103 protein-coding genes, 4 tRNA genes, 1 pseudogene and 1 riboswitch (1 of these 109 cut by a window edge) are annotated in these 115,343 nt (G+C 55.4%); of the genes and pseudogenes, 35 read left to right on the forward strand and 73 right to left on the reverse strand.

The features are described from left to right. Positions 1-765, forward strand: partial view of a hypothetical protein gene (locus QGH09_03380; protein HJO17228.1) — the 3' portion only. The gene continues 615 nt to the left of window position 1, outside the view; the window shows 765 of its 1,380 coding nt (coding positions 616-1,380); its start codon lies off the left edge, out of view; the stop codon is at positions 763-765. Here the strand turns inward: QGH09_03380 and QGH09_03385 are convergent. Next, on the reverse strand, positions 762-1,712 hold the full coding sequence (locus QGH09_03385; GenBank protein HJO17229.1) for a threonine/serine dehydratase: 951 nt from the start codon (positions 1,710-1,712) through the stop codon (positions 762-764). The two genes, QGH09_03380 and QGH09_03385, sit on opposite strands and share 4 nt — an antisense overlap. 139 nt (positions 1,713-1,851) lie before the next feature. Here QGH09_03385 and QGH09_03390 point away from each other — a divergent pair, with 139 nt between their 5' ends. Then, positions 1,852-2,508, forward strand: a complete 657-nt coding sequence (locus QGH09_03390; protein HJO17230.1) for a hypothetical protein — start codon at positions 1,852-1,854, stop codon at positions 2,506-2,508. Positions 2,509-2,539: 31 nt separating this feature from the next. Here the strand turns inward: QGH09_03390 and QGH09_03395 are convergent, their stop codons facing one another. Beyond that, a complete protein-coding gene (locus QGH09_03395) occupies positions 2,540-3,289 on the reverse strand; it encodes a tetratricopeptide repeat protein (protein HJO17231.1) in 750 nt (249 codons plus the stop codon). Between the two features lie 339 nt (positions 3,290-3,628). Between QGH09_03395 and infA the strand changes: the two genes are divergently transcribed. Next, positions 3,629-3,847: a translation initiation factor IF-1 gene (gene infA / locus QGH09_03400; GenBank protein HJO17232.1), complete on the forward strand. Its 219-nt coding sequence runs from the start codon at positions 3,629-3,631 to the stop codon at positions 3,845-3,847. Positions 3,848-4,289: 442 nt separating this feature from the next. On the opposite strand, the gene QGH09_03405 is transcribed toward infA, so the two are convergent. From QGH09_03405 to QGH09_03475, 15 genes are all read right to left on the reverse strand, one after another. After that, positions 4,290-5,474: a tetratricopeptide repeat protein gene (locus QGH09_03405; protein ID HJO17233.1), complete on the reverse strand. Its 1,185-nt coding sequence runs from the start codon at positions 5,472-5,474 to the stop codon at positions 4,290-4,292. Between the two features lie 223 nt (positions 5,475-5,697). Beyond that, positions 5,698-6,447, reverse strand: a complete 750-nt coding sequence (locus tag QGH09_03410; GenBank protein ID HJO17234.1) for a hypothetical protein — start codon at positions 6,445-6,447, stop codon at positions 5,698-5,700. A gap of 12 nt (positions 6,448-6,459) precedes the next feature. Then, positions 6,460-7,830 (reverse strand): DUF5107 domain-containing protein, encoded by a 1,371-nt coding sequence (locus QGH09_03415; GenBank protein HJO17235.1) that lies wholly within the window; start codon positions 7,828-7,830, stop codon positions 6,460-6,462. 62 nt (positions 7,831-7,892) lie between these two features. Next, positions 7,893-11,342, reverse strand: a complete 3,450-nt coding sequence (locus QGH09_03420; protein HJO17236.1) for a DUF5107 domain-containing protein — start codon at positions 11,340-11,342, stop codon at positions 7,893-7,895. A 106-nt stretch (positions 11,343-11,448) separates the two neighbouring features. After that, the gene (gene fdhD / locus QGH09_03425) at positions 11,449-12,264 is read right to left on the reverse strand and encodes a formate dehydrogenase accessory sulfurtransferase FdhD (protein HJO17237.1); all 816 of its coding nucleotides are present in this window, start codon (positions 12,262-12,264) and stop codon (positions 11,449-11,451) included. 24 nt (positions 12,265-12,288) lie between these two features. Beyond that, a complete protein-coding gene (locus QGH09_03430; protein HJO17238.1) occupies positions 12,289-12,705 on the reverse strand; it encodes a secondary thiamine-phosphate synthase enzyme YjbQ in 417 nt (138 codons plus the stop codon). A 12-nt stretch (positions 12,706-12,717) separates the two neighbouring features. Then, a complete protein-coding gene (locus QGH09_03435; protein ID HJO17239.1) occupies positions 12,718-13,905 on the reverse strand; it encodes a RidA family protein in 1,188 nt (395 codons plus the stop codon). Between the two features lie 65 nt (positions 13,906-13,970). Continuing rightward, entirely contained in the window at positions 13,971-15,689 is a 1,719-nt protein-coding gene (locus tag QGH09_03440; GenBank protein ID HJO17240.1) for an amidase, read from the reverse strand. A 214-nt stretch (positions 15,690-15,903) separates the two neighbouring features. Then, complete coding sequence (locus QGH09_03445; GenBank protein HJO17241.1) at positions 15,904-16,308, reverse strand: cytochrome c; 405 nt, start codon at positions 16,306-16,308, stop codon at positions 15,904-15,906. A gap of 73 nt (positions 16,309-16,381) precedes the next feature. Further along, a complete protein-coding gene (gene nrfD / locus QGH09_03450) occupies positions 16,382-17,725 on the reverse strand; it encodes an NrfD/PsrC family molybdoenzyme membrane anchor subunit (protein ID HJO17242.1) in 1,344 nt (447 codons plus the stop codon). Next, entirely contained in the window at positions 17,694-18,410 is a 717-nt protein-coding gene (locus QGH09_03455) for a 4Fe-4S dicluster domain-containing protein (protein ID HJO17243.1), read from the reverse strand. The genes nrfD and QGH09_03455 overlap by 32 nt, the downstream gene beginning before the upstream one ends. Positions 18,411-18,423: 13 nt before the next feature. Next, entirely contained in the window at positions 18,424-20,658 is a 2,235-nt protein-coding gene (locus QGH09_03460) for a molybdopterin-dependent oxidoreductase (protein ID HJO17244.1), read from the reverse strand. Continuing rightward, a complete protein-coding gene (locus QGH09_03465) occupies positions 20,655-21,170 on the reverse strand; it encodes a cytochrome c3 family protein (protein HJO17245.1) in 516 nt (171 codons plus the stop codon). The genes QGH09_03460 and QGH09_03465 overlap by 4 nt, the downstream gene beginning before the upstream one ends. Before the next feature lie 149 nt (positions 21,171-21,319). After that, positions 21,320-21,394, reverse strand: a tRNA-Asn gene (locus QGH09_03470). A 118-nt stretch (positions 21,395-21,512) separates the two neighbouring features. Then, positions 21,513-22,133 (reverse strand): DUF4203 domain-containing protein, encoded by a 621-nt coding sequence (locus QGH09_03475; protein ID HJO17246.1) that lies wholly within the window; start codon positions 22,131-22,133, stop codon positions 21,513-21,515. 51 nt (positions 22,134-22,184) lie between these two features. On the opposite strand from QGH09_03475, the gene QGH09_03480 reads away from it, so the two are divergent. After that, entirely contained in the window at positions 22,185-22,907 is a 723-nt protein-coding gene (locus QGH09_03480; GenBank protein HJO17247.1) for a TIGR04282 family arsenosugar biosynthesis glycosyltransferase, read from the forward strand. A gap of 52 nt (positions 22,908-22,959) precedes the next feature. Here QGH09_03480 and recR read toward each other — a convergent pair whose 3' ends face one another. From recR to dnaX, 3 genes are read right to left on the reverse strand one after another with little or no spacing between them, the layout of a single operon-like run. Beyond that, entirely contained in the window at positions 22,960-23,556 is a 597-nt protein-coding gene (gene recR / locus QGH09_03485) for a recombination mediator RecR (protein ID HJO17248.1), read from the reverse strand. Next, positions 23,553-23,843: a YbaB/EbfC family nucleoid-associated protein gene (locus QGH09_03490; GenBank protein HJO17249.1), complete on the reverse strand. Its 291-nt coding sequence runs from the start codon at positions 23,841-23,843 to the stop codon at positions 23,553-23,555. The genes recR and QGH09_03490 overlap by 4 nt, the downstream gene beginning before the upstream one ends. A 49-nt stretch (positions 23,844-23,892) precedes the next feature. Further along, the gene (gene dnaX, locus QGH09_03495; protein ID HJO17250.1) at positions 23,893-25,602 is read right to left on the reverse strand and encodes a DNA polymerase III subunit gamma/tau; all 1,710 of its coding nucleotides are present in this window, start codon (positions 25,600-25,602) and stop codon (positions 23,893-23,895) included. A gap of 144 nt (positions 25,603-25,746) precedes the next feature. Between dnaX and QGH09_03500 the strand changes: the two genes are divergently transcribed. Together QGH09_03500 and QGH09_03505 are read left to right on the forward strand one after the other, a co-directional pair. Continuing rightward, a tRNA-Ser gene (locus QGH09_03500) sits at positions 25,747-25,836 on the forward strand. A 44-nt stretch (positions 25,837-25,880) separates the two neighbouring features. Then, entirely contained in the window at positions 25,881-26,285 is a 405-nt protein-coding gene (locus QGH09_03505) for an EVE domain-containing protein (protein ID HJO17251.1), read from the forward strand. A 187-nt stretch (positions 26,286-26,472) separates the two neighbouring features. On the opposite strand, the gene QGH09_03510 is transcribed toward QGH09_03505, so the two are convergent. The 6 genes from QGH09_03510 to QGH09_03535 form a co-directional block, all read right to left on the reverse strand. Next, a tRNA-Ser gene (locus tag QGH09_03510) sits at positions 26,473-26,563 on the reverse strand. Between the two features lie 33 nt (positions 26,564-26,596). After that, positions 26,597-27,070, reverse strand: a complete 474-nt coding sequence (gene tadA, locus QGH09_03515) for a tRNA adenosine(34) deaminase TadA (GenBank protein ID HJO17252.1) — start codon at positions 27,068-27,070, stop codon at positions 26,597-26,599. A gap of 41 nt (positions 27,071-27,111) precedes the next feature. Then, positions 27,112-28,602 (reverse strand): class I SAM-dependent methyltransferase, encoded by a 1,491-nt coding sequence (locus QGH09_03520; protein ID HJO17253.1) that lies wholly within the window; start codon positions 28,600-28,602, stop codon positions 27,112-27,114. Between the two features lie 186 nt (positions 28,603-28,788). After that, positions 28,789-30,177 carry a glycosyltransferase family 4 protein gene (locus tag QGH09_03525; GenBank protein ID HJO17254.1) on the reverse strand — a complete coding sequence of 463 codons (1,389 nt, stop codon included), beginning with the start codon at positions 30,175-30,177 and terminating at the stop codon, positions 28,789-28,791. 21 nt (positions 30,178-30,198) lie between these two features. Then, positions 30,199-30,275: transfer RNA gene (locus QGH09_03530), tRNA-Arg, on the reverse strand. Between the two features lie 98 nt (positions 30,276-30,373). Then, a complete protein-coding gene (locus tag QGH09_03535; protein HJO17255.1) occupies positions 30,374-32,278 on the reverse strand; it encodes a glycoside hydrolase family 3 protein in 1,905 nt (634 codons plus the stop codon). On the opposite strand from QGH09_03535, the gene QGH09_03540 reads away from it, so the two are divergent. Beyond that, the gene (locus QGH09_03540; GenBank protein HJO17256.1) at positions 32,270-32,773 is read left to right on the forward strand and encodes a molybdenum cofactor biosynthesis protein B; all 504 of its coding nucleotides are present in this window, start codon (positions 32,270-32,272) and stop codon (positions 32,771-32,773) included. The two genes, QGH09_03535 and QGH09_03540, sit on opposite strands and share 9 nt — an antisense overlap. A gap of 38 nt (positions 32,774-32,811) precedes the next feature. Next, positions 32,812-34,020: a gephyrin-like molybdotransferase Glp gene (glp, locus tag QGH09_03545; GenBank protein ID HJO17257.1), complete on the forward strand. Its 1,209-nt coding sequence runs from the start codon at positions 32,812-32,814 to the stop codon at positions 34,018-34,020. A 48-nt stretch (positions 34,021-34,068) separates the two neighbouring features. Here glp and QGH09_03550 read toward each other — a convergent pair whose 3' ends face one another. The 5 genes from QGH09_03550 to mqnE all read right to left on the reverse strand — a co-directional run bounded on the left by QGH09_03550 (position 34,069) and on the right by mqnE (position 38,520). Next, a complete protein-coding gene (locus QGH09_03550; protein ID HJO17258.1) occupies positions 34,069-34,374 on the reverse strand; it encodes a hypothetical protein in 306 nt (101 codons plus the stop codon). 167 nt (positions 34,375-34,541) lie between these two features. Continuing rightward, positions 34,542-35,351 carry a hypothetical protein gene (locus QGH09_03555; GenBank protein ID HJO17259.1) on the reverse strand — a complete coding sequence of 270 codons (810 nt, stop codon included), beginning with the start codon at positions 35,349-35,351 and terminating at the stop codon, positions 34,542-34,544. 83 nt (positions 35,352-35,434) lie between these two features. Beyond that, on the reverse strand, positions 35,435-36,034 hold the full coding sequence (locus QGH09_03560; protein ID HJO17260.1) for a superoxide dismutase: 600 nt from the start codon (positions 36,032-36,034) through the stop codon (positions 35,435-35,437). Between the two features lie 77 nt (positions 36,035-36,111). Then, on the reverse strand, positions 36,112-37,257 hold the full coding sequence (gene nadA, locus QGH09_03565) for a quinolinate synthase NadA (GenBank protein HJO17261.1): 1,146 nt from the start codon (positions 37,255-37,257) through the stop codon (positions 36,112-36,114). 162 nt (positions 37,258-37,419) lie between these two features. Continuing rightward, positions 37,420-38,520 (reverse strand): aminofutalosine synthase MqnE, encoded by a 1,101-nt coding sequence (gene mqnE / locus QGH09_03570; protein ID HJO17262.1) that lies wholly within the window; start codon positions 38,518-38,520, stop codon positions 37,420-37,422. 100 nt (positions 38,521-38,620) lie between these two features. Further along, a riboswitch (cobalamin riboswitch) is annotated at positions 38,621-38,823 on the forward strand. 62 nt (positions 38,824-38,885) lie between these two features. On the opposite strand from mqnE, the gene QGH09_03575 reads away from it, so the two are divergent. The 4 genes from QGH09_03575 (at position 38,886) to QGH09_03590 (ending at position 43,936) form a co-directional block, all read left to right on the forward strand. After that, the gene (locus QGH09_03575) at positions 38,886-41,156 is read left to right on the forward strand and encodes a TonB-dependent receptor (protein ID HJO17263.1); all 2,271 of its coding nucleotides are present in this window, start codon (positions 38,886-38,888) and stop codon (positions 41,154-41,156) included. Continuing rightward, on the forward strand, positions 41,140-41,976 hold the full coding sequence (locus tag QGH09_03580; GenBank protein ID HJO17264.1) for an ABC transporter ATP-binding protein: 837 nt from the start codon (positions 41,140-41,142) through the stop codon (positions 41,974-41,976). Before QGH09_03575 ends, QGH09_03580 begins: the two co-directional genes overlap by 17 nt. A 71-nt stretch (positions 41,977-42,047) precedes the next feature. Next, entirely contained in the window at positions 42,048-43,070 is a 1,023-nt protein-coding gene (locus tag QGH09_03585) for an iron ABC transporter permease (GenBank protein ID HJO17265.1), read from the forward strand. Beyond that, positions 43,067-43,936: a helical backbone metal receptor gene (locus QGH09_03590; GenBank protein HJO17266.1), complete on the forward strand. Its 870-nt coding sequence runs from the start codon at positions 43,067-43,069 to the stop codon at positions 43,934-43,936. The genes QGH09_03585 and QGH09_03590 overlap by 4 nt, the downstream gene beginning before the upstream one ends. Positions 43,937-43,979: 43 nt before the next feature. Here the strand turns inward: QGH09_03590 and QGH09_03595 are convergent, their stop codons facing one another. The 9 genes and pseudogenes from QGH09_03595 to QGH09_03635 all read right to left on the reverse strand — a co-directional run bounded on the left by QGH09_03595 (position 43,980) and on the right by QGH09_03635 (position 49,631). Further along, positions 43,980-44,807 carry an MqnA/MqnD/SBP family protein gene (locus QGH09_03595; protein HJO17267.1) on the reverse strand — a complete coding sequence of 276 codons (828 nt, stop codon included), beginning with the start codon at positions 44,805-44,807 and terminating at the stop codon, positions 43,980-43,982. Positions 44,808-44,836: 29 nt separating this feature from the next. Next, positions 44,837-45,331 carry a hypothetical protein gene (locus QGH09_03600; GenBank protein ID HJO17268.1) on the reverse strand — a complete coding sequence of 165 codons (495 nt, stop codon included), beginning with the start codon at positions 45,329-45,331 and terminating at the stop codon, positions 44,837-44,839. A 104-nt stretch (positions 45,332-45,435) separates the two neighbouring features. Further along, positions 45,436-45,762, reverse strand: a complete 327-nt coding sequence (locus tag QGH09_03605; GenBank protein HJO17269.1) for an iron-sulfur cluster assembly accessory protein — start codon at positions 45,760-45,762, stop codon at positions 45,436-45,438. After that, positions 45,759-46,181: an iron-sulfur cluster assembly scaffold protein gene (locus QGH09_03610; protein HJO17270.1), complete on the reverse strand. Its 423-nt coding sequence runs from the start codon at positions 46,179-46,181 to the stop codon at positions 45,759-45,761. Before QGH09_03610 ends, QGH09_03605 begins: the two co-directional genes overlap by 4 nt. A gap of 18 nt (positions 46,182-46,199) precedes the next feature. Then, positions 46,200-46,685: an Rrf2 family transcriptional regulator gene (locus QGH09_03615; protein ID HJO17271.1), complete on the reverse strand. Its 486-nt coding sequence runs from the start codon at positions 46,683-46,685 to the stop codon at positions 46,200-46,202. A 106-nt stretch (positions 46,686-46,791) separates the two neighbouring features. Further along, positions 46,792-47,949 carry a molybdopterin-synthase adenylyltransferase MoeB gene (moeB, locus tag QGH09_03620; protein ID HJO17272.1) on the reverse strand — a complete coding sequence of 386 codons (1,158 nt, stop codon included), beginning with the start codon at positions 47,947-47,949 and terminating at the stop codon, positions 46,792-46,794. A 27-nt stretch (positions 47,950-47,976) separates the two neighbouring features. Beyond that, positions 47,977-48,237: pseudogene (locus QGH09_03625) on the reverse strand (MoaD/ThiS family protein). 21 nt (positions 48,238-48,258) lie between these two features. After that, positions 48,259-48,723, reverse strand: a complete 465-nt coding sequence (locus tag QGH09_03630; protein ID HJO17273.1) for a M67 family metallopeptidase — start codon at positions 48,721-48,723, stop codon at positions 48,259-48,261. A 2-nt stretch (positions 48,724-48,725) separates the two neighbouring features. Beyond that, positions 48,726-49,631: a cysteine synthase family protein gene (locus QGH09_03635; GenBank protein HJO17274.1), complete on the reverse strand. Its 906-nt coding sequence runs from the start codon at positions 49,629-49,631 to the stop codon at positions 48,726-48,728. A 226-nt stretch (positions 49,632-49,857) separates the two neighbouring features. Here QGH09_03635 and QGH09_03640 point away from each other — a divergent pair, with 226 nt between their 5' ends. The 3 genes from QGH09_03640 (at position 49,858) to QGH09_03650 (ending at position 55,002) form a co-directional block, all read left to right on the forward strand. Further along, positions 49,858-52,497: a TonB-dependent receptor gene (locus QGH09_03640; GenBank protein ID HJO17275.1), complete on the forward strand. Its 2,640-nt coding sequence runs from the start codon at positions 49,858-49,860 to the stop codon at positions 52,495-52,497. A gap of 127 nt (positions 52,498-52,624) precedes the next feature. After that, complete coding sequence (locus QGH09_03645) at positions 52,625-53,782, forward strand: hypothetical protein (protein HJO17276.1); 1,158 nt, start codon at positions 52,625-52,627, stop codon at positions 53,780-53,782. Continuing rightward, a complete protein-coding gene (locus QGH09_03650) occupies positions 53,782-55,002 on the forward strand; it encodes a CoA transferase (protein ID HJO17277.1) in 1,221 nt (406 codons plus the stop codon). The genes QGH09_03645 and QGH09_03650 overlap by 1 nt, the downstream gene beginning before the upstream one ends. 32 nt (positions 55,003-55,034) lie before the next feature. On the opposite strand, the gene QGH09_03655 is transcribed toward QGH09_03650, so the two are convergent. The 4 genes from QGH09_03655 to QGH09_03670 form a co-directional block, all read right to left on the reverse strand. Continuing rightward, a complete protein-coding gene (locus QGH09_03655; GenBank protein ID HJO17278.1) occupies positions 55,035-55,448 on the reverse strand; it encodes a hypothetical protein in 414 nt (137 codons plus the stop codon). Positions 55,449-55,579: 131 nt separating this feature from the next. After that, positions 55,580-55,963: a plastocyanin/azurin family copper-binding protein gene (locus tag QGH09_03660; protein HJO17279.1), complete on the reverse strand. Its 384-nt coding sequence runs from the start codon at positions 55,961-55,963 to the stop codon at positions 55,580-55,582. 32 nt (positions 55,964-55,995) lie between these two features. Next, on the reverse strand, positions 55,996-57,198 hold the full coding sequence (locus QGH09_03665) for a hypothetical protein (protein HJO17280.1): 1,203 nt from the start codon (positions 57,196-57,198) through the stop codon (positions 55,996-55,998). Further along, positions 57,188-58,210: a multicopper oxidase domain-containing protein gene (locus QGH09_03670; GenBank protein ID HJO17281.1), complete on the reverse strand. Its 1,023-nt coding sequence runs from the start codon at positions 58,208-58,210 to the stop codon at positions 57,188-57,190. Before QGH09_03670 ends, QGH09_03665 begins: the two co-directional genes overlap by 11 nt. A 118-nt stretch (positions 58,211-58,328) precedes the next feature. Between QGH09_03670 and QGH09_03675 the strand changes: the two genes are divergently transcribed. Next, positions 58,329-58,997, forward strand: a complete 669-nt coding sequence (locus QGH09_03675) for a metal-dependent transcriptional regulator (GenBank protein ID HJO17282.1) — start codon at positions 58,329-58,331, stop codon at positions 58,995-58,997. Between the two features lie 13 nt (positions 58,998-59,010). Here the strand turns inward: QGH09_03675 and QGH09_03680 are convergent, their stop codons facing one another. After that, positions 59,011-59,433, reverse strand: a complete 423-nt coding sequence (locus QGH09_03680) for a 6-carboxytetrahydropterin synthase (protein ID HJO17283.1) — start codon at positions 59,431-59,433, stop codon at positions 59,011-59,013. A 61-nt stretch (positions 59,434-59,494) separates the two neighbouring features. Here QGH09_03680 and QGH09_03685 point away from each other — a divergent pair, with 61 nt between their 5' ends. Continuing rightward, positions 59,495-60,190 carry a 7-cyano-7-deazaguanine synthase gene (locus QGH09_03685; protein HJO17284.1) on the forward strand — a complete coding sequence of 232 codons (696 nt, stop codon included), beginning with the start codon at positions 59,495-59,497 and terminating at the stop codon, positions 60,188-60,190. Positions 60,191-60,367: 177 nt separating this feature from the next. On the opposite strand, the gene QGH09_03690 is transcribed toward QGH09_03685, so the two are convergent. From QGH09_03690 to argR, 8 genes are all read right to left on the reverse strand, one after another. Then, on the reverse strand, positions 60,368-60,673 hold the full coding sequence (locus QGH09_03690; GenBank protein HJO17285.1) for a DUF5615 family PIN-like protein: 306 nt from the start codon (positions 60,671-60,673) through the stop codon (positions 60,368-60,370). A 24-nt stretch (positions 60,674-60,697) separates the two neighbouring features. Further along, positions 60,698-61,834 (reverse strand): deoxyhypusine synthase, encoded by a 1,137-nt coding sequence (speY, locus tag QGH09_03695; protein ID HJO17286.1) that lies wholly within the window; start codon positions 61,832-61,834, stop codon positions 60,698-60,700. 275 nt (positions 61,835-62,109) lie between these two features. Further along, positions 62,110-62,361 carry a hypothetical protein gene (locus tag QGH09_03700; protein ID HJO17287.1) on the reverse strand — a complete coding sequence of 84 codons (252 nt, stop codon included), beginning with the start codon at positions 62,359-62,361 and terminating at the stop codon, positions 62,110-62,112. 96 nt (positions 62,362-62,457) lie between these two features. After that, positions 62,458-63,258, reverse strand: coding sequence for an enoyl-ACP reductase (locus tag QGH09_03705; GenBank protein ID HJO17288.1), 801 nt, complete (start codon positions 63,256-63,258; stop codon positions 62,458-62,460). Positions 63,259-63,332: 74 nt separating this feature from the next. Then, positions 63,333-63,977: a hypothetical protein gene (locus QGH09_03710; GenBank protein HJO17289.1), complete on the reverse strand. Its 645-nt coding sequence runs from the start codon at positions 63,975-63,977 to the stop codon at positions 63,333-63,335. Between the two features lie 123 nt (positions 63,978-64,100). Next, the gene (gene argH / locus QGH09_03715) at positions 64,101-65,501 is read right to left on the reverse strand and encodes an argininosuccinate lyase (GenBank protein HJO17290.1); all 1,401 of its coding nucleotides are present in this window, start codon (positions 65,499-65,501) and stop codon (positions 64,101-64,103) included. Positions 65,502-65,516: 15 nt separating this feature from the next. After that, on the reverse strand, positions 65,517-66,761 hold the full coding sequence (locus QGH09_03720; protein ID HJO17291.1) for an argininosuccinate synthase: 1,245 nt from the start codon (positions 66,759-66,761) through the stop codon (positions 65,517-65,519). 17 nt (positions 66,762-66,778) lie between these two features. Beyond that, positions 66,779-67,231, reverse strand: a complete 453-nt coding sequence (gene argR, locus QGH09_03725; protein ID HJO17292.1) for an arginine repressor — start codon at positions 67,229-67,231, stop codon at positions 66,779-66,781. A gap of 109 nt (positions 67,232-67,340) precedes the next feature. On the opposite strand from argR, the gene argC reads away from it, so the two are divergent. From argC to QGH09_03755, 6 genes are all read left to right on the forward strand, one after another. Next, positions 67,341-68,324, forward strand: a complete 984-nt coding sequence (argC, locus tag QGH09_03730; GenBank protein HJO17293.1) for an N-acetyl-gamma-glutamyl-phosphate reductase — start codon at positions 67,341-67,343, stop codon at positions 68,322-68,324. 11 nt (positions 68,325-68,335) lie between these two features. Then, positions 68,336-69,223, forward strand: coding sequence for an acetylglutamate kinase (argB, locus tag QGH09_03735; protein ID HJO17294.1), 888 nt, complete (start codon positions 68,336-68,338; stop codon positions 69,221-69,223). Continuing rightward, positions 69,213-70,421, forward strand: coding sequence for an acetylornithine/succinylornithine family transaminase (locus tag QGH09_03740; GenBank protein HJO17295.1), 1,209 nt, complete (start codon positions 69,213-69,215; stop codon positions 70,419-70,421). Before argB ends, QGH09_03740 begins: the two co-directional genes overlap by 11 nt. Before the next feature lie 31 nt (positions 70,422-70,452). Beyond that, the gene (gene argJ / locus QGH09_03745) at positions 70,453-71,658 is read left to right on the forward strand and encodes a bifunctional glutamate N-acetyltransferase/amino-acid acetyltransferase ArgJ (protein HJO17296.1); all 1,206 of its coding nucleotides are present in this window, start codon (positions 70,453-70,455) and stop codon (positions 71,656-71,658) included. A 10-nt stretch (positions 71,659-71,668) separates the two neighbouring features. Next, complete coding sequence (gene argF / locus QGH09_03750) at positions 71,669-72,595, forward strand: ornithine carbamoyltransferase (GenBank protein ID HJO17297.1); 927 nt, start codon at positions 71,669-71,671, stop codon at positions 72,593-72,595. An 85-nt stretch (positions 72,596-72,680) separates the two neighbouring features. Beyond that, on the forward strand, positions 72,681-74,024 hold the full coding sequence (locus tag QGH09_03755) for a sodium:alanine symporter family protein (protein HJO17298.1): 1,344 nt from the start codon (positions 72,681-72,683) through the stop codon (positions 74,022-74,024). A 26-nt stretch (positions 74,025-74,050) separates the two neighbouring features. Here the strand turns inward: QGH09_03755 and QGH09_03760 are convergent, their stop codons facing one another. The 4 genes from QGH09_03760 to QGH09_03775 all read right to left on the reverse strand — a co-directional run bounded on the left by QGH09_03760 (position 74,051) and on the right by QGH09_03775 (position 79,273). Beyond that, complete coding sequence (locus QGH09_03760) at positions 74,051-74,566, reverse strand: hypothetical protein (GenBank protein HJO17299.1); 516 nt, start codon at positions 74,564-74,566, stop codon at positions 74,051-74,053. After that, complete coding sequence (locus QGH09_03765) at positions 74,535-75,095, reverse strand: peroxidase-related enzyme (GenBank protein ID HJO17300.1); 561 nt, start codon at positions 75,093-75,095, stop codon at positions 74,535-74,537. Before QGH09_03765 ends, QGH09_03760 begins: the two co-directional genes overlap by 32 nt. Before the next feature lie 107 nt (positions 75,096-75,202). Beyond that, positions 75,203-77,485, reverse strand: coding sequence for a DUF5916 domain-containing protein (locus QGH09_03770; GenBank protein HJO17301.1), 2,283 nt, complete (start codon positions 77,483-77,485; stop codon positions 75,203-75,205). A gap of 231 nt (positions 77,486-77,716) precedes the next feature. After that, positions 77,717-79,273, reverse strand: coding sequence for an amidase family protein (locus QGH09_03775; GenBank protein HJO17302.1), 1,557 nt, complete (start codon positions 79,271-79,273; stop codon positions 77,717-77,719). Positions 79,274-79,474: 201 nt separating this feature from the next. On the opposite strand from QGH09_03775, the gene QGH09_03780 reads away from it, so the two are divergent. Further along, the gene (locus tag QGH09_03780) at positions 79,475-81,112 is read left to right on the forward strand and encodes a M28 family peptidase (GenBank protein HJO17303.1); all 1,638 of its coding nucleotides are present in this window, start codon (positions 79,475-79,477) and stop codon (positions 81,110-81,112) included. 72 nt (positions 81,113-81,184) lie between these two features. Continuing rightward, positions 81,185-82,678 (forward strand): aminotransferase class V-fold PLP-dependent enzyme, encoded by a 1,494-nt coding sequence (locus tag QGH09_03785; GenBank protein ID HJO17304.1) that lies wholly within the window; start codon positions 81,185-81,187, stop codon positions 82,676-82,678. An 88-nt stretch (positions 82,679-82,766) separates the two neighbouring features. Here QGH09_03785 and QGH09_03790 read toward each other — a convergent pair whose 3' ends face one another. The 7 genes from QGH09_03790 to QGH09_03820 all read right to left on the reverse strand — a co-directional run bounded on the left by QGH09_03790 (position 82,767) and on the right by QGH09_03820 (position 91,009). Continuing rightward, positions 82,767-83,699, reverse strand: a complete 933-nt coding sequence (locus tag QGH09_03790; protein HJO17305.1) for an alpha/beta hydrolase — start codon at positions 83,697-83,699, stop codon at positions 82,767-82,769. Between the two features lie 41 nt (positions 83,700-83,740). Beyond that, complete coding sequence (locus tag QGH09_03795) at positions 83,741-84,532, reverse strand: methyltransferase domain-containing protein (protein HJO17306.1); 792 nt, start codon at positions 84,530-84,532, stop codon at positions 83,741-83,743. Between the two features lie 33 nt (positions 84,533-84,565). Then, positions 84,566-86,143 carry a M14 family metallopeptidase gene (locus QGH09_03800; GenBank protein HJO17307.1) on the reverse strand — a complete coding sequence of 526 codons (1,578 nt, stop codon included), beginning with the start codon at positions 86,141-86,143 and terminating at the stop codon, positions 84,566-84,568. 120 nt (positions 86,144-86,263) lie between these two features. Then, positions 86,264-86,707: a DUF1499 domain-containing protein gene (locus QGH09_03805; GenBank protein ID HJO17308.1), complete on the reverse strand. Its 444-nt coding sequence runs from the start codon at positions 86,705-86,707 to the stop codon at positions 86,264-86,266. Between the two features lie 56 nt (positions 86,708-86,763). Further along, positions 86,764-87,129 carry a hypothetical protein gene (locus QGH09_03810; protein HJO17309.1) on the reverse strand — a complete coding sequence of 122 codons (366 nt, stop codon included), beginning with the start codon at positions 87,127-87,129 and terminating at the stop codon, positions 86,764-86,766. Between the two features lie 3 nt (positions 87,130-87,132). After that, positions 87,133-87,912 (reverse strand): glutaminyl-peptide cyclotransferase, encoded by a 780-nt coding sequence (locus QGH09_03815; protein ID HJO17310.1) that lies wholly within the window; start codon positions 87,910-87,912, stop codon positions 87,133-87,135. Between the two features lie 13 nt (positions 87,913-87,925). Beyond that, positions 87,926-91,009, reverse strand: a complete 3,084-nt coding sequence (locus QGH09_03820) for a hypothetical protein (GenBank protein ID HJO17311.1) — start codon at positions 91,007-91,009, stop codon at positions 87,926-87,928. Here QGH09_03820 and QGH09_03825 point away from each other — a divergent pair. The 3 genes from QGH09_03825 (at position 91,008) to QGH09_03835 (ending at position 93,281) form a co-directional block, all read left to right on the forward strand. Then, positions 91,008-91,205 (forward strand): hypothetical protein, encoded by a 198-nt coding sequence (locus tag QGH09_03825; GenBank protein HJO17312.1) that lies wholly within the window; start codon positions 91,008-91,010, stop codon positions 91,203-91,205. The genes QGH09_03820 and QGH09_03825 overlap by 2 nt on opposite strands. A gap of 69 nt (positions 91,206-91,274) precedes the next feature. Beyond that, positions 91,275-92,447, forward strand: a complete 1,173-nt coding sequence (locus QGH09_03830; GenBank protein ID HJO17313.1) for a VCBS repeat-containing protein — start codon at positions 91,275-91,277, stop codon at positions 92,445-92,447. Between the two features lie 24 nt (positions 92,448-92,471). Next, on the forward strand, positions 92,472-93,281 hold the full coding sequence (locus QGH09_03835) for an aldolase/citrate lyase family protein (GenBank protein HJO17314.1): 810 nt from the start codon (positions 92,472-92,474) through the stop codon (positions 93,279-93,281). A gap of 68 nt (positions 93,282-93,349) precedes the next feature. On the opposite strand, the gene QGH09_03840 is transcribed toward QGH09_03835, so the two are convergent. Then, the gene (locus tag QGH09_03840) at positions 93,350-94,480 is read right to left on the reverse strand and encodes a M20 family metallopeptidase (protein HJO17315.1); all 1,131 of its coding nucleotides are present in this window, start codon (positions 94,478-94,480) and stop codon (positions 93,350-93,352) included. A 6-nt stretch (positions 94,481-94,486) separates the two neighbouring features. After that, a complete protein-coding gene (locus tag QGH09_03845; GenBank protein ID HJO17316.1) occupies positions 94,487-95,014 on the reverse strand; it encodes a protein tyrosine phosphatase family protein in 528 nt (175 codons plus the stop codon). Between the two features lie 187 nt (positions 95,015-95,201). On the opposite strand from QGH09_03845, the gene QGH09_03850 reads away from it, so the two are divergent. Continuing rightward, positions 95,202-96,896, forward strand: a complete 1,695-nt coding sequence (locus QGH09_03850) for an alpha/beta hydrolase-fold protein (GenBank protein ID HJO17317.1) — start codon at positions 95,202-95,204, stop codon at positions 96,894-96,896. A gap of 24 nt (positions 96,897-96,920) precedes the next feature. On the opposite strand, the gene QGH09_03855 is transcribed toward QGH09_03850, so the two are convergent. Beyond that, positions 96,921-98,639, reverse strand: a complete 1,719-nt coding sequence (locus QGH09_03855; protein ID HJO17318.1) for an amidohydrolase family protein — start codon at positions 98,637-98,639, stop codon at positions 96,921-96,923. 116 nt (positions 98,640-98,755) lie between these two features. On the opposite strand from QGH09_03855, the gene QGH09_03860 reads away from it, so the two are divergent. Both QGH09_03860 and QGH09_03865 read left to right on the forward strand, forming a co-directional pair. Continuing rightward, positions 98,756-100,795, forward strand: coding sequence for a S9 family peptidase (locus QGH09_03860; protein HJO17319.1), 2,040 nt, complete (start codon positions 98,756-98,758; stop codon positions 100,793-100,795). A 40-nt stretch (positions 100,796-100,835) separates the two neighbouring features. Further along, entirely contained in the window at positions 100,836-103,349 is a 2,514-nt protein-coding gene (locus tag QGH09_03865) for a zinc-dependent metalloprotease (GenBank protein ID HJO17320.1), read from the forward strand. Positions 103,350-103,432: 83 nt separating this feature from the next. Here QGH09_03865 and QGH09_03870 read toward each other — a convergent pair whose 3' ends face one another. The 4 genes from QGH09_03870 to QGH09_03885 are packed head-to-tail and all read right to left on the reverse strand — an operon-like array spanning position 103,433 to position 108,592. Beyond that, complete coding sequence (locus QGH09_03870) at positions 103,433-103,963, reverse strand: hypothetical protein (GenBank protein ID HJO17321.1); 531 nt, start codon at positions 103,961-103,963, stop codon at positions 103,433-103,435. Between the two features lie 8 nt (positions 103,964-103,971). Beyond that, the gene (locus QGH09_03875; GenBank protein ID HJO17322.1) at positions 103,972-105,219 is read right to left on the reverse strand and encodes an FAD-dependent oxidoreductase; all 1,248 of its coding nucleotides are present in this window, start codon (positions 105,217-105,219) and stop codon (positions 103,972-103,974) included. Then, positions 105,216-106,862, reverse strand: a complete 1,647-nt coding sequence (locus QGH09_03880; protein ID HJO17323.1) for an alkaline phosphatase D family protein — start codon at positions 106,860-106,862, stop codon at positions 105,216-105,218. Before QGH09_03880 ends, QGH09_03875 begins: the two co-directional genes overlap by 4 nt. A gap of 29 nt (positions 106,863-106,891) precedes the next feature. Further along, positions 106,892-108,592: a DUF885 family protein gene (locus tag QGH09_03885; GenBank protein HJO17324.1), complete on the reverse strand. Its 1,701-nt coding sequence runs from the start codon at positions 108,590-108,592 to the stop codon at positions 106,892-106,894. A 172-nt stretch (positions 108,593-108,764) separates the two neighbouring features. On the opposite strand from QGH09_03885, the gene QGH09_03890 reads away from it, so the two are divergent. Beyond that, positions 108,765-109,775, forward strand: a complete 1,011-nt coding sequence (locus QGH09_03890; protein ID HJO17325.1) for an alpha/beta hydrolase — start codon at positions 108,765-108,767, stop codon at positions 109,773-109,775. Positions 109,776-109,811: 36 nt separating this feature from the next. Beyond that, the gene (locus QGH09_03895; GenBank protein HJO17326.1) at positions 109,812-110,855 is read left to right on the forward strand and encodes a hypothetical protein; all 1,044 of its coding nucleotides are present in this window, start codon (positions 109,812-109,814) and stop codon (positions 110,853-110,855) included. Positions 110,856-110,917: 62 nt separating this feature from the next. Here QGH09_03895 and QGH09_03900 read toward each other — a convergent pair whose 3' ends face one another. Next, positions 110,918-112,081, reverse strand: coding sequence for a hypothetical protein (locus QGH09_03900; protein HJO17327.1), 1,164 nt, complete (start codon positions 112,079-112,081; stop codon positions 110,918-110,920). A gap of 53 nt (positions 112,082-112,134) precedes the next feature. Between QGH09_03900 and QGH09_03905 the strand changes: the two genes are divergently transcribed. Together QGH09_03905 and QGH09_03910 are read left to right on the forward strand one after the other, a co-directional pair. After that, positions 112,135-112,461, forward strand: coding sequence for a hypothetical protein (locus QGH09_03905; GenBank protein ID HJO17328.1), 327 nt, complete (start codon positions 112,135-112,137; stop codon positions 112,459-112,461). Positions 112,462-112,495: 34 nt separating this feature from the next. Continuing rightward, positions 112,496-113,749 (forward strand): Zn-dependent hydrolase, encoded by a 1,254-nt coding sequence (locus QGH09_03910; protein ID HJO17329.1) that lies wholly within the window; start codon positions 112,496-112,498, stop codon positions 113,747-113,749. 29 nt (positions 113,750-113,778) lie between these two features. Here the strand turns inward: QGH09_03910 and QGH09_03915 are convergent, their stop codons facing one another. Beyond that, positions 113,779-115,335, reverse strand: coding sequence for an aldehyde dehydrogenase family protein (locus QGH09_03915; GenBank protein ID HJO17330.1), 1,557 nt, complete (start codon positions 115,333-115,335; stop codon positions 113,779-113,781). Between the last annotated feature and the right edge of the window lie 8 nt (positions 115,336-115,343).

Here is a 115,343-nt window from a genome sequence, read left to right on the forward strand (position 1 = left end):
TCCAAGCCGTCACAGGGATTCACGCTAGCGCAGTCACTAGGTATCATTGACCAGCTCTTCCCCGAGTTAGTCGCTCTCATAAATTGCCCGCAGGAGCCTGAATGGCATCCAGAGGGAGATGTCTGGACCCATACTTTATTGGTCATTGATGAGGCACGCAGACGTATTAATGACTTAGCGCGTCCAGCGCAGACTGCGATTATGCTTGGCGCCGTCTGTCATGATTTCGGTAAGCCGGCCACTACCCGGGTCATTGATGGCCGGATTCGATCGCTCGACCACGAGGCGGCAGGCATCCCCCCTGCGATCACCTTCCTTGATCGGTTGAACATACACACCATCGACGGTTTCGACGTGCGACATCAGGTGCTTGGCATGGTGGCTCACCACCTCAAGCCTGGGATGTGGCACCGCTCGCACGACAACGTCGGTGATGGCGCGTTTCGGCGATTAGCATCAAAAGTGGACCTAGAACTCCTTGCGCGGCTGAGTACGGCGGATTGTCTCGGCCGGACTGGTGAATTCGATTGCTCATCGATGGATTGGTTTATCGAGCGGGCCAGAAGCTTAAAGGTAGAACATGCCCCTCCGAAACCGCTACTCAAAGGGCGGCACCTAATCGCCCGAGGATGGAGTGCCGGACCAGCACTGGGAACTGTTCTCCGAGCTATTTACGAACGCCAACTCGACGGAAGTGTGACAACAGTGGAAGAAGCAATCGACCTGGCTGAAACCTGGCAACAAACCCAACGAACTGACGACTAACCAGCTAGTTCCACACAGGCGACAAGCGTCTCCGGGGCCATGTTGCCACCGCTTAAGACGGCCACCACTGGTCGAGCAAGGTCGGCGCCCATCCGGCGGGCAGCGGCGACCGACGCGGCACCGCTCGGCTCTACTACAAGCTTCGCATGGCGGTGCAGCCAAACGACAGCCTCAGCGATCGACCGATCGTCAACGGTAACAAACTCGTCAACGAAGCGTTGCATATGAGCAAAGTTCAGGTCGCCAGGACGTACCGGTAGTAAACCGTCAGCGATACTCGACACACTATCGAGCGTGACGGGCTGCCCGGCCTCAAGCGAGGCTGTCATCGTTGCCGCACCAACCGGCTCCACCCCTATGACTCGCACTCCGGGCTTCGCCTGTTTGACCGCTGCCGACACGCCTGCGGCTAACCCGCCACCCCCCACTGGCAAGATGACTGTTGCCACGGTCGGACACTGCTCCAAAAGCTCACGGCCGACGGTGCCTTGACCAGCAATGATCCACTCGTGATCGAAAGGCTGTATCAAAGTTAACTGGCGCGCCGATGCTTCTGCTTCCGCCCGGCGACCGCGTTCTCGTGAAGTCGTACCCTCGAAAAGCACCTCCGCGCCGAATTCACGCGCTCCATCCACCTTGATCTTCGGCGCTGTCGTTGGCATCACGACCGTCGCCGGCACGCCTAGCACACGAGCCGCCAGTGCGACCGCCTGAGCATGGTTGCCAGACGAATAGGTAATCACGCCACGGTCACGTGCCCCTGCATCAAGCTGCACAAGGGTGTTATAGGCGCCGCGGATCTTGAACGCACCTGCCGCCTGCAGGTTTTCGCACTTGAGAAGAATTGGTAAGTCACCTGTGGCGGGCGACACCTCCACGATCGGTGTTCGGCGTGCCACACCTCGAATGCGTTCAGCCGCGGCATCGATCGCCTCTAGGGTCACCATCTTCACCGTCTTTGGCTCCAAGTCAGATTATCTTCCGCCCACGCAGCGTCAGTATAGCCTTACTAAAGTCGTGGCAGCGAGTATCGAACTGTACCATCTACAATCGGCCAGTCATCCGGGCCGGCTTGTATACTGGGGCATGCTCCGTGATTGTCGTCTTGGTTTCACATGTAGCCTTTTTGTGCTCTTGTGTATGACCATGGCTCCCGACGCGCACGCGCAGGACCCAGTGACCGTGGGGCCGTTTGCGGTCGACCTCCGCGCCGCCATGCCGAGACTCGGCCAGAACGAGGTCCTAGCAAGCCAACGGAAACTGTCGGTTCTGCAACTTCCATCATGGGGACTCGGTGTCGACGTCGGCGGGCACGTTTACCCGGTGAAGTGGAAGACCATCACCTTCGGTGTCGGTGTCCAGACACTGTTTTCTCAAGGCAGGCGATCACCAACTTCTGAGGAAATCACAAGCAACCCTGACCTGCCGGTTATCCGGACAAAGTTCACCACAATCGCGCCACAACTCTCACTCAACTTCAGCGGCACGAGCGGTTGGAGTTACATGAGCGGCGGTCTCGGCGCCTCTACCTTTAACGTGGGCTCATCTGAGGCCGAGCGAGACGACCGGCGGTTTAGAACGATCAACTATGGTGGTGGTGGACGGTGGTTTGCAAGAGATCACCTCGGGTTCTCATTGGACCTTCGCTTCTACGGTATCAGTCCCCAAGGCGGGACGGACAAGCTACCGGCACTGCCGCGAATGCGGCTGGTGGTACTCAGTATCGGCGTTTCGTTCAAGTAGAAAAGCCATCCGTAAACGGCCTTCGCTCAGGTTATGAGTTGAACAGAGTTTCAGGTGGCCATCCATCAAGGTAACGCCGCGCCTGTTTGATCCAAGGCGACTCTCCGGACCGGAGGTAATCTGGAACAGCATCTTCCTGGTCAACAATCTCCTGCATGACGGACTTTGCCTCGGCCTTCCGTCCCATTTTGTCGAGCAGCAATCCCCAATAAAATTTTGGGCGTGCGCGGGCCCACGCACTAACAACAGAAGCATATTGTTCCAGCGCTTCACTATCCTGCCCGGCAGCCAACAACGCGTCAGCCAGTCTCTCTGCCGCTTCACCGTAATCGTACTTCGGGTCATCAGCGTATACCTTCCGCAATGCCTCGACCGCCTCCGCGTGTCGACCCTGCGCCGCCAACGCTAGGCCGAAATGGTAGCGGGCATATACGCTCTCCGGGTCGGCCTCCAGCGACCGACGGTAGGCTTCAGCAGCAGACTGGTGATCTCCTTCGCTTACCTGTAGGTCACCTAGCTCAACAAAGAGACCAGGTGCCGGATTCGAAAGAAGTAGCGATTGGAGCTCGTCGATTCGAGGATTGCGTGGAACCGTCTCAATGGTCGAGGTCTGCCCGAACTGGCGTCCACGGCGAAGCTCACTAAACACATACGCTAGAGCCCCAATCGGTCCAAAAAACAAAATCCCCAGCACCCACCATAAGCGCGACCGCAAACGCAAACAGTCGACTATGGCCCAGATCTGAAACGTGATCAAAACAACGTATATGAGCAACAACACCTCGATGCAACCTCCATACGGACGACCGTGAGTCCTTCCACCTCTAGCATCCACTGAGCAATGCCGACGGCGCGGGCCAATTTCAAGAAATGGGAACCAGAAAAACAGCCTCGGTGCTTTCTACATCAACTCTGTTAGCATACGCTACCGGTGGGATATCGGGCGAACAGCCACGATGTGCTTGCCACAGTCTTAGATTCTAATGCAGCTGTGCCTTACGGTGACAGTAGGACCATTTAGTGTCCTGGTCGAAGCAAATACATACGTGACCATGGCTCTGACTGACGTTGCACAGATGCGTCAGCTTGTGGGACACTACTCGGCGGAAGGGATTCACGTTTGAGCAAAGAGGACTTAATCGACGTTCAAGGAACGGTCGTTGCAGTACACAGTGGCGGACTTTATCGAGTAGAGTGTGACGCGGGGCACGAAGTACTCGCCCAGCTAAGCGGCCGCATGAGACGCTTCCGAATCAGAGTCGTGCCGGGAGACCGGGTGACTATCGGTGTATCACCATACGACCCGGCGCGTGGCATCATCACATTCCGCGCTCGTTAGCCTACTTGCGATCAACACTGCGAAACTCCAGCGTGAGCATTTCAGCCCAGAGAGGTGCAAGGATAATGTTCTCTGCTAACTGGGGAGCAATCTACCAACACCGGCACTCATGAGTGACTACCCACACACCGGACCAGTCGAGTCGGCATCGAGAAACGAAAAATCTGAATCAGTTTCGCAAACCGAGGGTGGTTCCCCCATCTTGCGTTTCCGTTCATGCCGTTGGCATACGATGCCAGATGGTGATGAACCCAGCTACTGTTCACACCGAGACGTTCTTCCGTTTACTGGCATGACAGACTTCAATCCCGAGGCCTGGTGCGCTGAGTGTAAATTGTTTAAGGTGCGGCGGGCTCCAAGAAGAAAGCCTGACACCAACGGGAACACTTAATAGTTAGCGTTGACCTGACAGCTCGGTGATTTAAACCTGCCGCCCAAGACCCTATTCTGAGAATTCCTTAGCCAGCGCGACCCACTCACCATCTGGCACCAGCTGCTGATACAGCTGCCAGTGCGGACGAGCGTCCTTGGAACGGCCCAACTTTTCTAGAGTTACCGCCAGGTAGAAGTGTGTGTCCGCATGGCTGGGATTAAGTCGCACCGCCAATTGATAACAGTCGCGCGCGTCTCCAAATCTACCGAGATCGTGTTGGATATTTCCCAGATTAAAATATGCTTCGAAACAATCCGGTTCCAAATGAATCGCACGCTCATAGAGTGCCAAAGCTTCAATGAGTTCGTCGCGGGCGTAGTGTAGATTCGCAAGATTCACCAGCGCCGGTACCAATGACGGGTCGAGCGCAAGCGCCTGCCGATAGGCGACAATTGCTCGCTCCTGCTGTTCCGCGTCACCCTCGTCCAAATCAGCTCCCTCACTGAAATATCGGGCGGCCAGATCCGACTGGCAATCCATAGCTCCTGGTTTGATCTGCCTAAGATCAGGCAAGGTTGGTTTACTTTGCACCTGCAACGTCACCACCTTGGCAGGCTGCGCCGAACTGTTCCGGCCAAGCTGAAAATCAAATGTGAGCTGCCCCTCCCGCTGGGAAACAAGAGAGCGGACGATCGCGCGAAATGGCTTCGCCTCACTGAGCTCAACGCTCACTTGCTTGATGACGGCAAGGTCGGGAAACTCGTAATAGCGATCTGCGTTGGTTCGGGTTACAGAGCCAATAAGTCGCCACTTCTCAAGATAACGGAGATGATCATCACGAACTGTCGGATATAGCTCTCGGATTTCACGAACACTGTAGAGTTGATGCCCCGGCACCTCAGGCGCGGGTAGCCCTCCCAGACCACAAAAGTCCGTTTCGGTGAGAATATGTACCTTCCCAGGTCTCCGAGCATTCACTTCCTCAGCCTTTTTGAGTTTCTTGCTCTCGCTACCACGAGATGGTTCCTGATGTTTGACCTGGAAAGAACCCGACCGCTCTGAAACACCCTCACCAACCACGAGCATAGTCGTGCGGGAGTTCACCTCATCGGCAGTCTTGCCGCCGAGCCGTTGGACCAACACGCACGCCTCTTTGCGACTTAATGATGCAAGTCGGCCGGTAAAGACAACGACCTGGTTCGCAAACGATGCAGCGGGAATTACCCTACTATGCGATGGGGATAACAACGTCACTGAGGAATCTCCACCGTGGCGTGTTGAAAACGTAACGCGACAACTTGGCAAAGCTGACGATGCATTAGGTTTGGATAACGAATCTCCACATCATTTCGCATACACTGTGATTCGCAATGAAAGATTAACGGGAACGATAGCAATGTCAAGCAGCATTAGACCCTAGAAGAGTCAGGTTAGGTCCCTTCTACCTGCGCAACACGCCAACGCTCTGCTCAAACACCTAAAGCCCCACTGGTCTCTGGACGGCTGGATCGCGTCGCGCATACAGCACAAACGATAGTCCCACATAATACAAAGGAAAAAGGAGTGACCACACCGCCAGGGAGTCAGGAGTGCCATCGAAGGACCAAGCCAGCACAAGAAGCAGTGCAGCCCAAACGACGCTAGCGGCTAGCGTCAAACCCCGCAGCGTTGGAGTCCTCGCCGGGTGCAAGAACCCAACCGGTACAAACACACACGTGCATAGCACGGCAACGATGAGTCCATTGACCACAGTCGGCGCACCGAGAGTGTACAGATAGAACGTCACGATGTTCCAGTAGGATGGGAATCCTCGAAAGAAATGGTCAACGCTCTTCGCCTCGCGATGGCTGAAACCGTAGGCGCTGCTCAGAAGCATCGCGCTGGCCAGCGGTATTCCCCAACCCGTAGGCACTACCGCTTCAAACGATATGACCCAAGCTGGTACAAACACAAACGTCAGGTAGTCAATAATGTTGTCCAATAGTGCACCGTCGAGTGCTGGAACACGTCGGTCAACAGCCAGACGGCGCGCAAACCAGCCATCACTCGCGTCGATGACGACCGTGGCATAAAGCCACAAAAATCCCTCACGCGGATCACCAACCGCGAACGCTTGAACTGCAAATAGCGCCAATACGGCGCCTATTGCCGTGTAGAGATGGGCGATCCACGCAGCCCACAACGCACTGCCTGAGGAAGGGATCGCTACTCGGAGACCGTTGGACATACCGGAAACACTTTAGTCTATGACTATCCACCCGCTCCGATTCGAGCCCACTCGTAAGCGGAGATCATCAAATTCCGAAACAACTAGTTCTTGAAGGTTCGGCGTTTGGAAAAATGGTCGCTCCGGATTGGCCGTAACCTCCCAGTGTCGCAGGGGCTCTCGCTCATCCGCTAGACCGAGATCAGAACCCCGCCACAATTCCACAGATCCTGACCAATCACCAGACGGACAAAGCCCAACGACTACCCGACGCGCATCGGAAACAACCTGGAAATTGATCGCTACGTTTTCGTCGGCGTAGTCGAGTCCACGCGTCCGTTGATACGGATACATCCACTCGGTCCACTGGATGGAAGCGCCCGGTTCGAGGGGTTGGCGAGCGTCTGGATAAGTTGGACTTGTCCCGCCCCACATCTCGACATATCCAGCATTCGACGCCCCCGAGCCCATCGGAATTCGTTGCGGCCTAAAGCCATAGGTCCAAACGTCGACGCCGGGTGTCTTTTCGGGGTCGAATACCCGAACGATCCCTTCATCAGCGTCGTGTGAGTAGGCACTATAGAACCCGGACGTCAACCCTTCAGCCATCAAATCACCCATCCGGCTCCAGCCTTGGATAAACCGGAGGGGATTTCCATCCCATACCTGAGGGCTCGGCCCAAGATTTTCTTGCCAGCGTTTCTCGATGAGAATACGTTCTGTCGGAATGATGAACTCAGTATGATCGGTCAATCCGTTCTCACCACCTGGGGCCCACTGTGGGTTGACCCAATGTGCGTACTCAACTGTCGTGCTTGTTGGATTCCTTATCTGAACCCGCGCAGTGAAGTAGGCTTTCCCAGGCACAATGGCGATGTCTAGCGACTCCTCAAGGCCGGTGGCCGGCTCACGGACTCGCATCCGGATGGCCTTCCGATAAGAGGAGTCTTCAATAATCTCCCAGGCCCATGGCATTGCCCACGTGGTGCCGTGTTCGTCACCGGGTAACGTGTATTCGATGCCACCGATCCAGAGCCACCAGCCGGTGTCATTCGAAGCTCCACCAACCGTTGCGACATCGTTCTGCCAGAGCGTTTCATTTCCAGTTGGCTTGTAGATTAACGAATAGACTCGTCCCATTTCTGGCAGTAAAGTCAGCTTGACATATTGGTTCTCCATCACAACAGCGACATGTTCCTTACGAATAACACGATGCCGATCCACCTTCTGCAAATCGAGGTGTGGATAGGGATCACCATCGCGATAGTAAATGGCCGGCTCGTAGTCAACCTGTGGAATCGTCAGGGTAGTCGTATCGAGCAAGAAGTTACCTGCCTCAGGCTGCCCCGATACAGCACCCGACTGGATGCCAGCACAAAGCAGTGCGACCAAAACAACAATCATGCGTCGGGGGTTGCCTGTACGCAAAACGTGACCTGCTAAGAGTAGTACGCGCCAGTGTCCGTTTAGGGAAGCGAGATGAAATAGTACTGCGCCCACACCTGCGACACATCGAGTTCAACTGCACGCCCAAAGCTCGTTCTGGCCTCCTCCGTCCTACCGAGCGCTTGCTGTGCGAACCCAAGCATCGAAAGAGCCCTTGCACGAAGAGTGGCCTCGGAAGCGCGACTCCCGAACTTGGCGAAAAAATTTACATCATCTCTGGTCTCTGCGAGCTGAATCTCGGCCGCATTGACCACCGCCTCAAGCTTTTCCCGTGCCTCATCAGCGTAACCCAATCTCTCAAGCGAAAGCGCCTGATAGGTCCACGTGTCTGGCCAGCGCTCGGTGCCAGGTTGATCCGCTGCGCGCCGGAAATACTCGGAAGATCGCTCAGTCTCCCCCAACGCGTGATGCGCAAGAGCAGTGTAATAGGCCACCTGAGAAGCACGCCGGTCGTTCCTAGGCCGCGCGACTGATAAATTCTCGGGGTACTCAGAGGCCCGCTCAAAGTCAGCCAACGCCTCACGAGCCTGCCCGCCCTTTAACCGGGCTAACCCGCGTAAGAGATGCGCGTCCACAAACACGCCGTGCACGCGCCCACCGCCTTCGGCCACAAAGAACTGGTTTGCTTCAAGAGTCCTAATGGCTGTTCCGTAGTCACCTGCCAACACCTGCACCATGAGCGCCCGAAGGAGACTATCGCTTCGCCGCTCAAGGACCTCGTGATTGACCGAAACCATATGGAGGCGCGTATCGATTGGCACGTTTGCGGCCTGATACAGTTCGTCAAGTTCAACGTAGAGCCGCGTGTCATTTCGGTCAAGCGCGACTGCTCGCTCGTAACTCTCGATTGCCGCTGTGAGATTGCCCCGCGTTCGATAATAGGCCCACCCGAGGTTCCGGTAAGAAGTTGAAAAACCGTTGAAGAGATCGCGCGACTTCTCCCAGTGACTGATCGCCAGCTCGGGTTGGATCTCGTAGAGCAGGTTGCCTAGATAATAATGGGCCCTATGGTCGTCAGGATGTGCGCTGAGTGCGGCCTCCAACACCTCAATACTTTCCAGTCTGAACGGAAAACCGTATTCGGCCGGCATTCCGGCGGCCCGCTGGTAACTGGTAACGGCCTCAGTCTTATTATCAGACTGGCCATGGAAATAGCCGAGGTAGTAGTGCACCATCGGATAAGAACTAGAAAAAATCACCTCGCGCTCCACAAGACGCTCCAGCACCTTAATCGCTTCTCCCCAAAGCGTGACGTTACCGTAGTCAGTAGCGAGCTCCAGATACGTCTGAGCATCATCACGTAACGTGCGTGTAAGTGCATCGAGAGCAGTAGCCGCTTCAACGTTAGCATTGGCTACTCGAAGTGTCAGAAGGCGCTCATTAAGGGCGAACGTGTCCATCGGGTCAATTACTAGCGCACGAGACGTTGCCACGAGCGCCTCATCTATACGGCCGAGCTTTCGGAGAACGACAGCCTCTATTCCAAGTGATTTAGTGTCGTTTGTGTTCGTGGATAGCGACTGCTTGATTTCGTTCAACGCGCGGCCCCATTCTCCCTCACGCATCGAAAGCTCAGCTAATTGATAGAAGGCCGCCGAGTGAAATGCTGCATCCCAAGAGGCTCGATAGAATTGCTCGTAAGCCTCACCGAACCGCCCCTGTCCACGAAGTGCCAAGCCAAGTTGATACTCTGCATCAGTATCACCCAGCCTGACATAACCACTCGTTAACCGTTTCAGTGCCGTTCGCAGATAGCGTTCAGCTTCTTGAAAGAGTCCTCGCTTATTCAGATTCGTACCGACAATCGTGTTTACCCGCACGTCGTTTGGGTCACGCCGAAGTGCTTCTTCGTAGTAAGGCTCAGGCGGTATAACTGGGCTGTGCCCCTGCTGAAGTCGGAGACCCGTAAGGTATAACTCGTCTACAGTTGCGATATCCTCAGGCGCGACCGGCGGCTCAACGGGTTCGGGAAGTTCCGGAAGCGCAACAGCCTGTCTCGGACGATCGCTGATCAGGGCACGGTCCTCTGCATCAAAAAGCGTCGCTTCCACGTCAGTAGCCTTCACGCCAGTTGGTAGGTCAACGGTCGCGGTAAAGGGAACGCCAGGCCCAATAACTACCCGGCTATCAAGCAGCGTTCTGGTCTTGGCCACCAGCGAAACCCGAGCATCCTTGACGTGGGTGGTGGAGTTAAACCCGAGTTGCACGGACTCCGATGAGACCTCAAGGTTTACCGCCGCCTCAAGATTTGCCTTCGTGAAACCACCGATTTCCTGCACTGGATACCAGTGGTGCGTGAAGGTCTTCACCTCATGGGGCTTAATCCAACTGTAATCAGGTTGGTTATCCGAAAGGCCACCAACCATTAGTTCAGCATACGGTCCGTCTTCATCAGTCAGAATTTGATCCCAAAGCCGCCCACGAGGGCCTGGACCCCATTCCCAGAGTTTTGTCCCAGCCACGATGTGGTGGTTGCCAACGTGTACAACGCCTGCGTCTTTACCGTGATCGTACCCACCTGAGAAATCTTCGGCCAGATTCCAAGCAAAAAACGAGGTCGGTTCAGGATGGTTTGGCCAACGGCTCAGGTCGACACCCTCGTAATCGATCCCTTGATAAGCACCTTGCCCGACCGGCCAGTGGATAAACTCGTTCTTTGAGTGATAGGTTGCGACCTGCACACTCGGTGGAAACAATACCTCGTAGTCGTCGCTGGCGTGCACCGCTACATTAGCCCAGTAGAGGATCGAGTGGGCCTGTGCGGTCCTGTTGAATAGTTTCACCGTCGCCTCGATGTATGACCGGCCCGGGTATAGAGTCAGACCGATAATCCAGCGCATTCTGTGCCGCCGCTCGGTTTCGCCGACCCAGACAGTCTTGCTCCCGTCGGCGTGTGCCTCAAGCGTGTAGTCGACTGGCATGAAGGTTGTGTTGCGATGATGGTGAAAGACGCACCACTCGATGCCTCCAGAAATCCAAGCACCTAACATACCGATGAGCGCTGGCTTAACGACGTTCTGCCGGTAGAAAAAATCGTAATTGTTAGTCTTGTCGGTCGCCGTAAACAACCGACCACCCAGTTCTGGCAGGACAGTGAGTGCAACGTACTCGTTTTCTAGATGCACGGCCGTATAGGTCTTGGTCTCAAGAATTCTGGTCACTTTGTCTTGTAACGGGTAGGGGTAGACCTTCTTCTTGGCACCCTGGTAGACCTCGTTGCGAAAGAACATTGGATTGTGATCGGGCGGGTCAACGCGGTAGGTTGGTAATGTGAGTGGTTCCTCCCAGATCCTGACTGCATCCTCCCCTCGAGATTCGTCTTCCTGGACTATTGCCCCAGCTTCCACCTGAGCAATGGTGCCGAACGAGTTCAGCGTTGCCATGAAAGCCAAAAGAAAGAGTGGTGGCCGCCACTGACTCATCCAACCGGAGTTGGCGAAATCGTCCCACTTGTCTACGGTGTTCTTCATTGCTTACCTACTCTAGTAAACCAGACGGATAGCTACTGGGGCACGTCCCGAGTTTAAGCTACAAGAAAAGAGCATCGGATTACCACTTGAACAATGATCACGGCCCTTAGACTGAAACAACTCGCCTAGGATGTGAATAGATGTTGTAGCCACCATCACGAACGAAGCCAAGAAGTGTGACACCAGACTCTTCGGCCAACTCGATCGCGAGTGTGGATGGAGCCGACACGGCCGCCACAAGCGGAATGCGAGCCAGCAGCGCCTTCTGAACAATCTCAAACGACGCCCGCCCGCTTACGGCCAGACCGCAGGACGAGAGCGGTAATCGCTCCAGCAGCAGCATTCGCCCAACGATTTTGTCGACGGCATTGTGACGACCCACGTCCTCCGCAACATCAACCAATGTGTCCGACGCGTCGAAAAGCCCGGCGGCATGCATTCCACCCGTCCTCTCAAAGGCATCCTGGGCCTCGCGAAGCCGCCGGGGCCAAGCTAGAACCGAGGCGCCGGCGACCTCCCAGGCATCGTCAAGGCTAGGTATCTGGGCGTGTAATGAGTCCAAGGTGACACGACCGCAGAGACCGCAAGACGAGCTAGTCACTACTTGTCGACGTTCTCGGATCCGTTCCACAGCAGGTTTCCCTTGTAAGGTAACGTCCACGACATTCTTCAATTCGGGAGTTTCAGGAGCCGCGCAGTGACGAATCAGACCGATCTCGTCCGGCCCTCGCACGACCTGTTCTGAAAGGAGAAATCCCGCCGCAAGGTCGTGATCACGCCCTGGGGTCCGCATAATTACGGCGAATGGCTCACCATGGATTCTGACCTCCATCGGCTCTTCAGTCGCGGCGTGGTCGCGGAGAGCATCGCGAACGCCGGCCCGAACTCGAGTTACCTCAACCTCGCGTGATGTCTCGAACATGAAGAGCTACTCCTACCCCAGGACTCAGTCTCCCATCAGCTGGATAACAACCTCGCGCTGGCGGGGCCCGGTGTCAAACTCCACGAGTGTCACCTGCTGCCAGGTACCGAGCGTCAATGACCGATCGGTAAACGGAATGGTTACCGATGGTCCGAACAGGGCGGCACGGACATGGCTAGACCCGTTATCATCCCCCCAGTGGAGATGGTGCGCGTAATCTCCCGCTCGCGGTGCGAACCGCTCGCAGACCCCGCTAAGATCGCGGATGACACCAGGTTCGAACTCTAGCGTTGTGATCGCCGCAGTCGAACCCACGACAGCCACCGTGGCAATGCCCTCCACTAAGCCGGCATCGACCAAGGCCGCCGTCAATACAGGTGTAAGGTCGTGCGCGTCTCCCTGTCCAGAGGTCTCAAGCCGATGCTGGACCGTAACGACCATATGTCTCGCAACCTATCTAACGGCCGTGAACATGATCTCAACGCGACCATCACCACTCATAAGCCCTGTGCCCACTGCAGCACGAGCAGGAAAATTACCGGTGATCGCCTCTCGATAAGCCACGTTCATCTCTCCCCACTCGCTCATGTCCGTGAGGTAAATAACACCATCAACCAGATCATCAATACCGAATCCTGCGGCATCAAGCGTCCGTCCGATCGTGGCCAGCGTCTGCCGCGCCTGTGCTTGTGTATCAGTGCGCGTCTCATCACTTACTCCAAGCATGCCTGACAGGTAGAGTCGGTTCCCCACCCGCACGGCGTGGCTCAGCACAGGACTCTCGCGACCAAGTGTGCCGTCAGCGTTAGGTCGAGTAATCCGTGTCTTCGCCCCAGCGACAGCGATCAATGTGATCTCCAAGTGATATTGATCGCCCATGAGATTGGCCCGTACAGTCGCACGTGCCGGTGGAATTTCAGGGAAGTGCGCACTGTAGGAAGTATTCATATCGCGGAACAAGGTGGTGTCGGTGATGTAGACACGCGACGCAACGACATCGTTAAGAGACATGCCGGCAGCGGCTAGAATCTGCCTAGCGTTCTCAAAGATAGCGCGCGTTTCCGCCTGAATGTCACTACCGACACTCGAGTTAGCACTACTGTAGTCCCGCCCTAGGATACCGGCGAGGAAGACTGTATCGCCCGACTTGATACCGTAGCTGTATGGGGCCGTGCCGGTAGGCCACCCCTCCGGTTGAAGCACCGTTCGCTCCGCACCTGGACGAATAGCAATCATCGACATCTCAACCAATGCGTCTTCACGAACCAGGTCAGTCTGGACCGTTGTGCGCGTAGGTGGTTCGGACGGAAAGTACTCTCGAAAAATCTCATTCATTCCCTGAAAATCGCTCGTGTTGCGAAGATACACTGTCACGGCCGCCACGCGAGTGTAGTCGGCACCAGCAAGTTCAAGCACTTCGCCAAGGTTGGACAAAACACCGCGCGTCTGTTCGCGAATGCCCTCACCGCGTGCTAACGTGCCCGACAGATAGATGAAATCACCAGCTGCAACGGCTGGGCTGAACGGCGCATTAGACGATGTGTCTCGCGTGATGACTCGCTTGCCGGCCTGAAAGGCTGACGCTTCGAGAACTAGAAAACAGACACTAAGACTGATAATTGCCAGTTTCATAATACGCATAGGTGTCCTTTCAGATTGGCCCACCAGGCCCGGTTCATTAACCTCATCAGTTCGCCTATTCTTTGTCAGACCGTCGGGTGCTGCGCATGCCAGGGAGTAGCACGCTCAAAAGCCGAGGCGGCACGCAGAATCGTTGCCTCATCATATAGCCGCCCAGTGAACATTAGCGACACAGGCATCCCCTCAGCAAACCCGGCCTTAACAGCAATCGCTGGATGGCCAGTCAGGTTCGTAATGCCAAGACTCGCGCTACGTGATGGTGAGACAAACAGGTCATAGTCAGCCATCAGTTCCTCCATCTTCTCCATCAGTAGCGTCCGTGCTCGCTGTGCTCGGATATACTCGACCGCCGGAATGAATCGGGACGTACGGAAAGTGTTCGGCCAAGATCGCGAACTCTGTGAAGTGAGTTGATCAATCCCACGACTGCGCGTCAAATCATCAAATGACGCTGCGGCCTCAGCCGTCAACACAAATCCGATCGAATCGCTTGGAAAATCTGGTAACTGAATCGGCTCGAGATCCGCGCCGACTCCTCGCAGTGCCTCCAGCGCCGCTGCTAACGACACCCGCTGAGCCTCCCATCGCGCGCGCTGCTCGTCCGAGAGGTTATCGGATGGCACCTCAAACTCCTCACGAAGATATCCAATGCGTAAACCAGCGAACGAGAGATCGGATTCCCACTCGAATCCTGCGTCGACAACGGTTTCATCGCGTCCATCCGGTCCATAGATCGCGTTAAACACAAGAGCGCAGTCCTCAGCTGACCGACACATGGGACCAATCTTATCCATCGTCCAACTGAGCGCCATTGCACCGTACCGGCTGACACGGCCATACGTCGGGCGGAGGCCGGTGACACCACACGCGGCCGAAGGTGAGATGATCGAGCCTCGCGTCTCGGTACCAATCGAAAAACCGACTAACCCGGCGGCTGTTGCAGCACCGGGTCCGGCCGACGAACCAGACGAACTCCGCTCAAGGTTCCACGGATTTCTGGTCGAACCCCCGAACCAAACACCACCCTGTGCCAGGGCGCCCATCGATAACTTGGCCACTAAAACGGCGCCCGCATCGCGGAGCCGTTCTACTACCGTTGCATCAAGGTCAATGACCTGGTCCTCATATGGCTTCGCACCCCAAGTCGTCCGGATGCCCTTGGTAGCTAACAAGTCCTTCGCACCCCACGGCACTCCGTGTAACGGCCCACGATAACGCCCTTGTAATATTTCCATATCCGCTTGCTGGGCCTGCTGCAGTGCTAACGTCTCGGTAAGAGTGACGACACATTTCAACGTGTCTCCGTGGCGCTTGAGACGGTCCAGGTACATCCTCGTCAACGCCGTCGACGACACTATCCGGCGCTTCAGTAAATCGGCCAAGGTCCAGACGGACTCGAACGCCAGGTCCTCAACGGAGTCACTAACACTGACGAACACCGGCGTCGGTAAGGATAGCGGTGCATTTGGGGTAGCTGAACCGGTCGGTGTACGCCCAAGCAATTTCGGACGAAAAGTTACCGCTGGCTCAATGTCGTGAGGGATATCGAATTCCCGCAGGGCTTGAAAACGCTGGCGGTTCCTCTCCAACCCCTCTTGCATCATTGTCCTTTCGGCCGGTGTGAATTCCAAGCCGGACAGTGCTTCGGCTCCATCAATCGACGATGGCGGAATTGGCTCGACCTCACTCTGACCAACCGCCGATCGCGCCAGTAAACCTGACGCTAACGCGGCTGGCGCCGCCCGGAGAAAGCCTCTTCGCCCAATCGTGCCCCGACGCGACATAACAAACCTCCTCTAAAACCTCGGGCCGGCCGTAGGACCATGCCTAAGCCCATAACGTATCGTCGCAGCCATACTTCGGCCAACTAAAGAACGTTAACTGTAAACCCCAAGGTGGGGTGGGAATTATACCGCCGGTGCCAAAGAGAAGGGCCGTACAAAGCTCAGGCGGGACCCGCTTGTCCCGCCTCGGCCACCGACGACCGACGTAAACACGCTATCCAGCCCGTAAGGTGCGCAAAAAATGCACCATGTTCCAGCGCTCGTCTTCGCTCAGCTTGCTTTCAAACTCGCGCATGGGACGCTTACCGACTGTGATCTTATAAAACATTTCGCCATCGCTCATCCGATCCTGAGCCTCGGCAGTAGTAATGTCCGGCGGGGCCGGCTTGATCCGGGCAGTTGCTGGTCCGTCACCCTTACCAGATTCGCCGTGACACATACGGCAGTTCCGCTGATAGAGCGTTGCGCCTTCTGCAATAACCTCATCATCGGCTGCAAAGGGGCTCTCAACCGCCTTCGCATCCTCAGGAACATCCCAGCCATCCTGAACCGCCGCCACCACTAGCGACGCCGTCCCGACAAACGCGGCTAACACAATCAACAATAACTTACGCTTCACTGTCTTTGCCCCCACACTCCTAAGTATCAGGCACCCGGCCATCAAAGATTAGGGATGATAACACAGGGATTAATCAGGCTTTCGCACGACCACCTGGAGACTCAAGCTCAAGTATGTCTGTAACGGCGTCAATGTCACGCTCATCGCCTTCCTTAATCTCCCAAATTGACACAAGTGGGAATAGTTTCGCAAAGACGATATATAGCAGCACGAAAGCCGCAAACTCTGCTGCCGTCAAACTAATTTCCACAAGCGATGGTGTATACACTCCCCCGTCCCACATCGTCTCCGAACGTGGATAGGAGGCTGAGCTTATGACAATGATATAGCGCTCAAGCCACATACCGATAACCACTGCGCACGAGGCTACAACTGTTCCGATCACCGTTCGAGTTCTCTTAAACGAGAGAATACCGAGAGGAATTATGAAGCAGCAGGTGATCATCGACCAGAACGCGGTTGAAAACGGTCCATACAGCCTAGCATTGAGCACCGCGATCTCGTCGGGTTCGTTGCCGTACCAGACCGTTAGGTGTTCTGCAAACGTAAAATAGAACCAGAGACAGGCCATCGTCAACATCAACAGACCGAGATTGTTGAAGTGGATCGGCCGGAAGAATGCCTCCAGGTGGAATGTCTTACGAAGTATCGCCATCGCGATGAGAAGGGCGGCAATGCCGGAGAAAATCGCACCAACAACAAAGTAAGGACCAAAGATAGCACTGTGCCACATCGGCACGAGACTCATCGCAAACACCCACGACACAACGGTGTGAACAGAGACTGCAATCGGAATAATCGCCACAGCCATAACACCGATTGCTCGTTCAAGAAGCTGATGCTGCCGACTTGTTCCCTGCCAACCAAGTGCTAAAAGGCGATAGAACCAGCGGAGTCTGGGGCTCCGGTCACGAAGAATCGCCAGGTCGGGTATGAGCGGCAGATACAGGTAGGTAATGCTTCCCAACAAATACACCGAAATACACACCACGTCCCATATAAGCGGTGACAACGGTTGCGGAGACAGTAACGGGACGTAGATGAGTTCAGGGCGACCCAAATGCCAAAGCACATTACTCGAGCCCATCAGCAGCGCGAAGACCGTGATCGCCTCCGCCGCCCTAGTGATCGGACGGCGCCATTCTGCATCCGTCAGACGAAGAATCGCTGAAATCAAAGTGCCGGCATGGCTGATACCGATGAAGAAGACATAATTGGTGATGTAGAGACCCCAATAGACAGGCTGATTCATACCGGCGATCACCATGCCGTCTTGTAATTGAAGCAACCACTGATAACCACCGTAGGCGATGACTGCAACGAGGAGACCTACGGTGATCCAGACCCCTCGGCCGGTCTCAAAAACGGGGCGAAGAAGCGAATCCTCAATCGTTCGATCCCGGCCTGAAGCCGTCACCCCAGCCTCCTTCCTTCAAATAGACCACCCGAGGCCCGGTGCCGAGCTCTTCGAGAGGGCGTTCGGCACGAGGACTCTCCGACAGCTTCGACACGGCACTCTCAGGATCCTCACGATCACCAAAGACAATCGCCTGAGCCGGACACGCCTGGGCACATGCCGGCTTCACCTCACCATCACGGATCTCGCGTTCCTCATCCCTCGCTTGGTCGTTTGTACGTCGGATGCGCTGAACACAAAAAGTGCACTTCTCCATAATGCCCTTCCAGCGCACCGCCACATCGGGATTGATCGTTTGCTCAAGTGGCGCTTCCCACGACGGCTCACCCCAGTTGAAGTAACGAACCGTGTAAGGACAAGCCTGTCCGCAAGCCCGCGTACCAATGCAGCGAGGGTGAATCTGGGCATTTAAACCATCCGGGGTCTCGTAAGTCGCGGAAACGGGACAGACTTTCACACAAGGCGCTTCGTCGCAATGGACACACATCACAGGAACGAACCGGACGCGAACATTGGGAAATTCTCCCTCAACGTGACGCTCGACCCTGATCCATTCGATCGCTCGTCCGTTCTCAGCCTGCTCCGGCCCGGCGGTTGGAACATTGTTCTCGGTTCGACATGCCACCACACAAGCGTTGCACCCATCGCAACGATCAATGTCAATCGCCATTCCCCACTTTGCCATCCCGGTTCCTTCCTTACACCTTGAGCGATTGCGCCGCACGCGGAAGTGCTGCTAGAACCTCAGGCGCCTTCCGGATACTAACGGCGGTTCCCACTAGTGCTACTCCTGAACCATCGACTGGACCTGGTGGCGGAAGCAGGGCCAAGGGATTCGCACCTCGGTCTGTCGCGTACCGTCCGTAGCTGGTGTGCCCTTGCCCGACCGCCATAGCCACGACCTCAGGGCGAAGTCCCGGCATGACCCGCGCACGAGCGACAAGTTCGCCTTGCGCCGAGCTAACGAGTAACGGATCGCCATTAGCAATTCCGTACTCCTCAGCCGCAGGCACACTCACCTCGACAACCGAACCCCACCGCGTGTCAGTCATCGGGTCAGCAAGTTCCTGGAGAAACGGCAGGTGCGCACTCCGGCCATCACCAAAAGCAAGTGACGGATAGACATGCAATAGGAACGGTCTTTCGGTCGAAGTCTCTGGCGCCGCACCAACTCCCGCCCGCAAGGGTGCCACATCAAATCGGTAACGGTTGCTGGTCGTCGCGAATTGGCTCTGAGCGGGCATGGAGTCATCCCACCACCCACCCGATTCGAGCGCACTCCGCCAAAAGCGGTTAGCGCTAGTCTCAACAATTGACCCACGCTGAGAATCGTGCAGCCCACTCCACGCGGCTTGAAGCGCCGCTTCATAAGACTCCCACGGCAGCGCGACCGCCATGTCGTCGCCCAATCGCTGCCCAATCTGTAGGAGCACATCTGGCATTGCGCGCGTGTCGTAGAGTGGCCTCACGAACATAGGTCCCGACAGCGAAGCCATCGATTTACCGACCCCTGGCGCCGGCACATCATCATCGAATCGCTCGAACACTGTTGATTCTGGCAGCAGTAAGTCAGCCCACTGAGACGTTTCATCTGGAAATGAACCGAAGCTAGCAATGAACGGAATGTTGGAAAAAAGGTCAGACACTCCCGACGCGGCAGGCAACGTAAACAGCGGATTTGTGCCAGCTACCAACAGTGCTTTGACGTCAATCGTCGGGTCAGAAAGGACATTGGCCAACGGCGTCGGTTCTCTCAACACAAACGGCTCGTCAAGAACAGGGTACGGCGCGAACGGTGGCGGTGGATCAAAATGGATGCCGCCCTCGCGACCAAACGCGCCCACCAGCGCGTTGAGATGGGTAACAGCCACCGCTGTCGCTAAGCCATTCGGGCCAGTCACAGCAGCATCGCCTGCAATCGCTACCGCCGGACCGTACTCTGCCATCTCTCGGGCTATCCGCTCGATCTGCTCGGTAGGAACACCAGTTGCTACCGAGACTGTCTCCGGTGCGAATGCTTCCAACACGCGTTCACGGAACGCCTCAAAGCCCTCCGTGCGCTCATCCACAAATACCTTATTGTAGAGTTCGTCACGTATTAGCGTATGTGCAATACCCAGCACCAGGGCTGCGTCAGTTCCAGGCCGCGCCGGCAGCCACTCATCGGCGTGTGCGGCAGTCACGGATAGATGTGGGCCAATTGCAACCAGTTTGCCGCGCTGACCAGGTCGACCACGACGGAGGTGGCCGAAACCTCGCCCAAAGCGCACTGGTGATCGCGACGCTTCTACCAGTGCCGCACCAAATGTCAGAACGTAATTCGCATGTTCAACATCGTGAGTCTGAAAAGCCTCAATTCCCAAAGTCAACTCACTAGCGCGTCGCACCAAGTCGTCGCCGAATGGCTCATGCAACCAATGATGCGCTCCGCCGAACGCCGCTACGAACCGCCTTACAAGCTCCCACCGGTGACCACGAAGTTGCCCAGTCAAAAAGGCCAGTCCCGAACTTTCCGTTCGGAGTGGTATCAACTCCGTGACCAAGCGTTCCAATGCATCGTCCCATGCAATCTCGGTCCAGCGCCCCTTGCCTCGCTCACCTTCACGGACAAGAGGTGACTGCAGGCGATCGGGGTGATACATCGCTTGCGGCAATGCCTGCCCGCGTGCACAGCTTCCACCCTTCGAAATCGGATGCGCCGGGTTGCCCTCGACCTTGACAAGACGGCCGTCGATCTTCCGAGCGAGAAGCCCGCAGCCACCCGGACACTCAAAACAGGTAGCCGCATGAAACTCCTCCACCCCAGGAACAAATCGTTCCTCGGGGATTAAGAGCGGGATAATTTGCTCAGAACCCGGAGGCGCGCACGCATCGAGCAGTACACCGGCCGTCCCTGCGACGACCGAACTCTTAAGAAATTCTCGTCGTTTCATTTGTGGCAGGTCACACAATCTACCGAAGCCTCTTGGGACTCATGGCAGCTAAGGCACCAATCCATGTCGTAGACCATGTGGCGTGTTGCCCGGTCACTGGCGCCGATATCTCCGTGGCACGTTTGGCACTCAATCTCTGCTTGAATGTGCCACTTATGGTTGAAGTGGGTATATTGCGGCAGTTCGTACAAACGCACCCAAGGAATCTCTTGTCCGGCGTCGGCGAACTCAAAAATGCGGTCCAAGTCTGGATTCGGTTCAACCGGCTCCATAAACTCGTGGCAGTCAACGCAAACACTCACGCGCGGAATACCAGCGACGGCGTATCGATCGTAGTATTCGTGGCAATACGAGCAGTCAATCTGGTTTTCAACATGAAGCCGATGAGAAAACGCGATTGGCTGGTCGGGGCTCGCTGTAGCGTCAAAAGAGCAAGCATCTATGGCAACGCCGACAAGCAATACAGAGGCGCCGAGAATCAGCACGGAGGGTATGTACCGACTTTGCCACATCACGCTACAAGCGCCAGCATTATACTAACTTCCCTGGACCTACGGTTCTGCTCTTGTATTGGAAGTTCGATTTGAAGCCCGAAAAATCTTATTCCCGCAGCGGTAGGCACTCTGTTGAGAGGTTACGATTGAAATGGCCGCTCCAAAGTTGGCTCCTCAGGTAGGATTCGAACCTACAACCCTCCGGTTAACAGCCGGATGCTCTGCCGTTGAGCTACTGAGGATCCCCAGTATTCCTACGTAGCGACAGCGTGTACATTTCACACCCCATTGCCCCGTTGAACACCCAATGGTACCGAAACCATGCTAGGCGGGTCAATCCGAAGGGGGTGCCCACGTCGGTCATTTTCGGCGACCGTCAAGCGCCCTTCTAGTCTTCCTCAGCTGTACAACGAAGCCAAGCAGGCCAACCACTAGCCAACCACCCAGTAATGCCTCATGCCTTGCAGCTACGATATCGAGCGGATAGCTGAACCACGCACCTAGGTTGCTCACCGCCATCACAGCGTCCTCCCGACCGGTCAACGCTAGACCGCCGACAAGGCTCGTCCAAGCACCGCCAAAGGCAGTGCCAATGATTAGCACGTAGCGCTGCACCAAGAGAGCGGCAAAAGCCCCAACGATGGAAAAAAGAATAACCAACAATGCATGGGGATCGTCAGCGCGTTGAATCCACAGAAGGTAGACAAAGGTCGCGCCCAATCCAGCCCCGATAATTGCAACACCCACGTAATAAACAGCGAAGAACATCAATCCGCCGACTAACGCCCCCGCAAGCACCGCTACCACCAGTGCCATCAAGTCGGTGCTACCAATCATCCACACTACGCCAATCGCGCCGAAAAATAGCCCGAACCCAGCAAGCACGAAACGGAATAGACGGTATCCAAGAAAGCACGTCAGGAGACCCCCAACAAGTAGAATGGTGGCGAGTGGCTGGTGTAAGGAGCCTGGAAACATCATCCTAGATTATGTAAGCGGCATCCGCATACCTGCAACTATACGATTCCACAAATGCCAGAAAAGCCCACCTTAAGGGGAGCGAGTGCTGAGGGCTCAGTTGTCGCAATCATGGCCCGCTCACCAGCCCACCCAAGTAAAGTTAAGACGCGTCTAGCCGAAGCGGTCCCCGACACAAGGGCTCGGGTGGACCTCTACACCGCCTTCATCGTCGATCAGATGCGTGTTTGCCGGTCCCTATCGGACGTCACCCTACGGTTGGCGTATACACCTGAGGGCAATGCCAGTGACTTCGAACTGATGGGACTTAGTCCCGACGAGTTATTACTGCAACGAGGCCACGATCTGGCGACCCGCGAGCGCACCCTATTCGAAGATCTCTTTAAAGAGGGCTTCCGCCGGGTTGTCATCATCGGGTCAGATCTGCCATCACTTCCAGGTCGCATCCTGGAAGATGCCTTTCGCAGACTCGACAGACCAAGATGCGTGGTGCTCGGCCCGGCTGAGGACGGAGGGTACTATCTTGTCGGCTTGAGTCGCGACGATGCCACGGCGTCCATTCCGGATCTTTTCTCAAACATTAGATGGAGTACACCGTGGACTCTGTCCGACACCATCGCTGCGGCCGAGCAAGCGCGAACAACCGTAGAATTGGTCCAGTCGTGGTACGACGTCGATGACGAGGTCGGCTTTCAACGGCTCCGCGACCAACTAAGCAGCCCAACTTTGGCGGCGGCAGCATCGGCGACTGCGGCAGTACTGAAGAAGATTTTCTAGGTGGGCAATCTCGAACAGTTACGGTGGTGAGAGTACACGGCACCTCTACACCCTACAACTCTTGACGTCCCTCTATCGCCTTGTGCATTGTAACTTCATCGGCGTACTCAAGGTCGCTGCCCACTGGCACTCCCATGGCGATACGTGTGATTCGTACATCAAGCGGTTTGAGGAGCTTTGCAAGATAGATAGCCGTGGCTTCCCCCTCTACATTGGGATTGGTGGCCAAAATAACTTCATTAACTTTGCTATCGCTTACTCGAGTTAATAACTCCTTAATTTTCAGGTCGTCCGGGCCAATACCCTGCAGTGGCGACAACGCACCCAGCAGTACGTGGTAAACCCCTTTAAACTCACCACTCTTTTCGACCGCAGTGACATTGTGGGGCTCTTCAACAACACAAATGAGGCATTGATCACGGCTTGGGTGCGTGCAGTAGTAGCAGGGATCTACATCGGTAATGTTGCTGCACACCGAGCAATACGTAATTCGGTCCTTAACCTCACGAAGCGCTTCGCAAAGCTCCTCCACCTGACTGCGAGGGTTCTTAAGGAAGTGAAACGCCAGTCGTTGCGCACTCCTGGCACCGATACCAGGTAGACGCTGCAACTGCACCATCAACTTCGCGAGTGAGTCAAGCTCGGTCATCCAGTCAACCCAGGAATCTTGAGGCTACCCATTTGACCTGCCAGTTTGGCGTCTGCCTTACGATGGGCATCGTTAATGGCAGCTACAATAAGGTCCTGCAGCATTTCAACGTCATTTCTCAAGACAATTTCGGGATCGATCTTCACAGATACAATCTGTTTTGATCCATTCATCACAACCGTGACCATGCCACCACCAGCGCTTGCCTCGACCCGCGTCTCCGCCATCTGCTTCTGCAGACGCTCTTGCATCTGTTGAGCCTGCTTCACCATCTCCCGAATGTTCATTGCATCCATCTAATGTGCCTGTCTCAATAACACGACGGCAAGACCACGATCAGGCTTTCTCAATGTCCCGAATCTCACCAGGAAGTACATCCAGCATCGCTTGCACAGTAGGGTCGTCCATCACCTCGGCTTTCCGAGACTCGTTGGCTGCCAACGGTGACGTCGAAACTAGCTCATCAACGTTTTCCTGCTCGACTACCACCCTCATCTTCTTACCAGCGATCTGGGATGCCGTCTTCTCCACCCATGAACACTGGTCTTTAAGTTGGTCCTGAAGTGTCTTCTGGTTCGTCCCGAATGTGAATATGATCCGATCGCCGTCCAAGACGATGCGTCGCGCCTGAGCTATAACAGTGCCGTAAAGAACTTTTTTGGTACGCTGGAGTTCCGCCATGCACGCACTTTTCAAGTCCTTTTCACCTCCGTCCGACAGGGTTTCCGCCGCTCGACCGGTCGGTGGTGATTCGGCCTTAACAGGCTTGGTCTTGACTTGTGCCACCCGGCGAGGAACCGCCTTCACCTGACTCTTCGCACTTGGGTGAGGACGCATCGCCGGCGCTGACCCTCCGCTAAGAGGAGCTCGGGGGGGCGTGTCCGAGTCACCAGAGCGCTTAGTCGGTGTGTCGCTTTTAAGTCCCTCAATCACCTCGGCAAGCGGCACCAGGTGACGTAAATGGATCCAGCGAAGCAGCGCCATTTCAAGGTGATACCGAGGCTGAGAGGATCGGCGTAGGTCCGCCTCGGCCCGACTGAGCACGTCGAACGCCCGCATGAGGTCCTCCCGAGAGAAACGCTGTACCAACGCCCGCAACCGGTCACGGTCGCCCTCGGGTGCAATTTCGGGGTCTTCAAAACGGGACACGTCAATCGCCAGGACCAGTAGATCGCGACACACCCGTGACAGTTCTCGACACACCTGCCGAAGGTCGTAACCTGCCTCGACAAATTGGCCGGAGAGTTGAAACAGATCCGCTGCTCGCTCATCCGCGACCGCCTCGATGGTGTCGAGCAAAAGATCTCGCCCCACAAGCCCGAGGACAGTAGAGACATCCTCCGCCGTGATGTGCTCACCACCGAAGGCAAGAACTTGATCGAGTGCGGTCTGGGCGTCGCGCATACTCCCTTCCGCCGAGCGTGCTAACAGCGCCAAGGCGCTGGCATCGATGTCGATCTTCTCAACCTTGGCGATCCGATGAAGTTGGTCAGCGATTTCGGAAGCCCCAATGCTCCTAAACTCAAACACCTGCGACCGGGACAAGACAGTGTCCGGGACCTTTTCGAGTTCAGTCGTTGCCATCATGAACACAACGTACGGTGGGGGCTCTTCGATCGATTTCAAAAGCGCGTTAAAAGAGGACTTCGACAGTTGGTGAAATTCGTCAATCAAGAAGACCTTGTAGCGGTCGCGCGCCGGCATCATCGCTAGGCCCTCAATGATGACTTCACGAACGTTATCAATCCCCGTGTGTGTCGCGCCATCAAGTTCATGGACATCGAGATCACGCCCCTCGGCAATCTCAAGGCAGGGATCGCATTTGCCACACGGGTCAGGGACGGGACCCTTTACGCAGTTCAAGGCGCGGGCCAGAATCCTAGCCGTTGTCGTTTTCCCAACGCCCCGAGGTCCCGCAAAGACGAAAGCCTGGGCGATGCGCTCGCTCTCGATTGCATTCCGCAGCGTCTGGGTGACACCGCGCTGTCCCACCACATCATCAAATTTCTTGGGACGCCACTTCCGAGCAATAACTTGGTAGGGCATAAGTCACGACGAACCAGACGTACGCACAGCACCACTACGTCTGTCCCGAACGAGGTTCAGTGTAGCTTGCGTCTGATCACCAAGCAAGCAGGCCGACCTAACGGCCGCGAACAGCATGATACACTCAGCGTCCGCGACTTACCCGGAGAGATGTCCGAGTGGTTGAAGGAGCACGCTTGGAAAGCGTGTGTAGGGGAAACTCTACCGTGGGTTCGAATCCCACTCTCTCCGCCAATCACATTACGACGCTGAATATTAACGGTCCGCTTGGAGTAACCATGTATTGGCTGTTTAAGGAAGAACCGTCAAGTTATAGCTTTGAAGAATTTGTCAAAGATGACCAGACCTCTTGGACTGGAGTAAGGAATCCCCTGGCCCAAAAGCACCTCCGCTCAGTGAAAAAAGGCGATCGAATCTTCTACTACCATACGGGAAACCAGAAAGCAGTTGTCGGAATCGCACGTGCCATCGGTAACGCCTACCTCGATCCGTCGGACACTTCCGGTAAGCGCCATACGGTCGATATCGTTCCGAGTCGCAAGCTGCGCCGCCCGGTGACACTGGCTGAGATCAAAGCGGACCGCAAGTTTGCAGCTTTTCCTCTCGTGCGGATCTCGAGGCTCTCCGTCATGCCGGTAAGTGCCAAGGAATGGGCCGCAATCGAATTCCTATCCAAGACCTAAAGCGCGGTCTCGGGTCGCCCTATGAACCCGACAGGTCTCTTTCGAACGACCATTGAGAACTTACGCTCCGGGACCTTGGGTAACCTAAGCGGATTCGGTGGAACGGTGATAGGTGGAAGCCCCAGACGATTGATTTACGATAGGTAATCCACCGCCCAAGCGCATGAAAAACGCCTGAAGAAAAGAGTGGCGGAGAGGGTGGGATTCGAACCCACGTGCCGGTTACCCGACAAGACGCTTTCGAGGCGCCCCCGTTACGACCACTTCGGTACCTCTCCGTTGGGTCAAACAATCAAAATTAACGTTGCTAATCAGCCGAGAGGCGTCGTCAAAATATTTCCCTCACGACGTCGCTGGAAAAATCCCTGTAGGACCGCCGAGCATTCGGCCTCTAACACCCCAGTGATTACAACAACCTTGTGGTTCAGTGACGGATGGTCCAGTGACCGACACATAGACTGAACCGCTCCAGCCTTGGGTTCGGTGGCCCCGAACACCAACATGCCGATCCGTGCGTGAATCAAGGCGCCGACGCACATCAAGCACGGTTCGACTGTGACATAGAGTGAGGCACCCGTGAGACGGTAATTACTACACGCCAGTCCAGCCGCGCGCAGCGCCACGATTTCTGCATGAGCTGTCGGGTCCTGCGTCGCAATCGGCTGATTGAATCCAGAGCCGACGACCTCACCGTCAACAACAACGACTGCACCAACGGGAACCTCGCCAGCCGCTTCAGCCCGATTTGCCTCGGCCAATGCAGCACGCATGAACGGCTCACGCATCGTCGACGAAAATCGTTTCGACCTTGTAGATTCCATGGACCTTAGAGGCGTTTAGCAATGACCGCGTAGTCCAAATGGGTAAACAAGAAGCTGTTGATCTTGTCAGCGGCATCGTTAAACGCCACCGTGAGGGAAGCTAGTTCATCCGCATCCTTAGATTTCTTGAACTGGTTCGATACCGCTACCCTTTGCAGCTTGGCGTGTTCAGGATATGGAGCACAGTATCGGATAGTAGCGCCTTGAAACCCGGTTGCATGCAATAGATAGGTCAGTGTATCGGGATGCAGGGGCTGCGCATGCGTGATATCGCGAATATAACCGTCGAAGAACGCGACCCAGCAAGCAGGATTAATCGTTTCGAGCACGATCTGAGACCCTGGTCGAAGCTTTTGGTATGACAGTTCGAGTAGGCGTACCAGATACTCTGGTCGTAAATGCTCGACGACCTGGGCCGAGAAAAGACCACCGAGTGAACCGTCATCCAAACCTTCCAGATAGCTGACCACATCACCTTCCACCACATCAAGACCGCGCATTTGGCAAACCTTGACCATCTCCGGGTTGATGTCGAGGCCACGCGCCGGCACACCATGTTCCTTGAGCACATCGAGGAACTCACCCCGGCCGCACCCTACATCCAACACGTCAACCGCCCCAGTGAAATCAGGTGCGTATTCATTCATGCGTGCTCGAATTTCTTCAGGTGCTCCGCGAAATTGATCTTGAAAACCTACGTATTTGAATGCGCCGTCCGCAGTGCTCAACTGGCCTTCGGTCAAGTGCGGCTTAGGGGGAGGCTCTGTAGCGAGCGCAGCCTGACGTCGGCTACTTCGACTCTCGGTTGATTTACTAATATTCCCCGCCTCCTGTGGTTCTAGCTGCCTTGTCAACAGAAGTAACTTCTGCTGCAGTGCACCAACGGTCGCCCGAAGTTCTTCAACCCTTGCTTCAAACCGCCGTTCCCTCACAATATTCGCCTCGCCGCGTTTCTGGATTTCATCACCAACCGCATCGAGACCCGCAGCAAGGCCTACCCCAAACTCCTGCACACTGAGCGGCATACTTGGTTGCTTAGTATTTACATAGGGGGTGATTTGCTGCGCGTACAACATGAGCTTGTGTTGAAAGAAAGCTTGGGAAGCAAATGAGTCGCGAATCGCCGTCAGCACCTTGTCAAGAGCATGCGCCCTCTGGCGAGTGGGCTCAACGTTGCGGTTAATGTGGTCGATCAACGCAAGGTTGAAATCATGCTGTCGTTGAAACACCGGTCCTATAAATCGCCATACGAAACGCCTAATCCGTCCTCGCCATCCGACACCGCAATCTACACCCTCTTCAGGAACTAGCCGGGCCAACTCGTTTAGTCTGGTGACAAGGGAGTCGTCAGGTAATGCCGGTGAAACTGGAAGCTCAGGAAACTGCTGCAGTGCATGATCGAGTGCCGTCAACGCGTCGTTATATTGACGGTCGATCCTTTCCCGTTCAAGCTTCAGACGTTTTTCGGCGGCAACAGACAGCGGATCATCGCTCATAAACCATCCCGCGTATCGAGGCAATCAACAGAAAGGGAGTATTGACCGTATCCAGCATGATCAACGCATCAGACAACTTCACCGTGAGTAAGCCTACTAAGACCACCCGACGCAAGTCAAGGCTAAGCCATTGTTTAACAGCAGGTTACAAACATTATCTCATCATCAACCGCGCAATTATAGAGGTCAGGAACTCCCGAGGATATCAACTGACATCCCCATATCCTTAAGGATGTCACGTGCAGTCTCTAGACCATCTGGCCGTAAGTGAGAAAGTGGAGGCGTGACCCCTGTGGGACTGTCCAGGGCCAAGCTAATGACCCTTAAATAATCAGCCTGCATGTGCTTCAGGGTGTGGTGAGCCGCCCAGAATCTTTTCGCTCGGTTACCGAGGTCCCGTCGTAGCGCCCGGTCACGTGCCAGCCGTTCCATTGCCACCTGCAACGAGTTCTCCTCGTCCAAGATGTCGATACTGACACAGAGAGGTAACCCAGATGGTCCGCCAGTGGCAGCCGACACGTTTTGCTCAATCGGTGCGATCTTATCGAGCTGAACTGACGGCGATGGTGTCCAGGTGCCCCGCGTTACAAGCGCCGGTACATCAATCGTGTGGTGCAGATCAGTAACAATTGTGGCACGGCCACCTGCTAAACACCGTAACCACGACGCGGATGTTTCACCAGACGATGGCCAGCGCATACACAGGCAGGCATCAGCGCACGCAATGTAATCGTCCAGATCGCGATCTTCCACGTAACCTGTAAACGTGACACGGTCAGAAACGCCCAGACTCTTGGCCTCCGCAATTGCGTCGTAGTAGGGAACGGGTTCACCAACGATTAGTAGGTGTACATGCGGCGTGCGGCTGGCGATGGCCGCAAGTGCTCTAAACGTGTGGGCAATTCGCTTCTCAGGCGTCACCCGACCGAACGCAGCAAAAACTACAGTCTCTTGAGAAATGTTGTGTCTGGCCCGGATGTGCTTTGCTCTTGAGGCTTCGGAAGCATTCGGCACACCCATTCGGATTCGGTCGATACGTGCCTCGGGAAACCTGTCCTGTAACTCTCGAACGAGTGTCGTATTGTGTACGGCTACCATTCTCGCCGAGTTCACAACGGTTCGTAACATTGGCCAGAGGTAGTGTAGAGATCCCAAGAGTCCGGCAATTCCAAGATAAGCAATGTCGGCTCTTGCATCAGGATGGTTGTATTCAAACTCAGCACGATAGTCTTCATAACGCTTCTGCTGAAGCAACAGGCGAGCCCGAGCCTGGTGTAATTGGCCGTCGTGTAAAACTACAAGGCCTGGGTAACGAAACATGTACGGCCAGATGTAGTCATGACATCTTGCGTTACCAAGCTGGTAAACGATTAAATCGTAGGGATCCTTAATCTGCCGCCAAGAAAAATCGTATGCGCTGATGTGTCGATCATCCCCGTTATGTTGCAGCGGTAACGAGTCGACAATAATGTCGACATCATAGACGTCGGTGAGCAGTCCCAAGATCTCGGAACTGTAGGTCGCAATTCCTGAACGTTCGGGGGGTAGTGGGGTAAACCAAGCGAGCCGTTTCATTGCGTGGCGGTCGGGTTAGTTTGGCGCGCCCTGCAGGATTCGAACCTGCGGCCTCCTGGTTCGTAGCCAGACGCTCTATCCAGCTGAGCTAAGGGCGCCCGTCGCATGTTACAGATCCGCTGGTCTACTCTCGATCACGGAAACCCCGGATTATAGCATGCACGTATATTCGTTAATGCCGCTATCGCAAACACATCTACCGATCCAAGCCATGGCCACGAGGAAACATCTCAGGCAGGCTGACCGGAAGCCTCCCGCCGATACGTGACTCGCCAGCCAGTGCACGTACGGCATTACGCTCTGCCCTATCATAGAAATCGTAGGTCAGTAAAAGAGCAGGGACCGAAGGAAGTGCCAGAGCCGTGTAGGGACTGCCGAATAAAACCACTGCGTAAGGTTGGTGTCGTCCCTCGGTCATACTACCCAGTCGTTCGAGTAGTGAGACAAGCGAGGGCGCGAGGTCCATTCCGCCGTCTCGAGGAGTCGTCCGTACGAAAACTGACGCGACGATCGCATCAAATTGTCCAGAGGTTGATCGCAGAAGATCGAGTGCCTGACGCGAGGTTTGATTAGAAATTTCCACAGCCGTGACATTCGGCCAACGGTCTCGTAACTCCGCGATGAAAGTTCGACTGGGTGCACCGATCCGCCAACCAGATGGGCGATCAAGAACCGACAGGTAGAGAATTGTGGCATCTCGCGATAGCCTGAACGGTATATCACCACGAGAATCGGAAAGCAGAGTCATCGCTTGTTCGCTCACCCGGTCGGCAACGCTTCCATGTTCCCGTCCGCCAACCCGTTCCGGCAGTCTCTCTGAATCAACGAAGCGATTTCGATGAAGCCCCAAGCGTGCCTTCATTTCGAGCACCCGAGTCGCCGACTCTCGAATCCTTTCAAGCGATACTTGGCCCTCCTCCACCGCCGCACGAATACCATTTATCGCGGCCACGGCGTCGGCTGGGTGCAGAACAATATCGTTCCCTGCCAAAATTGCTCGGACTGCTGCATCTTCTGTCGACCACTGGTTACTAATCGCACCCATCTGCATCGAATCTGTAAAGATTAATCCATCGAAGTTGAATTCATCGCGTAGGACCCCCTCAACAACTGTGCGGCTAAGGGTAGAAGGAATCCCTTCCTCGGGATCGAGCATCGGAAGGACAATGTGCGCAGTCATAACACCATCCACTCCCGCTGCAATACTGTCACGAAACGGGGACCACTCGAGCAGCTGTAAACGCTCTCGACCATGTGGAATGATTGGCAGGCCAACATGGGAATCGATATCGGTATCACCATGGCCTGGAAAGTGCTTGACCGTGGCCAGCATCCCGCCGTCGTGCGTACCACGAATGTAGGCACTAGCAAGCCGCCCTACCAATGCTGGGTCCTCGCCAAAGGAGCGCGTGTTAATCACTGGATTCCGTGGGTTGTTGTTGACATCCACAACCGGTGCAAAGTTCACGTGTACTCCAATGGACCGAGACTCGATTGCCGTGATCCGACCAGCTTCATAGGCCAACCGTTCGTCGCCCGCTGCCCCAAATGCCATCGCACGGGGGAACACCGTGCCGCCACCGATTCTAAAACCGACACCGGCCTCAAAATCACTTGAGAAGATCAAAGGTACTCGAGCGATCTTTTGTAGCCGATTGATCAGTGACATCGCTGACATTGGCTGACCGAGTGTAACAGTGCCGTATGTTGGATTAAGTAGTACGTCTGGTGCCAACTCTCGTCCGCCGAACACTAGAAAGCCACCCACTTCTTGCTCGTGAGCCAGCGCGACCAGCGAATCGAAAGTCTCGGTATCACTGCCTGTGTAGGTCGACAACAGGGATGGCATAATCAGTTGACCAATCTGTTGGTCCACACTCATGGTACCGAGCGTGTTCATGACCCACGTTCGAGCTTCTGGGTCTAGTGTTGACGCATTTTGTTGGCTGTAGATAGGTAGGCCGGCCGATACAACCATCGCAAGTATGACGGATGTGATTGCACGTGGCCTTGTGCGCAGGGGAGGCGACATATGCGCCGATGGTAGTTCGAAAGGCACCGGTCCGCAACGTCGCCTTGTATAATCTATCCGATGAGTCATTTAGAGCACCGTGTACAGGCGCCCACCCACGTGCGCTGCTACGTGCTAACCGTGTCGGACACCCGTACCAAGGAAACCGATGGGGGTGGTCGAACCGTCATTGAACTGCTTACTGCAGCAGGGCACACGGTAGTCGATCGGCAAATCGTCAAGGACGAACCTAATCAGGTCCGTACCACTGTCGCCACGCAACTCAAGAATAATGAGATTCAGACCATTATCACGACAGGAGGCACTGGCATCTCCTCACGTGATCGCTCCTACGAAGCGGTCACTGAACTACTGGAGAAACGGCTCACAGGCTTCGGCGAGCTTTTCCGCGCTTTAAGTTTTGCAGAAATTGGTCCCGCCGCGATGTTGAGCAGAGCCTTCGCTGGTACGGCAGGGGGTAAGATTATTTTCGGTTTGCCGGGCTCAGAGCATGCGGTTCGGTTGGCGTTAACGAAACTCATACTTCCTGAACTTGGACATCTCGTTCGAGAAGCTTCCCGTTAGGTCGTACGTGATTTACAGCCACCATGGTAACGACGAACATGCGTCCCATTCGTGAAACGATAGGGCTTGATGAGGCGCTTGCACTCATTAAGGAAGCTACAAAACCCTTAGAGCGAAGCGAGCGTGTCGCGCTCTCGGGGGCCGGCGGCCGCGTTGCCTCGCGCGACGTGGTATCGGAACAGGAGGTTCCTCCGTTCGATCGCGCGGCGATGGATGGTTTTGCGGTCGTCGCTGAAGATACTTTTGGTACGACCCGTTACCAACCTAAAGCGTTGAAGTGCGTGGAAACCGTCTTCACCGGTCAGATACCTAACCGCCGTGTCGGTCGGGGTGAGTGCTCTCAGATTGCGACGGGTGCTCCTATGCCTCAAGGTGCTGACGCTGTGGTGATGGTCGAAGAGACCGATCGTGACGTCGATAATCAGGTTCGTATTTTTACACCAGTTTACCCACGCCGGAACGTGGGCCGCCGAGGCGCTGACATCGTGCCGGGTCAGACACTCGTCCGACGTGACGACTTCCTTAGCGCCGGACGTATCGGCGCACTCGCGGCCATCGGAGTCTCCGACATAGAGGTATACGCAAAGCCGTCACTGGCTCTGTTGTCGACAGGCGATGAGATCATCCCACCCGGTCAGTCGCTCGGTCCAGGACAAATCTACGATATCAACCGATTTACCCTAGAGACCATCGTGCGGAACCATGGCGGATTAGCCATCGGAAAGCCCACCGCAGCCGACACAGTCGAAGCGTTAACAACAGCCGTTCAGGCATGCACTGCTCACGATTTACTGGTGTTTTCCGGCGGTAGTTCTGTCGGCGAGCGCGACCTGATTCTCGACGTATTGCATAGCCAGGGCGAGGTGCTGTTTCATGGCATTGCCGTTAAGCCTGGTAAACCAACGGTTTTCGGGAGGATTGGAGGCACTCCGGTGCTCGGGATGCCAGGTTACCCGACCTCGTGCCTATCAAACGCCTACATGCTACTCATCCCAATCCTTCGACGGATAGCACACCTACCACCATATCGACCACGGGTACTAACACTGCCGATCGCAGAGCGAGTCGTGTCAACGACGGGGCGTCACCAGTTCTATACAGTCCGACTTAGCAACGGCTCTGCTGTACCCGCCTTTAAGGCATCAGGCGACATTACGAGCATGTCGCTTGCCGACGGCTACATTGAGATCCCCGCTCAAACCGACATCGTGGAAAAAGGCGAAGAAGTCATTGTGAAGCTCTTCTAAGCTTCTCTAAGAAGATTAGGTCGACGTAGAGAGAAGACCGCCGAACCGTTAACGGCCCACCTGTTTAGCGTACTCTGCCTCCAGTACATCCGCGGTGTGTAGGTCGAAGCCCTCGGCCATTCGTTCGTAGCGGCCTCGGAACTCGGCATGACAACGGTAACAGATAGTCACATCGCCGAGACGGCGATAAACCGCAAGGTCAACGAGAACCGCTACCGCCAGTACTCCGTAAGCGGTAAGGTCCCTACCGAAATAATAGAAAACCGCACTAACTGTAGCACCCAAGATGACGATTGTCAGGCCAACCTTTGGGTCGAAATCCTTGCGAATATAGAAATCCTGCCCGGTACACATTGGACAGGTATCAACCGATGTGTCGGTTGCAACAGAAGAAGTTATCGTTAGGGCGATAATTTTCCGACAGCTCCCACACTGAATTTCGTTGGGTTTTTCGGACGCCTTGACAGGTAAAGCCGCGTTGCAGCTGGGGCATTGCACGACAACTTCCATTCGACACATCCTCAAACCGCAACCGAGGTTAATAGGTACAAATACTTCGCCAAGATTTCGCCCACAACCACGGTGAAGAAATCTACATAAAGAATGCCTGTCGCCGATTGCGTCGAGCGAATCTTTGCCGTCTCCCACGTGAGGTATGACAGTACGGCTGGACCCAGTAAACCGAACAGCACCCGCTGCCAGAAAAACACGCCAGCACTTGAAAGTACATATCGCTGGAAGTTTGGTTCTAGGCCGGGTTCCCAGGCGGAGATCCCAAGCCAGACAGCCACGGCAACAACCGTAATCCGCACGATGACGGAACCGATGTGAAATTTCACCATCGACTGAAGGAGTGATACATCCATTGATGGCAATACGAGATACCAGTGCCCGAGAATCATCGCCGTGCATGATCCACCAAGGAGTGCCGCGGATGACAAAAAACTCGCAGTAACAAGCATGGTAGAACCCATTGCCATTGACGAACTAACCGCTACTGCTTGGGCGATGAGCGTGACGGCGCCGGCGGCCAAGCCAATCCAGAGCAGCCCGCGCCGCAGTACAACCATGACGCGCCCGATGGTTGCCAGGTAGACCAAGAATGCACCAGTTGCCACTGACAGCGTTATGAATCCGGTGCCAGATGCCACGCCACCAAGTACCGCCGCGTCTGGACGAAATGCCATTCCCGCGGCCAGTATCGCGACCACCAACCCAGCGTTAAAGCGAAAGAATTTCACCCCGGCGGGCCGCGACACCAATATCAGCGTCCACGCAATTCCAATACCGAGATGCGTCAGAAAGAGAAAGATAATTGCAGAAAGCGACATGAATCCAGCGCCGGAAACAATCGTAGCCGTTCCGGCATGCAGAGGGAGCCAGCAACGGCTGGCTCCCGTGAGGTTAGACCGAATTAACCGAGTCGCTTGTTAACTTCGACCCAGTTGACGACGTTCCACCACGCTTTGACATAGTCAGGTCGCCGATTCTGATAGTTCAGATAGTATGCGTGCTCCCACACGTCGAGTCCAAGGATCGCGCATTTTCCATCCATAAGCGGATTATCCTGATTCGGCGTGCTTACAACCGACAGCGTGTTACCATCGACTACGATCCACACCCAACCGCTACCAAATCGGCCCGCCGCCGCCTTTGCAAATTGATCTTTAAGGCTGTCAAAATTACCGAATGAAGCCGTGATCGCTTCGGCAACCTTGCCCGTTGGGTCCCCTCCAGCATTCGGTCCCATGACTTGCCAGAACATTGAATGGTTCCAATGTCCCCCGCCGTTATTGCGAACCGCTGTGCGAATGTCCTCCGGCACACTGGCAAGATCACCCATAAGCTCGTCCAAACCCTTCGACTGTAAGTCCGGATGCTTCTCGAGCGCTGCGTCCAGGTTCTTAATGTAAGCGGCGTGATGCTTGCCATGGTGAATGCGCATCGTCTGCTCGTCCACGTGAGGCTCAAGCGCGTCGTAGGCATACGAAAGTGGCGGCAATTCGTGGACCATCGAAAATCCTCCTTACAGTGAGATCCAGCGCCCGATTGAACACCAGTGCGGCCGCAGCGGATCGAAGACCTTGGAGTTTACTGGATAGAAAGCATCCGGTCGAGAGCAACCCGGGTCCAATGTTTCTGGTCATCGGGCACTTCAACCTGGTTATGAACTTCGCCCTCGATCAGAGATTCAAGAACCCAGCAGAGATGGTTCGGCGACACACGGAACATGGTGGAACACAGGCACCCAAGCCCATCAAGGGTCAAGACCGTTCTACTAGGTGCCATTTCCTTAGCAAGGCGATTCACTAAATGAATTTCGGTGCCCACCGCCCACACCGAACCTACAGCACTCTCCCGAATGCGTTGAATGATCGTGTCTGTGGAGCCGCTAGCATCAGCCGCCTGCACAACCTCCCAGGTACACTCGGGATGGACAATCACGCGCACCTCGGGTTCAGCCAAGCGCAACTGCTCAATTTGAGCGACCGAAAATCTAGTGTGGACAGAACAGTGGCCTCTCCACAAAATTAGCTTAGCAGCCGCTACCTCGTCTGGTCTCAGGCCGCCCATCGGCTGCTGTGGATCCCAAACGACCATCTCATCAAGCGGCACACCCATGGAGTATGCGGTGTTCCGCCCTAAGTGTTGGTCAGGCAGGAAAAGAATCTTCTCACCACGCTCCCAACCCCACCGCAGCGTGGCAACAGAGTTACTTGAAGTGCAGACAACACCACCCTCACGACCACAAAAGGCCTTAATGTCCGCGGCTGAGTTCATATATGTCACGGGCACGACATCGGTAACACCTAGTTCTTCGAGCTCGCGCCAGCAGACTTCAAGTTCGTCTGCCGCTGCCATATCGGCCATCGAGCAACCAGCAGAAAGGTCAGGTAGGATGACCCGTTGATACGGAGCACTGAGTACATCCGCACTTTCAGCCATAAAGTGGACGCCACAGAAGATGATGAACTCGGTGTCTGAACGTTCTGCTGCAACCTTGGCAAGCTTGAACGAGTCACCGCTATAGTCGGCGAACTTGAAAACCTCATCGCGCTGGTAATGATGGCCAAGGATCACCAACCGATCCCCAAGAGCCAACCGCGCTGCCGAAATTCGGACTTCCAATTCTTCGTCAGATACGCCTAGGTAACGCTCAGGGAGCGGCTGACGTTCACCGATCTGCTGACGTTCGTACTCGTTCAACACTTCGAGTTGCGTGGAGCCTACAACCATCGTCTAATTTGATGCCTCCATCCTGTGATTGTGAAATTTTGCTCAATCACAGGAAGCGAAAAAGACCAGTCCCTACACCCAAGTTTTAAAAGCGGAGTGGAGCCTGGCGCTATTCGTATCCTAGCACAGCAAAGGTAGTGTTTGGTGGTCCAGTTACAGGCGTTAAGCAGTCACCGACAAGACGTTGTAAAGCGTGTCGCGCTCAATTGGTTGTCGGCCAGCAGCACTAATGAGCCGACCGATTTCGTGCGTCGTCATCGCTTCAGGAGTCCGCGCACCAGCCATGTGGTAGATACGCTCCTCGTGCACAGTGCCATCGAGGTCGTCTGCTCCAAACCAAAGGGCTGTCTGGGCCACGTCGACACCGGTTGCGACCCAAAACGCCTTTATGTGCGAAACATTGTCGAGCATTAACCGTGCGACTGCGTGTACACGCAGAGTGTCGGCGGCGGTCGGCGCTGGCAACTTGCGCATCTGGTTGTTATCGGGATGAAATGCCAGTGGGATAAATGCCTGAAACCCCTCTGTCTCATCCTGCAAGTCGCGGACACGGAGCATGTGGTCCAAGCGCTCGGCCGGTGTTTCGATATGACCGTATAACATGGTGACGTTCGAACGCATCCCTAATTGATGCACCGTCCGATGAATCGCGAGGTAGCGCTCCGTTCCACACTTATCGTGGCTGATCTTCCGCCGCACTCTTTCGGCAAATATTTCAGCTCCACCACCAGGCAAAGAGTCCAGCCCAGCATCCATCAGTTCTCGTAAAACCTGCTCGTCAGACATCCCATAGAGATCGGCAAAGAAAGCGATCTCCACAGCCGTAAAACATTTGAGATGAACATTTGGACGGATCCGCTTAAAACCCTGCAACAGCTCAACGTAGTAGCCAAACGGAAGGTCGGGGTGAAGACCATTAACGACGTGGACTTCCGTCAACGCCTGATCCTCACGGTCACGAACCTTGTCCCAGGCCTGCTCCAACGACATCGTGTAGGCCCCCGGGTCGCCCGGCTTCAGCCGTGCGAAAGCACAAAACAAACAACTCGCTACACAAACATTCGTGGCTTCAATCCTAATATTTTGATTAAAAAAAGTCTGATCCGCGTGTCGGCGTTCTCGTTCGCGATTGGCCAGCCAGCCCACAGCTAGAAGATCAGGCGCTTCGAACAGCCGCATGCCTTCGGCAAAACTAAGCCGCTCACCAGCCTCAAGCCGGTCGGCGATGTCCAATAGGCGTGAGGCCTCAAGTCGAAGTCGCATGGATCAAGCAAGAACTACTTCGGTTCTATATCGTTAGCGCAACCCAATAAACAACGGTTCCGAAAGCCTGCAGACTGGTTCGTCATTCTCCCATGCTATACTCCGCCGCACAACCGACGCTTCCCAGTGGTCATGCGAAGTGGGTGCGAGGCCCACACGGTACCGCCACTGTAAGCGGGGAGCGAAGCGACTCGGTGCTTCGAATTTTTTGGCCACCACTGTGCTCGTGAAGAGCATGGGAAGGTGCTGTCGCTTCGTATCGATCCGCGAGTCAGGACACCTGGCCTCTGGGCTCGTCTTCTTCTGCATGCCCCGGTTCATCCCGTGGGCAATCTTGGCGCGCGATTACGCCAAAGAGGAATTCAGTGTCCCGTTTACCGCATATCCCTTGGTTCAGTTTCCTTCTACTCACTCTCCTAACTTCTCCCCTTGCGGGAACGGCCTTTGGAAATAACCTCTCCGGCACCGTCGTCGACCCGACCGGGCGCCCGGTTCAGTTTGCCAGCGTGTTGTTATCACGAGCAGGGACAATAAGGACCACTACCACGACCGACTCCGCCGGGCATTTTAGTTTTATCGAACTCACAAACGGACAGTACAAACTCCACGTATCGGTTCCCGGTTTCCGCAGTGAAGTGGTGCCAGTCCATGTCGAGGCTGGCATGGTGCAATATGTAACGGTCTCACTACGCATCAGCGCTATCGCTGAATCGGTAGTCGTATCCGCGTCACAAGTTAATCGTCCGCTATCCTACACACCGGATAGCGTGACGGTAATCGACGGCGACGACCTTCGCGCCAAGCAGATTGACACCGTCTCCGAAGGGTTACGCCTCGTCCCTGGGCTTACAGTTACACAGGGCGGAGGCAAGGGCGGCGTCACTTCACTGTTTCCACGTGGCGGCGAATCAAACTTTACGCTGGTGATTATTGATGGAGTACGTGTCAACACTTTTGGTGGTGGCTTCGATTTCGCACACCTTCCGACCGTAGACATCGAGCGCATCGAGGTCGTGCGTGGACCCCAAAGTGCCTTGTATGGTTCAGACGCTATCGGTGCCGTCGTGCATGTCATCACAAAACGCGGCGGACCAAACCGCACCTCGGGGCTCGTCGAGAGAGGGAGCTTCGGGACTTCCCGGGCTGCTGGGACCGTTTCGGGGTCATATGGAGCCTGGCATTGGGGTGCCAGCGGTGAGCGCCTTGCCACTGACGGCTTCACGGGCCAAGCACCGGCTACTGGTGAACCCGTTACGAACGACGACTATCAGCGCAAGATTGGCTCGTTCAGGTTTGGCTGGGATGGCAGCCGAGACATTCGAATCAGCGGTTTTGGGCATTTGAGTTCCTACGAACGGGGCTTTCCAGGACCGTTTGGAAGCGACCCGCGCGGACACGTCAGAACGAACGACACAGTATCGCGGGGCAAGAACGATATGCAGCTGCTTTCAATGGCCGCCGCAGTTCCATTAAATGATCGTATTACAGAACATCTGCACGTTTCTTGGAGCAATCACGATGGCGTGTTCACTAACCCGTTCGGAGTCTCGGAATCTGAGTCTCGCCGCGTAACAGTGCGCGGTCAGACCGACATGATGATTTCGCCGAGCCTTGGTTTATCGGCTGGCGGAGAACTGCACCACGAGCAAGCAGAGAGTAGTTTTATCACCGGTCCAGATGCCAGCCGTGCGCCAATCAAACGCCGTACGGTCGGCGCTTTCGGAGAGTTACGTTACGAAGTTAGTGAACGTTTCTACGTCACTGCTGGAGTGCGTGCTGAGCAAATCCGACGCGATGCCCTGAGTCCTGACCCGAACGCATTCTCGCCACGACCGGCCTTCAACCCAAACTCGATCGTGTCGGTTAATCCGAAGCTCTCAGTTGCGTATTTTCTTCGACCTGAGAGACAGCAGAAGCAGTATTGGACTCGGCTGCACGGTAGCGCGGGTACGGGAATCCGACCACCCGACGCGTTCGAAATTGCCTTTACTGACAATCCGACTCTGAAACCCGAGCGCAACCGCAGCCTTGAATTCGGCATCGAACAGACCATCGCAGGAGGTGCCATTATTCTCGATGGAACTGGATTCTTGAATCGCTACGATGATTTAATCGTGGCGGTTGGCCGGTCTCTTCAAGACGCAAGTCGGTTCAGGACAGACAACATCTCAAACGCCCGTACGCAAGGTCTCGAACTCGCGGTCTCTGCGCGCACGCCTTGGGGACTGGAGGCGACGGTGACCTATACCTGGCTCGACACCGAGATCCTCGCGGTCGACCGATCCTCAGGCCAAGCTCCACCACCATTTCGGGTTGGAGACACCTTGCTGCGGCGACCACACCATCAGAGCACCGTTGATCTGGTTTACCGGAAGGGGCCCCTAACAGCCTTTGGCCGGCTTCTCGCACGCGGCCGAAGTCTCGATGTTGAGCCGTCGTTCGGTGCTTTTGACGGCCTATTCATAAATCCTGGCCACAGCGTGGTCAATCTTGGCGGCACGCTCACCGTGATGACCGGTCTTGATCTCTTTGCACGAATCACCAATTTACTCGATCACGGATATGAAGAGGTTTTTGGATTTCCTGCGCCTGGGAGAGGCGCGATCATTGGAGTGCAAGTTGCTACAAGTCGCTAATGTCTCGTTCGCCTACGACAAGCACCTCGTCCTGAATGATGTTTCTTTTGAACTAGCTTCAGGAGGATTACTGGGCATCCTCGGGCCGAACGGCTCAGGCAAGACAACACTGTTGCGCCTACTGGGAGGCCTGCTACGTCCTACCACGGGCCAAGTCGTACTCGACGGCAGTGACCTCGATAGCATCCCTAAAGCCGAATTAGCGAAACGGATGGCAATGGTGCCACAAGAAACCTACCTTGCGTTTGACTACTCCGTCCTTGAGATCGCCTTGATGGGACGTTATCCCCATCTTCAGACTTTCGAGGTTGAAGGACCCGAGGACGTCGAGTTGGCCCGTGCCGCACTAACTGAGACCGGCACAGCTGACCTCGAGCAGCGCTCGTTTATGACGCTAAGCGGAGGTGAAAAACAGCGTGTTGTCATCGCCAGCGCCTTGGCACAATTCGGACGGCGCGCAGCCGACGCTGGCCGCCGGCCCAGCGAGGCACTTCTCCTCGATGAACCAACCGCATCGCTCGATCTCGGTTACCAGTTGGATATAGCATCGACTATCCGTCGCTTAAACAAAGACCGATCCACAGCAGTAGTGGTCTCAACTCACGACCTCAACTTCGCCACCAGTGTTTGTGACTACGTCGTGCTTCTTCGACAGGGATGTGTCCTCGCTGCCGGACCTACCCACGAAATTCTCCGGCCGGACACCGTCAAAGACCTTTACGACGTGGACGCCGTAGTCGAACAACATGCCGTAGCCGGACATCTGACCATTACCCCACTGGCACGGCGTGCAACCGACGCATCTGATGGACACAGGTGAGTAACGAACTGACCGGCACCATGAAAAGACCATCGCACCAAACCTCGAACTCTGGCGATGAGACGCCAATCATGCCCTCGGCAAAGCGAAGTTGGAGTCTTCGTCGAAAACTGATAGTGGCTCTTAGCGGATTCGGTGGACTTGCGCTAATAACGCTCATCGTCGCTCCACTCATCGGTCCAACACCAATCACCTTGGCACGAGTTTTCGACACTTCAGTTCCTTTCAGAGATAACGTTGACGCCCAGATCTTTTTTATCGCAAGGCTACCTCGGGCGTTGGCGGGAATCCTCGTCGGAGCATCATTAGCAGTTGCAGGTGTCGTGTTTCAAGCCTTACTGCGGAATCCGCTCGCCACGCCTTTTACCCTTGGTGTGTCAGCTGGTGCCTCACTCGGTGCAATGTTAGTAATCACCCTCGGACTACCTAGTGCGGTGGCTGGAATCCCAGCGGTGCCGATTGCGAGTCTACTCGGGTCGCTTGGCGCGGCTAGCATTGTCTACGCTATGGCAACGCTCAGACATCGAGGACTGTCAACGACTGTCCTAATACTCGCGGGAGTGACGCTCAATTCTTTCTTTTCGGCGCTCATTATGTTCGTGCAGTATTCGTCAGATTTCGCACAAACCTTCCAGACAGTACGCTGGCTGATGGGCAATCTCGACGTCGGTGGATTCCAACCGATCCTGGCCACACTGCCTCTTTTAGGTATCGCCTTCGTGATGTTCGGGACCCTTCCACGTGCACTCAACCTCTTGACCCTAGGTAGTGACAGCGCTGCCGCCAGAGGCGTGGACGTTCTCCGCGTTCAACGCGTGGCGTTTCTGAGTGCATCCCTCGCAACAGGTGCAGCTGTGTCGCTAAGCGGTCCGATCGGTTTCATTGGTATCGTGATTCCCCATCTCATTAGGCTGGTCGTTGGAGCCGACCACCGGATTGTCATGCCGGCTTCTGCTTTCCTTGGGGCCGCGTTTCTAGTTGCGTGTGATGTTGCTGCACGTTCCGTTATGGCACCGCTTGAGCTACCAGTTGGTGTTATCACAGCGCTGACCGGTGGACCGTTCTTTCTATGGCTATTGGTGCGACGACGATGACTCGACGAAGGAACTGGTTCGTTATCGCTGTGTGGCTTGTGTTCGTTGCCGACTTACAGACGCAGACACCACAACGGATCGTGTCGGTAATTCCGGCTGTCACTGAGATTTTGTTCGCCATCGGTGCTGGTCCGCAGGTAGTGGGAGTCGGGAGCTACGATAATTTCCCCCTAGACATTGGCAATCTACCGCGCGTCGGCGGCTTAATTGACCCAGATGTCGAGGCCATCATCGCACTGCGTCCCGACCTGGTCGTCCCCTACGACACACAAGTCGACCTGACGACCCAACTTACGAGAGCAGGAATCCCACTGTTCGTGTACTCACACGGTACATTGGCCGATATTCCCACAACTATCCGCCAGTTAGGTCAGCGCACTGGCCACATGATGGAAGCGAACAAGGTGGCCCTCGATATTGAAGATGGGTTAACAGGGATCGCGGAAGCGGTGTCCGGACGTCATCACCCGAGAACACTCCTAGTTATCGCACGGGAACCGTATTCTCTCCGCAACCTCTTCGCCAGTGGTGGCTCGGGATTTCAGCATGACATGCTCGAGCTAGCCGGGGCTAAGAACGTGCTCGACGGCACTCTGAACCGAGCGGTGCAGGTGACAACCGAAATGATTCTGCAGGCTGCTCCTGAGATCGTAATTGAAGTAAGGACAGTAAATCGGCTTCCAGACACCGAAATCGAAAAGGAAATAGAGGTGTGGAACGCTCTACCTTCATTGCCAGCCGTCCAAAACCAGAACGTTATTTTCCTGACTGGAAATGATCTTGTGATCCCCGGACCGCGTATTGTTCAGGCCATTACCCGATTCGCTCTCGTTCTACACCCCGACGCACCACTGCCAAATCGATAACTAATGAAGGCACTCGTTTTGTGGACTCCCGACTCAGAAGCAATCAGCTGACAAATTCAATCGGAATCTGGTTCGGGATCAGTTGTCGGGCAAACGCGTCACCGAAAAGCCTCGCCACAGCCTCCCGGCCACGTGCACCATAATCCAACGTCAGCTCATTCACGTACATCCCAACGAACCGATCAGTCCGTGCCGTATCAAGCCCACGGCCGAACTGTCCAGCATATTCAAGCGCTTCTGAACGGTGTGAAAGTGCATAGGCAATACTTTCGCGGAGCATCTTCGAGACACTCCGCATTTCCTCTATACCGAGGTCTCGGCGGATAATGTTGCAACCCAAGGGCAGCGGTAATCCGTCGGTCTGATGCGCCCACCATTCTCCTAAATCAATTAACTTGCACAGACCATCGTCGGCATAGGTGAGCTGCCCTTCATGGATCAGGAGGCCAGCTTCAGCATTGCCAGCAAGCACAGCTGGTTGGATCTCGTCAAACGGCAAAACCGTGTACTCAAAATCTGGCTCATAGAGTTGAAGAACCAAATAAGCTGTCGTCAGAGTTCCAGGAATCGCGACCCGCGCTCCCTTAACTTCCTTGGGACCGTCAGGGCGCGCCACGACGATTGGTCCGTAACGATCACCCATGCTGGCGCCGTGCGGTAGCAGCGCGTAACGCTCGACCAGTTGGGCGTAGGCGTGAAACGACACAGCGGTAACCTCATAACGTCCCTCAAAGGCTGCACGATTCAGCGTCTCAATATCGGCAAGAACCTGTTCCACTTCGAACACGCCAGTAGCAACAGCACCACTGGCTAGGCCATAAAACATGAACGCGTCGTCAGAATCTGGACTGTGTGCAACAGTAATTTTCATCGTTTTAAGGGATTGGGTTCACTAACAGATCAAAGATCGTCGTTCTCGGACTCTGGATAGGAATCGGCGACCCGACTCACAATGATCGTGAGTCCGAACAAAATGAGGACGGCGGATGCCGTAAGGCCAACGTAGGCACCGATACCAGTCAGTGGAACCTGTGGTTCGGTAATCGGTCGGCCCACAATGATTTCGGTCGCTTGCGCGACGGCCCACGCTTCTTCGGTGGCCGCCCGTTCGAGAAATTGCTGCCCCACGAATAGAATACCGAAAGCAGTCAGTCCGACAAGCAAGAGCGGGTGCCTGGAATTCTTTCGTGTGATCAGACTGAGCGTAGCCAACACCACCGCAAGCACACCCAAGCCAAATATCCAGAAGCCAGCGATACCAGGGATTCCCCCTAGAGTGCGGTCTCCGATGTATAACCACGGAAAGAACGCACTAACCACTAATCCGACGCCCGCTGAAATAGCAACGTAATAACCACGCATGACATCGGTTTTCACTGCATACAACACACTCATTACGCCCATCATCGAGAGTGTAGCACAGCGATTCTTTGGAAAAATGGAAGCCAAGAATCGAACGGGCAGGCGGAACGGAACGAAAACAAAAGTTATGAGTTCCGTTAGACACCAAAAGACGAACCACAACCACAGGAGGTCGAAGCGTTGGGATTATTGAATACAAGGGATTGGCCAAGCATGTTCTCATCGCAGTCAAGCACCGTTCCCTTAAGAAACGGATAGCTCTTGGAATCGACAAAAATTTTCAGACCATCACTACTCTCAAACACCTGATCGCCATCACGGTGATCAGACGCCCAGTCGTAAACGTAGCTCAAACCTGAGCATCCTCCGGCCTTGACACTAATGCGGAGTCCACCGCCAACAACACCCTGATTTGCCATGAGGGTCCGAATGCGCTTAACCGCAGCCTCGGTTACTTGAATCATCGATTTTGCTCCGAGATCACGTGAGCCTTAGCGTCTTGCTTCGTTTCATAGTCAACAACCGCCAACTGCATAGCATCGCGGGCCAACTCAGCACAGTACTGCTTCGTAACAGGCAGGCTTAGTGCCTCATTAATTTCATCCAAGGTAATTGCTAATGCTGACACCATCGTACGACCGATCGCAAGATCGGCGATGAAGCTCGCACTCGCAATCGTGAAGCTACACCCGTAAGCCTTAAACCTAGCATCCAAGATCTCACGAGAAACCTTATCGATTCTAACCTGGAGCCGTGTCACATCGCCGCTCCGGGCGTCCTCCACCCGACCAGTGCCGACGTCAGTATCACCTGCCGGAAGTGAACCAGCATTCCGAGGATTACGAAAGTGCTCATCAAACCAAGTGACAGGGTCGATGTCCATACCCAGTTCGTGCCCCTACTAGTCGGTTGTCGGCGCGAGCACGATCGCAATTCCGTCAGGCTTTTCTTTCGAAACCTCACGAAAAACCTCATCCTCCATCGTATCAGTCGCCATCTCAAATATTGTGCAGGCTGAAAGCGCTGCAACTATGCGGCCTTTAATCCGCCACAGCGGATCCCGCACGCTACATTTTTCGTACTGATCACAGTCAGGCGAACCCACTGAACATGCGGTCACCGTAACTGGTCCATCGATTGCCTGAATCACATCGGCCACCGAGATTGCCCTGGCTGACCTTGCTAGGCGATAACCACCCCTCGTACCTTGGTGTGACACGAGTAAACCTCGACGCGATAGTCGCTGAAGTACTTTAGCGAGGAGCTCGACCGGAATATCGTACCGTTCGGCAATTTCACGAGCACTGGACGCCGTTGTTTCTGGCAGTAATGCCAAATGTCTCATTGCAATCAGCCCATAGTCAGCTTTTTTCGATAATCTCAGCATTGTTCTGACCGCCGTAATTGCTTAATGATAGGAACACTACAAACTGAGCCAACGAGTAAGAGCGTAACAAGGACTTCTCCTAGAACCATTCGAAGCCTTCAGTTCGTCAGTACTTCGGCAAAGACGGGTCAACGCGTTCAATCCAAGCTAGAATGCCGCCTTTCAAATTAGCTGCGTCAACAAAACCAGCTTCCTGGAGCAGCTTCACCGCCTTCGCACTCCGAACACCAGACTTGCAGTGCACTACGATTTCCCGGCCTCCTTCGAGTTCAACGAGACGAGAGGGAAGGTCCCCAAGTGGAATCAGTGTTGAGCCAGGAATAGCACAAATCTGGTGCTCCTGCGGCTCACGAACATCCAACAGAAGAAAATCGTCTCCCGCATCGAGACGACGTTTCAGACTCTCAACTGAGGCTTCCTTAATCGACACAACTGCCTGTGGCGTAGTTGTCACGTTGCAAAACTGCTCGTAGTCTACTAACTCTCGCACCGTTGGCTGGTCACCACAAACTGAACAATCAACGTCTCGGCGGAGTTTGAGTTCGCGGAACCGCATACGTAAAGCGTCAAAAATGAGAAACCGTCCAACAAGTGGCTCCCCCACCCCAATTAAGATCTTAATCGCCTCGGTGGCTTGAATCGTACCGATTATTCCTGGTAGAACACCAAGCACTCCGCCTTCGGCACAGCTCGGTACGAGACCTGGCGGCGGGGGCTCGGGGTAGAGACACCGGTAACAGGGCCCACCTTTCAAGGCAAAAACTGAAGCCTGCCCTTCAAACCGGAAAATACTCCCATAAGCATTCGGCTTGCCAAGTAGCACACATGCGTCATTCACCAAATAGCGTGTAGGAAAATTATCAGTACCATCCACGACAACGTCGTACGGCTCCAAAAGTTGAAGGGCGTTCTCAGAAGACAGCGCAGTTTCATAAGTCTCCACGTGAACGGCTGGATTGATAGCCTGCAGACGGTCCTTCGCCGACTGCAACTTCGACCGGCCGACGTCTGGCGTGCCGTGAAGTATTTGGCGTTGCAGATTGCTAAAGTCAACGACATCAAAATCAACAATGCCGAGTTGTCCAACACCGGCGGCTGCAAGATACATAGCGGCCGGCGAACCCAACCCCCCAGCACCAATACACAAAACCCGTGCGCCCTTAAGCTTGCGCTGACCGTCCATACCGACCTCTGGCATGATCAGATGACGACTGTAGCGCTGCACTTCCTCATTACTTAGCTCAGGCGTCGTACGAGACTCGATCACCGCCGAACCTGCACCACCAGCAACCGAAGGCACAATGCTAACCGTGTCGCCGCTCTTTACTACTGTCTCCTCACGTTCCAAATACCGAATGTCGTCGTCGTTGACATACACGTTGACGAAGCTTCGCAATCGACCCTCGTCTGTGTATAAGTGCTTGCGCAGTTCGGTGTACTGGTCTGTCAGGTTAGACAGCAACTCACCCACGGTCGCACCGTCAATCGATACAACATCCTGTTTACCCGCGTACGGGCGCAGTGGGGTAGGGATAAGTACTTTAATCGACATAGTAATCAGATTACACCAAGTTCACGTGCGGTGGCGACCTGAAGCGCCATAGGTAACCTCAACGACGCCGAACGCCGATCGATCGTCTAGCAGCCGCCAGGCTGTTAAATCGACAGGGTCTCCTTCTCGAACCGCCAGAATGACGTAGACAAAGAATGGCCAAGCGTGTGCGAGGTCATGTTGAGAAGGACGAGCCGGATGATCAGGGTGCGAGTGATAGAAACCCAATAACTCATGCTCAGCAGCAAACGCTCGCTCTTCAGCAAATCGGTAGTCTTCCGGACTGATGAGAAATCGCTGGCGCGGTCCTTCCGCAGTCGTGTTCGGCAGGAAGAGCGTCTCAATGACGTGATCCTCTTGCCCGATCAAGGCCCCACAGCACTCATTGGGGTAGGCCTGCCGACCGTGACGCCTGATCGCGTCAAGAACGGGCTGTGCCAACTTGAGTCGCTGTAGTATGGCCCCAGTAGATACAGTAGAGTCCATATTTAGTTCGTATCTTCCCAAAATCGCTCGGTGAGATACCGTTCGCCTGAATCGCAGAAGATGGTGACAAAGACCCCCTCGCCTCCCTGCTCGGCCACCTCGAGACACGCTACCAAAGCAGCGCCGCTGGAGACGCCGACCAAGATGCCCTCTTCCCGTGCAAGGCGACGGACCATCCGATAAGCGGACTCTGTCTCAACCCGAAGGTCACGGTCAGCGAGTGTCGCATCATAAATGCCAGGAACGATTGCTGACTTCATATGCTTTAAGCCTTCGAGACCATGAAGCGGAGAACTGGGTTGCACCGAAACCAGAGTTATTTCTCGACCTTGGTCGCTCACATACTCACGCAGTCGACGCCCTGTGCCGACGAACGTGCCGCTCGTGCCAAGACCGGCAATGAAGTGAGTCATCCGGCCTGAGGTTTGTTCGATGATTTCGCAGGCAGTTGTGTGATAGTGCGCTTGCCAGTTTGCAGCGTTGTTGTACTGGTCAGCATAGTAATACTCATCGGGCGCCGAAGCGTAAAGCTGGCGCGCCTCGCGGATTGCACCATCTGACCCCTCAAGCGGATCAGTTAGCACCAACTCAGCGCCGTACGCCTGTAAGACTCGCTTTCGTTCAGGCGTCACGTTTGCTGGTATGCATAGCTTGACACGGTAACCTCGTGCAGCACCAAGCATCGCAAAGGCGATGCCCGTATTACCAGAGGTGGCATCAAGCAAAACCTTTCCAACTGTCAGATCGCCCCGCTCTTCAGCCTCCCACACAATCCGTCGCGCTGCTCTGTCCTTTACCGAACCTCCTGGATTTCGCCATTCCGCCTTGGCGTACACCTCGATTCCAGGTATGTCTCGCTCGAACAACCGTAGCCGTATGAGGGGCGTTTGCCCGATCAAATTAGGCATTAACGGTATCTTTTTCTGCTGTAAAACAGGGCTCATCAATATACGACCGTTCCAGTCGGAATTATAGAAATCGGGCTGACTTGCTGTCAATGAACAAAGTTCACAAGAAGTCCGTGTTTCTGCATTTTTTGAGACCCAGCGAATAGAGAGACCGCTGCCCTTCCGACCCCGCAGCAGTCCCGGCACCGTTTGACAGTCCTTCTTTTGAGCCAGTAATCTGACCCAGATGTCGTTCGTTGAGTTAACTGCACTATGGGCGGTCGCTATTAGCCTCGGTCAACCCTCCCAAACAACTGATCGGACCCTCTCGGGCAAGGTCGAAGACGCACTGGGTGGTGGAATCCCAGGCGCGACAATCACCGTGGTGTGTGACGACCAGGTGCGAGAAGGCATGACGGATGGGGAGGGCCAGTTCACCATGCCGGATCTCCCTCCCCTGCAGTGCCTTGTAGCGGTCGACATGGAACACTTCGCCAGATTAAGCGTGGACGTCGACCTAACGGAGAACTCCGTGGTCGACGCCAAGCTTACCTTGTCGTTGGGGCCCCTCGAGACCGAGGTTGTAGTAACACCGGCACTCGGCACAGCCGAACAAAGCTTCGATGTTCCCGAGGCCATAGCGGTAACCACTCGTGGGGAGATTAGTTCTCGCCCGCACCAGATCTTGCCCCAGGTGTTACGCGAAGAAGCCGGCGTCCTGGTCCAACAGACCACCACAGCACAGGGTTCCCCTTTTATTCGAGGGTTTAGTGCGCAGCGTATTGTTTATTTACTCGACGGTGTTCGCTTCAACACATCAACCTTTCGGACCGGCGCCACCCAATACCTAGGGTGGATCAACCCGACACTCGTTGAACGATTGGAGGTCGTGCGAGGACCGTCATCAGTACAGTACGGAAGCGATTCTATCGGGGGCACAATCAACGTCTTAAGCATGGTACCAACGCTCTCTTTGGCAGGCCGTCAAGTGACCGGTGTCGTAGAGGGCGTTTTTGGCTCAGCAGACCTGAGTGGCAGTAGCAATGCCACGGTTGTGGTTCAAGAGGACACGTGGGCGGTCCGATTAGGCGGTGGCGGCCGGCGTGTGGGCAAGTTGCGGACAGGCCGAGGACGCGATTCGCATTCCGCCGTTACTCGGTTTCTCGGTCTACCTTCGAAGACGCTCTATAACAAATTACCGGACACTAACTTCTCACAGACCGGCGCCCATCTCGCAGCGACCTTTGACGCGGGCGATAATGCTTCACTCAACGCATTCTTTCTCCATGAAGAACAATTCGGGGTCAGCCGACATGACCGAGGCCTAGGTGGCGACGGTCGATACCGGAGCGAATTTAAACCTCAGCGGCTCGATTTTGGCTACATCCGCTATCAGCGGGAACAAATGGGCTGGCTTGACAGATGGTCGGCGAGCCTCTCACTGAACCGGCAACAGGATGGGAGGCTTGAGCAGAGTCATCCCAATTCAAGAATTGAGCGACAGGAGGGTCGGGTCCTAGCCATCGGATATCAAGTGCGCGGAGCTCGGGTCATCGCGGACCGGCACGCTTTAGCTTTCGGTGGCGAGTTGTATGATGAGTACATCGCGGCAGCCCGGACACTCCAAGATCCCTCGACTGAGTTGCTCACAACAGTTCGCCCGCGGATTCCCGATGGGACGCGTTACACGAGTAGCGGGCTCTTCCTGCAGACAGCATCCGAAATCGTACCAGGGCGCCTGACGCTCCGTGCCGGTATTCGCCACGGCTATTTTCTTTTTCGCACACGCTCAGCTCCAAAGTTTAACGTTCGCTCACAGCGCATTCCGGTCAACGCCCTGACGTTTCATTCCGGCACAGTGCTTGGCTTGACGGATACCATGAACGTAACATTTGCCGTCAGTCGCGGTTTCCGGGCTGCGAACGCGTTCGACTTGGGTTCGATTGGCATCAGCGGTAACGGTTTTGAAATAACCTCTGAGATGGCCAGTGAACTCGGAGGCCTTCTTGGAGACAGTGATGGCGCTGATGCAGTGAGCACAGGCCTCCCTATCACCGGTCTCAAACCGGAATCTGCAATTAACGTCGAAGCAGGAATTAAGCTGAGGACAACGCGGTTCTCGGGCTCGCTGCACGTTTTCAATCTTGAGTTGCGCGATGTCCTTCAACGACGGACGGCCATCTTTCCTCTTCCTATCGTTGGCACAACCGTTGCTGGGTTCACGGTTATACGGCAAAATGCAGCCGGACATGCATTCATTAAAGATGACCCACGCCCAATTGTTACGCGCGCGAACGGTGACCGTGCCCGGGTGGTCGGCATAGAAGCCGACGCCCAAATGCAGATGGCACCGGGTTGGCTAGCTGCAGGATATTTCTCGCTTGTCAACGGGCAAGAACTAAACAATAGCCACTACCTCCGACGTATGCCGCCCCCATTCGGCGGTCTTCGCATACGGTGGAAACCGGTTGAACAGAACTATTGGATCGAAATTACATCGAATCTTGCATTCGCGCAGACCAGGCTAAGCCCAGGGGATGTCACCGACGCTCGGATTGGGGGTTGGCGCACGCGCGCATCTATCGCAGAATTCTTTACCGGTGGTGCTACTAATTTGGGTCTGGTGCAAAACGGAAGATTGACAGCGACCGGTGAGACCCTAGAAGAGGTCCAAGCCCGGGTGCTTGGCGGTAATGAGGGCATTCCACTGTTCGTCAAGACACCGGGATTCCTGACTTTTGGGGCACGTGCAGCCTGGCAGGTCCACCCTCAGGTCGCTCTAACGGTAATCGCAGAAAATCTTACCGACCGCAACTATCGTTGGCACGGCTCTGGCGTGGACGCCCCAGGCTTTAACCTCCAGCTAAATACCCAATTCACGTTCTGATTTCGAGAACCCTTACAATTGAGACAACGAAAACAATTGTGGCCCCCATGTATGAGCCCGTACCAGCCGCTCGGAGACCAGCACGTTCAACCGTCTGCCTCCAACCGATACCCCCGACTCCTGCAAGATGCTGCCACGAACCGCACCGTCACTAATGCCTGAGCGTGATCCAAAACTCGTCTCGCTAGACCTCGCTCTAATAGGCTTCGGTAATGTTGGTCGGCGATTCGTCAAACTACTCGAGGAACAACGCAAAGCTCTTCTGCGTGATCATCACCTTGACTATCGTGTCATTGGAATCACTACTAGTCGACACGGCACGGCGATGCGGCGCCAAGGACTCGACCTTCGTAGCGCGATTAGGCTTGTTGAGTCTGGCGGCAAGCTTGGCATGTTACACGACGCCAAAGCTGAACCTGTTCCAACCGACACGCAATTGTTTATCGAAAGGTTTGCAGACCTTTCAGACGACAACCCTCGAGTGGTGATTGAAACCACCACACTCGACGTCTCCACGGGTGAGCCAGCAATCGGGCATGTCCGCACGGCGATCAACTCTGGAGCCCATGTCATTACCACCAACAAGGGCCCCGCCGCCTTCGCGTATCATGCTCTTCGCGATGAAGCAAAAGCAGCAGGCGTCTCGTTTTTGCTGGAAGGAACAGTGCTTGACGGCATTCCAACTCTTAATTTGGTTCGTGAAACCCTACCAACAGTCAGGATTACTGGCTTCCGAGGTGTGCTTAATTCGACCACGAACCACATCCTAACGGTAATGGAACAAGGAGGAAGCGCGGCCGAGGCATTGGCTGAAATGCAAGCTCAAGGCATCGCTGAGGCTGATGCCTCACTCGACGTCGAAGGATGGGACACAGCGGCGAAAACCGCTGCACTGGCTAATGTGCTGATGGACGCCCGTCTGACACCGCGATTAATTGCACGAACCGGGCTCTTGGAACTAACTGAGAGCACCGTTCGAGAAGCTTTTCTCCACGGTAGGCGGTTTAAGTTGGTAGCGTCGGTCGCTAGGCGCGAGGGTCTTGTCAGTGGAACCGTGGCACCGGCAGAGCTAGACGCTAATGATCCGCTAGCCCATCTTGACGGCCAAGCAAACGCGGTCGTGCTGATGACGGATCTTCTAGGTGAGATTGTGATAACCCAGCGCGAAGGTGGGTTGACACAGACAGCCTTCGGTTTATTGACTGACCTAGTGACGATTCGAAGAAGAATGTCCAAACTCAACCAACTCAATTCAATTGATATCCCAACTCGCAGAGCAAAATAATGGGTTCATCGCCGAAATCCCACGCAACAACTCCAGGCCCCCTCGACGGATTGACCGTCCTCGACCTCACGCGTGTCCTTTCAGGTCCGTACTGCACGATGTTGTTAGCTGATATGGGGGCCCGGGTGATCAAGATTGAGCATCCTGAACGCGGGGACGACACGCGTGGGTGGGGACCACCCTTCGTTAGCGGTGAAAGTACTTACTTCCTAAGTGTGAACCGAAACAAGGAAAGCGTCACGCTCGATTTCAAGACCCCCGAAGGGCGAGAAGTGCTTGACGCTCTGATCGAGCGCGCCGACGTGCTCGTCGAGAACTTTCGTCCTGGTACACTCGATCGACTAGGGTTGGGCTACACCGATGTGAGGTCCCGGAATCCACGGCTGGTGTATGTATCAATCTCTGGCTTCGGCCAAACGGGACCTCGGCACCAGGAGCCTGGTTACGATGCAGCTATCCAGGCTGAGGGTGGCCTGATGAGCATCACTGGTGACGCCAACGGACCAGGCTACCGGTTGGGTGTAGCCATCGCTGACATTACGGCCGGTATGTTTGCGGCTTACGGAACATCACTAGCCCTCTTTGCGCGCCAGCGTAGCAATCAGGGACAACTCGTCGACGTTGGTATGCTCGACTCAGTGGCAGCGCTCTTGACCTATCAGGCAGGTATTCATTTTGCCACTGACGGCATTCCAGAACGGCTAGGTAATCGTCATCCAACCGTTGTGCCCTACGAGACCTTCGAAGCTACCGACGGCGAGTTCGTCCTCGCCGTCGGTAACGATGCACTGTGGCGTAAGTTCTGCAGTGTGGCCGGACTCGAAGAAATCGTGACGGATCCACGATTCGCAACCAATCGCGCCCGAGTGCAAGCCTACGACGAACTTCGACCGTTGCTAGAACGTGCACTACGAACGCGATCTCGGAAGATCTGGATCGAGGACTTGACAGCTGCTGGTATCCCGTGCGGTGACGTTCGTAACCTCGCTCAAGTCCTAGCTGACCCTCAACTCGCTGCACGCGAGATGGTGGTTGAGCTTGAGCACATGGTCGCTGGCAAGGTTCGCGTTCTGGGGATTCCCGTCAAACTATCTGAAACACCAGGCTCCGTTAAGAATCCGCCACCGGCACTCGGAGAACACACAGACAAGGTTCTCGAAGAGCTACTCGATATCGGCCAAGCCGAGCGATCCCGACTCCGACGGCTGGGAACCATCTGAAATTCGGGACAACTGCCGGACAAGTCTCATTCTCATACTTCGTAAATCCGTACGAGTTCCACGAGTTTGTACCCCCGTGTCTGGTACGGTGGCACGATGCGTTCCGTATGGAGGTACTGCATCATTCCATCGTCAATATAGTCAGCCTCACCTACTGACGGTAATTCGGACAACAACCGTCCCAAATCAGTGAGCGATATACAGTTTCTTTCAACCATTACGGTCGTTGGCAAAAAGCCGAAACGTCTGACTCGAGTTTGAACTAACTGTGTACAAAACCCTACATAGATCTCGTTGCTAATAAACTGATAGCCAACATCAACTTTTGTCGATGGCGAGTCCTCGACACGGAGTAGCCCTACATCGTCGATCAACGTCATAGCATCAATCAACGTCTGCGTGAACGTACCCTCACCCGACCATTCGGACGTTTCAATATTGGTCATACAGCATCCATCAATCGTTCTTTCAATCCCAAATAATGAGTCATCAGGACACCAAGTAATCGATAGCTATAACGCAACGATGCTGTGCACGAGAAGGCAGGAAAAGCTTGGCGGAGGCGAAACCAGCGAGTTTACTGAACGTCGACAACCTCAATTGAACCCCGCATCATTGCACTGTGCGGGCTGCACTCGTAGACATAGTGACCAATCGCTTCGGGCACCTGGAAAACAAGGGAGTCGCGCTCACGGCCTCGGAGTCGAGGAGTTGCCACCTGCCATGCACCGACCACGAACTCATGTACGACGCCAGGCTGCTTATTCCACAGTACGAGTCTTACTGTCTCGCCAGCTTCCATGCGGATTCGTGGATTCGCTTCAGCGTTGCCATCGACGTAGAACGCCATGTCCGACGCCACCACGACGATCTCGCGGGGCTCGAGCGACGCATCGGTCAAAAGGGGCATGAACCCGGCCATGGCCAGCCCGGCCAAGCCTAGAAGCATGGCTACAACCATCTGCCCTCTCGCTCCTCTGGTGACCGTCATCATCATCCCACCAACATGCCCGTGGCGTACATGATCGCGAACCCAGCGCTGAGGCCACTCAAGGCAGGTGCGGTCGACATGAAACGGAGCACCGGCCCCTCGGGCGCTGTCTGCCGGACGATCTGCACGATAACCTGAGCGATCGCCCCAGCACCGATACCCAAAAACAGCACCGACCAGAGTGGTGAGTACACCAGCCCGCCCAGCCATGCCCCGGCGATGGTCGGCGCACCGCCGATCACGCCAAGCCGAACCAGTTCGCCAACCCGAGCGCGGTCACGGGCTAGCGGCGCCACGATTGCAAGCCCTTCCGTGGTGTTATGCAGCGTGAAGCCAACGATGAGCAGAGTGCCAAGCCCGGCCTCGCCAAGCGCGAACGCAGCACCGATCGCCAGCCCTTCACCAAAATTGTGTAATCCAATGCCAATGGCGACCAACAGCGCCAGTGTCCAACCGCTCGTCGCCACGTCCGCGACGGCGGCCTGCTGCTTCCTGCGCAACCATCTGCCGAGCGACTCGAGACCCAGATAGGCGCCGACCGCGCCAAAGACAAACAGCATGACGCCTTGATACGACTCAGGTACCACCAAGGCCATCTCAAGCCCTTCCTGCCCGGCATCCACCAGCAGGAACAGCAACAATCCAACGGTCAGTGAGAGCAGGAACGCCAGCCCGGCGCGTCCGAGGCGGCCGACCAGTGGAAACCACAGTAGCCCGAGGGCGACCGGGATGACGCCGACGTAAGTGCCGATCAACGTGAACGCGACAAAATACCGCACGTTGGGCCGAGGAGTCTCCACCGCAACGGCGATCTCGTGGTCGAATGTCACACCGGTCGATGTGACCACACGCACGACATGCTTTTCGCCTTCAACCCAAGGGTAGGGAATCGTCAGCCTAGCGCTTTGCAGATGATTTAGCGTCGTACCCGCGTCTGAGGTGAAGGCCCAGTAGGCCTCATCGACCTGCACCTGAGCGACCGTTACTGGGTCGGGCCCATCGTTAATAACCGTGAGCGAAATCTCGTCCGGCCTCAATTTCGCCGCAGCGAAGGACAACTCCTCAACCGCAGGGTATGCATCGGTACCGATGACGTCGCTCGGCCAAGTCTGCACAATGACGACGAGAAGTGCCCCCAACAGCACGAGCGGCGCCAGTGCGATCAGCCACAGCCGACCGATCGAGGTTGACGTCTCAGGTGTCACGCCGCTCCTCTTCAGCCGAGAACAGTCCCATCCACCCGAGCTCGGCAAACTCGGCCTGATGCGCGTGGAACATGAACTGGCCGGGATAGCGGAATGTGGTCTCAATCACGGCGCGTTCTCCTTGACACAGCATCAACGTATCAGTCGTCTCGGTTGACTCAAGCCGCGTACCCGTGCGCGCGACGTCGAAGAAGGTGGCATGCAAGTGGAGGCTGTTGACCGGGTCGAACTCGGTCAGGTTTACAAGATAAATGCGGACAAGTTGACCGACTTTGACACGAATCGGCTCGTGCATGTGATGGTGCGCCACCGTGTTGACCGCGTACACTTCGTTCTCAGCATCAAAGTTGGTGTCGAACGCGTTCATCACCATCACAAGCTCATCCGCTGGCTCACGTGCGGGTACACCACCAACATCCTTCGGGTCAACGATGAACACGCCATAGAGCCCTTTGTGGATATGACGCTTCAACGGCGCAGTGTGACAGTGGTAAAGGTGCACGCCGAACGGCTCGGCGTCGAATTCGTACACGAAGTGCCCACCTGGCTCCACGTCATGCTCAGGCAACGCCCCGTCCATCGAAGGAGGATGCACCGCGTGAAAGTGGATGGTGTGCGGGTGGGCGCCCTGATTGATGTAGTTGATCTTAACCCGGTCACCTTCCGTGGCACGGAGGGTAGGACCTGGCACTTGTCCGTTATAGGTCCAGGCCGGAAAGAACACCCCCGGAGCAATCTCAATTTCTCGGTCGATCGAAACCATCTCGTACTCGCGTAACATCGTCCCGTCGGGGCGCGGTGTCTCACGATAGAATCGTCGGCGCTCCGCTTCGGGCAGGTCGGAGAAATTCCAGCTACGGAGGTAAAGGCTGGGGTCGAAGGATTCTGTTGAAACACGGCCAACGGCTTGTGCATTCACCGAGCGTGAAGCAACGCGTGCCGTGCCCCCGGCAAGTGAGCCCAGACCTGCTACTTGTAGCCATGAACGACGGGACAACCGCTTCATCTTCATCGGACCAATCTATCGAGGAAAAATAGAGAATCTGTCCACTCGGAATAAATATTTTGACATATCAAAAATAAAATGTCTATCGTTAGAAGGTGAAATTGCGACACTGGAGAAATATTCCATGGCAACATCCAGCACAGTCGAGAACTACCTGAAGGCTATTTATCAGGCGCAGACAGCGGCGGAAGACAAACAGGCACTTGTTCCGATGGGTCAACTCGCCTCTGCGCTCGAGGTCGTACCGGGAACCGCAACAACAATGGTCAAGACTCTGGTCAGGTCAGGGTTGGTCGCTTACGAGCCATACTCAGGTGTCCGTCTGACTGACGCCGGCGAGCATCTAGCGGCCATGGTGCTCCGCCGTCATCGGCTAGTCGAATTGTTCCTCGTGCAGATCATGGGAATGAGCTGGGCCGAGGTTCACGAGGACGCCGAACAACTCGAACATGCAGTGTCCGATCGACTTATTGACCGGATCGACGAACTACTAGGTAGGCCGGCCGTTGACCCACACGGCGACCCAATTCCAGACCCAGAAGGCGTTGTGGCGCAGCATCTGCACAAGAACTTGTTAACCTGTCCCATCGACACTAGCTTAGTCGTGACCAGGGTCATGAATCAGGATGCCGATTTTCTTCGTTTTCTCGAACAGCACAAGTTGAAACCGGGTCAAGCAATCAAAGTCATCGCACGGGACACATCAGCCGACAGCGTGAGCATCTTGAGTAGCGGGAACCACCAAGTGACTATCGGGACGCGGGCAGCATCAAAATTGCTAGTGGAAGTCTAACGGTTGAGGAAATCTATGCTTTGGTAGAAATTGCCTCGGGTTCATAGGTTGCCGACGACGTGGGCGTCTCCCAGACCTTGACCCGGACAACCGGTAGCCCAGACTGCTGCACGTGCTCATAAATTAGGCGTGCTATCCGTTCAACCGTCGGATTGCTCTCGACTAGAAAAACCGGTTCGCCGAGTTCACGAAGCGGCTTAACAAGTGGATCATCACTTCTCAGGATCATCTTGTGATCGATCTCTCGGTCAATCCAGCTCTTCACCAAATGCTTGACGTCGCTAAAATCACACACCATGCTTCGCTGGTCGAGTGCCGCTGTGCGGATCTCTATCTCGGCGACGGCGTTGTGACCGTGAGGATGCTTGCACACACCCTCGTAATCGAGTAAACGATGTCCATAGCAGAAATCCACTCGCTTGACGACAGAATACATAGAAGACCTCGATGAGTTTGATCCACCACATCCACGCGCAATACTAAGCAATGAACCAGCGATGGTAGCGAAAGACTCAAAACGAGGTCAAGCCACAGCCGTTCTGTGTTCGGCTGGTCTCGACAGTGCGGTTCTTCTCGCTGTCGAGTCTTCGGCCGATGCCGAAAGAGTTCGACCAATTTACATCAGCGTGGGTTTTGCCTGGGAAACCGCGGAACTCGCGATCCTCGATCGATTAGTAGCTTCGCCGCCCTTTGTAAACATCGGAAAAATCAGCAAGCTAAACGTTGACATGCGCGATATCTACACAACCTCTCACTGGGCAGTACGTGGCGACCCGCCAGCATATGACACGCCAGATTCTGATGTGTATCTCGTAGGGCGAAATGCGATGCTGCTGACCAAGGCATCCGCGTATTGTGCGCACCATGGTTTTGACCGAATCGTCCTGGGCACACTCGCTGGTAATCCATTTCCTGATGCCACACCAGACTTCATGAATGCGATGGCGCAGGCGTTGTCTTTAGGACTGGCACATGGAATCACCATCGCCACGCCGCTCGCGGAGTACAGAAAACCAGAGGTTATCAAGCTCGGGGAAACACTCGGAGTTCCGTTTGAACTCACGTTATCGTGTATGCGGCCAAAAGGAGACAAGCACTGCGGACTTTGCAGCAAGTGCCGCGAGCGGCGGGACGCGTTCAGTGAAACTGGCATCTGCGACCCAACGAAATACGCTGCTAAGCCACCTCGCTAGAAAGAGCCGCTTCTAATTATTCATGCCATCCTGGATGGACATCGAGCTTACGGCCTTCGAGTGGAATCGTTGACATCGAAAGCACCTTACGCCGCTCATTTTGCACTGGCCCACCAAAGATATCTCGATCAAGGCTTCGGAGGAGATGCCTGAGTGTTCGCTGATCGGGCCCGGAAATCACGACCACTCCCCCGCTTTCGGAGGGTGGGAATTTCTTGTCCTCAAAAAATCACGATCGAAAGTAATAAGTGTACGAAGAAGACAACGTGCAACACGGAAGTGCTCTTGATCACTCGCGCGCCGTAAATCGTCATGCTCGATGACGAAAAGGACGTCCCAGCGTAGCCTGTCTCGCATAAAGGCAACGAGGCCAGCGGTTACGTTAGCGTCAGCGTAGATTCTTGGCTGTTCGGTGATCGCCTGAAGACACGACTTGAACTCCGAGGACAGCGTTCCCATTATGAAAAGGCGTTCGTTGCACATGAGCAACTCGCCCGAACCCAAAACTCACTTACTCCCTACATCACGCTTCGCACCCCGAGCCGCTTCTGCCTGCTGCATTAAATTAGAAACTAACTCGTCACGTCGACGCATCAGTCCCTTACGGGGCCGATGACCGCGCTCAGACCCGATCACATACTCGCAGAATAGTGGAAACGCTATGGTCGAGTCGCAGTAGGCCACTACGGTGTCGGGCAGGACACCTGGATTCACTTTACCCCAACTAACGGCCTCAGCCGGAGTGGCACCCGAGAGTCCGCCCCACACAACCTGATCAGTGGTGATCTGAATGAAGTAGTCGTTGCCACCTTTTGGAATGCCGTAAACTTCCCACAACGTCGGCTGGCCTTGAAGATAGAAGTTCTTAGGCGACCCGCCGCCAAGAATGACACACCCGTTTTGATGACCTGAGAGAATGATCGCACAAACTTCATTGACATCCCGATTCGAATCGATCATGAAGGAGCTGCCTTCGAGTAACGCATTTGAAGCAATGTTCATACCGATGGAACTGTCACCGGGTGAGGAGGTGTACACCGGCAGGTCTACGGCTGCTGCACACGCTACGACCGAATGCTCTTCGCACCCTGGAAACCTCTGAAGCAGATCCTGCCCTAGGCGATGATGAAACTCGGCACTCGACATCGGTCCCTGGAGCCGCTGCCGGACGAGAAAATCCCTGATATACGAATCTGTTTCAAGAAGAACTGAGGATGGAAATAGCACATCGTAAATGCGGATGATCCCCTGCTCGTAAAGCTCGATATCATCAAGAAACGGCGAGCCTCGGTGCAACGTAAAATTCATGGCGTAGTGCAGGTCGTGGTAGAGGTTCGCCCCCGTACTGATGATGAAATCTACGAGACCTCGATTCATTAATTCGATTAGGCATCCACCAAGACCTGCTGGCGTTAACGCGCCGGCCACGGTCAATCCGATCGTCGTATCGGTCTCCGGCGCAAGCATTTTGTCCGAAAAAATGTGACAAGCTTCGGACAAACGGCCAGCGTTAAACGCTTGAAATCCATCATCGATCAGCCTACGGATGTCTTCACTACCCCTAGGCCGGTAGTACCGAATTGCTGCTCCGTCGAGGAGGTTATGACCGTGAGAACCTGACGAACCAGGAGCGCGATGAGGCATGGGGTTCCTCCGATACACGAGGACATCCACGGACCTTAACTCAGTCCGGGACCGACGAAACCGCCAGGGAAAGACGGCGGCCGGGTAAGCTTAACACCTCTTCTCCCGCCTGATTGTCGCGATCTTTATTAAGTGCTGCGAGAGAATTGTTCTGAGTAGGAACTCCAGGTTAGGACAGCCTCTAGCATCGATGGTGAGGCTAGATGGTGAGACGACCACACCCGCTAACTCTGTGTAGCTAAGGGTTGGAACCTCAAGGAAGAGGTATCATGCGGTCAATCTTCGATCCGGCTAGGGTCGACCCAGTCGGCACGGCGTCCTGAGAACCCCACGACGAGTAAAGCAGCGCCAAATGCACCCGTGAACAGCGCAAAACCATCCGTGAGCCACGACTCCCACTTAAAGTCGGCCAGACTGAGCACCACCGTAAGAAACACAAGCACTGCTCCGATCGAAGTCGAAATTCGACGGGCAAGTGTTAACCTTATTAACGTTCCCCGCATACGCCTGATGGCTGGCAATTTCATGCCTCAAACGTCTCGGGCAAGAATGACACGATACCAAATGGATATTTCTCGTTGACGACAGGCGAGACCATTTGTGCCACGGCCTAAGGGACTAGCCTACTGACCCTCGTTACGAATCTCCCCAAGACCCATAGCGTGATAGCCAGCGTCTACAAACAGCACCTCACCCGTTACAGCGCGCCCTGCATCACTCAAGAGAAATATTGCCGCGTCTGCCACTTCACCAGCATCGATATTACGTCGAAGCGGCGCATGAGCACGGTAGACTGACAGAATATTGGAGAAACCCGAAATGCCACTTGCGGCTAATGTCTTGATCGGCCCAGCAGAAATGGCATTGACGCGGATTTGCTGAGTGCCAAGTTCGCTCGACAGATATCGGACGCTGGCTTCAAGCGCGGCCTTCGCAACCCCCATTACGTTGTAATTTGGAAAAACCCGCTCGCTACCAAGATAGGTAAGCGTGAGAAGGCTACCGCCTCCTCTAAGTGCCATCAACGGTGCAACCGCTCGCGCCAGAGCTACGAATGAATAAGCGCTGACATCAAGCGCAACCTGGAAATCCCCTCGGGTCGTTTCTAGGAACGGTTGAGTGATTGCCTCACGTGGGGCGAAGGCCACGCCGTGGACTAGAAAGTCCAGACCACCAAACTCCTGCTCTAAGCGATCAGCTACTGCCTCGATTTGCTGGTCCTGAGTGACGTCACACTCCAGAACCAAGGGTGGTTGTGTCAGCGTCGCCGCAAGTTTGCTCACATTTCGCTCGAACCGCTCGTTGACATAAGTCAACGCGAGCCGTGCGCCAGCTCGATCAGCCGCTTCTGTAATCGCCCAAGAAATAGATCGCTTGTTCGCGACGCCAACAACTAGACCCTGTTTTCCGGAAAGATCGATCATGTTGAACATACCTCCAACGGACGCTAGCGAGCGTGCCCGCCTAACCTACCGTCTCGGCCGAGCAGTGGAGTTCTTTAAGACGACTTTTTTTCACGCCGGGCTGAGCGCGAAGCCCGCGACTTGGAGCGCCCTGACGTCCGCCCTCGACGGCGGTTACTTGGCTCGGCTCGGTCCTGGAATTGATCCTGCTCACGAGACCGCTGCTCAAAGCCGTTACCATTCGTACGACCACCGTTGCCCAAGTGACGTTTTCCAGATGGACCCCTGCCATTATCGCTACGGCCGTTCCCATTTCGCGTGTTCGACTGACGGACGGTAAACTCAGGAACACGCCGCTCCGGTACCTGTCCCTCAACACGTGGCAGTGTCGCGCGGATTAAAGGCCGGTGCACCGAACCAGCACTACGTTTCGATGTGGGCTCAGACACAAGCGGCGTCTTGTCAGCAGCAGACCCATGGAGCACGTTTGCAGGAGTTGAACCAGCTTCGGCTGTTACCTCGGTTTCACTGGAACGCACAGCATCTGTTGCAGGCAGCTTGTGTTTTCGGGATCGGGGCATTTTTGCAGCCTTGTACTCATGCTCAGCATCGCACGTTGTACAGCGAGTCTGTCTGATTTCGTCAGACACCATAGCCACAACGGCGTGATCCGTGATGCGGCGCTCACGCGGACAATAATCATCCACGCTATCACCCAGCCGAAGCCGACGCTCTTGCATCAAAGCCTTACCAAGACCAAGGAATTCAAAAGGAGTACTCGTGCAGGCGGAACGAGTCTAGCAGAAGAGCCCGCAAAAACGCAACCGCCTCGTGGCTAGCCACCACCGCACTCTACCAAGCTATCAACCGTCAAGACTTTCGACCCGCGCATCTTCGAGCCAGGCGATTATATAAGACAGGGCATTTTCAACAGCAACTGGGTTTGTTGACTGGGTTGTCTTTCGTGTATTAACCGCTGCTTGAGCAGTGATCCGAATCTGGATGTCATCCTCGAACAAATCGCTAAACGCCTTCCACTCGGTCATCGATAGCGATTCAAAGTCGCGATCTGATGTCAGCAAGTCACGAACCATTCCACCGACCAAGGTATGTGCATCCCGAAACGCCATTCCGCGCGAGACCAGATAATCAGCTACCTCGGTGGCAAGTAACAGCCCAGACGCAGCTGACTTAGTGCGAGCACCTAATACTGCGAGCGTTCGCGCGACGGTGGTCACAGCTGCCGTCGAAGCCAGAACGGTATCCTCAGCGTCAAACAGCGCCTCCTTATCCTCCTGCAGATCCTTGTTGTATCCGCTAGGCAAACCCTTCATGCTCGCGAGCCATCCAGCCGACCTTCCGATCACCCGCCCGCTCTTTCCACGGACTAGCTCAAGCGGGTCGGGGTTCTTCTTCTGAGGCATGAGACTGCTGCCCGTGGTAACCGAGTCGGAAAGCTCAAAGAATCCAAACTCCTCGCTACTGAAAACAATAACGTCCTCACCAAACCGACTTAAATGAATCATCGTTAACGCACACGCATGCAAGAAATCAGCAACGAAATCACGGTCGGCGGTGGCATCAAGACTATTGGCTACGACCTTGGAAAATCCTAAGCGTGACGCCAGAGCCTCAGTGTCAACAGGGTAGCTTGAACCAGCAACAGCGCCAGAACCAAGTGGCATGGCGTCGGCTTGGTCGCGCACATTGTCGAATCGTGCGTAGTCACGACGGAAACCTTCGGCATGGGCAAGAAAGAAATGTGCGACGAGCATCGGTTGTGCGCGACGCAGATGCGTGTAGGCTGGCATGAGCGTCCCATTTGCAGACGCCGCCTGCTCGGCAAGAACAGAGACCAAGCCAAGTAGACTGCGCTGAATCTCTCGGGTTCTGCGACGAACATAGAGCCGAAGGTCAAGTGCTACCTGATCGTTGCGCGACCGCCCGGTGTGTAACCGTTTACCAGCTTCCCCCACACGGTCGACGAGCTTACGCTCAACAAAGGCATGCACGTCCTCATCAGGCCCAGAAATGAAGGCGGGATCTAGCTGACCCTCCTTGAGGATGTCCTGTAGCGCAGTGGAAACTGCTTCCGACTCATCGGCGGTCAGGACACCCACGGCCCTGAGCGCCTCGGCCCAAGCGAGACTCCCGTTGACATCGTCTTCAAATAGCCGACGGTCAAAGACGAACGACGACTGAAACCTGAAGACGTCGGCGTCCGGAGCGTCGGCGAAACGCCCTGACCAGAGATGCTTAGTCATGTGGTTGTGGCTGAGTCAGGCATCGCCTTTCTTAACTTTGGATTTCATCGAAACGTTCGGTCGCAGTGCGGCTGGCCCTTTTCGTGCCGCCGTCTCAACCGGCAATCCAAAAATTTTGATAAAGCCTTCTGCAGCAGTGTGGTCAAACTGATCTTCATCGTCGTAAGTCGCCAAGGCGTAATCGTACAGGGCGTAAGGTGATTGACGGCCTACCACCCTACAGTCACCTTTGAACAACTTGAGCCGGATTGTTCCTGTCACACGCGGCTGGACGTACGCGACCAAGGCGTCAATCGCTTCACGTGTTGGCGTAAACCACAATCCATCGTAGACGAGGTCGGCGTAAGTGCAAGCTAGATGACGCTTCACTCTATCAAGATCACGAGGAATGACCATCATTTCTAACTCGTGATGTGCCATGTGCAAAACAATCGCAGCGGGGGCCTCATAGATCTCTCGCGATTTGATACCGACCAGACGATTTTCCAACATATCTATCCGACCTACCCCGTGGGAGCCGGCAATTGTGCTCAAACTATGAATAAGCTCGACGAGCGGCATCCTGACACCATTCACCGAAGTTGGTACACCGTCAGTGAACTGAATTTCAACGTAGGCTGGCGCATTTGGACATTCTCCCGACGGACGGGTGAGGGTGTAGATGTCCTCCGGTGGTTCTGTCCAGGGATCCTCGAGTACGCCACACTCAATCGACCGCCCCCAAAGATTCGAATCGGTGCTGTAAGGACTGTCAACCGTTGCAGGCACAGGAATGCCCCGTTTCTTGGCGTAGGCGATTTCTTCGGGCCGACTCATCCCCCAGACACGGGCGGGTGCAATCACTTGGATTGAGGGATTTAAGGCACGAGCTGAAACGTCAATTCTGACCTGATCATTACCTTTACCGGTGCAACCGTGCGCGATCGCTCCGGCATTCTCGCTCTCCGCGACCTCGATGAGACACTTCGCGATTAAGGGTCGTCCCAGTGACGTTGCCATGGGATATCGCCCCTCGTACAGTGCTCCAGCCTGAAGAGCCGGGAGTAGATATTCATGGACAAACTCTTCACGCACGTCGATCACATGCGCGCGGACCGCCCCGACTGCTAACGCGCGCTCACGCACGTCGTCTAGCTCTTTGCCCTGACCCATGTCGAGCGTTACAGCAATGATCTCTGCATCATGGTGCTCGGCTAACCACGGAATCGCGACTGAGGTGTCGAGACCACCTGAATACGCAAGTACGATCCTCTCTGTCACTTCATCTCCTTCCGACCTCAGGCCTTGGCCCAGGTCTCGAATCGCTTAACCATTTCAGCCGCGGCTCGGCGATGACGAGCGATCACTAATATCGTGTCGTCGCCTCCAACGGTACCCACCACCTCGTCGTAAGTAGCCCGATCAATCGCTAATGCCAACAGCTGTGCCTCACCTGGGTCAGTCTTAAGGACGATCATCTGCTCAACCCGTTCAACACGCTTCAAATAATCAGCCACGGCGCGCTGTACATCGGCGCGTGGACCCATGGTCTGCATCTGCACCACATCGGCTCGCTGATAGGCACCGTCCGCTGCGCGCTTGACAAGTCCAAGCTCCTTAATATCACGTGAAAGTGTGGCCTGAGTAGCATCGAATCCCCGTCGCTTGAGACGTTTTCGTAGAAGTTCTTGACTGTGAATGGCCTCACCAGTCACGAGTTCAACGATTGCTGCTTGGCGAAATTGCTTCATAGCTATTCGTTAACAAGAAACAAAAATGTGCTGCTTTTATTGACCGTAACGGCTACAATTTGGTATACATATACACTTGTCTGTATAAATATACATTACTTGGATGAATATGCAAAGAGTTCTGGTTGGGTTGGCTGGCGCCACCGGCTACGTGGGTCAAGAGTTACTCGCACTTCTAGCTGGACACCCACGTGTGACACTAACAACTGCGATGTCCTCTGGAACGGGACAAACATCACTGCCCAAGATGGCACGCATTTGGGACGGTGAACTCGTCCCTCTTTCGGTCGACCAGCTTGCCGAAAAGACAAACGCCGCCTTTCTAGCGCTACCCGATCCGGTCACCGCTGAAGTTGTTCCTGTACTAGTTGATCGCGGGGTACGAGTATTCGACCTCTCCGGTACGTTTCGTCTACGTAATTCGGAACAGCGCGCCAAGTGGTATCCGGCGGCATCAGATACCGTGGCTAGCACAGCGGTATATGGTTTACCGGAACATTGTGGAAATGCGCTCCGTGATGCGACGCTCATCGCATGTCCTGGTTGTTACCCGACAGCGGCTCTTTTGGCGCTCCGCCCACTGATCACAGCCGATTTATTGGCTGACGATCTCGTCGTTGATGCGAAATCTGGACTTTCTGGTGCCGGCAAAACACCGAGTGAACGAACCCATTTCTCGGAATGCCACGGTAACGTTGCGAGTTATGGCATTTTTTCACATCGCCACGCTGCCGAGATTGAGCAGGAACTGCAGAAGACCGTCACCTTCGTACCCCATCTGGTCCCGTTAGACCGGGGCATTCTGGAAACGATATACGGTCGGTTGAGGCCAGGACTGGGCGCCGATGAGGTTGGTCTGGCACTCCACGAAGCATATCGTGAGAGCCCTTTTGTCCGACTTCGCGGCACGAATTTACCGGAAATCAAGGATGTTGCCCACACCAATTTCTGTGACATTGGATGGTCAGTCTCTGACGACGGCCGACTGGTCCTTGTAGCCTGTTTGGACAACCTAGTTAAGGGTGCAGCTGGCCAGGCCGTCCAGGCTTTCAATCTCGCGTTCGGCTTCGACGAGCGCGATGGGTTGCTCTAACCGAGGTTACAGTGTCCAAGTCCCTTTCAGGTGTCGACGTGGGACCGCTTGTGCTGAAGCTTGGTGGAGAGCTGATCGACACGAGCGAAGGACTGGATGGCATAGCCACTCTGATTGCCCAAGCGGCGGCTCAACGTCCGGTAGTCGTTATACACGGCGGTGGTCGCGAAATCGACTCTGAGCTTGCACGGGCGGGCCTTGATAAACGGGTGGTGGATGGTTTACGCATTACGGATCAAGCAACGCTCGATGTCGTTGTTGGTGTGTTGGCCGGTCGGGTTAACACCCGACTCGTGGCAGCAGTTACCCGAGCCGGTGCTCCTGCCGTCGGGTTAACCGGAGCAGATGACCGAATCGGTCTTTGCCGCCGCGCGAGTCCATACCGCGCGCTTGACGGGAATACCGCAGACCTTGGTTTGGTGGGCCAGCCACTGCCAACGGAGGCTCCACGATTGCTGGACCGATTGCGACGAGCGGGTTACACGCCAATCGTGGCGTGCATTGGCGTTACTCAAGATGGACAGCTACTTAACGTGAACGCCGACATGCTCGCCGCTCAACTAGCAGTGAACCTGGAGGTGAACCAGCTCATCATTTTGGGTGCAACGGCTGGTGTTTTGGATAGTAATGGCCAGTCATTGATAAGGCTTGACGATGCCGACGTTGAACAACTTGTGGCGAGCGGTGACATCACCGCCGGGATGGTGGCTAAACTTGACGCATGCCGGCTGGCAAGCCGGAACGGTGTCAATAGCGTCATCATTGCCGACGGTCGACGAGCCAACGACCTCGACCTCTTACCGGGAACGGTGATTACCGCGGGTGATGGGCCCACGAATCCGCAGGCTTCTGCTTTGACGAAGAAAACGAATAAGAAGGGGGCGGGTCGTGACGAATAGAAACGTCCTCGACACTGAAGCGACTCACATTTTACAAACTTATAAACGCACGCCAATTGTGTTCTCACGAGGTCGCGGTATTCATCTGTATGACGATGAAGGTCAGGAGTACACCGATTTGGTGTCCGGTATCGGAGTAGCCTCCCTGGGACACGCACATCCAAGGCTTGCTGCCGCTATCGACGAACAAGCCAAGGCGCTACTCCATACATCGAACCTCTACTACCATCCACTTCAGGGACAGCTGGCAGCACGGTTGACTGAACTCTCGGGACTTCCTCGATCGTTCTTCTGCAACAGTGGTACTGAGGCGGTAGAAGCATGCCTTAAGTTCGCGCGCCGCTACTGGCACACCGAAGGTGATGTGTCGCGGACCGAGGTCGTAGCACTTGAGAACTCGTTCCACGGACGAACACTTGGTGCACTGTCAATTACGTGGGAGAAAAGTTATCGAAGGCCGTTCGAGCCCCTCGTGCCAGGCGTTAGGTTCGTGCCCAGAGAGGCCGCTGCGCTGACCGAGGCGATCTCGACCAATACCCAAGTTGTCATAGTCGAACCACTTCAGGGTGAAGGAGGGGTCCGGCCGCTCTCGAAGAACATCGCTCGTACCATACAGAAAGCCTGCGATGACACCGGCGCACTGCTCATTACCGACGAGGTGCAATGCGGTCTTGGCCGAACCGGCCGGCCCTTTTACTTCCAGGCGTTAGATCTCCGGCCTGATCTAATCTCGGTCGGGAAGGCACTTGGAGCTGGCGTTCCTATTGGGGCAGCGCTCGTGGGAGAGCGCGTTTCGGCAGCAGTCGCCTACGGCGATCATGGGAGTACTTACGGAGGAAACCTCCTAGCTTGCCGAGCCGCTCTCGTTTTCCTTGAAGAGTTGATGGACCGAGGCTTACTCGGGCACATTGTAACGATCGGTGCTCTCGCCCACCAGCAGTTACAAGAGCTAGCTAACCGGCATCCCTCTATCATCGACATTCGTGGTGAGGGCGTGATGTGGGGTATCGAGATTGACGGCAATACTGATGCAACCGCTATTGTGACGGCCGCGCTCAAACGCTGCCTCCTCATAAATCGGACTGCGGGAAACGTCATTCGCCTACTGCCGCCACTCACGATTACCGAAGATGAACTTTCTACGGCGCTCGCTACTCTTGAAGCGGCGGTCGCCGAGGCCGAAGCTAGAGCGTCATGATTGAAACGACGACCCTTCAAACAACTCTGTAATGGGTACCAATGATTGGATTGCAGGTGGGGTCACTGCACCAGCCGGATTCCGCGCGGCTGGCGTTGCCTGTGGCATTAAACCCGTTGGCTTGGACGTTGCAATCGTCGACGCCGGAATCCCGACGTCCGCCGCAGCGGTTTTCACAACGAATCTCGTGGCAGCCGCCCCCGTTCTAGTTTCCAAATCACATCTTAGAACCAGTAGTGGCAGGGCCCGCGCAGTCATCATCAACAGTGGCTGTGCGAACGCGTGTACCGGTGAAGACGGGCTGGCGGTTGCTCAGTCGATGGCCAACGCGGGCGCGGAGTGCTTGGGGTGCGATCCGGTGGATGTTCTCATCGCGTCCACAGGAGTTATCGGCGTCAACCTTGATGGCCGCCGGGTCGCTAGCGGAATCGCAAACGCAACGACAGCACTTAGCCGGGAGGGTCATGACGATGCCGCTCGGGCCATTTTGACGACGGACATCGGTCCTAAGGAATCGGCCATAAGGGTAGACCTTGACACCGGTGAGTTTCGTGTCGGCGGCATGGCAAAAGGTGCCGGCATGATCGAACCGAATATGGCGACTATGCTGGCCGTACTAGCAACAGATGTCCGAATCACCGCTCCGGACCTGCAAAAAGCGCTGACTGACGCGGTCGCAGACACTTTTAACGCCATTACCGTGGATGGTGAGTGTTCGACCAATGACTCCGTCTTCGCACTCGCGAGTGGTGCTGGCAACATTGAGATTGACAAAGATTCTTTTCCCATATTTGTGGACGCGCTGAAAACTGTGGCTCGACAACTCGCCGTGGCGATCGTCCGGGGTGCCGAAGGTGCCAATAAATTAGTCACCATCCGGGCACACGGTGCACAAACAACTGACGAGGCTAGACGTGCCGCGAAAACACTCGCCAACTCTCTACTAGTTAAAACAGCATTACATGGCGGCGACCCGAACTGGGGACGCTTGGTCGCTGCGGTAGGGCGAGCGGGTGTTACCTTCGATCCAGCGCGTGCCACTGTACAGATCGGTGACACTATCCTTTTCGAACATGGTCATCCATTCGACGAAGCTGCGCCCACGGCTGCTGAATATTTGCGTGGGACAGATATCAAGATTCAGGTTGGCCTCGGAGTCGGAGCGTACGAAGCGACTGTATGGACCTGTGATCTCAGTGCTGAGTACGTACGAATTAATTCAGAATACCGGACGTGATTATCCGACGATGAAGAAAGATTTTCTCTCGATTCTTGACCTGGCCAACGCCGACTTGGAGCGTTGCCTTGACGTAGCCGCAGAACTCAAGCGGAGGCGTGCGGAGGGGCAGGGTGCGCCTACGGCAAGCCTGCTGGCGGGCCAGCATGTCGCGTTATTGTTCGACAAGCCCTCACTCCGTACCCGCACAACATTCGAGATCGCGGTGCGTGAGTTAGGCGGAGAAATTATAAATCCCAGCGTCGACGAAACACTGGGCAAGCGCGAGACTATGGCCGACGTGGCGAGAAATCTCGAGCGGTGGGTAGCCGCGGCAATCATCAGAACGTTTAAGCAGGAACGCCTTGTAGAAGCCGCCCGCGCAACAACCCGGCTTCGCATCATCAACGCGCTCAGTGATACTGAGCATCCCTGCCAAGCACTTGCTGACATGATGACCCTGCGCGAGCACTGGGGCACTCTGGCTGGGCGGGTCTTGACCTTTGTCGGCGATGGCAACAACGTCGCCACTTCACTAGTGCAAGCCAGCGCCATGCTCGGTGTACGGATCCGAGTCGCATCACCAGATGGATATGGTTTATCTGATCGCGTCGTTGATGAGGCCATCGGCCGTAACGCCTCGGCTTCGGTCGAGCAATTTATCGACCCACACAAGGCAGTCTCCGGCGCCGACGCAGTCTACACCGATGCTTGGACTTCGATGGGCCAAGAAAATGAATCTCGTTTACGGCAAAACACATTTTTCCCCTACCAAGTGAACACTGAACTGATGGCCAAGGCGAAGCCAGGCGCGCTTTTTCTCCATTGCCTGCCAGCGCATCGCGGCGAAGAAGTCACGGACGAGGTCATCGAGGCGCCAACGTCGGTGGTTTTTGACCAGGCTGAGAATCGGCTCCATACTGAAAAGGCTCTCCTCGCAATGCTCTTGGCCGGGTAATCCTCGACTTCGGGCCCTTACACGGTACAGTCATCCGGAAAGGTGAGCTGGGATATACTCACCCTTCGGAAGGACACCCTAAACGATGCTTGAAACGATCGAACAATCCAACACCTGGTTAAACGGCTATGTGTGGGGCACGCCTATGCTCATCCTTCTAATGGGTACGGGCGCAGTGTTGACGGTTTTAACAAGAGCCGTCCAGTTCAGGTATTTGGGCTTTGCGCTTAAAGAGGTGCTGGGAAAACTCACGGAGCGGACTGCGGGAACCGGTGACGTAAGTCCGTTCCAAGCGGTGTCCACCGCATTGGCGTCGACCGTTGGTACTGGCAACATCGCGGGTGTAGCTACCGCTCTGACATTGGGTGGTCCCGGTGCACTGTTTTGGCTCTGGCTGTCCGGTTTACTTGGTATGTGCACGAAGTTCGCAGAGATTGTAATCGCGTTGCACTATCGGGAGCCTGATGCCACTGGCACCATGCGTGGCGGCGCCATGTATACGCTACGTAAAGGACTCGGGCTGCCGTGGCTGGGCGGAATCTTTGCACTGCTCACTTCAATGGCTGCGTTCGGTATTGGCAATATGGTGCAGGCGAACTCGGTGGCCGACAGTCTGCAATCTAGCTTTGGTGTCGATGAGAGGATTACCGGTATCGTCCTCATGGCACTGACAGGAGCAGTTATCCTTGGTGGAATCCAGCGAATCGGCCAGGTAACACAGGTGCTTGTGCCATTCATGAGCCTGCTCTACCTCGGCGGCGGTTTACTGATCCTTCTGCTCCACTATGCCGACCTTCCTGGTGCTGTCGCACTCGTTTTCGAGAGCGCGTTCAATGGCGCAGCCGCGACTGGTGGTTTTGCCGGTGCGACCGTGCGCGCTGGGATGCGGGCTGGTATTGCACGCGGACTTTTCTCTAACGAGGCGGGCCTAGGTAGCGCTCCGATGGTGCACGCGGCCGCTAAGACTGACCACCCTGTGAGACAAGGACTCTACGGCATCTTCGAGGTATTCGTTGATACGGTCCTCGTTTGCACCATTACCGGGCTGGCCATTCTGGTTACCGACACCTGGCAGATCGAGGGCATGACTGGCGCTGCACTTTCGGGCGAGGCGTTTCGCTCTGGGTTACCGGGCATCTTCGGCAACATCATTGTTACCAGTAGCATCATGCTGTTTGCTTTCTCGACGGTGATAGGATGGAGCTACTACGGCGAAACCGGCATCGTCTATCTGTTCGGCGCTAAGATCGCCCTACCTTATCGGATTCTCTGGCTAGTCTTTATTTACCTGGGCGCAACCGGTTCACTAGAACTTATCTGGAGTGTGGCCGACACACTGAACGGCCTCATGGCTATTCCGAACCTGGTGTCAGTACTGTTCTCAATTCCGCTATTACTGAGACTCAAGAAGGAATTCTTCAAGTCCTGACTCAGCCGCGAACCACCGGGACACTACTAGCGGACTTCCATCGGCCGGTTGAACGTCATCGCGTTGCCGCTCGGAAAGTTCAGCTGTAGCCGATTGCCGTTGCGTATCACTTGACACGGTTCCTCAGGTGCGCTGATACCCGGCCCACGCGCCACCATCCTTAGTTCGCTCGCCGCCAGCCCAGGCATCGCCTCACCCGCCGACAGGTGGTATCGGAGTGTAAGTACTAATTGGTCACCAGTCAAAGTGAACGTACCGCCTTCTCCGGAGCCACGTCTCGGTACTTCGGACTCGTCGAGAACGAAAAACAGTACGGTCCAGTCATCCTCCGTGAAGAAGATCTTGCCAACCACCGGATGCTCAGTGCCATCCATGAGGATATAGTTCTCGGCTTGCCAAACACCCGCTAGGTCGACGTCGCTACCAGTATCAATTTGATAATGAGCGGCTGCCGGATGCGCGGTTAGCACGACCATGGTTAATAGCCGCACAAGCCCCTGAAACTGCCGGCTAGGTTTTCTCGATCGTCGTCTTGTCGGCATTCCAGAACTCCTCAAGTGGCACACCCAAACCGCCGGCTAGTCGGTTTACGAATGCGTAGTAGCCAGTTACTAAGTTGACGTCCAATACCGCACGGTCACTAAACCCAGCAGCTTGCAGACGTTCAACATCAACCTTCCGGACCGCCCATGGCTCGCGGGTTAGTGCAACCGAGTAGTCGAGCATAGCGCGATCAGCTTGGGACAAGTCAGCTTCACGATAGTCGTCTGTCAACTGTTCGACCAAGCTGTCGTCACGAGTGAGCCGACGCAGACCCGCTGCGTGATGGCGAATTCAATAATGGCACGCGTTTTCGGTTGACACCACGACAGCGATCATCTCCCGTTGAATCCTGGTGAGCGGTGATGAACCCAGCATCATTAGTTTGTAGAACTCATAATGCACCTGCAATGATGCAGGGTGGAGACTATGAATCTTTAGGATGTTGTCAACGTGGCCACGTGGATCCCGTAACTTGTTATAGAGATCACGAAGCGCTGGTTCGAGGGCAGGTATGTCTTCATCGTGCATTTCAATCCAAGGGCCGGACGATCTCACAGTCATATCGGCAGACGGTACGTGATCATGGCAGTGTAACGCAAGGATCCACGCTGAACTCGCATCAGCACCTCAGCACACTACCGGAATACATCAAAGAAGTGACTGTACTTCAGGGTAAGGCTGCGTCCTGCTACTTCTGAAGTTACACTACCGAGACCATGCGTATCGTTATACACAAGAAACAACCCAGTGTTGGCTTGGCCAAGAATTCCAAGGCGCAGGTTGCTTGACCACAAATCAGCCTTGTCGTTGTACTGGAGCAGGCTCTGGATAAACACGCGGGGGGTGAACGAGTACGACGTACGGGCAATTATGAGATTCGTCACAAATTTGCCGCCGGGTAGATCGTAGGCGTTCCGACTGAGACTGAACTCGGTATTAAATGAATCGCCTACCCGATAGCGGACCGATGGCCGGATCGTGACCCGTTCTCCACCAAAAGCACCCCCCACCCATGAATACAACTGCCCACTCAACGCTGAACCCTGGTTCGTCATGACGACAAGCTGAATCTCTTGGTGATCGTAGGTTCCCGGTGGAACAATTACACTAGGCATAATCTTGAAGGCCTCTGTGACACCTTCAGTCGTGAGGTTGATACCGCTGTGTATTTGAGTCCCGTTCTTGAACTCCCAGTGATTATCGATGTGCGTGCGACTACTTTCCAAGAAGCCGTTGAAGTCCCAAAAGAAGTTCGAACTCACATGCGGTCGAAGTTCGTGTAGATTGAACGGTGCGTCTGGACCTAGCCGAAAAGTGTAATTCACACGGCCATTGAAGCTGCGATAGTTTGTGCGCCTGAGAAACCCGACCTCGGGATTAAAATTCTTTCCGACCTCGTCATACCTGTAGTCGTGTTGCCACGCCTGCGAGTTGTATGCGTATCTCACGCTATAAGCATGATTAAGCCCAATTAGTCCGGGCGTTTCTGTGCGCGCCGCAAAACCATTAATGGTTGCGTTCTGCCCGATCCCCCATCGGCCATCAATACCGAAAGTCCTGTTGTGATCGTCCGATTTGGCCAGATCGCCAGAAGCCTGACGATTGACCAAAATAGCTCCGACATTCGACCGGTTGGGTAGGTCCTTGCGAACTCGCGCTACCGTGAAATTGTTCGATGGTGCGACACCAGAAACTTCTTCGGTCTGCATACTGAGCAGCCCGACATTCACGTTCCCACCCACCTGACCTGACAGTCGTGCACCACCAAGAATAGGGAGCACCATCCCGTTCGGACCAATACCGATTCGACGACTAAAAAACAACTCCGTCGTTCCGGCGTTGCCGACTCCGAACAACCCCGCATTCTCTAAAAAGAATGGACGTTTTTCAGGAAAGAACAAGTTGAACCGGTCTAGATTGACCTGCTGGTCGTCTACTTCTACTTGTGCGAAGTCGGTGTTATAGGTCGCATCTAGCGTTAGACTTGGGGTAACACTGTATTTCACATCGAACCCGACGTCGCCAACTATTGGCATACCGTTGGTAGCACTAGCCGAGCGAGCGGCGTTGCCAAGCAAGTAGGGCACAATGTTCAAATTTCGTTGGGGCGGCACCTGCAGTTGGGTCAACCTACCGGCCATAGACAGACGGTAAAGATTGTACTGGCGAGGTAAAGGCGACCAGAACACTCTCTCGTTTCGCTTTCTAATGTTCCGTTGAAAGTTTAATCCCCAGGTCTGAAGCGCCTCCTGCGGGTATCGTAGTGTTCGGAACGGAATCGCAAATTCGGCACTCCAACCGAAGTCAGTGACCTGAGTACGAACTTCCCATGAACCGTCCCAGTTGATGTTAAGGCCCTGCCCCGAACCTTGCTGCTGCCGACCGCCGCCGCCGCCGCTTCCGCCGCCAAACCTTCCAGTGCCCTGACCTTCGTTTGTAACTTGACCGTCGTACTCGAGACCGGAAGGATTGGTGCCAAATACAAAACCGTTCTGCTGATCGAGGTAGGTGTCGAGAATGATCTGGAAGCTATCGGTCTCACTGAGCGGCGAATCCCGACGACTATCCGAAACAATGATCGTCGACGGATCACTGTCGTAACAGATCACTCCAAAAAATAGCGTGTTGGCGGAATAGGCGATGCGGACTTCAGTCCGTTCAGATGCTGGTGCGCCTTCTTCTGGGGTAGTTTGGGTAAATCCGGTGACCGGCGCGATGGCAACCCAAATTGGATCTTCGAGGACCTGGCCATCGATCACTGGTCCGTCGTCAATCGATTCGGCGATTGCATCGGACAAAGCCTCCTTCCCGTTGCCATTGCCACCCTGAAATGGTTGTGCTGCGACCGATACCTCTAAGCCAATTCCCGTGACTACTACCAACAAAACCGCTGCCAACCGTTCCATCGCCGTCTTCAACTTCCTTTTCCTTTTTCGGGTTTGTTCACGCTCTGCCCACGAGCACCTCTCCTTACCGACACACTCTCCCACGCACACTACAAAGAGCCGCCGTTCAATGTTAATTGATATCGACCGAGCTAGGGAATCCGCGCGTCTCGCCAAACACAATCTATTCTAATTAGTAATCATAAAGGATTTAGAAATGCAATGATGTGGCTCAGTTGTTGAATTTAGCGAAAAAATTGAGACCTAGGGGAGTGGTGGTGTCGACGATGGTGGTCGTCGATGTTTCGTGCCCTGTTCGAAGGCGTAAGCGAATTCGATAAGTTTCGGTTCGGTAAATCGGCGGCTAAGCATTTCCAATCCCACTGGCATGTCGTCAGTAGTGAACCCAGCAGGCACTGTAATCGCTGGGAGACCGGATTGCGCACTCAATCGGCAGTTGTCCCCGCCCTGCCGCTCACCGATGCGCGCCGCCTGTTGGCGCAGCGTAGGATAGACCAGTGCATCGATCTCAAATTCGTCCATGGCGGTAAACACGGCGAGACGAAGGACTTCCCTCCGACTTAGCGCCTCCCGATATTCATCGGTGTCAAGCGACTCAACGGCGTTCGACTGTTCAAGCCGTTCGCGAACGGATGGATGATGGAGTTGATCGGTGAGGATTTGCGTCAGTGAACTGACTGGCGAGTCAGGGATTGCCGCGAGATAGGCCTCAAGGCCAAACTTGAATTCGTGACTTAACACCACATAGGTGTCAAGAAGATCGGTTAGACCATCAATATCTACCTCAATCACAGTCGCGCCAAGCCGCTCGAGGTCGATGACGGCCGAGGTAATGACGTCCGCTACGGTTTGGTCCGCAGGCTCCTGTACAACAAGCGTCGTTAATAACCCAAGCCGGGCACCGTCTAGGCCATCAGCGTTGAGCGAGGAGGTGTAGGTGGAGGGGATCTGGCTGTCAGCATCAAGGGTGATCAAGTCGGCAGGATCAGTTCCCACAGTTGCATCCAGCATAATGGCAAGGTCGGCAATGGTACGCGTGAGGGGGCCAGCGATGTCTTGAGTGTGCGAGAGGGGAACAACGCCATCGCGACTCGACAGACCCTCGGTCCCTCGAAGTCCAACAAGATTGTTATGCATCGATGGAATACGAATGGACCCGCAGGTATCACTGCCCATGCCCGCTGCTGAGAAGCTTGCGGCTATGGCCGCACCCGTGCCACCGCTCGAACCACCTGGATTTCGGGACGTGTCATATGGATTCCGAGTTTGTCCCCCAAGTGAACTGACAGTTGTGATTCCACGCGCGAACTCGTGGAGATTGGTCTTGCCAAGAATCACCGCACCGGCCTCCCGCAATCGGCGCACCTGGAAAGCATCGTCGGGCGGTTTCACGCTGGCCATTGCAATCGAGCCGTTCGTTGTCGGTAGACCCGCCATGTCGTAGTTGTCCTTGATTAACACCGGAATTCCGTGGAGGGGGCTACGGATGCCAGAGACCTGCCGTTCTTCGTCGAGCGCGCGTGCTGTCTCGGCAGCTTCAGGATTTAGGACAATGATGCTGTTGATCGCTGGGCCGCGTTGATCGTATGCCTCAATTCGCGCCAAATACATTTCGACGAGTTTCTCTGACGTCACGGCCCCGGTCTCCATTGCCACCTGGAGCTCCTCAATCGACTTCTCGGTGACATCAAACAACTCCAGCGGCGGATTCTCTGAACATCCTGACCCACCGAGCAGAAGAAACCAGACTACGAGCAGCAGCTTGAACAGCGGAAACACGTGGGAGATTCGTATCGTCACAATGTTCCTGCAGGGCCTTGATGCTAGCACGAAAAGCCCTAGAATCATGGTTTTGCAGGAGCGCTCCACTTCCTTTGACCAAGTAAGAATGCATACGTAGGGCCAGGAAAGCCTCACCGTAAGCGAACTATTCCAGGCGGTTCAGTAAGGTCTCAGCCTAAACGGTCGGGGTATACTTTGAGCCTTCCGGAAGGAGACGAGATGAAACCAATTCTCGCTGTGTTGACCTTACTGGCGATTCCGGTGCTCCTAGCTCAACAGGAGGCCCCTCAGAACGATTCGATTCGTCAATCCGAACTGCGAGCTGACTTGTTCTTTCTAGCCTCAGACAGCATGCAGGGACGGCTCGCCGCCACGGCGGAAAACCGGTTGGCGGCAGAGTTCATTAAGTCGCGGTTCGACCGTCTGGGACTGACCCCGGTTGGCCAAAATGGCTCCTTCTTCCACGAGTACAACCTGACAACAGCATCGCTCGCAGATAATAACCAGTTGCTGGTCGCGGCCGATAACGCCAACTCCGAACGCAGTCTTCGACTGCTCCAAGACTACTATCCACTCAACTTCAGTGCGAGTGGCCGAGCACGGGGTGATTTGGCTTTCGCTGGATTCGGTATCGTGTCTCCAGAGCGCGGGCACGACGACTACAGTGGTGGCACGATCGCCGGCAAAGTCGTCCTCGTCTTTGACCATGAGCCTGGTGAGCGCGACCAAAACAGCGTGTTCGACGGTGTCGTCAGGTCGGAAGTGGCTCGTAACTTGCGGAAGGCACTTTTCGCTCAGGAGCAAGGTGCCGTGGCTCTACTGATCGTCTCCGACGTACACAATCACACTGGTCCTGACAATTTCCAAAGACAGGCTAACTCCACTTGGCCGGTGAATCCGCGGCGAGTACCACGCTACACGTTGTCGGCCTGGACGGACCAAGTCCGTATTCCGGTCGCGCAGATTTCTCCTGCCGTGGCCTCAACACTGATTCATAGCTCTGGCTACACCCTCGAGAAACTGAGCGAGGTAGCAGAAATCGACGGCGGAGTGACACCGATTCTAATGACCGAGCGAACGGTAGAGATAACTGCCACCGTGGACCGCCGCGTGATCCCGGACCGTAACGTAGTCGCAATGCTTGAGGGTTCTGACCCGGAGCTGTCCGACGAGTTGATCATTATCTGCGCACACTACGACCACGACGGAGTCGCTAATGGGCAGGTTTTTAATGGTGCCGATGACGATGGGTCTGGCACGGTTGCACTATTAGAAATCGCCGAGGCATTCGCGCGAGCTGCTGCTGACGGTATGCGGCCACGAAGGTCGGTGCTCTTTGCGGCTTGGAATTCTGAAGAGCGTGGCTTGCTTGGCGCCTGGGCTTACACTGAACAACCGATTGTACCGCTCGACCAAACCGCTGCAGTCTTAAATATGGATATGGTGGGGCGCAACGAGGAGGTGCCTGTCGGTGGCGGTCGACGTTTCAATGGACTAGAAATTCAAACAGCCGAGTCCAATGAGAATTCCGTCAACATCATGGGCTACACCTATAGCCCTGACTTACAAACCGAAGTACAGGAAGCAAACGAAGCTTACGGACTCAGATTGAAGATGGAGTATGACAACAATGCCTCAAATTTGTTGCGCCGCAGCGACCAATGGCCATTTTTACAGAATGGGGTCCCGGCGATTTTTTTCCACACGGGACTCCATCCCGACTACCACACACCCTACGACCGGCCTGAAAAAATTAACTACCAGAAACTCGAAACCATCGCTAGACTCGTGCACCAAGTCGCCTGGAATATCGCACAGAATCCCTCACGTCCGCGCTACGCAGCAAGAACTCCTTGAAAACCATCTTGAGGTGCTTCCGGAACCGTTTACCAATATGACCCTCTCACGATGCGGCCACCGCTGATGACGATGTCTTCTACATCTACTGATGTCCAGGGCGACACGGATCTAGCCAACCTTGAGTACTCGGCCGATGAGATGCGGCAGATGGGTGATGCCACGCTGGCGCGTGCCGTCGAGCACATCACGAGTCTGGCATCGCAACCTGTATCTGGTGAAGTCGACGTGGATACCTATTGCCGGACGTTACTCGAACCAGCACCCGAGAAAGGTAGTGCGTTTGAACCAATTCTCGAACAGTTGTTCCGCGAGTGGATTCCCAAGTCCTTGACGACCCCGGGCCCGGGCTTTTTGGGTTACATCCCTGGCGGTGGCCTGTATCCAGCTGCTATCGCCGATTTCATCCAGAACACCACGAATCGGTACACCGGTATTTGGCGGAGCGCTCCAGCGCTTGTTCAATTGGAAGCCAACGCACTCGGTTGGATTCGGGAATGGATGCAATTTCCCGAATCAGCAGGTGGACTATTCACAACCGGCGGCTCCATGGCGACCTTCAACGCCATTCTGTGCGCGAGAGAGAAGCACCTCGGAGCGGATATCAGACCCGGCGTCATTTATACGTCGGCACAAGTTCACCATTCAGTGGCCAAGTCCGCAAACCTAGCGGGTATCATGCCCGATCGGGTACACCGCATCGAAGTCGATGAACAGTTCCGAATGCGCACTGACCTAATGGCTCGAGCAATCGAGGCAGATCGTCGTGCAGGGCTCAACCCATTCCTCGTAGTCTCTTCGGCCGGTACAACCAACACGGGTGCGGTCGACCCACTCGAGGTAATCGCGAATTATTGCGCCCAAGAGGGGCTCTGGCATCATGTCGACGGCGCCTACGGGGGATTCTTTTACATGTGCCCGCAACTTCGGCCACTGCTTACTGGTCTCGAGCGCGCGGACTCGTTGACGCTCGACCCGCACAAGGGTCTTTTCTTACCCTATGGGACGGGCGCCTTACTGGTACGCGACGGCGCCGCTCTGCGCCGCGTTCACACGGCCACTGGCGACTACATGCCGGCAATGCCAGACGATCCGGATAATTGTTACGACCCAAGTCAACACGGCCCAGACCTGTCGCGTGGTTTTCCCGGTCTACGAGTTTGGCTCTCCGTGCAACTCTACGGCACCGAGAAGCTTCGCGCCGCAGTGTCCGAGAAACGCGAGCTGGCCTTGAAGGCAGCTAGTCGGATTGGTCATCTTCCTGGCATCGTCATGGATGCGCCGCCGCAGTTATCGTTGTTCGCCTTTCACCTAGAATGGCCCGGGTCAACGCTGGACGAACAGAATGTGGCGACGACTGTTCTCCTCGATCGTGTTCGAGATCGAGGAAAAATCCTGATGACTGGCTGCACCGCTGGTGGCCGATTCTTAGCACGAGTCTGCGTACTTAGCTTCCGCACCAGGCAGGAACAGATCGACACCTGCGTCCAACATGTCGCGGATGAAGTGAAGAGGATCCTCGCCGACCACACGGGTTCTGGGAGGCCAAGTCGACAACCCGATTAAGAGACCTTAGCCAGTCCTAACTTTACCGACCCGATGGGACCATAAAGGCGAACAGAGTGTCCACCTAGCGTCTGGTATTAACGGAACTTCAATGAATCAGGGACTCAGCCGAGGGACTGAGAAGGTAACGGTCAAAAAAGCCGACAACCCTCCGCTCGAACTCCTCTGGCCGCTCGTCATAGAACGCAACATGGTCGAGGGTTGGTTCAAACCAGATCTCTTTGGGCTCACGTGCCGCATCGTAAAGAAGCTGCCCACTTGATGGTTCGATCACAACATCGGCTCCACCCTGCATCAGCAGTACCGGCCTCGGGCTAAGGTCATCAATCCACTGGGTAAAATCAAGAACGCTAGGGTTGATGTTCCAATCACGCTCGACCCAGAACATGATCATTGGCGCAAATGGAAAAGGCGGCAGTCCTGTAAAGTGACGAACGCTTGTTTCGACCGTGCTACGAATGGAAGCGACCGCACTGTGCGCGACCACTGCCTTGAGCGCGGTGGACTGCGCGGCGGCTTGGATGGCAAGGGACCCGCCCATGGAGTTTCCAAATATACCGATCCGCTCTGGATCCACGCCGTCAACTTGCTGCACAAACTCGATCCAAGCCGTTAAATCCTGCATCTCTTCAAGGCCGAACGAAATCACCTCGCCACCATTAACGTCATGCGCTCTAACGGAAGAAAGTAAAACACCGTAGCCACGTTTCGCCAGTAACGCTGCAATCCCGAGCAGTTCAGCCGAACGGTTCATCTTGTAGCCGTGTTGGACAATAAGTGCCGCGCCATTCTGCGATGAAATCCACCATCCAGCTAAATGCAACCCATCCTGAGTGGTGACTTCCACGTCGCGGTAGTCTATGCCCACATCAGATGGCTTCTCAAGAATCGGCCGCCGGTTATCAAAAGAACTCGTGACTAATTCTTTCGCCTCACGACGCGCCAGCCACATGCCCCCGATGAACACCACCAATGTCATTGCAATTACCACGCGGAACGAGGTCTTAACTATTTGTGTCATCTCTGAAGATCTACTCAGGCGTTAATCCACTTCGGCCAAATTCACTCCTGGTGTTCGACTGAATTGGTGCTGTCGATAGTTTTAACGGCCTTGATGCGAAGGCGAACGTAGTCGACTGTCCAGATACCATCACTTCCCTGTAAACGGGAGCGTAAGGCCTCACGGACCTCGCTGAGAGCCGCGGCACGATCATCACCGTCGACCGCAGCGAAAAAATGCTGCCCAAAAAGCGCCAACCAGTCCCCTATGTCTCCAGTAATCCGTGTGGGCCTGTCAAAGAGTTCAGCAGTGTCGACAGTGAAACCGTGCCCCTCGAGACACTCCGAGTACTCCAACACACTGGGAAAGTACCAAGGATCGTAAGAGAGACCGTCGAAACCGCGCCGATTAAGGGCGGCAACAAGTGCCAGACGAACGGTCTCGATGTTCCCCGCTCCCCCGAACTCTGCAACAAACCTGCCGGCCGGCCGTAGCGCCCGGTAAACACCGGCCAACACCGTATCGTGGTTCCTGATCCAGTGCAGAGCAGCGTTACTAAAAACAGCATCAAATTCGTCTCTAAACTCAAGGGAGGTAGCATCACCAACCCGTGCGTCTACACCACGCTTGCAAGCAGCCGACACTTGGTCGGCACTGCTGTCAAGTGCCACCACTCGGCTGCCAGCCTTGATGATACGTTCAGTGAGAACCCCATCGCCACAGCCGAGATCGAGTATCTGCTCACCCGGTGAAGGGTTAAGAAGAGCCAAAGCGTCTTCGCCAAGGTCTGACACAAACCGAGCGGTTCGGTCGTACTCATCAGGATTCCACTGCTGACCTTCCCCAATTACCATCGCGTCCTATCCACTCACAACCTCTACCACCACTCACGGGACCGAGCGCATGATTGGATATAGGTCTGCATCACTAAGTGCCTCGTCGAGCACATTCCAATTAACAAAGCCGTCGTCAGAGCGAGGTTCGAGTAAGGAAAAAATCAGTCGACCCAGCGGCTGATCGAGATGAATAATCCGAGTGCCAGCCATCATCGTAACCTCTGCTAACTGGTAGAAGCCTTCGAGTGTTCGTTCCCGATGGCCCTGAAACTCGCGCTCGGCAAAAGTCGACGACTCGATCTTGAAGCGCTCGACCTCACGCGTAATCGGAACGCCGAATTGTGTCATGACGACACCGTGTGCCTGAAGACGGTCGATTACATCGGTGAGCGTTCCAGGTATATAGTACGCGCTCGGCACCCGTTCCGTCTCCGTTGGGGCAAACGTTCCAAACTCGTACATCCGAGTCGGAATCTGTCGTTCAATTCGCCGAAGCATCGGCCGGCCGGTAAGTGGATGCCGTTCAGTTGCAACCTCACCCAGAAGGATGTCCTTGCGAGTATCCGACCGCTCGAATTCGACTCGTACCGCCAACTGTTGTCCAATGAGCGGCGTGGTGTCAGCATCCGCGACAATCTGACGAATCTCCGGGCCATCAGTGTGGATGTAGGAGAGGAGTTCCTCAACGAACCGGCGCGTTACGGCAATTCTTTTTTCGAAAGGAAGATACGCGTAAACCTCACTTAAAATACCGATACGGTTACGTAAGCCTGCGTAGTTATTTCCGAACCGGGGCCGATGATCGAACGTGTACCACCCGAGCTGCCGACTCGAACCCTCCCGCGGCAGATTCCCGTAGTAATAGAAATCCCAACCATCACGATCCTTAATGGCTTTCGTCACACTCGGCAATAGACGATTTCGAAGCAGGCTCACAATTGGCTCAACGGTGTTCGGGTGCAATGGTGGTGAATAGGTCAGATGGTAGCCATGATGAGTTCCATTCGTTGCGTGTAAATCAATCAGCACATGAGGGTCGTAGTCACGCAACATCCGCGCTAACGATCTCGCCTCAGGCGATTCAAGCTTCATATGATCTCGATTGAGGTCATAGCCCTGTGCGTTGGGACGTTGTCCCATGCCTCCGGTCGGTCCGTGTTGGAAGCGTCTGTTCGTAAGCGCGATTCGCTCGTTGCCGTCAGCGTTGTAGATCGGTGCAATGAGGAGGACCATCGATTCACGCCAGTCGCCATAGGTGCCGTCGGCAATTTCTCGTAGAAGAGAAAGCATCGCTTCTTTACCCTCTACCTCGCCAGCGTGAATATTGGCTTGGATGTACACACGGGTCTTTCCAGTTCGGCGTACACTCTCCGCCGACCCGTCCGTGTCGCCAACTACAGCCAACCACAACGTGCGGCCTTCCATTGAATAACCGAAACTGGTCACTGTGATATCTGGGGAACGGTCAGCCACCTCGTGCAGAAATGCCTCAGCCTCAGCATAACGGGTCGTTTCCATGAATCCAGTAGCCTCAGCACGTGTCAGTGGCGACACATCCTGGGCTGCTGTCGTAGTAGCAGCCCAAAAGAGTAACGCTGCAATCCAAGCTCCTCGCGTGCTCTGATTCATCTGTTTCACTCCGGTGGCCCTCAGTATTGCCCCTTGGGAATGGTAAGCAATTTCCAACGTCCCACTTCAGTCTACGGTAGAGACAGGCTCCAATGCGAGGGACACAAAACACTGAGCCAGTCAGCGAATGAGTCGCTGATTTCTGAGAGTAGCGCGCAGGCGCTCGACTCTACGGCGGTTAACACCGAGGTCCCAAGAGCCAGTACGCGAGGCTGAGCGCACCGCGATCTGACGGCTTTCGGCACGCAGCTCAAGCTCTAGGTCATCCACAAACCGGAACAACGCACTCCGGCACTCCGCATGCAGGTGATTATCAGTCAGGGTCACGATCCTGACGCGTGGCATTTCCTGAACCGCTGAACGAACACCAGCCCACACGAGGTCAGCGTCGGCGGCTAAGTCGAATGCTGGCACACGGTGCAACATATCCCGCGCGTCACTCGACACGCAATTGACGGTTTCTGGACACGGACTAAACTGGGAGGATGGCGTCGCTTCCATTCTTGCCACCGATGTGCCGAAGGCGAGAACGACAAGGCCCGACAGCCATAGCAGCAGAGGCATTCCACAATCAGCCGAATGCATGCCACAACATCGGTTCTATCTTTCACCAAATGTTTCTATTCGGCGTCGCGGTTGACCTTCTCGAGAGAAAACTCCGGTGTGCATACGGCTACGTACTCGGCCCCACCGGGCCCTGGACTACTGTAGCGCACCCACTCACCACGCCTAGCCACGACCGCCTGGCCGGCACAGACATCGATTATTCCGCCCTCATACTCAACTCGAACCATACCATCGAGTACTAATGTTATCTCCTGAAACGCTGGCCGCTGCCCGGGTTCACACCATCCCTCGGGAGAACACATGCGCGCAACACTGACATTTAAGTCACCCGAGTTGACAGCTCCAACAAATTCCTCAATCTGTTTCGGAAGATTTTCCACAGCACTCACAACACTGGGCTCCTTCAGAAGAGTCGGCATAGGCTAGCTAGACTCGCTTATGCGAATCTCAAACACTCGGGACCATAGCTTGCCTGTAACAAAAAGATGTCCGGTCGACGGGTCATGAGCTATGCCGTTGAGTACCCCTTCCTCATCCAGAGGACGTGCACCGGCCAGTAGACCGGATAGATCGAGTCGCCCATTAACGGAACCGGTTTCAGGGTCAATCGATACCAGCTCATCTCGGTGCCAGATGTTGGCCCAGATGTTTCCGTCGATGTACTCGAGCTCATTCAGCGCAGTCACCGGCCCGCTTGCATCAGAAACACGCAACCGTCGGAGTTCACGGAAGCTGATCGGATGCCGGAAGGACAAATCAGCCGATCCATCGCTCATGATGAAGGCCTGTCCATCATGCGTGAGACCCCATCCCTCAGTGTCGTATCGAAACTGTCCCACAGGTTCAAAACTTTCCTTGTCGTAGATGACCCCCACACCGGCAACCCAAGTCAGCTGGTAGATCCGATCGACCCATGGGGCAATTCCTTCACCGAAAAAAAATGGCTGTAAATCAGCCTGCTGGAGAACTCGCCCCGTACTCACCTCTATTTTCCGTAGTGCGGATTCGCCACGGCGACCGGTACCTTCAAACAAATGCCCACCTTCAAAATACAGGCCCTGCGTAAATGCATTCTGATCGTGAGGGTATTCGCCGATAATCTCGTACTCCCAAATCGTTTCGGCCGTAGAGCCGTTCGTTGACCAGGCCAAGGCTACAACGCCGAAACCCCCAATGGCGGCTGCCAAGCTCCAATGTCGCACGAAAGAACTAATTCTAGTTTTCGCCACGGAAGTTGTTGGTCTGCAGCAGTTGTTCCAACCGGCCTATGTGGTCGCTCAACATGCTGTTCAGTTCTTGATACCGATTGAAGGCATCCTCTCCTGGCTGTTGGTCAGCCCGGATCAGGTTACTGTAGAGATAACTCAGCTGGTCAATGATGACCGGTCGGGAGTAACGGACCGGCGCGGTCACCAGGGCTTCTTTAATTTCCTTCAGAAGAGCGAGTAGCTGGTCGGGAGCCCCATCCCGCGCCTCATCCAGCTTCATGGCAGCGAAACGCGCATCACTAAGAGCATCTCGCACCTCAAGACCCAGACGGACCTGCGCCTCGAGGTTGGCCTGGGATGCAGTCCCTTCATCTACAACACGGGGATCAACCATCACCTCGAAATTCTGTGTATTGCTCCATCCACCGAGGGTGAGTCGCGCCTGGAAAATGCCAGGCACAACCATCGGACCATTCCGGCCAGAGCGCGAATCTAAGGGATCCCAAGGTCCGGCATGCCGCAAATCCCAGACAAACCGGTGTATGCCAGCCGTCTTCGGAAGCTGCGCCGTGCCCACAGCTTCAAGGTGCCATTCATTCATCCGCACTGAAGACGGCAACGACTGCTTGGGTACTGACTCGCTAGAAAAACTACGCACAAGCCTTCCTGTGTCATCAAGAATCTCGAGTCGTACTTCGCCGGCGGCATCAGACGCCAGATAATAGTCAATGTTCGCACCTGGGTCTGGATACTTCGGCTCATCGGGACTGGGGTCACCCCCGAAGCGACGGACACCGTAGAGCCGGTAAGTATCACGGACCGCGAAGAGATGTGTGTCCGACAACGCAACCTGCCGTGATAACTCGTGTAGCGGTGTCAGATCGTCCAAAATCCAGAATCCACGTCCCATCGTGGAAAGAATCAAGTCTTGATTAACCACCTTGATATCGCTTACAGGAGTGACCGGTAAATTAAGCTGCAACGGCTGCCACCGGACACCATCATCAAATGAGACGAACAGGCCGAATTCGGTGCCTGCGTATAGCAAACCTTGGCGGTCCGGGTCCTCTCGCACAACACGCACCGGATGGTCAGCCGGCACACCATTCTCTCCAGTCGTAATCCGCACCCAACTCTGACCGTAATCCTCAGTCCTGAAAGCGTAGGGTGCGAAATCCCCAAGTTGGTACCGGAGGATCGTCGCGTATGCCTTCGCCGGATCGTGGGGGGACACCTCAACGTTTTGTACGCGCCCATGTGGACCAATATTCGGAGGGGTCACATCGGTCCAAGTCGCACCATTGTCGCGAGTCACATGAATCGGTCCATCGTTGGCACCGACCCAGATCACACCGGCTTCATGGGGCGACTCTTGGATGTCGTAGATCACGGCGAAATGCTCTTCACCCGTTACATCAATGGTGATCGGAGAGCCTGACACAACCTGGGTCTCTGGTGAGAACGCAGTCAGGTCGGGCGAAATGGTGTCCCACGTCTCGCCACCGTTCTCTGTCACATGTACGAACTGCGAGGTATGGTAGACCCGGTTCGGATTGTGGGGCGACACATGGATCGGTGCGACTCGCTGGAAACGGAACGCAAGGTCTCTCGGATTGTGACCGTAAATATTCCAAAAACCCACGTAGTACTGCTGTTCCTGACCAGTTCGCCGATTGTAAAGGCCAAACCGGCCTTTGCAATTGGCATAAACGATGGCAGGGTCGCCGGGTTTGGGAACGACTGGACCCGTCTCGCACCCTCCATGTGACTCCCAGAGCGCAACGTGGCCTCCCGGTCTCCGTTGCGTTACCAAACTCGGCACCGAGATTGTGGAGTTATCCTGCTGGCCTGCAAATAGCCGGTAGGGAAACTCGTCACTAACATCCACTTGATAGAGTTCAGCCGTCGGTTGATTGTTCTGCGTCGACCAAGTTACTCCACCATCGAGAGATACATTCGCACCCCCATCGTTTGATTGGATCATTAACTCCGGTTGGTCAGGATTGATCCACATATCATGATTGTCTCCGTGGGGGGTCGAAACACGCGTCCATAACTCGCCACCGTTCTGAGACATCCACTGTCCTTCAGCCATTCCCCACAGAACGTCAGGATTGGTCGGGTGGGCTTCAAGATTACAGTAATAGAACGAACGGTTACGAATTGACGCAAAGTCCGAGACCTGTCGCCAAGTCTCACCTCGGTCATCGGAGCGATAGACACCGCCCTCATTACCTGGGGCTTCAATCAAGACGTAGACCCGGTTCGGATCACCGTTTGAAACAGCTAGGTCGGCTTTTCCACGCAAACCGTTCGGCAATCCATTCGTGAGGTGCGCCCAGGTATCGCCGCCATCCACCGTCTTGTACACCCCACCCTCAAAGCCACCACTGATGATTGTCCAAGGCTTACGCTCGGCGAGCCACATCGTGGCGTAGATTTCCTCAGGATTGTCCGGAGTGAACTCCAGATCAACGGCACCTGTGCTCTCCGACACGAAAAGAACTAGGTCCCAGGTTTGGCCGCCGTCGGCCGAGCGATAAACACCACGCTCAGGATTAGGCGCAAAAGGGTTGCCGATAGCCGCCACGTACACCAAGTCAGGATTGGTAGGGTGAATAAGCACTGCCCCAGAATTACCCGTGTTCTCAAGACCCAGGTGTTCCCAAGTCACGCCGGCATCAACCGACTTGTATACCCCTTTTCCAATGATCACGTTACTGCGTAACCCATCAGAGCCGGTGCTTACATAAATTACGTTCGGATCGGATTCAGCCACACGGATCGCCCCGATCGAGCCCGTGGCAAAGTACCCATCAGAAATGTTGTGCCAAGACTTCCCGTAGTCGGTAGTCTTCCACACACCGCCACCAGTCGCGCCCATATAAAAAGTCGAGGGCTGTGCCCGATGACCAGCGACAGCCGTTACACGACCGCCACGAGATGGCCCGACCGTGCGATACTTAAGCCCGGCGAACAACTCGGCCCTGAATGTCGACGCCGTACTCGTCATCAACTGGGCGTTAGAAGATCTCGCGCCCGAGAAAAAAAGCGCTAACAGAACCACGATCACAAGTTTGGTGCGAAGCATGACCAGCACTCCCTCCCAACTAGCGGAGATGGAATCCGCGTCCCCTACTCACGTACAGCAGCCACGTGCTGCGGCAGGCACGGTCGATTACTGTATCATCCTCGGGGCCCGGTACATTATCGAGCAGTTGATGGTTGACGCCGGATATGTTGACCGGAACTCTTTTACCGAAATCACCGACCGTCGACTAGATTGATCACCGTGGACAGTAACCACAACGAGGCCTCCTACAAGGCTAAGTTCTCCAAATGTTAGGTTCCAGCCCATGCGAAAACTCATATTTGTCACCTTCGTCATTGGCGTGTTCGCCTTAGCACCAAGAACCACCAGGGCACAGTTAGCTTTTACTGAGCACACGATCGCTACCGGTCTCAGTGGAGGCTACCAGGTCATAGCCGCTGATTTGAATGCAGACGGACGAACGGACCTCATTGCCCTCGCCAGCAGGTTGAGCGAGCTCATCTGGTTCGAAAACCCTGGCTGGCAGCGAAACGTCATCGCAGCAGACCGTGCTGGCATGATTAATCTTGCGGTGCATGATCTCACCGGCGATGGCATCCCCGAGATCGCGTTGGCAGAAGGCTTTTCTACAAGTCCGGACCGAAGTGCCGGGATTGTCTCAATTCTCGGACATACTGGTGACCCAAAAGCACCATGGTCCATCCAAGAGATCGACCGTGTTCCAACTTCGCACCGACTGCGCTGGATCAATCTCGATAACGATGTCTGGCTCGTCAATGCCCCGCTCGCTGGTAAAACCTCACAGCCGCCAGAGTATCGCGGTAGTACCCCTTTATACGCCTACGACCCGGACAACTGGAATCGAACACTAATCGCGAACGACGGCGGTGTCGTCCACGGCATTCAACCCGTTGAATGGGGTGGAACATCCTCTCAACAATCACTGTTAAGCGCGAGCTTCCTCGGTGTGCATTTGCATCGGTATGACAATGGGTCATGGAGCCGTTCTCTGATCCACGCTGGCAACCCATCCGACTGGCCAGTCAGCGGTTCGAGCGAAGTCGACCTTGGAAACGTGGATGGTCAGCACTATGTTGCCACGATTGATCCATGGCATGGCCATGAGGTGGTTGTCTACACTCAAGCCGATGGAACCTGGGTGCGTACCGTGATCGACGATACTCTTGAAGACGGGCACACACTCGTTGTCGGCGACCTCAACGGGAACGGGAACGACGAAATCATAGCTGGCGCACGCCGAGGCGCGCAGGTCATGCTCTACCAGTTCTCAGAAACCAGGTGGACGAAACAGGTGATTGACAATGGCGACATGGCTGCAGCAGGGTGCACCCTTGCCGATCTGAATCTAGATGACTTGTTGGATATTGCCTGCATTGGATCAGGCACCGCGAATCTAAAGTGGTACGAGAATCAGTCAATGATCGCTGCCTTGGAGTCCTCAGGTAGTAGTCGATAGCAACCCTTGGAAGGAAACTTAATCATGGCCTTACGACCATCGATCATTCGTGGCGCTGTATTAGCGGTAGTGGTGTGTCTACTTGCCGTGCCAAGAGCTGGAACTCAGTCGGATCGAATGTATAACACGGCAAAACAAAAGCTGCTGAACGGCGAGCAGGTAGTTGGTGGCACGGTCTCAACCTCGGATCCGAACATCTATTGTGCCATGGCTCACGCTGGTTTTGATTTCCTTTGGATCGAGATGCAGCATAGTCCACTGACTTATTCGGAAGTTGCCAGAATGATTTGGGCCTGCAAAGACGCACCCGCGATACCGGTCATTCGAGTGCCGGACGCCACCGAGGGCGACATCCAGAAGGCAACAGATATTGGTGCACTTGGAATCATTGTGCCGATGGTCGCAACGGTAGAGGAAGCCGAAGCTGCCGTTCGCTACGCGAAGTATCCGCCTGAAGGACGGCGTAGTCGCGGTGGCGGACAGTACGGTGCACTATGGGGCCAAGACTACCGTGAAACCGCGAATGACAACATCCTGTTGATTGTGATGATTGAATCGCCAGACGGAATCGAGATTGCCGATCAGATCGCTTCAGTGCCTGGCATAGATGTTGTGTTTGCCGCAAGCGGTGATATTGGTAGTTTCACAGGCTATACGCAGGACGACCCGCAGTACCAAGTCCTCATCGATAAGATTCGTAACGATACGCTCGGCGCCGGCAAGAAACTCGGTGGTCCGTTCGGCTGGCGTGACCGAGAAGGATTTAGCTTCTTCCAGGCTTCTGGAGAAGCTGGACTGATCAGGGCTGGTGCGGGTGCGTTACTGCAGCGGTAGCAGGTTACCCCGGAGCAATCGGAAGTCCTTTTGGATATTATTTATCGCGCTGCTCACTCGCGTAGTCGCTATGAACTCATACACCAACGGCACATGATTTCCAGATAAGCATCAGTCACCATTGCCAAATTTTCAATTGAGCAGTATTCATCGGTTTTGTGGGCACACTTTGGTTCACCAGGACCGAGAATCACAGTCGGCGGGTCGCCATAGGCCGGCTTCATTACTGATCCATCGGTGAAGTAGACGGCAGTGCCCGGCTCCGGTCGTCGCCCAAGACGCGTCTCCATCACCTCATAGACCTGCTGCACCCACTCGTTCCGAGAATCTGTGAGGACGCTATTTTCGCTGGCGATGTTCATCACATCGACTTCACTGCCAAGCGCCCCCTGCAACTGTTTCTGAATACTTTCAGCCGTTTGCCCAGGAATTGTTCTGATGTCGATGCCAATCTCCGCCTCGTCAGGCACCGAGTTGATATTGAGTCCGCCAGTAATTGTCCCAACGTTAAGAGTGGGTAAACCCATTAGGGGATGCGGCTCAACCCCAAAATTGAAGTGGGTCAACTGTCTAACCACATTGGCGATTTTATGAATCGCGTTATCTCCCTGCTCGGGCATTGAGGCGTGCGCTGTGACGCCAGTCGTCTTAATGTGATATCTGACGAGTCCCTTGTGTCCCACCAGTGGCTGATTTGCAGTCGGTTCACCCACAACGATGGCACCTGCTGAGCCGAGTGCGTCGGGTTGCGCGGCTAGGTAATGAGAACCCTCACAGCGAGTTTCCTCACCCGCAGTAAAAACAAGCACTAGGCCAGCTTTCCGTTTGGGTAACGTGGCAAAGTGCCGGGCTGCAAGCACAATCGCCGCTAGCGCGCCCTTCATGTCCGTGGATCCACGTCCGTAAAGCCGATCACCGTCGCGTTCACCGGCAAACGGATCGCGCCGCCACGGGTTCATCCCTAGCGGCACAACGTCCATATGGCCGGTGAAACAGATCGGCAGACCATTATCAGAGCCAGCCAGTGTCGCAACTAGACTTGTCCGCTTCTCTGCGAATTCGTAGTACGAGATACGGAAACCAACATCCTCCAATACCCGACCGAGTCGTTTCGCACAGGCGCGCTCTTCGCCGGGCGGGTTGACCGTGTTATATCGAAGCAGGTCGCACGTAAGAGAGACTGGATCGGTGTCGGGCATAGAACCCTACTGGCTCCCCGCCTGCCGCTCTGCCTCATCGATGAAAGACGCCCACTGCGGTTGCGTCGCGGGGTCCCAAATCTTAGCCATGTCAGAACGGGCGTCATCCTTCGGGACACCTTCGACTATCGTGCGGTATAGATATACGAAGGCTGATGCACGCATGTTCGCGAAGCAGTGCACAAGGACGCTCCGATCTTCGTTAGCTTTCATCACGTCAAAAAAGAGCTCCAAATCGCGTTGACTAGGCTCCTGCCAGGAAACCGGTATTTGAACATACGTCATCTCCTCCTGGGCAACATGGAAACCTTCGAGCGCGTTTCGTTCTTCATGAGCCGGTGCTAAGTTAACAACGACGTCATAACCGGCAGCTTTTACTGCTGCTACTTCGTCGTACGTAATTTGTCCGGCCGTGCCAAGCTGAGTTGAGATTCGCAAGTATGCTCGTGCGTTCCCGAGCCCGTTGTCACTCTGGGCCGTCGCCCCGTCTGACATGAGAATCGCCACCGCGAACACCGTGCACCATCGCCACATAACCACCTCCGCTCTTCCAACCAAAGCCGGTCTACGACCGCCAATAAATTAAGGTAGTCTTCACAGAACTGGCCTAGTCTATCGTCAATTTGGACCTCAGTTTCGGACTGTCGAATCGCAAACGTTACCGGTAGGTGTAGTGCATGGTCCACTCAAGGTAATATTCTTGTAGGCAAAGGAGCCCCGCATGGTATGTCGTCGTCTAAGGTTAAGTGGACTGATTGCTCTAGTTACGGTCTCATCGTGGACGTGCAATATTGGCCCGGCAGCATTTCATTTTGAGATCGTCGTGCCGCCGGAGGTAGCGGAGGGCCCACTGGACGGACGGATCCTGCTACTCGTATCCAACACTGATGAACCAGAACCTCGCTTCCAACGTCTCCGGAGCCTCGAAACACCGCTTATCTTTGGCAGTGACGTCGAGAACTTAATTCCCGGTGAACCGACGGTACTGGATGTCAATTTACTGGGATTCCCGATCGAATCAATTTCGGAGATCCCACCAGGAGAGTACTTCGTCCAGGCGGTCTTAAACATCTACACGACATTTAACCGAGCGGATGGCCACACGGTCAAAGCACACATGGACCATTGGGAAGGTCAACAGTGGAACCGCTCACCGGGAAATTTATACAGTTCGGTAAAATCGGTCACCATCGCTCCGTTCTCAGGTGGTACCGTTTCGATCGCGCTCACTGAAACCATTCCACCACTTGAGCCGGTCGAGGATACGAATTACGTCAAACACATCAAATTCAAGAGCGACATTTTGAGTAACTGGTGGGGCCACGACATTGACCTCGGTGCAGTCGTCGTGCTGCCTGAGGGCTTTGACGAAAACCCACAGGCACGTTACCCCGTTGTGTATTGGCACGGCCATTTTCCGCGTACCTTCACCGGGTTCCAGGAAGAACCACCCAGTCAGGAATTGACTAGTGCGGCGCGTGAACGTGCTGAAGGACGCCACTCTTTCTTTCAAGACTGGGTCTCGGGTAAGCTCCCACGTTTCTTGATCGTTCTCATGCAGCATCCCACACCGTTCTATGACGACTCATATGCTGTTAACTCCGCGAATAACGGCCCCTATGGAGACGCCCTCACACAGGAGTTGATGCCTCGGGTCGAGGAACAGTTCCGAGCGATCGGTGAACCGTGGGCGCGTACACTCTCAGGCGGATCCACCGGGGGATGGGAGTCACTAGCCTGGCAGGTGTTCTATCCCGACATGTTTAATGGGGTGTGGACGTTCTGCCCAGACCCCGTCGATTTTCGATACTTCCAGCTAGTCAATATCTATGAAGACGACAATGCTTTTCATCCCAACTCAACATGGAAAACAAGCGCTGTCCGCCCGTGGCAGCGCGGAACCGACGACCAAGTACGGTTCAGCCAGCGCGACGCGAGTCACCTCGAATCAGTCCTCGGTTCCCGCGGTCGCTCCGGCGACCAGATGGACATCTTCATGAACGTCTACGGCCCTGTGGGTGATGACGGGTATCCAAAGCTGCTCTATGACAAGCGGACCGGAGAAATTGATAAGAGCATCGTCGAGTACTGGCGTGACAATTACGACCTCCGACACATTCTCGAGCGCGATTGGGAAACTCTCGGGCCGAAGTTGGTCGGGAAGTTACATTTTTTTATGGGCGACACGGATACCTATTTCCTCGAAGAAGCGACACGACTCATGGAAGCATTCCTCGAACAGACGACCGCCCCCTACTACGAAGGCTCCTTCGATTGGGGCGTCCGGCAGCCGCACTGCTACTCCGGCATGCCAGAGTTTCCTGGACAGACGTCCTATCAGAGGGTGCTCCCACGAATGCTAGAGCACATTCTCGAAACGGCACCTGTCGGCGCAGACGTCACGAGTTGGCGTTGAGGGCTCCGGTCTTGAGGACACAACTCAAGGCCAGACTTCGTTACGGTCTATGACTGCACCAGGCAGTGCACCAGTCGGCTGACCGTCATCAACAGTCAATGTGCCGTTCACCATCACGTAACCAAACCCGACAGGAGACCGAGCCGGGTCAAGAATCGTGGCGCGATCTTCAAGCCGGTCGAAGTCCAGCACAATCAAGTCAGCTTTCTGACCGGCGCGCACGTAGCCGCGGTCAGGCAGGCCAATAATCTGAGCCGGCAGCCCAGTCGACGAACGGATAGCGAACGGCAATGAAATTGCGCCGCGCACCTTCACATAATGGGCAAGCTTTCGAGCATAGGTGCCGAAATAGCGAGGATGCTGCCCTGGCACAGGACTCAGAGTCACACCGCCGTCTGTTCCGGTCGCGGTGTACTCCTGCCTCATGTAGTTCTCAACATCAAACTGGTGACCAGCTACGGGTCGGAATAGAACGCCTGACCGAAGCGAGTCATCTCCGGTCATGGCGAAATCGACGAGTTGTTCCACCGGTGTTCGACCGTTTCCATCGGCCACTTCTGTCAACGTCTTACCCACAAGGCTTGGGTCACGAGGTGCGTGCACAATAATGTGTCGGTCGGCCCCACCCTGGAGGTCGAGCATAAACTCAATATCGGTAATGAGCAGTGGGCCGTATTCCTCATGGTCGAGATTTTCGCGGAGATTATTGTTGCCCAGTAATCCCGCTCGACGCCAGAGTGGTGCGTCGTTACCGCCGGTTCGATCCGTGCCTGGTGGCGCAAACCCCCAAGGCGGGATAACGCCGACCGCGCCACCACCAAAGGTCTCGTATGGATACTGATCCAGATAAACCTGCACGCCTTCCGCTCGAGCGCGCTCTATAAGCAGAACGTCCACTGACGAGTGGCCCCACGTCGATGGCCCCTTCGCTTTGATATGACTTCCAACAACTCGGATGCCCGACTCACGCCCAATCGCAATGGTCTCCTTCATTCCGTCGGTCCCAGTCAACCGCCAGCCCTCAGCGATACTTGGGGTCTGCCAGCGCGGCAGCGGCGACTGACTGCGCTGATGCGCGTAGTAAAATCCGTTATAGTCGGCCACGACCTTCGCCAAGGCGATTAACTCATCAGTGGTACTAAACCGCCCCGGGCGATACTCCGGCCCAGCCCCGAGGCCCCATGCTCCCGCCTCCATCCCCTCACGAACGAGCATCTGCATCTGTGCAATTTCCTCGGCGGTCGCGGGTCGCTCGTAGCCATCTCCCATCACCTCCCCGCGGACCGTGCCGTGTCCCACCATCGGTACTACGTTCACCGCGGTTCCTCCACTGCGATAGGCGGCAATCTCGTCAGCGACGGGCCAAATTGGATTTCGCCCGTCTGGCCCAACGACCACAGTAGTGACCCCTTGGAGGACAAGATTTCGCGCCTCACGGCCCCGCCGATTGTTGGACACGAGCACCCTGTCGGCATGCGAATGCATGTCGATGAAACCGGGCACGATCAGTTGCCCAGCAGCATCGATCACGCGATCGGCCGACGCGCCAGACAGTCTCCCAACAGCAACGACAGTCTGCCCACGAATACCGACATCGGCCCGGAACTCTGGGCTGCCCGACCCGTCGAGAACGCGGCCGTTCAGAATGAGAAAGTCAAATTGCTGGGCGCTAAGAGGCCAACTGAGTAACGATAAGATCAGTGATGACAGCAGAAAACAGCCGAGTTGTTTCCCAAGCAGCATGGCACTCCCCAGTCAGGAGGTTAACGGTGAGGGGATGGCATCACCCCGTCAGAAAGTGGTTATACCGCACGTAGGGAGCTAGAGGTGATAAAAAGGAGACTTCGAGGAGGGGATTTATGGCCAAAAGTCTGATTCCGTGGGCACTAACGTTCGTCGTCATCTGGCCGACTACCAGTGGGGCACAACCAGAGATTCGCAAATTAGAACTGGCAACCTATCTCGAGTTGGAATCGGTCGCTGATCCCAAGCTGTCACCTGACGGAAGCCAAGTTGTCTACACACGGCAGTGGTTCGACAAGATAAACGACTTGCGTAAATCGTCTCTCTGGATAGTCAACCGTGACGGAAGCCGCAACCGCTTCCTAGTCGACGGTTCTAGTCCGAAATGGTCGCCGGAAGGTGACCGGATCGCGTTTATAAGTTCAGGAGAACCCGAAGGGCGACAAATCTTCGTGCGCTGGATGGATGATGAGGGAGCCGTGACTCAAATCACGCGAGTGGAAAACGCGCCGGCAAACATCACCTGGTCACCCGAAGGTTCCCGGATCGCCTTTAGCATGATGGTTGACCAAAAGAACCGCTGGCCCATTGATCTGCCGAGTGGACCAGAAGGGGCAAAATGGACTGAATCACCAAAAATCGTGGAACGACTTCGGTATCGACAGGATCGCGTCGGTTATATCGATGAAGGGTGGCAACACCTCTTCGTTGTGCCGACTGAAGGAGGCACAGCGAAGCAAATCACCAACGGTAACTACAATCACACCAACGTTGAGTGGGTACCCGATGGTAGCCAACTCGTCTTCAGTGGATTACGGCTTGAGGACGCCGAGCACCATTTCCGCGAGTCTGAGATCTACTCGATCGACATTGCCAGCGGAGCTGTCACGCAACTTACCCACCGCCACGGCCCCGATCAACAGCCCAAGGTATCACCAGATGGCAACAAAATCGCGTACACCGGTTACGACTGGACGCGCGACTCATGGATCGACAGTAAGCTCTACGTCATGAATATCGACGGTTCAAACTCGCGCCTAGTTTCCAGCGACTGGGATCGCTCGCCACGCGGGTTAACCTGGAGTGCAGACAGTTTAACGGTGTACTTCACGGCACAGAATGAGGGCACGCAGAATCTTTACGCGCTGTCGGTTGAAGGTGCGACTGCAGGCCGTGTTTCGTCAGTAACGGAGGGCGTACACACTCTGACTGTAACGGACATTAATAGCGAAGGACAGGCCGTTGGCACCTTAACTGACTTCTATAAACCCACCGACGTAGTCGCCTTCGATATCGGCTCTTCGTTAGTAATGGATCAACTGACACATGTCAACGACGACATTCTGAACGGCATTACCCTCGGTCAAGTAAAGGAGATTTGGTATAACGCACCCGATGGCGTGCGAGTCCAAGGTTGGTACATGACACCACCGGACTTCGATGAGTCCCAGACGTATCCTCTCCAGTTACACATCCACGGTGGTCCGCACAGCATGTACGGCGCCCGGTTTAATTTCGGCTGGCAAGAACACGTGGCTAACAACTACATCGTGCTCTTCACAAATCCGCGTGGCAGCACCGGATACGGCAGTGCGTTCGGCAATATGATCGCTGACGCATATCCGGGTCCGGATTATGACGACCTGATGGCTGGCGTCGATACCATGATCGCGAAGGGTTTCATCGATCGGCAGAATTTATTTGTGACTGGCTGCAGCGGTGGCGGCATCCTCACGGCGTGGATCGTTACGAAAACCGATCGATTCGCGGCGGCATCCTCAAATTGCACGATCGTTGACTGGTTAAGTACAACCGGCACCACCGACATCCTCCCCTACTATCGTTTTCCACAACTGCCTTGGGAGGACCCGACCCTGTGGATCAAGCACTCTTCGATCTTTCACGTTGGTAATGTCAACACGCCGACGATGCTAATTACCGGTGAAGAAGATCTGAGAACACCGATTGCGCAGGCAGAACAATTTTATCGAGCGCTGAACTTCCGGAGAGTGCCAACAGCGCTCTTGCGTTACAAGAACCAATCACACGGTACTGGTTCACGGCCATCAAACTTTATGCGCACCCAGCTGTACCTTCGTCATTGGTTCGAAAAATATGGGACAACACGTGATCAAATGACTAAAGCTGGGCAGTAGGCAGGTAAACTTTCTTCACTCGTCAACCTTGGAGGGGTCCGTGCTTAGACAAACCTTCGGTTTCATCCTCGACGCCATTGTGTTCACGGCGTTTCTACTCATACCTATTGTTTCGGTGGCGCAAGGTTTGCCAACAGTCGAAGAAAAAACAGCTGGTATGCAAGCAATTGAGGGCCATTTCCCGATGTATTGGGACGAAAGCACCGGGGTGTTGTGGTTGGAGATTTCTCGTTTCGATACCGAGGAACTCTATTTGTCAGGCCTCTCCGCCGGACTGGGGTCGAATGACATCGGCCTTGACCGCGGGCAGACGCGGTCTCGGTTAGTCGTCTTCGAGCGAGTTGGCCCAAAGGTCTTTATGGTGCAGCGGAACTACCAGTTCCGCACTGAGAGTGATAACCCTGATGAGCGACGCGCGGTCGAAGACGCATTCGCCAAATCAATTCTCTGGGGATTCACGGTCGCTGCCGAAACTGCCGCTCGGGTGCTGGTGAACACAACCGACTTCTTACTGCGTGACGCCCACGGTGTGATCCCCAGGTTACGACAAGACGGCCAATATCGGGTGGACCAGTCGCGGAGCGCGGTCTACCTACCTCGTACAAAGGGTTTTCCAAAGAACACAGAAATCGATGTCACCGTCACCTTTACGAGTGAACCTCAACCTCGCGGGTTTGGTGCCCGAGACGAACGGCGCCACGGCGTCGCTGACGTGACACCAGCGGCTGATGCCGTGACCTTGCGACAGCACCACTCGCTGGTGCAGCTGCCGGATCCCGGTTATGAGCCACGTGCCTACGACCCACGGTCGGGGTTCGGGAGCGTGGCGTGGCAGGATTACTCAACACCGCTCGGTGACTCAATGACCAAGCGGCTCATCCGCCGGCATCGGCTCCAGAAGCGCGACCCTTCAGCCTCGGTGAGTGAGGCCATCGAGCCGATTGTGTACTACCTCGACCGTGGCACACCTGAACCAATCCAGTCAGCCCTGCTGGAGGGGGCACGCTGGTGGAATCAGGCATTCGAAGCCGCCGGCTTCCGCGATGCGTTTCGCGTTGAGTTACTGCCCGAGGGAGCAGACAATTTTGACATTCGCTACAACATGATTAATTGGGTACATCGATCGACGCGCGGTTGGAGCAGCGGCGGCTCGATCACCGACCCTAGAACCGGGGAGATCATGAAGGGCGTTGTGACCCTGGGCTCGCTCCGTGTACGGCAGGATTTTTTGATCGCCGAGGGGCTGCTCTCGCCTTACGAAGGCGGTGATGAGATGCCATCGGCGCTGTCCGAGATGGCACTGGCGCGTATCCGACAACTCTCGGCGCACGAGGTCGGTCACACACTCGGGCTTGGACACAACTACTATGCGAGCACTATGGGGCGGATCTCTGTGCTCGATTATCCGCACCCATTGATCACAATTGACGATGACGGCGACCTTGACCTGTCCGATGCCTACGATGTCGGCATCGGCGAGTGGGACAAGGTGGCAATCAGGTATGGCTACCAAGACTTTCCGCAGGGCACAGACGAGCCGACGGTACTCGAGCAGATCTTGGACCAGGCGTGGGAGCGCGACCTTCTCTACTTGACCAATCAGGACCTGGACGCTAACCCCCGAGTCCATCAATGGGCAAATGGCGTCGACCCGGCCGTTGAGCTCGAACGTATGCTCAACGTTCGGCGGGCGGCGTTGGACGACTTTGGGGAAGCGGCAATCCGCCGCGACATGCCGCTAGCGACAATGGAGGAGGCATTTGTACCGCTCTATCTTCACCACCGTTTCCAGATCGACGCAGCGGCTTCGGCAATTGGCGGGATGCACTACATCTATGCGATGCGGGGCGACGGTCGAGAGCCGGTCGAGGCCGTGTCAGCCGCTGAGCAACGTGCCGCGCTTGACGCACTCATGAGGACAATCAGCCCAAGGGAACTAGCAGTGCCTGATGATGTTCTCTACAGACTGCCACCGCGTCCGGCCGGCTTCGGACGTCACCGGGAGCTCTTCCCACGCTATACGGGCTTGATGTTTGATCCGATCTCGCCAGCGGTCGTGGCAGCCGACCACACCGTGGGGATGATCCTTCGTAGCGACCGTGCTGCGCGCATGGTCACGCAGCATGCAGTGAATTCAGCACTGCCAAGTCTCGACGAAGTGCTCGATACACTCGTTGCCGCTAGCTTTGACCGCACTCCCGAAAGCAGTTATGAGGCAGAGATTGGACGTGCGGTCGAACGAGTGGTGGTCGACCGCATCACCCGACTAGCCGGTTCAGCCACGATGCCGCAGGTGCGTGCTGTGGCGTCACTGGAACTCAAGCAACTCGCGGGTCGGCTTGAACGAGAGGCCGGCACCGGTGATCTTGATGACCAAGCGCATAACACGCTTTTAGCCCGGGATATCACGCGGTTCCTCGAGAGGCCGGCCGAAGCATTTGGCCAGCCATCGGTGCCCCAAGAACCACCGGGTGCACCGATCGGTGACACGGGAATGGCCTATTTGGTCCCTGACCCAGTTTGCTCGGTCTGGTGGTGGAATAACGGGCGCTAAGACAGTCGCTCTGGGTAATCCGCGTTCAGACAGAGGGCCGTGCTGCCGTCGGCATCGAGTTTACTGAGAACCTTGTACTCGAATTAGAGCTTCGCTCTAGTCTTGAGTGACACACTAACGAACGCCTTGACCTCGTCGAGCGTCTGATACACGGATACATCAGGCGGCAGCTTAGGAAGGTCACCTAGTTCGGTTGCGAATGCGGCCAGTGGTTTCTGGTATTCGATGGCAAGGTGTACTTCGCTCGCCGTACCGGCGCCTCCCGGCAGTACGATGATCGCGTCGGCACTGAGTACGTTGATGTGATTCCGCGAGCGCACTTCCGTGCCCCGCTCGCCAGAAAAGGGAAGGTGCGTCGCGATCGGAATTTCCACCCAAGGATTGGGATAGCCTTCGGGTGGTCGACCCGCCTCGCCAGGTAACACGCCAATCACGAAACCGCGCCGATCGGATACCGAGTGAAACGCACGGCTAACAGACTCCATCACACCACTTCCACCTCCAGTAAGCAGGTGTAGGCCTTGCCCGGCGAGCCATCGGCCGAGTGGCCGGGCAAGCTCATCGTGTTCATCAACTCCCGATCCGATGACAGCAACAATAGGGAGCCGACCCATGCGCGTGCTCAAAAGCGTGCCGGTGCCAGGGCCGTAACTTCAGGAAAGGGTGTTGCGCCAGTGACGAGGTCTGCCATCAGGGAGCCAGTAACCGGCCCCAGCGTCAGCCCCGTCATCGCGTGGCCCGTTGCGGCAAACACCTTAGTCTGACCCGGTAGCCGCCCTACCACCGGCAAACCATCAGGCGTGCAGGGTCTCAGCCCGCACCATTCGGAGGTTACGCGGCTCGGGCCGATACCGCTGAGATACTGCTCAGCAGAGGCCGTGAGTTGCGCCAAGCGCGATGGACGTATCCGGTGGTTCAACCCAGAAAATTCCATTGTACCCGCCAAGCGAAGCCGACCTGACATCGGCGTACAAAACACGGACGTCTCGCCTAAGACGCAAGCGGCCTCAAGTGGCGGCCTGCTACCTTCTCCGAACTCAAGGTCACGGTGATAGCCCTTCCCTGGCTGAATCGGTAACCGACAACCGAGTTCCCGCGCGAGTTGCAGACTGTACGCGCCCGTTGCAAGTACAACAGCGTCAGCTTCGAACCGCTCGCCCGTTGCCAAGCGCACCGCAGGATGAGCGCCTCCTTCGACCTTGGTCACGACCTGTCCGGCCTCGGTACGCCCCCCGGCGCGACGTACACGCCCCGCCATCTCAATTACGAAGCGATAGGGATCACAAGTTGCCGAATCCGGAAAGTAGGCTCCACCCCTAACGTCGTTCTTGAGAGATGTCATCCGGGCTCCGATTTCTTCACCGGTGAGCACTTCGGCATCGAACCCGTGGGCGCGCATCAGCGCAACGTCTCGACCGGCTTGCGCTGTACCCTGCTCAGTCCGACAGACCTCGTAGTAACCGGACGCCTCATAGTCGCAGGCGATCTCCTCTTCCGCGATCAATTGCGCAAAGAGTTGAAGCGTTGCATGACCTAACGGCCCCACTACGTTCATGTTCGCTGTGAGCTTTCGATCAGTGCAGTTAGCACTGAAGCGCCAGAGCCACGCGGCGAGCGCGGGGTCGAATCGGGGCGCGATGTAGAGCGGTGTCGTCGAGTCAAGGACCTTCTTCAATGCCTGCCTCACCCGGTCCGGCTTGTTCATCGGCGGATGCCCAGCGGCGATGACACCAGCGCTCCCGTAAGAAGCGCCCTTCCCAATGGCGTCGCGCTCAAGAACGATGACGTCGACGTTCTGCTTCGATAGATAGTAAGCGCAGCAGACCCCGATGACACCACCACCAACAACGAGAACTCGAGGCTTGCTCATGTACTCACGATTGCAGTAGCAACCCCTTCCTTAGCACCAACGCCGCGATTCGCCTGCGGAGCGAGTCTGGCTGGAAATTGCCGCGTTGCCACAGGTCCATCGGCCTCAATCAAATGGTTCTCGCCATCACGCGTGTAATACCCAGCACTGAAGCGCTCACGGGTTGACCGCTGGGAGATCGTATCGACAAAGAACCAGTCAGCCTGTGCCCGTTCAGCTGTGATATCTAGAATGAAATACCCTCGGTGAACCTGATCGACGAACTTAAGGTGAGGACTCGACGTCATCCGCGCCGCGCGCGCCGCGTCAGCCTCATCCGGACGATCAGTGAACTGACTCGGCGAGGTCACGGCCGGTGTTACATACTCTACTGCCAGAGAACCTCGACCGTTTGCCGAATCGTAGCCGGACCATGGGTCGCGCGGAACGTCAAGCGCCCAGGAGCTGTGAATGTCACCAGTGAGTACGACAACGTTATTAATCGCGTGCGTCTCGAGAAAGTCAAAAATTCTACTCCGATTCGCTTGATAGCCATCCCAGACATCGGAGTTTCTGATCGCATCACTCGGAGCCTGCGCACTAAAAAAGACCTGTTGGCCGAGCACCCGCCAGCGCGTGCCATCATCAATCGATTCCTTGAGCTCCCCGAACAACCAAGCCTCCTGCGAGCCACCGAGCAGTGAGCGTTCGGGAGCGTGCACAGCAGCGCTGTCTCCCGGGTCCACCTGTTCATCCCGTCCGGTGAGCCGAGTATCAAGCATGATGAGATCAACGAGGTTTCCATACCGAAAGCTGCGATAGATTTGGAGTTGACGCGCTGACCGGTTCTCGCGAATCGGCATCCACTCGTAGTAGGCCTTCACCGACGCGGCGCGACGCGTGGGCCAGTCACCCTCCCCTTCGTCGGGGTCGTGGTTCTCAGCACCCTCCATCCACGAGTTATTGGAACTTTCGTGATCGTCCCACACAGCAATGAGTGGGTGTTGTTGCAACATCGCTTGAGAATCAATATCAGCTTTGTACTGCGCATGCCGGATCCGGTAGTCCTCAAGCGTCACCATTTCCTTGTCTGGTAGAGGGACTCGGTCGAGTGCCCGACCATCACCATACTGACCGTTCCGGTATTCATAGAGGTAGTCACCAAGATGCAGCACCGCATCGAGATCCGGACGTTGGGCAAGACATCGGTACACGTTGAAATACCCGAATGGTAGGTTTGAGCACGACACTGCCGCCAGGCGGACACGGTCGACGTCACCCACCGGAAGGGTCTTGGTACGCCCGATTGGTGATGGAACATCGAGCCCCGAGAATTGGTAGTAGTAGGTCGTGCCCGGGCGTAGGCCGGACGCATCGATCTTCACCGTAAAGTCGCGGGCAGCATTCGTCACAACCGACCCGCGCCCAATGACTGTCCGCATCTCCGGTTCGGTCGCGACCCACCAGTGCACCTCAACATCCCCGCGACCGCCCGATACGCGGGTCCACAATATGACCCGGTCTTCCAGTGGATCGCCGCTCGCCACACCATGCGTAAACACGTCACGCGATGATTGTGAGGTCCCCGCAACACGGTCCGGAGACGCTAACACCAGAGACCCGCCCGCGACTCTTCCCAAGAAACGTCGTCTGGACACTGCCATGTTCAACCTCCGTCGTCGGTCAACCTACATCATTCGTTTAGGAAACGCTCCAGCGGCACCATCCGAGGGATTTGGCTGTCGTCACCGGTCAGTTCCCACCAAACGAGCGAGACTGGTATGACACCAGCAGCACTTAACTCGTCCATGAAACCCTTGACGGTGAACTCGTCGCCTAACTCTCGAGCACGTTCCGCCATGAGCTTTTCAATCTCGATTTTCCCTATGATGTAGCTGGTCCCGTATCCGGGTTGCTGGAGGTAGAGATGCTGTTCCGTGAGAACAGTGTCACTATCGGCCGGCATCCATCCCCGTGGTGTCCACTTGGCGGCAAACTCCGAGGCCTCTTCGATCGTAAAGCCTTCGCCATGCATCATCAGTCCACCGAGTGCCCGCGCCGCTCTTTGTGCGAGCATGATTTGTATGATCTCCATGCCACGAGGTCGGTTCGCAAATAGACCAGCATGCATCATCCACTCCTCCATGCCGGTTGCGAGTCCCTCGGACCGCTGGCCCCAGATATTAGACAGAGACGGACCACGGCGGATTGGACTTGAATGCGGCTCATGTTCCATCCGAGCGATCTCGGTCCAGTGAAAACTGTGGGTCCGCATGGCCACTGGGTCCCGATAGGACACTTCGCTAAAAAATCCGCGTGGCCCAACGGCTGGCACTGGGGAAAAACTCCCTATCTTGGCCCGGAGCGCTGGGGCCATGTAGTCACGCACGGAAATGACCTCTTCATCATCAAGAAACGACACGAACTCATCAACTGAGGCGTTGAACCGCCGATCGTATTCCTCAGCAGAGGCCACAACAGGCAGTGGCGGCAGGTCGCGGTTCCGGTGTTCTATCAAGCGCAGCGTCGTATGAGACCGCGCCAGTTCATGTTCCATGAGCGCTACTTCCTCGTCCCAGGTGTAGTTCACGAGATGCACATTCTGGAGATACCAGTTGAGGTTCTCTTTCCCAACACCCGACGGGCCATGCTTGGTGGGCAACTCGTCCTCGAGCCAAGCCGTAAACTGAACAGTGGCGTCGTGCGCTTCGCGAATGGCTGCATCTAACCCCGCGCTCGTGCCGGAAACGCGTTCAGCGAATGCTTCAAGAGTCGAGGCTTGTACCCGCATGTCCCTGATCCCACCAACCCACAGGTCTCGAGCATCCTCGACCAAATTCGATTGAGCCTGCAGAAGCAGCAGTGGAACCGTCTGTAATTGAGCCTCGAGGCGTTCCGCATCGCCGTCGGCCAACGGGTAATCATAAGTCCAAAGATTGATCATCCAACCGTCGGCACCCGGGCCCTCGCGTGCGGGTGTATCACTCTGTGCTGCGAAGACTGTCGCGTAGAACGCCGGAATGCTAGCCCAAGGTCGACGAATGCGGTGGTCAAAGTCGAGCCCATTCATTTCGGCTTTCACGAGAAGATGGTCGACCCGTTGCGCGACCGGCCAACCGCTTGAATCGATGGCCTCAAGGCGCTGCTGATACCTCGCAAGTTCCGCAAACTGGGCGGTCATGGCCTCAGCCGAGTAGTCGGGGGCCTCAGGAACCGCAAAGGCCCGCCAATCCTCAAAGAGTGTGAGGAGATCCTCGTAACTAGTACTACTGGGTACTTCCGCACGAGATCCTGAAGCGTCCGGACGAGGGCCTTCCGATGAACAACTCGCGGTCAAGAGAAGCACCGCAGCAACACCAGCGAGAGACGGGAGCGGGAACCATCGTGACAACATCGTGACCTCCAAGACAACACGTGAAATGACGCTGATCAAAATCCGTAACCATCCTTAGCCGCAGACCTGTGGCCTGTCAAACGTAAACCGCTACTCAGAATAACCCCGCTATCGCACGACTTCCTAACTATGCCCGATCTTGGCATATGATGACCGCTACTAGGAGGGATGTATGAATAGCTTTGGGTTTCGTCTACACCGCGTCTGCATTTCGATGACCTTCTTGGCACTGCTAGCGGTGCCTGGCTCGATAGAAGCCCAACCCGCAAGTTGGGGCCCGATGAGCCCGTCTATGGAGGACGTACCGTATCCGCATCCGGTGTCGTATCTGTCGTTTAGGATGTACGGCCAAGACGTCCGAATGGCCTACATGGACGTCTCACCAGCCACCGCGGCGAATGGACAGACGGTTGTGCTCCTCCATGGTGGAAACTTCTTTGCAGAATATTGGAAGGGCACCATTGAGGTGTTGCGACATGAGGGGTTTCGCATCCTAGCAACTGACCGGATTGGTTACGGGCGCTCGTCAAAACCGCTCGTCCCTTACACGCTGCACGACATGGCTCTCCACATCAAGATGCTGCTTGATGAGAAGGGCATCCCCGAAGCTGCCATTGTGGGGCACTCGATGGGCGGAATGGTAACGTCGCGTTTCGCGTTTTCGTATCCTGAAATGACAACTCATGCGGTGATGGTCAACCAGGTCGGACTAACCGACCCGCGTCTGGGTCGTCCATGGCGTGATCCCGAAGAACAGTACCAGGGCACCTTAAATCGAAACTACGAGTCGATCCGACGTGGAATCGAGAGGTACTTTGTCACCTGGAGTTCGGAATATGAGTATTTCATTCGTTTGCAATACGGCTGGACGCAAAGTGGTGACTGGCCGCAGTTCGCGATGGTGCGCAGTAGAATCTCACAGGTGTTCTACGCTGATCCGGTCGTCTATGACTGGCCCCACATTAGAGCTAAGACGCTGGTCATCGGTGGAGCCGAAGATGGACCAAACTTTCCCGCCTTGGCGAAAAATGTTGCCGACACAATTCCGAATGCTGAGTTGATACTAATTGACAATGTTGGACACATTCCACACCTAGAGGCACCCGAACAATTTCATCCTGCACTGATTCGGTTTTTGAAATCAGACCCGATCCCTTACACAGAGGAACAGGGACAGCCGTAACAACAATTTGTGAAGCAGGCTTTGAATCAGGACAACATGATGAGCCCTCGTCAAGGCAACATATGGCGATTGGTGTTCGGAGCGTACACCGTCCTTTGGTTCACTCCGCTACTCCAGGCACAACAACTACCGCGCTTTACCGAGCAGGTCCAAGTCACGCGTATTCTGATTGACGCACGGGTGATTAACGATGCAGGAACACCAGTCCTCGATCTTGGCACTGACGACTTTGAGGTCAAAATCGGTGGAAAATTTGCACCCGTCGAGTCGGTATCTTGGGTTTCGGGTCACATCGGCACTCCGGAAGACGCCTTTAGACGTTCAGCGGTAAACGACCCCGGCCCGCTGCCACAAGGCCGGTTGATCATCTTCTTTATTCAAAAAGATATGGAACAGGGACGTATTCGTGGGCTCGTCCGGTTACTTGTCGAACTGCGGAAGTTTCTCGACACATTCACATCCAATGATCGGATCGCGGTCCTCTCATTTGATACCCATCTGAAAGTGTGGAGCGACTTCACCAATAACTTCGATGACATTCGTGCCGTGCTCAAGGATGGCGTCCTATTTCACAGTCCCGAACCAATGCAGCAGGGCACTTTCCCATCACTACTCGCGCACTTGGACCTCGCCCGTACGCAACGCACTTACAGCGTGGAAAAAGCGCTCTACCTCCTCGGCGAGGCGCTAGAACCATTACCGGGTTCAAAGGCCATCGTCCTCGTTGGGCACGGCTTTGGCTTCTTAACCCGCCATGGCGTGTTGATGGTAAACCGTTACGACAACACGAGTAAGATGCTCCAAGCCGCCCGCGCTTCGGTCTTCTCACTGGACATCACCGACGCCGATTTCCACGCGCTCGAGGTGGGTTTACAGAACGTGTCTGATGAAACCGGCGGGTTTTTCGCACGAACCAATGTCTTCACAGCGCGTCCACTCGAACGCCTAGAAGGCGCCCTCACAGGCCATTACGTACTGTTAGTGGAACGTCCCCCGATCTCGCCTGGTGAGCACCGAATACAGGTAAAACTCACTCGGGTAAAGGGCACCGTGCTAGCACGAACCTCTTTCGTTGGTTGACAACTAGAGTTTCGCCTTACCGTCTCAATTGAATCCGTTTCCGCTGCTCGCTGTATAGTCCATCAAGGTCGTAATTTTAGGATGCCAAAATCGGAAGCCCCGCTGCTTGCCCCGAAGGCCCCAACCAGTAAATACCCGCCGTCCGAGGCCCGCAGAATGCCAATTCCCCGGTCCTCTCCAGGGGCGTTCAGTGTGCGCTCAGATAGCCGGCCCCCGGTCGCGTCGGTCTCAATTAGTAAGAGGTTCCAATCGCCATCCACATCCGTGGACCCAATCGTGAGAAAGCCACTACCGACACGTTGGACGGTCATCGTTGCACGGTCATCACCAGGGTGACCAACCTCAGTCCGCCACTCGATGACTCCATCGTCTGCGAGATAGATAAGATATGCGTCGTTGCCGCCTGTCCCAAATGAACTGCCATAACCTGTAACTACAAAGCCACCGTCACCAACAGACACGATGCCTCGAGCAACGTCATCCGAATCACCACCGTATGCACGCTGCCACACCGGCATCCCTAGGGAATCTACTCGGATGAAATAGAGATCGCGAGGGGCTTCAAGCTCGGACGTCGTCGTCCCGACGAAGACGAACCCCCCATCATCAGCCACAGCAACGTCAAACGCGCGGTCGACACCATCGGCACCAAGGACCTGAGCCCACATTTGGTTGCCGCCCGGACCCAGACGTAGCATGTAAACATCCCAGTCCGGCTTCCCGACACTTTGCGTCTGCCCGGCGATAACCATGCCTCCGTCGGGAGCCCGTTCGAGACTCCAAGCCCGTTCGTTCCGATCACCTCCAAACCGCCGGCGCCACCGGAGGTGACCGCTGGGGTCAATGGCAAGCAAGAGAACATCTTCATCGCCAGTCGGGGTCGAGGTCGTATACCCAACAACGACGATCTCACCGAAGTCATTCTCCATGAGGTCCCAACCGTAGTCGTTTCCCGATTGCCCATAGGCGTTCGCCCAGAGGACTAACCCCATGGAATCGAGTTTCACCACGTAAACATCGATTCCGTTCTCCACACCAGCACTGGTGTATCCCGCAACGGCATAGCCCCCATCTTCCAGCTCAATGACCGCATTGGCAACATCCAGGCCAGAACCGCCTAATCGTTGCTCGAACGTAATGGAATCTCGAAAATCTTGAGCTGAAATGGTGGTGGCAGCTACCGAGGCGATACTCAAAAGAACCTGCCAGACTTTAGAACAGAGCATCGTTCTTTCGACAGAGTTAATCAGCGTTGCGTGTCGTGGGGGTGGGTCTCGTAATGCTGCCGCAGCAAATCCTTACCATAGTCATTGCCGTTCGGCGTTCTCACCAGCGCATGAATGTGCTGCTTGTTGGGCTCATTGGGAATAATGTGGCGAAGCAAACGCGTGTCGTCATCGTGTCCTCCCTTGAAGGCTCAGGCGATTTCGTCATTAGAAATCGTTGTGAAAGAAAGCCTCTGCTGAGTGCCAATCGCTACAAGGCTAACCGCTTCGATTCGTGCTACGACCGTTTCCCAACAATACGCCATGCGCTAGCGCTCTCAGCCAGCAAAATCGGATACTTGGCGGCACCAATTATAATCGAGCAACTCGTCCAGAAGTGACGAAACTGGAAAAGGCGGAGAGAGCGAGCGCATCATGAATGACCGACAGAACACGCTACGAATCAATGCTGACCGATTTCGCAAGAGATTCGACGCACTTGCAAACATCGGTGCAACCACCGACGGGGGAGTACATCGGCCGGCGCTTGGCCCTGAGCACCTCCGCGCCAGAGAGTGGTTTTTAATGGAAGCCACGGCCGCAGGATTAACGACCCATGTTGATGGTGCGGGTAATCACTCAGCCGCCTTGTCCTGCGGGCCAGCTGGTGCGCCCGTCCTCCTATTGGGGTCGCATCTCGATTCGGTGAGATACGGTGGACGGTTCGATGGTGCGCTCGGTGTGCTCGCTGCCCTTGAAATACTACAGGTCGTCAAGGAAGCCGGTGTTGCCCTTGAGACCAATCTCGAAGCCATAGACTTCACAGACGAAGAGGGAACACATCTTGGGTTCCTCGGTAGTCTGGCTTTGGCGGGAGCGATCACTCCTCAAGAATTACGTCACCCCGGGAGCGACCTAGGGGTATTTCAGAAGGCACTCGCTAAAGCCGGTTTGACCGAGAACTCAATCCTCAACGCGAGGCGTGCCCCCTCGACCATAGCCGGCTATCTAGAATTACACATTGAGCAAGGCAATCGATTAAACACTTCGGCAGATGATATCGCCGTCGTCACATCGATTGTTGGTCTAAGGCGACAGAAGGTCACCTATATCGGTCGCGCTGATCACGCCGGCACGATCTCCATGAAGGAGCGGCGCGACGCTGGACAGGGTGCCGCAGCACTCATGCTCTCCTCACGTCGCCTAGTGATGAAAGAGTTCCCAGAGAGCGTGGTGAACACTGGTGCTATCGAATTCTCGCCAGGCGCAATGAACATCGTCCCTCAGCGTGCACAGCTGACCCTTGAATTCCGTGCCCCGAAACCGCATGACCTCGAGCAGTTAGGCGTGGCTCTGCAACAACTGGTGTATGCCGAGGCGCGTGAACGGGAGTTAGATGTCACCATTGAGGAAGTTGACGGCATCCAGCCCGTACAAATGAACGGGCAGGTGCAAGCGGCGTTCGTTGCCGCCGCTGAGCAACTTGGCCTCAGCCACAGACGAATGGCCTCTGGAGCGGGCCACGACGCTCAGGTGATGGCGAAGATCTGTCCCGCAGGAATGATCTTCGTCCCTTCAGTCGACGGGTGTAGTCACTCAGCGCGCGAATTCACAGAGTGGGAGGACTGCATTAACGGCGCAAACGTTCTCCTACAGACCGCTGTTGCTGGCATTCCTAGTGCAGATTGACCAAGAACCGGGTAGTTCGGGCTCCAATGTCAATCACCAAACTTGATCCCTTGCGCAAGCGGAAGTTCAGTGCTTCGGTTGATCGTGTTGGTTTGGCGGCGCATGTAGGCTCGCCAGGCGTCCGTTCCTGACTCTCGCCCACCACCCGTTTCCTTCTCTCCACCGAAAGCTCCACCAATCTCAGCTCCGCTGGTGCCGATGTTGACGTTAGCGATCCCGCAATCACTGCCACACGCCGACACGAAATATTCCGCTTCTCGAAGATGCTCGGTAAAAATGGCCGACGACAGTCCCTGAGGCACGGCGTTGTGAAGGGTCACCGCTTCCTCGACCTCCTCGACCGACTGCGCTAATATCGCATCAGCTGAACCATAATCGATGATGTAGAGTATCGGTCCGAAGGTTTCTTCCTGTACGATGGCCAAGTCGTTTGTCGCAGTAGCCAGACATGGTGTGACGTAGTGTCCACCAGGGTGGGCCTCATCCTCCAGCCGATCACCACCACAAAGAACCTCACCACCTTCTGCCTTGACCCGCGCTACTGCCTGCATCAGATTCTCGACGGCATCCAGAGTGGCCAACGGTCCCATCAACGTTTCCGGCTGCCGAGGGTCGCCGATCCGCACACCGGCGTAGGCACGCTTCAATCGATTTACTAGTTCACTACGTACCGAACGGTGACAGATAATCCGGCGTGTACTGGTACACCGCTGCCCAGCCGTCCCAATCGCACCGAACAGAATGGCCGGCAGGGCCACATCAAGATTGGCGTGGGCTGTGACAACAATTGCGTTGTTACCGCCCAGCTCAAGGATCGTACGACCAAGGCGTTGGCCGACGACTCCGGCCACGTGGTGCCCAACCTCGCAACTACCGGTTACGGAAATGAGACCGACTCGGCGGTCTTGAACTAATCGCTCGCCGATTGTCGAGCCACCGCCAATGGTCAGTGAAAAGACGGCCGGGTCCACGTTGTTAGCACGGCAGACCTCTTCGGCGAGCCGGGTAACAGCAATCGCGGTTAACGGGGTTCGGCTCGCCGGCTTCCACACTGTGCTGTTACCACACACTGCACCGAGCGCCGCGTTCCAACTCCACACTGCAACCGGAAAATTAAACGCGGACACCACACCAACAACTCCTAATGGGTGCCACTGCTCGTACATCCGATGGTCGACTCGCTCGGACGGCATCGTTAAGCCATAAAGCTGCCGTGATAGCCCACACGCGAAGTCGCAGATGTCGATCATCTCCTGCACCTCGCCCTCACCTTCAGCCGCAATCTTGCCCACCTCAAGCGTTACAAGCGCACCGAGATCCCGTTTGGCAGCGCGCAAGCGATCGCCCAACTGACGCACCACCTCACCGCGCTGAGGAGCCGGCACGTTACGCCACGCATTGAACGCGTGCACCGCCTGACCAACGATCTGTTCGTATTCGTCCTCAGTTACTGTCTTAACCGACGCGATACGGGAGCCATCGATCGGTGTGACCACTTCAACCTCCGGCCCTGAACCGACCCAGTCGCCACCAAACCCCCCAGAATTAATTGGTGCAATACCCAGTGTGTTAAGTAAGTCAGACATCAATGCAC

This window comes from Vicinamibacterales bacterium, from assembly GCA_036012125.1.
GTDB lineage: Bacteria > Acidobacteriota > Vicinamibacteria > Vicinamibacterales > UBA823 > UBA11600.

Coding starts and splice junctions, on each gene's coding strand:
- QGH09_03385 (HJO17229.1), bottom strand. CDS start 1,712: ATGGTGACCCTAGAGGCGATCGATGCCGCGGCTGAACGCATTCGAGGT.
- QGH09_03390 (HJO17230.1), top strand. CDS start 1,852: ATGCTCCGTGATTGTCGTCTTGGTTTCACATGTAGCCTTTTTGTGCTC.
- QGH09_03410 (HJO17234.1), bottom strand. CDS start 6,447: ATGTCCAACGGTCTCCGAGTAGCGATCCCTTCCTCAGGCAGTGCGTTG.
- QGH09_03415 (HJO17235.1), bottom strand. CDS start 7,830: ATGATTGTTGTTTTGGTCGCACTGCTTTGTGCTGGCATCCAGTCGGGT.
- QGH09_03420 (HJO17236.1), bottom strand. CDS start 11,342: ATGAAGAACACCGTAGACAAGTGGGACGATTTCGCCAACTCCGGTTGG.
- fdhD (HJO17237.1), bottom strand. CDS start 12,264: ATGTTCGAGACATCACGCGAGGTTGAGGTAACTCGAGTTCGGGCCGGC.
- QGH09_03430 (HJO17238.1), bottom strand. CDS start 12,705: ATGGTCGTTACGGTCCAGCATCGGCTTGAGACCTCTGGACAGGGAGAC.
- QGH09_03435 (HJO17239.1), bottom strand. CDS start 13,905: ATGCGTATTATGAAACTGGCAATTATCAGTCTTAGTGTCTGTTTTCTA.
- QGH09_03440 (HJO17240.1), bottom strand. CDS start 15,689: ATGTCGCGTCGGGGCACGATTGGGCGAAGAGGCTTTCTCCGGGCGGCG.
- QGH09_03455 (HJO17243.1), bottom strand. CDS start 18,410: ATGGCAAAGTGGGGAATGGCGATTGACATTGATCGTTGCGATGGGTGC.
- QGH09_03460 (HJO17244.1), bottom strand. CDS start 20,658: ATGAAACGACGAGAATTTCTTAAGAGTTCGGTCGTCGCAGGGACGGCC.
- QGH09_03465 (HJO17245.1), bottom strand. CDS start 21,170: ATGTGGCAAAGTCGGTACATACCCTCCGTGCTGATTCTCGGCGCCTCT.
- QGH09_03475 (HJO17246.1), bottom strand. CDS start 22,133: ATGATGTTTCCAGGCTCCTTACACCAGCCACTCGCCACCATTCTACTT.
- QGH09_03480 (HJO17247.1), top strand. CDS start 22,185: ATGCCAGAAAAGCCCACCTTAAGGGGAGCGAGTGCTGAGGGCTCAGTT.
- recR (HJO17248.1), bottom strand. CDS start 23,556: ATGACCGAGCTTGACTCACTCGCGAAGTTGATGGTGCAGTTGCAGCGT.
- QGH09_03490 (HJO17249.1), bottom strand. CDS start 23,843: ATGAACATTCGGGAGATGGTGAAGCAGGCTCAACAGATGCAAGAGCGT.
- dnaX (HJO17250.1), bottom strand. CDS start 25,602: ATGCCCTACCAAGTTATTGCTCGGAAGTGGCGTCCCAAGAAATTTGAT.
- QGH09_03505 (HJO17251.1), top strand. CDS start 25,881: ATGTATTGGCTGTTTAAGGAAGAACCGTCAAGTTATAGCTTTGAAGAA.
- tadA (HJO17252.1), bottom strand. CDS start 27,070: ATGCGTGAGCCGTTCATGCGTGCTGCATTGGCCGAGGCAAATCGGGCT.
- QGH09_03520 (HJO17253.1), bottom strand. CDS start 28,602: ATGAGCGATGATCCGCTGTCTGTTGCCGCCGAAAAACGTCTGAAGCTT.
- QGH09_03525 (HJO17254.1), bottom strand. CDS start 30,177: ATGAAACGGCTCGCTTGGTTTACCCCACTACCCCCCGAACGTTCAGGA.
- QGH09_03540 (HJO17256.1), top strand. CDS start 32,270: ATGAGTCATTTAGAGCACCGTGTACAGGCGCCCACCCACGTGCGCTGC.
- QGH09_03535 (HJO17255.1), bottom strand. CDS start 32,278: ATGACTCATCGGATAGATTATACAAGGCGACGTTGCGGACCGGTGCCT.
- glp (HJO17257.1), top strand. CDS start 32,812: ATGCGTCCCATTCGTGAAACGATAGGGCTTGATGAGGCGCTTGCACTC.
- QGH09_03550 (HJO17258.1), bottom strand. CDS start 34,374: ATGTGTACCGGGCAGGATTTCTATATTCGCAAGGATTTCGACCCAAAG.
- QGH09_03555 (HJO17259.1), bottom strand. CDS start 35,351: ATGTCGCTTTCTGCAATTATCTTTCTCTTTCTGACGCATCTCGGTATT.
- QGH09_03560 (HJO17260.1), bottom strand. CDS start 36,034: ATGGTCCACGAATTGCCGCCACTTTCGTATGCCTACGACGCGCTTGAG.
- nadA (HJO17261.1), bottom strand. CDS start 37,257: ATGGTTGTAGGCTCCACGCAACTCGAAGTGTTGAACGAGTACGAACGT.
- mqnE (HJO17262.1), bottom strand. CDS start 38,520: ATGCGACTTCGACTTGAGGCCTCACGCCTATTGGACATCGCCGACCGG.
- QGH09_03585 (HJO17265.1), top strand. CDS start 42,048: ATGCCCTCGGCAAAGCGAAGTTGGAGTCTTCGTCGAAAACTGATAGTG.
- QGH09_03590 (HJO17266.1), top strand. CDS start 43,067: ATGACTCGACGAAGGAACTGGTTCGTTATCGCTGTGTGGCTTGTGTTC.
- QGH09_03595 (HJO17267.1), bottom strand. CDS start 44,807: ATGAAAATTACTGTTGCACACAGTCCAGATTCTGACGACGCGTTCATG.
- QGH09_03600 (HJO17268.1), bottom strand. CDS start 45,331: ATGAGTGTGTTGTATGCAGTGAAAACCGATGTCATGCGTGGTTATTAC.
- QGH09_03605 (HJO17269.1), bottom strand. CDS start 45,762: ATGATTCAAGTAACCGAGGCTGCGGTTAAGCGCATTCGGACCCTCATG.
- QGH09_03610 (HJO17270.1), bottom strand. CDS start 46,181: ATGGACATCGACCCTGTCACTTGGTTTGATGAGCACTTTCGTAATCCT.
- QGH09_03615 (HJO17271.1), bottom strand. CDS start 46,685: ATGCTGAGATTATCGAAAAAAGCTGACTATGGGCTGATTGCAATGAGA.
- QGH09_03630 (HJO17273.1), bottom strand. CDS start 48,723: ATGGACTCTACTGTATCTACTGGGGCCATACTACAGCGACTCAAGTTG.
- QGH09_03635 (HJO17274.1), bottom strand. CDS start 49,631: ATGCCTAATTTGATCGGGCAAACGCCCCTCATACGGCTACGGTTGTTC.
- QGH09_03640 (HJO17275.1), top strand. CDS start 49,858: ATGTCGTTCGTTGAGTTAACTGCACTATGGGCGGTCGCTATTAGCCTC.
- QGH09_03645 (HJO17276.1), top strand. CDS start 52,625: ATGCTGCCACGAACCGCACCGTCACTAATGCCTGAGCGTGATCCAAAA.
- QGH09_03650 (HJO17277.1), top strand. CDS start 53,782: ATGGGTTCATCGCCGAAATCCCACGCAACAACTCCAGGCCCCCTCGAC.
- QGH09_03655 (HJO17278.1), bottom strand. CDS start 55,448: ATGACCAATATTGAAACGTCCGAATGGTCGGGTGAGGGTACGTTCACG.
- QGH09_03660 (HJO17279.1), bottom strand. CDS start 55,963: ATGGTTGTAGCCATGCTTCTAGGCTTGGCCGGGCTGGCCATGGCCGGG.
- QGH09_03670 (HJO17281.1), bottom strand. CDS start 58,210: ATGAAGATGAAGCGGTTGTCCCGTCGTTCATGGCTACAAGTAGCAGGT.
- QGH09_03675 (HJO17282.1), top strand. CDS start 58,329: ATGGCAACATCCAGCACAGTCGAGAACTACCTGAAGGCTATTTATCAG.
- QGH09_03680 (HJO17283.1), bottom strand. CDS start 59,433: ATGTATTCTGTCGTCAAGCGAGTGGATTTCTGCTATGGACATCGTTTA.
- QGH09_03685 (HJO17284.1), top strand. CDS start 59,495: ATGGTAGCGAAAGACTCAAAACGAGGTCAAGCCACAGCCGTTCTGTGT.
- QGH09_03690 (HJO17285.1), bottom strand. CDS start 60,673: ATGTGCAACGAACGCCTTTTCATAATGGGAACGCTGTCCTCGGAGTTC.
- speY (HJO17286.1), bottom strand. CDS start 61,834: ATGCCTCATCGCGCTCCTGGTTCGTCAGGTTCTCACGGTCATAACCTC.
- QGH09_03700 (HJO17287.1), bottom strand. CDS start 62,361: ATGAAATTGCCAGCCATCAGGCGTATGCGGGGAACGTTAATAAGGTTA.
- QGH09_03705 (HJO17288.1), bottom strand. CDS start 63,258: ATGATCGATCTTTCCGGAAAACAGGGTCTAGTTGTTGGCGTCGCGAAC.
- QGH09_03710 (HJO17289.1), bottom strand. CDS start 63,977: ATGCAAGAGCGTCGGCTTCGGCTGGGTGATAGCGTGGATGATTATTGT.
- argH (HJO17290.1), bottom strand. CDS start 65,501: ATGACTAAGCATCTCTGGTCAGGGCGTTTCGCCGACGCTCCGGACGCC.
- argR (HJO17292.1), bottom strand. CDS start 67,231: ATGAAGCAATTTCGCCAAGCAGCAATCGTTGAACTCGTGACTGGTGAG.
- argC (HJO17293.1), top strand. CDS start 67,341: ATGCAAAGAGTTCTGGTTGGGTTGGCTGGCGCCACCGGCTACGTGGGT.
- argJ (HJO17296.1), top strand. CDS start 70,453: ATGGGTACCAATGATTGGATTGCAGGTGGGGTCACTGCACCAGCCGGA.
- argF (HJO17297.1), top strand. CDS start 71,669: ATGAAGAAAGATTTTCTCTCGATTCTTGACCTGGCCAACGCCGACTTG.
- QGH09_03755 (HJO17298.1), top strand. CDS start 72,681: ATGCTTGAAACGATCGAACAATCCAACACCTGGTTAAACGGCTATGTG.
- QGH09_03760 (HJO17299.1), bottom strand. CDS start 74,566: ATGCCGACAAGACGACGATCGAGAAAACCTAGCCGGCAGTTTCAGGGG.
- QGH09_03780 (HJO17303.1), top strand. CDS start 79,475: ATGAAACCAATTCTCGCTGTGTTGACCTTACTGGCGATTCCGGTGCTC.
- QGH09_03785 (HJO17304.1), top strand. CDS start 81,185: ATGTCTTCTACATCTACTGATGTCCAGGGCGACACGGATCTAGCCAAC.
- QGH09_03790 (HJO17305.1), bottom strand. CDS start 83,699: ATGACACAAATAGTTAAGACCTCGTTCCGCGTGGTAATTGCAATGACA.
- QGH09_03795 (HJO17306.1), bottom strand. CDS start 84,532: ATGGTAATTGGGGAAGGTCAGCAGTGGAATCCTGATGAGTACGACCGA.
- QGH09_03800 (HJO17307.1), bottom strand. CDS start 86,143: ATGAATCAGAGCACGCGAGGAGCTTGGATTGCAGCGTTACTCTTTTGG.
- QGH09_03805 (HJO17308.1), bottom strand. CDS start 86,707: ATGCCTCTGCTGCTATGGCTGTCGGGCCTTGTCGTTCTCGCCTTCGGC.
- QGH09_03810 (HJO17309.1), bottom strand. CDS start 87,129: ATGCCGACTCTTCTGAAGGAGCCCAGTGTTGTGAGTGCTGTGGAAAAT.
- QGH09_03825 (HJO17312.1), top strand. CDS start 91,008: ATGACCAGCACTCCCTCCCAACTAGCGGAGATGGAATCCGCGTCCCCT.
- QGH09_03820 (HJO17311.1), bottom strand. CDS start 91,009: ATGCTTCGCACCAAACTTGTGATCGTGGTTCTGTTAGCGCTTTTTTTC.
- QGH09_03830 (HJO17313.1), top strand. CDS start 91,275: ATGCGAAAACTCATATTTGTCACCTTCGTCATTGGCGTGTTCGCCTTA.
- QGH09_03835 (HJO17314.1), top strand. CDS start 92,472: ATGGCCTTACGACCATCGATCATTCGTGGCGCTGTATTAGCGGTAGTG.
- QGH09_03840 (HJO17315.1), bottom strand. CDS start 94,480: ATGCCCGACACCGATCCAGTCTCTCTTACGTGCGACCTGCTTCGATAT.
- QGH09_03845 (HJO17316.1), bottom strand. CDS start 95,014: ATGTGGCGATGGTGCACGGTGTTCGCGGTGGCGATTCTCATGTCAGAC.
- QGH09_03850 (HJO17317.1), top strand. CDS start 95,202: ATGGTATGTCGTCGTCTAAGGTTAAGTGGACTGATTGCTCTAGTTACG.
- QGH09_03855 (HJO17318.1), bottom strand. CDS start 98,639: ATGCTGCTTGGGAAACAACTCGGCTGTTTTCTGCTGTCATCACTGATC.
- QGH09_03860 (HJO17319.1), top strand. CDS start 98,756: ATGGCCAAAAGTCTGATTCCGTGGGCACTAACGTTCGTCGTCATCTGG.
- QGH09_03870 (HJO17321.1), bottom strand. CDS start 103,963: ATGGGTCGGCTCCCTATTGTTGCTGTCATCGGATCGGGAGTTGATGAA.
- QGH09_03875 (HJO17322.1), bottom strand. CDS start 105,219: ATGAGCAAGCCTCGAGTTCTCGTTGTTGGTGGTGGTGTCATCGGGGTC.
- QGH09_03880 (HJO17323.1), bottom strand. CDS start 106,862: ATGGCAGTGTCCAGACGACGTTTCTTGGGAAGAGTCGCGGGCGGGTCT.
- QGH09_03885 (HJO17324.1), bottom strand. CDS start 108,592: ATGTTGTCACGATGGTTCCCGCTCCCGTCTCTCGCTGGTGTTGCTGCG.
- QGH09_03890 (HJO17325.1), top strand. CDS start 108,765: ATGAATAGCTTTGGGTTTCGTCTACACCGCGTCTGCATTTCGATGACC.
- QGH09_03895 (HJO17326.1), top strand. CDS start 109,812: ATGATGAGCCCTCGTCAAGGCAACATATGGCGATTGGTGTTCGGAGCG.
- QGH09_03900 (HJO17327.1), bottom strand. CDS start 112,081: ATGCTCTGTTCTAAAGTCTGGCAGGTTCTTTTGAGTATCGCCTCGGTA.
- QGH09_03905 (HJO17328.1), top strand. CDS start 112,135: ATGCTGCCGCAGCAAATCCTTACCATAGTCATTGCCGTTCGGCGTTCT.
- QGH09_03910 (HJO17329.1), top strand. CDS start 112,496: ATGAATGACCGACAGAACACGCTACGAATCAATGCTGACCGATTTCGC.
- QGH09_03915 (HJO17330.1), bottom strand. CDS start 115,335: ATGTCTGACTTACTTAACACACTGGGTATTGCACCAATTAATTCTGGG.